The 113,821-nt window shown below is 61.5% G+C and carries 102 protein-coding genes, 4 tRNA genes, 1 CRISPR repeat array and 1 riboswitch (1 of these 108 cut by a window edge); of the genes, 73 read left to right on the top strand and 33 right to left on the bottom strand.

The annotated features are described in order from the left end of the window. The 5 genes from ACE3TY_RS05885 to ACE3TY_RS05865 all read left to right on the top strand — a co-directional run. Window positions 1-297: the end of a low specificity L-threonine aldolase gene (locus ACE3TY_RS05885; protein WP_374651780.1), read on the top strand. Its footprint begins 747 nt before the window's first position; only the last 297 of its 1,044 coding nucleotides appear in the window; its start codon lies off the left edge, out of view; its stop codon occupies window positions 295-297. Between the two features lie 74 nt (window positions 298-371). Then, a tRNA-Glu gene (locus ACE3TY_RS05880) sits at window positions 372-447 on the top strand. Between the two features lie 221 nt (window positions 448-668). Then, a complete protein-coding gene (locus ACE3TY_RS05875; protein WP_374651778.1) occupies window positions 669-827 on the top strand; it encodes a hypothetical protein in 159 nt (52 codons plus the stop codon). After that, window positions 817-1,236: a type II toxin-antitoxin system death-on-curing family toxin gene (locus ACE3TY_RS05870; RefSeq protein WP_374651776.1), complete on the top strand. Its 420-nt coding sequence runs from the start codon at window positions 817-819 to the stop codon at window positions 1,234-1,236. Before ACE3TY_RS05875 ends, ACE3TY_RS05870 begins: the two co-directional genes overlap by 11 nt. A gap of 401 nt (window positions 1,237-1,637) precedes the next feature. Next, window positions 1,638-2,906 (top strand): flavin-containing monooxygenase, encoded by a 1,269-nt coding sequence (locus ACE3TY_RS05865; protein ID WP_374651774.1) that lies wholly within the window; start codon window positions 1,638-1,640, stop codon window positions 2,904-2,906. Window positions 2,907-2,926: 20 nt separating this feature from the next. On the opposite strand, the gene ACE3TY_RS05860 is transcribed toward ACE3TY_RS05865, so the two are convergent. Genes ACE3TY_RS05860 through kdpA form a run of 5 tightly spaced genes read right to left on the bottom strand, consistent with a single transcriptional unit; the run spans window position 2,927 to window position 10,718 of the window. Then, the gene (locus tag ACE3TY_RS05860) at window positions 2,927-3,619 is read right to left on the bottom strand and encodes a response regulator (RefSeq protein ID WP_374651772.1); all 693 of its coding nucleotides are present in this window, start codon (window positions 3,617-3,619) and stop codon (window positions 2,927-2,929) included. Beyond that, window positions 3,616-6,315 carry a DUF4118 domain-containing protein gene (locus ACE3TY_RS05855; RefSeq protein ID WP_374651770.1) on the bottom strand — a complete coding sequence of 900 codons (2,700 nt, stop codon included), beginning with the start codon at window positions 6,313-6,315 and terminating at the stop codon, window positions 3,616-3,618. Before ACE3TY_RS05855 ends, ACE3TY_RS05860 begins: the two co-directional genes overlap by 4 nt. Window positions 6,316-6,331: 16 nt before the next feature. Next, entirely contained in the window at window positions 6,332-6,901 is a 570-nt protein-coding gene (kdpC, locus tag ACE3TY_RS05850) for a potassium-transporting ATPase subunit KdpC (RefSeq protein WP_374651768.1), read from the bottom strand. Window positions 6,902-6,912: 11 nt separating this feature from the next. Continuing rightward, complete coding sequence (gene kdpB / locus ACE3TY_RS05845; protein WP_374651766.1) at window positions 6,913-8,979, bottom strand: potassium-transporting ATPase subunit KdpB; 2,067 nt, start codon at window positions 8,977-8,979, stop codon at window positions 6,913-6,915. An 11-nt stretch (window positions 8,980-8,990) separates the two neighbouring features. Beyond that, window positions 8,991-10,718, bottom strand: a complete 1,728-nt coding sequence (gene kdpA / locus ACE3TY_RS05840) for a potassium-transporting ATPase subunit KdpA (RefSeq protein WP_374651764.1) — start codon at window positions 10,716-10,718, stop codon at window positions 8,991-8,993. A gap of 422 nt (window positions 10,719-11,140) precedes the next feature. On the opposite strand from kdpA, the gene ACE3TY_RS05835 reads away from it, so the two are divergent. After that, entirely contained in the window at window positions 11,141-12,865 is a 1,725-nt protein-coding gene (locus tag ACE3TY_RS05835; protein ID WP_374651762.1) for an ABC transporter ATP-binding protein/permease, read from the top strand. Here the strand turns inward: ACE3TY_RS05835 and ACE3TY_RS05830 are convergent. Further along, window positions 12,862-14,175 (bottom strand): GH1 family beta-glucosidase, encoded by a 1,314-nt coding sequence (locus tag ACE3TY_RS05830; protein ID WP_374651760.1) that lies wholly within the window; start codon window positions 14,173-14,175, stop codon window positions 12,862-12,864. The genes ACE3TY_RS05835 and ACE3TY_RS05830 overlap by 4 nt on opposite strands. Window positions 14,176-14,443: 268 nt before the next feature. On the opposite strand from ACE3TY_RS05830, the gene ACE3TY_RS05825 reads away from it, so the two are divergent. The 12 genes from ACE3TY_RS05825 (at window position 14,444) to ACE3TY_RS05770 (ending at window position 24,968) form a co-directional block, all read left to right on the top strand. After that, window positions 14,444-16,549, top strand: a complete 2,106-nt coding sequence (locus tag ACE3TY_RS05825; protein WP_374651758.1) for a TonB-dependent hemoglobin/transferrin/lactoferrin family receptor — start codon at window positions 14,444-14,446, stop codon at window positions 16,547-16,549. Window positions 16,550-16,584: 35 nt separating this feature from the next. Continuing rightward, complete coding sequence (locus ACE3TY_RS05820) at window positions 16,585-17,637, top strand: hemin-degrading factor (RefSeq protein WP_374651756.1); 1,053 nt, start codon at window positions 16,585-16,587, stop codon at window positions 17,635-17,637. Further along, on the top strand, window positions 17,634-18,536 hold the full coding sequence (locus ACE3TY_RS05815; protein WP_374651754.1) for a hemin ABC transporter substrate-binding protein: 903 nt from the start codon (window positions 17,634-17,636) through the stop codon (window positions 18,534-18,536). The genes ACE3TY_RS05820 and ACE3TY_RS05815 overlap by 4 nt, the downstream gene beginning before the upstream one ends. Then, a complete protein-coding gene (locus tag ACE3TY_RS05810; protein WP_374651753.1) occupies window positions 18,533-19,612 on the top strand; it encodes a FecCD family ABC transporter permease in 1,080 nt (359 codons plus the stop codon). Before ACE3TY_RS05815 ends, ACE3TY_RS05810 begins: the two co-directional genes overlap by 4 nt. Then, window positions 19,606-20,364 carry a heme ABC transporter ATP-binding protein gene (locus ACE3TY_RS05805; protein WP_374651752.1) on the top strand — a complete coding sequence of 253 codons (759 nt, stop codon included), beginning with the start codon at window positions 19,606-19,608 and terminating at the stop codon, window positions 20,362-20,364. The genes ACE3TY_RS05810 and ACE3TY_RS05805 overlap by 7 nt, the downstream gene beginning before the upstream one ends. A 101-nt stretch (window positions 20,365-20,465) precedes the next feature. Next, window positions 20,466-20,678: riboswitch (cobalamin riboswitch) on the top strand. A 130-nt stretch (window positions 20,679-20,808) separates the two neighbouring features. Then, the gene (locus ACE3TY_RS05800; RefSeq protein ID WP_374651751.1) at window positions 20,809-21,480 is read left to right on the top strand and encodes an energy-coupling factor ABC transporter permease; all 672 of its coding nucleotides are present in this window, start codon (window positions 20,809-20,811) and stop codon (window positions 21,478-21,480) included. After that, on the top strand, window positions 21,480-21,791 hold the full coding sequence (locus ACE3TY_RS05795) for an energy-coupling factor ABC transporter substrate-binding protein (protein ID WP_374651749.1): 312 nt from the start codon (window positions 21,480-21,482) through the stop codon (window positions 21,789-21,791). Before ACE3TY_RS05800 ends, ACE3TY_RS05795 begins: the two co-directional genes overlap by 1 nt. Then, window positions 21,772-22,515, top strand: coding sequence for a CbiQ family ECF transporter T component (locus ACE3TY_RS05790; protein ID WP_374651747.1), 744 nt, complete (start codon window positions 21,772-21,774; stop codon window positions 22,513-22,515). The genes ACE3TY_RS05795 and ACE3TY_RS05790 overlap by 20 nt, the downstream gene beginning before the upstream one ends. Beyond that, window positions 22,515-23,360: an energy-coupling factor ABC transporter ATP-binding protein gene (locus ACE3TY_RS05785; RefSeq protein ID WP_374651745.1), complete on the top strand. Its 846-nt coding sequence runs from the start codon at window positions 22,515-22,517 to the stop codon at window positions 23,358-23,360. Before ACE3TY_RS05790 ends, ACE3TY_RS05785 begins: the two co-directional genes overlap by 1 nt. A 77-nt stretch (window positions 23,361-23,437) precedes the next feature. Further along, window positions 23,438-23,767 carry a hypothetical protein gene (locus tag ACE3TY_RS05780; RefSeq protein ID WP_374651743.1) on the top strand — a complete coding sequence of 110 codons (330 nt, stop codon included), beginning with the start codon at window positions 23,438-23,440 and terminating at the stop codon, window positions 23,765-23,767. A gap of 153 nt (window positions 23,768-23,920) precedes the next feature. After that, a complete protein-coding gene (locus tag ACE3TY_RS05775) occupies window positions 23,921-24,577 on the top strand; it encodes a phosphoribosyltransferase (RefSeq protein ID WP_374651741.1) in 657 nt (218 codons plus the stop codon). A gap of 97 nt (window positions 24,578-24,674) precedes the next feature. Next, window positions 24,675-24,968 (top strand): hypothetical protein, encoded by a 294-nt coding sequence (locus ACE3TY_RS05770; RefSeq protein ID WP_374651739.1) that lies wholly within the window; start codon window positions 24,675-24,677, stop codon window positions 24,966-24,968. Here ACE3TY_RS05770 and ACE3TY_RS05765 read toward each other — a convergent pair. Together ACE3TY_RS05765 and ACE3TY_RS05760 are read right to left on the bottom strand one after the other, a co-directional pair. After that, a complete protein-coding gene (locus ACE3TY_RS05765; protein WP_374651737.1) occupies window positions 24,965-26,524 on the bottom strand; it encodes an AAA family ATPase in 1,560 nt (519 codons plus the stop codon). The genes ACE3TY_RS05770 and ACE3TY_RS05765 overlap by 4 nt on opposite strands. 56 nt (window positions 26,525-26,580) lie before the next feature. Continuing rightward, window positions 26,581-27,108 (bottom strand): Hsp20/alpha crystallin family protein, encoded by a 528-nt coding sequence (locus ACE3TY_RS05760; protein ID WP_374651735.1) that lies wholly within the window; start codon window positions 27,106-27,108, stop codon window positions 26,581-26,583. Between the two features lie 143 nt (window positions 27,109-27,251). Here ACE3TY_RS05760 and ACE3TY_RS05755 point away from each other — a divergent pair, with 143 nt between their 5' ends. Beyond that, the gene (locus ACE3TY_RS05755) at window positions 27,252-27,749 is read left to right on the top strand and encodes a host attachment protein (RefSeq protein ID WP_374651733.1); all 498 of its coding nucleotides are present in this window, start codon (window positions 27,252-27,254) and stop codon (window positions 27,747-27,749) included. A gap of 7 nt (window positions 27,750-27,756) precedes the next feature. Here ACE3TY_RS05755 and ACE3TY_RS05750 read toward each other — a convergent pair whose 3' ends face one another. Both ACE3TY_RS05750 and ACE3TY_RS05745 read right to left on the bottom strand, forming a co-directional pair. Beyond that, a complete protein-coding gene (locus tag ACE3TY_RS05750) occupies window positions 27,757-28,917 on the bottom strand; it encodes a murein L,D-transpeptidase (protein ID WP_374651731.1) in 1,161 nt (386 codons plus the stop codon). A gap of 91 nt (window positions 28,918-29,008) precedes the next feature. Beyond that, entirely contained in the window at window positions 29,009-29,707 is a 699-nt protein-coding gene (locus ACE3TY_RS05745) for a pirin family protein (protein WP_374651729.1), read from the bottom strand. A gap of 187 nt (window positions 29,708-29,894) precedes the next feature. Here ACE3TY_RS05745 and ACE3TY_RS05740 point away from each other — a divergent pair, with 187 nt between their 5' ends. From ACE3TY_RS05740 to ACE3TY_RS05695, 10 genes are all read left to right on the top strand, one after another. After that, window positions 29,895-32,024, top strand: a complete 2,130-nt coding sequence (locus ACE3TY_RS05740) for a mechanosensitive ion channel family protein (protein ID WP_374651727.1) — start codon at window positions 29,895-29,897, stop codon at window positions 32,022-32,024. A 158-nt stretch (window positions 32,025-32,182) separates the two neighbouring features. Continuing rightward, on the top strand, window positions 32,183-32,950 hold the full coding sequence (locus ACE3TY_RS05735) for a FadR/GntR family transcriptional regulator (RefSeq protein WP_374651725.1): 768 nt from the start codon (window positions 32,183-32,185) through the stop codon (window positions 32,948-32,950). A gap of 84 nt (window positions 32,951-33,034) precedes the next feature. After that, on the top strand, window positions 33,035-34,048 hold the full coding sequence (locus ACE3TY_RS05730) for an ABC transporter substrate-binding protein (RefSeq protein ID WP_374651724.1): 1,014 nt from the start codon (window positions 33,035-33,037) through the stop codon (window positions 34,046-34,048). Between the two features lie 2 nt (window positions 34,049-34,050). After that, window positions 34,051-35,523, top strand: coding sequence for a sugar ABC transporter ATP-binding protein (locus ACE3TY_RS05725; protein WP_374651722.1), 1,473 nt, complete (start codon window positions 34,051-34,053; stop codon window positions 35,521-35,523). A gap of 2 nt (window positions 35,524-35,525) precedes the next feature. Beyond that, on the top strand, window positions 35,526-36,464 hold the full coding sequence (locus tag ACE3TY_RS05720) for an ABC transporter permease (protein ID WP_374651720.1): 939 nt from the start codon (window positions 35,526-35,528) through the stop codon (window positions 36,462-36,464). Beyond that, window positions 36,461-37,420 (top strand): ABC transporter permease, encoded by a 960-nt coding sequence (locus ACE3TY_RS05715; protein WP_374651718.1) that lies wholly within the window; start codon window positions 36,461-36,463, stop codon window positions 37,418-37,420. Before ACE3TY_RS05720 ends, ACE3TY_RS05715 begins: the two co-directional genes overlap by 4 nt. A 27-nt stretch (window positions 37,421-37,447) precedes the next feature. After that, window positions 37,448-38,638 carry a fumarylacetoacetate hydrolase family protein gene (locus ACE3TY_RS05710; protein WP_374651716.1) on the top strand — a complete coding sequence of 397 codons (1,191 nt, stop codon included), beginning with the start codon at window positions 37,448-37,450 and terminating at the stop codon, window positions 38,636-38,638. A gap of 13 nt (window positions 38,639-38,651) precedes the next feature. Then, entirely contained in the window at window positions 38,652-39,560 is a 909-nt protein-coding gene (locus tag ACE3TY_RS05705; protein ID WP_374651714.1) for an NAD(P)-dependent oxidoreductase, read from the top strand. Window positions 39,561-39,568: 8 nt separating this feature from the next. Beyond that, window positions 39,569-41,185 (top strand): GMC family oxidoreductase, encoded by a 1,617-nt coding sequence (locus tag ACE3TY_RS05700; RefSeq protein WP_374652034.1) that lies wholly within the window; start codon window positions 39,569-39,571, stop codon window positions 41,183-41,185. A gap of 187 nt (window positions 41,186-41,372) precedes the next feature. Then, window positions 41,373-42,260, top strand: a complete 888-nt coding sequence (locus tag ACE3TY_RS05695; protein ID WP_374651712.1) for a ferritin-like domain-containing protein — start codon at window positions 41,373-41,375, stop codon at window positions 42,258-42,260. A gap of 180 nt (window positions 42,261-42,440) precedes the next feature. Here ACE3TY_RS05695 and ACE3TY_RS05690 read toward each other — a convergent pair whose 3' ends face one another. After that, a complete protein-coding gene (locus tag ACE3TY_RS05690) occupies window positions 42,441-42,716 on the bottom strand; it encodes a hypothetical protein (RefSeq protein WP_374651710.1) in 276 nt (91 codons plus the stop codon). A 313-nt stretch (window positions 42,717-43,029) separates the two neighbouring features. On the opposite strand from ACE3TY_RS05690, the gene ACE3TY_RS05685 reads away from it, so the two are divergent. Next, window positions 43,030-43,905 (top strand): phosphotransferase, encoded by an 876-nt coding sequence (locus ACE3TY_RS05685; RefSeq protein WP_374651708.1) that lies wholly within the window; start codon window positions 43,030-43,032, stop codon window positions 43,903-43,905. Window positions 43,906-43,915: 10 nt separating this feature from the next. Beyond that, window positions 43,916-46,390, top strand: coding sequence for an FAD-dependent oxidoreductase (locus ACE3TY_RS05680; RefSeq protein ID WP_374651707.1), 2,475 nt, complete (start codon window positions 43,916-43,918; stop codon window positions 46,388-46,390). On the opposite strand, the gene ACE3TY_RS05675 is transcribed toward ACE3TY_RS05680, so the two are convergent. Further along, window positions 46,391-48,409, bottom strand: coding sequence for a molybdopterin-dependent oxidoreductase (locus ACE3TY_RS05675; protein ID WP_374651705.1), 2,019 nt, complete (start codon window positions 48,407-48,409; stop codon window positions 46,391-46,393). Between the two features lie 115 nt (window positions 48,410-48,524). On the opposite strand from ACE3TY_RS05675, the gene ACE3TY_RS05670 reads away from it, so the two are divergent. Continuing rightward, window positions 48,525-51,926 (top strand): acyl-[ACP]--phospholipid O-acyltransferase, encoded by a 3,402-nt coding sequence (locus ACE3TY_RS05670; RefSeq protein ID WP_374651703.1) that lies wholly within the window; start codon window positions 48,525-48,527, stop codon window positions 51,924-51,926. Here ACE3TY_RS05670 and ACE3TY_RS05665 read toward each other — a convergent pair. Both ACE3TY_RS05665 and ACE3TY_RS05660 read right to left on the bottom strand, forming a co-directional pair. After that, entirely contained in the window at window positions 51,906-52,955 is a 1,050-nt protein-coding gene (locus tag ACE3TY_RS05665; protein ID WP_374651701.1) for an AbrB family transcriptional regulator, read from the bottom strand. The two genes, ACE3TY_RS05670 and ACE3TY_RS05665, sit on opposite strands and share 21 nt — an antisense overlap. A 6-nt stretch (window positions 52,956-52,961) precedes the next feature. Continuing rightward, complete coding sequence (locus tag ACE3TY_RS05660; protein WP_374651699.1) at window positions 52,962-54,923, bottom strand: FAD-dependent oxidoreductase; 1,962 nt, start codon at window positions 54,921-54,923, stop codon at window positions 52,962-52,964. Between the two features lie 171 nt (window positions 54,924-55,094). On the opposite strand from ACE3TY_RS05660, the gene purB reads away from it, so the two are divergent. Together purB and ACE3TY_RS05650 are read left to right on the top strand one after the other, a co-directional pair. Further along, window positions 55,095-56,393 (top strand): adenylosuccinate lyase, encoded by a 1,299-nt coding sequence (gene purB, locus ACE3TY_RS05655; protein WP_374651697.1) that lies wholly within the window; start codon window positions 55,095-55,097, stop codon window positions 56,391-56,393. Further along, window positions 56,353-57,213 carry a GNAT family N-acetyltransferase gene (locus tag ACE3TY_RS05650; RefSeq protein ID WP_374651696.1) on the top strand — a complete coding sequence of 287 codons (861 nt, stop codon included), beginning with the start codon at window positions 56,353-56,355 and terminating at the stop codon, window positions 57,211-57,213. Before purB ends, ACE3TY_RS05650 begins: the two co-directional genes overlap by 41 nt. A 5-nt stretch (window positions 57,214-57,218) precedes the next feature. Here the strand turns inward: ACE3TY_RS05650 and ACE3TY_RS05645 are convergent, their stop codons facing one another. Further along, a complete protein-coding gene (locus tag ACE3TY_RS05645; RefSeq protein WP_374651694.1) occupies window positions 57,219-57,548 on the bottom strand; it encodes a DUF1476 domain-containing protein in 330 nt (109 codons plus the stop codon). A 136-nt stretch (window positions 57,549-57,684) separates the two neighbouring features. On the opposite strand from ACE3TY_RS05645, the gene ACE3TY_RS05640 reads away from it, so the two are divergent. From ACE3TY_RS05640 to ACE3TY_RS05555, 18 genes are all read left to right on the top strand, one after another. After that, window positions 57,685-58,434 carry an NRDE family protein gene (locus ACE3TY_RS05640; RefSeq protein WP_374651692.1) on the top strand — a complete coding sequence of 250 codons (750 nt, stop codon included), beginning with the start codon at window positions 57,685-57,687 and terminating at the stop codon, window positions 58,432-58,434. A 76-nt stretch (window positions 58,435-58,510) separates the two neighbouring features. Continuing rightward, window positions 58,511-59,443 carry a metal ABC transporter solute-binding protein, Zn/Mn family gene (locus ACE3TY_RS05635; protein WP_374651690.1) on the top strand — a complete coding sequence of 311 codons (933 nt, stop codon included), beginning with the start codon at window positions 58,511-58,513 and terminating at the stop codon, window positions 59,441-59,443. Window positions 59,444-59,498: 55 nt separating this feature from the next. Beyond that, complete coding sequence (locus tag ACE3TY_RS05630; protein WP_374651689.1) at window positions 59,499-59,771, top strand: hypothetical protein; 273 nt, start codon at window positions 59,499-59,501, stop codon at window positions 59,769-59,771. A 4-nt stretch (window positions 59,772-59,775) separates the two neighbouring features. Beyond that, window positions 59,776-60,366, top strand: a complete 591-nt coding sequence (locus ACE3TY_RS05625) for a DUF1007 family protein (protein ID WP_374651688.1) — start codon at window positions 59,776-59,778, stop codon at window positions 60,364-60,366. Beyond that, the gene (locus tag ACE3TY_RS05620) at window positions 60,363-61,328 is read left to right on the top strand and encodes a nickel/cobalt transporter (protein WP_374651686.1); all 966 of its coding nucleotides are present in this window, start codon (window positions 60,363-60,365) and stop codon (window positions 61,326-61,328) included. The genes ACE3TY_RS05625 and ACE3TY_RS05620 overlap by 4 nt, the downstream gene beginning before the upstream one ends. Before the next feature lie 162 nt (window positions 61,329-61,490). Further along, complete coding sequence (purC, locus tag ACE3TY_RS05615) at window positions 61,491-62,255, top strand: phosphoribosylaminoimidazolesuccinocarboxamide synthase (protein ID WP_374651685.1); 765 nt, start codon at window positions 61,491-61,493, stop codon at window positions 62,253-62,255. 94 nt (window positions 62,256-62,349) lie between these two features. Beyond that, window positions 62,350-62,592: a phosphoribosylformylglycinamidine synthase subunit PurS gene (gene purS, locus ACE3TY_RS05610; protein WP_374651683.1), complete on the top strand. Its 243-nt coding sequence runs from the start codon at window positions 62,350-62,352 to the stop codon at window positions 62,590-62,592. A gap of 3 nt (window positions 62,593-62,595) precedes the next feature. Further along, window positions 62,596-63,285: a phosphoribosylformylglycinamidine synthase subunit PurQ gene (purQ, locus tag ACE3TY_RS05605; protein WP_374651681.1), complete on the top strand. Its 690-nt coding sequence runs from the start codon at window positions 62,596-62,598 to the stop codon at window positions 63,283-63,285. Between the two features lie 11 nt (window positions 63,286-63,296). Beyond that, window positions 63,297-65,489 carry a phosphoribosylformylglycinamidine synthase subunit PurL gene (purL, locus tag ACE3TY_RS05600; protein ID WP_374652032.1) on the top strand — a complete coding sequence of 731 codons (2,193 nt, stop codon included), beginning with the start codon at window positions 63,297-63,299 and terminating at the stop codon, window positions 65,487-65,489. 20 nt (window positions 65,490-65,509) lie between these two features. Then, window positions 65,510-65,746: a BolA family protein gene (locus ACE3TY_RS05595; protein WP_374651679.1), complete on the top strand. Its 237-nt coding sequence runs from the start codon at window positions 65,510-65,512 to the stop codon at window positions 65,744-65,746. A 128-nt stretch (window positions 65,747-65,874) separates the two neighbouring features. After that, window positions 65,875-66,216: a Grx4 family monothiol glutaredoxin gene (gene grxD, locus ACE3TY_RS05590; RefSeq protein WP_374651678.1), complete on the top strand. Its 342-nt coding sequence runs from the start codon at window positions 65,875-65,877 to the stop codon at window positions 66,214-66,216. Window positions 66,217-66,425: 209 nt separating this feature from the next. Continuing rightward, window positions 66,426-67,394, top strand: a complete 969-nt coding sequence (locus ACE3TY_RS05585; RefSeq protein ID WP_374651676.1) for an ABC transporter substrate-binding protein — start codon at window positions 66,426-66,428, stop codon at window positions 67,392-67,394. Between the two features lie 235 nt (window positions 67,395-67,629). After that, window positions 67,630-68,568, top strand: a complete 939-nt coding sequence (locus tag ACE3TY_RS05580; protein ID WP_374651674.1) for a glycine betaine/L-proline ABC transporter ATP-binding protein — start codon at window positions 67,630-67,632, stop codon at window positions 68,566-68,568. Continuing rightward, window positions 68,565-70,553: an ABC transporter permease gene (locus tag ACE3TY_RS05575; protein ID WP_374651672.1), complete on the top strand. Its 1,989-nt coding sequence runs from the start codon at window positions 68,565-68,567 to the stop codon at window positions 70,551-70,553. Before ACE3TY_RS05580 ends, ACE3TY_RS05575 begins: the two co-directional genes overlap by 4 nt. A gap of 16 nt (window positions 70,554-70,569) precedes the next feature. After that, on the top strand, window positions 70,570-71,367 hold the full coding sequence (locus ACE3TY_RS05570) for a DeoR/GlpR family DNA-binding transcription regulator (protein ID WP_374651670.1): 798 nt from the start codon (window positions 70,570-70,572) through the stop codon (window positions 71,365-71,367). A gap of 42 nt (window positions 71,368-71,409) precedes the next feature. Next, window positions 71,410-73,830, top strand: coding sequence for an FAD-dependent oxidoreductase (locus tag ACE3TY_RS05565; RefSeq protein ID WP_374651668.1), 2,421 nt, complete (start codon window positions 71,410-71,412; stop codon window positions 73,828-73,830). An 11-nt stretch (window positions 73,831-73,841) separates the two neighbouring features. Next, on the top strand, window positions 73,842-74,765 hold the full coding sequence (locus ACE3TY_RS05560; protein WP_374651666.1) for a phosphotransferase: 924 nt from the start codon (window positions 73,842-73,844) through the stop codon (window positions 74,763-74,765). 111 nt (window positions 74,766-74,876) lie between these two features. Then, a complete protein-coding gene (locus tag ACE3TY_RS05555; RefSeq protein ID WP_374651664.1) occupies window positions 74,877-76,142 on the top strand; it encodes a hypothetical protein in 1,266 nt (421 codons plus the stop codon). On the opposite strand, the gene ACE3TY_RS05550 is transcribed toward ACE3TY_RS05555, so the two are convergent. After that, window positions 76,139-76,495 (bottom strand): EamA family transporter, encoded by a 357-nt coding sequence (locus ACE3TY_RS05550; protein WP_374651662.1) that lies wholly within the window; start codon window positions 76,493-76,495, stop codon window positions 76,139-76,141. The two genes, ACE3TY_RS05555 and ACE3TY_RS05550, sit on opposite strands and share 4 nt — an antisense overlap. Window positions 76,496-76,565: 70 nt before the next feature. Continuing rightward, window positions 76,566-76,997, bottom strand: a complete 432-nt coding sequence (locus ACE3TY_RS05545; RefSeq protein WP_374651660.1) for a hypothetical protein — start codon at window positions 76,995-76,997, stop codon at window positions 76,566-76,568. Window positions 76,998-77,377: 380 nt separating this feature from the next. Between ACE3TY_RS05545 and ACE3TY_RS05540 the strand changes: the two genes are divergently transcribed. The 3 genes from ACE3TY_RS05540 to ACE3TY_RS05530 all read left to right on the top strand — a co-directional run bounded on the left by ACE3TY_RS05540 (window position 77,378) and on the right by ACE3TY_RS05530 (window position 80,570). After that, entirely contained in the window at window positions 77,378-77,875 is a 498-nt protein-coding gene (locus ACE3TY_RS05540) for a hypothetical protein (RefSeq protein ID WP_374651658.1), read from the top strand. A gap of 32 nt (window positions 77,876-77,907) precedes the next feature. Next, a complete protein-coding gene (locus ACE3TY_RS05535) occupies window positions 77,908-78,681 on the top strand; it encodes a class II glutamine amidotransferase (protein WP_374651657.1) in 774 nt (257 codons plus the stop codon). Window positions 78,682-78,785: 104 nt separating this feature from the next. Beyond that, window positions 78,786-80,570, top strand: a complete 1,785-nt coding sequence (locus ACE3TY_RS05530) for a caspase domain-containing protein (RefSeq protein WP_374651656.1) — start codon at window positions 78,786-78,788, stop codon at window positions 80,568-80,570. A 345-nt stretch (window positions 80,571-80,915) separates the two neighbouring features. On the opposite strand, the gene ACE3TY_RS05525 is transcribed toward ACE3TY_RS05530, so the two are convergent. Beyond that, window positions 80,916-81,950 (bottom strand): helix-turn-helix domain-containing protein, encoded by a 1,035-nt coding sequence (locus tag ACE3TY_RS05525; protein ID WP_374651654.1) that lies wholly within the window; start codon window positions 81,948-81,950, stop codon window positions 80,916-80,918. A 155-nt stretch (window positions 81,951-82,105) separates the two neighbouring features. On the opposite strand from ACE3TY_RS05525, the gene ACE3TY_RS05520 reads away from it, so the two are divergent. Next, a complete protein-coding gene (locus ACE3TY_RS05520) occupies window positions 82,106-83,173 on the top strand; it encodes an alpha/beta hydrolase family protein (protein WP_374651653.1) in 1,068 nt (355 codons plus the stop codon). Window positions 83,174-83,380: 207 nt separating this feature from the next. On the opposite strand, the gene ACE3TY_RS05515 is transcribed toward ACE3TY_RS05520, so the two are convergent. Next, window positions 83,381-83,456, bottom strand: a tRNA-Asn gene (locus tag ACE3TY_RS05515). A gap of 241 nt (window positions 83,457-83,697) precedes the next feature. On the opposite strand from ACE3TY_RS05515, the gene ACE3TY_RS05510 reads away from it, so the two are divergent. Then, complete coding sequence (locus ACE3TY_RS05510) at window positions 83,698-84,444, top strand: sugar phosphate nucleotidyltransferase (protein ID WP_374651651.1); 747 nt, start codon at window positions 83,698-83,700, stop codon at window positions 84,442-84,444. Between the two features lie 31 nt (window positions 84,445-84,475). Here the strand turns inward: ACE3TY_RS05510 and xth are convergent, their stop codons facing one another. Together xth and erpA are read right to left on the bottom strand one after the other, a co-directional pair. Beyond that, window positions 84,476-85,270 carry an exodeoxyribonuclease III gene (gene xth, locus ACE3TY_RS05505; protein ID WP_374651650.1) on the bottom strand — a complete coding sequence of 265 codons (795 nt, stop codon included), beginning with the start codon at window positions 85,268-85,270 and terminating at the stop codon, window positions 84,476-84,478. Between the two features lie 14 nt (window positions 85,271-85,284). Beyond that, window positions 85,285-85,635, bottom strand: coding sequence for an iron-sulfur cluster insertion protein ErpA (gene erpA / locus ACE3TY_RS05500; protein ID WP_374651649.1), 351 nt, complete (start codon window positions 85,633-85,635; stop codon window positions 85,285-85,287). A gap of 172 nt (window positions 85,636-85,807) precedes the next feature. On the opposite strand from erpA, the gene ACE3TY_RS05495 reads away from it, so the two are divergent. The 7 genes from ACE3TY_RS05495 (at window position 85,808) to ACE3TY_RS05465 (ending at window position 92,600) form a co-directional block, all read left to right on the top strand. Then, entirely contained in the window at window positions 85,808-87,001 is a 1,194-nt protein-coding gene (locus ACE3TY_RS05495; protein WP_374651647.1) for a deoxyguanosinetriphosphate triphosphohydrolase, read from the top strand. 131 nt (window positions 87,002-87,132) lie between these two features. After that, on the top strand, window positions 87,133-88,365 hold the full coding sequence (locus ACE3TY_RS05490; RefSeq protein WP_374651646.1) for an SPOR domain-containing protein: 1,233 nt from the start codon (window positions 87,133-87,135) through the stop codon (window positions 88,363-88,365). Between the two features lie 24 nt (window positions 88,366-88,389). Further along, window positions 88,390-89,394, top strand: a complete 1,005-nt coding sequence (gene nagZ, locus ACE3TY_RS05485; RefSeq protein ID WP_374651644.1) for a beta-N-acetylhexosaminidase — start codon at window positions 88,390-88,392, stop codon at window positions 89,392-89,394. Window positions 89,395-89,451: 57 nt separating this feature from the next. Next, window positions 89,452-90,150 carry a site-2 protease family protein gene (locus tag ACE3TY_RS05480; RefSeq protein WP_374651642.1) on the top strand — a complete coding sequence of 233 codons (699 nt, stop codon included), beginning with the start codon at window positions 89,452-89,454 and terminating at the stop codon, window positions 90,148-90,150. Continuing rightward, a complete protein-coding gene (locus ACE3TY_RS05475; RefSeq protein ID WP_374651640.1) occupies window positions 90,150-91,061 on the top strand; it encodes a ScpA family protein in 912 nt (303 codons plus the stop codon). Before ACE3TY_RS05480 ends, ACE3TY_RS05475 begins: the two co-directional genes overlap by 1 nt. Further along, a complete protein-coding gene (gene scpB, locus ACE3TY_RS05470; RefSeq protein ID WP_374651638.1) occupies window positions 91,058-92,026 on the top strand; it encodes an SMC-Scp complex subunit ScpB in 969 nt (322 codons plus the stop codon). The genes ACE3TY_RS05475 and scpB overlap by 4 nt, the downstream gene beginning before the upstream one ends. Before the next feature lie 142 nt (window positions 92,027-92,168). Further along, complete coding sequence (locus ACE3TY_RS05465) at window positions 92,169-92,600, top strand: CBS domain-containing protein (RefSeq protein ID WP_374651636.1); 432 nt, start codon at window positions 92,169-92,171, stop codon at window positions 92,598-92,600. A gap of 2 nt (window positions 92,601-92,602) precedes the next feature. Here ACE3TY_RS05465 and ACE3TY_RS05460 read toward each other — a convergent pair whose 3' ends face one another. Then, the gene (locus ACE3TY_RS05460) at window positions 92,603-93,082 is read right to left on the bottom strand and encodes a PAS domain-containing protein (protein WP_374651634.1); all 480 of its coding nucleotides are present in this window, start codon (window positions 93,080-93,082) and stop codon (window positions 92,603-92,605) included. A gap of 271 nt (window positions 93,083-93,353) precedes the next feature. Here ACE3TY_RS05460 and ACE3TY_RS05455 point away from each other — a divergent pair, with 271 nt between their 5' ends. Continuing rightward, complete coding sequence (locus tag ACE3TY_RS05455; protein ID WP_374651632.1) at window positions 93,354-93,521, top strand: hypothetical protein; 168 nt, start codon at window positions 93,354-93,356, stop codon at window positions 93,519-93,521. Window positions 93,522-93,573: 52 nt separating this feature from the next. Here ACE3TY_RS05455 and ACE3TY_RS05450 read toward each other — a convergent pair whose 3' ends face one another. Further along, the gene (locus ACE3TY_RS05450; protein ID WP_374651630.1) at window positions 93,574-95,166 is read right to left on the bottom strand and encodes a PAS domain-containing sensor histidine kinase; all 1,593 of its coding nucleotides are present in this window, start codon (window positions 95,164-95,166) and stop codon (window positions 93,574-93,576) included. A gap of 259 nt (window positions 95,167-95,425) precedes the next feature. Here ACE3TY_RS05450 and ACE3TY_RS05445 point away from each other — a divergent pair, with 259 nt between their 5' ends. Beyond that, window positions 95,426-96,472 carry a transglycosylase SLT domain-containing protein gene (locus tag ACE3TY_RS05445; protein WP_374651628.1) on the top strand — a complete coding sequence of 349 codons (1,047 nt, stop codon included), beginning with the start codon at window positions 95,426-95,428 and terminating at the stop codon, window positions 96,470-96,472. Window positions 96,473-96,496: 24 nt separating this feature from the next. Here the strand turns inward: ACE3TY_RS05445 and ACE3TY_RS05440 are convergent, their stop codons facing one another. The 3 genes from ACE3TY_RS05440 to ACE3TY_RS05430 all read right to left on the bottom strand — a co-directional run bounded on the left by ACE3TY_RS05440 (window position 96,497) and on the right by ACE3TY_RS05430 (window position 98,242). Further along, window positions 96,497-96,760: a hypothetical protein gene (locus ACE3TY_RS05440; protein WP_374651626.1), complete on the bottom strand. Its 264-nt coding sequence runs from the start codon at window positions 96,758-96,760 to the stop codon at window positions 96,497-96,499. Window positions 96,761-96,880: 120 nt separating this feature from the next. After that, complete coding sequence (locus tag ACE3TY_RS05435; protein WP_374651624.1) at window positions 96,881-97,324, bottom strand: CoA-binding protein; 444 nt, start codon at window positions 97,322-97,324, stop codon at window positions 96,881-96,883. 24 nt (window positions 97,325-97,348) lie between these two features. Then, on the bottom strand, window positions 97,349-98,242 hold the full coding sequence (locus tag ACE3TY_RS05430; protein ID WP_374651622.1) for a phytanoyl-CoA dioxygenase family protein: 894 nt from the start codon (window positions 98,240-98,242) through the stop codon (window positions 97,349-97,351). Window positions 98,243-98,444: 202 nt separating this feature from the next. Here ACE3TY_RS05430 and ACE3TY_RS05425 point away from each other — a divergent pair, with 202 nt between their 5' ends. After that, the gene (locus tag ACE3TY_RS05425; protein WP_374651620.1) at window positions 98,445-98,666 is read left to right on the top strand and encodes a hypothetical protein; all 222 of its coding nucleotides are present in this window, start codon (window positions 98,445-98,447) and stop codon (window positions 98,664-98,666) included. A 229-nt stretch (window positions 98,667-98,895) separates the two neighbouring features. Here the strand turns inward: ACE3TY_RS05425 and ACE3TY_RS05420 are convergent, their stop codons facing one another. Then, window positions 98,896-99,558 carry a TetR/AcrR family transcriptional regulator gene (locus tag ACE3TY_RS05420; protein WP_374651618.1) on the bottom strand — a complete coding sequence of 221 codons (663 nt, stop codon included), beginning with the start codon at window positions 99,556-99,558 and terminating at the stop codon, window positions 98,896-98,898. Between the two features lie 197 nt (window positions 99,559-99,755). On the opposite strand from ACE3TY_RS05420, the gene ACE3TY_RS05415 reads away from it, so the two are divergent. The 3 genes from ACE3TY_RS05415 to ACE3TY_RS05405 all read left to right on the top strand — a co-directional run bounded on the left by ACE3TY_RS05415 (window position 99,756) and on the right by ACE3TY_RS05405 (window position 103,499). Then, complete coding sequence (locus ACE3TY_RS05415) at window positions 99,756-100,847, top strand: extracellular solute-binding protein (protein ID WP_374651616.1); 1,092 nt, start codon at window positions 99,756-99,758, stop codon at window positions 100,845-100,847. A gap of 36 nt (window positions 100,848-100,883) precedes the next feature. Continuing rightward, the gene (locus tag ACE3TY_RS05410; protein ID WP_374651615.1) at window positions 100,884-102,554 is read left to right on the top strand and encodes a carboxylesterase/lipase family protein; all 1,671 of its coding nucleotides are present in this window, start codon (window positions 100,884-100,886) and stop codon (window positions 102,552-102,554) included. 246 nt (window positions 102,555-102,800) lie between these two features. Continuing rightward, window positions 102,801-103,499 (top strand): transposase, encoded by a 699-nt coding sequence (locus ACE3TY_RS05405; RefSeq protein WP_374651614.1) that lies wholly within the window; start codon window positions 102,801-102,803, stop codon window positions 103,497-103,499. A 55-nt stretch (window positions 103,500-103,554) separates the two neighbouring features. Beyond that, a CRISPR array of direct repeats spans window positions 103,555-105,965; the repeat unit is 36 nt; unit sequence GTTGCGGTTGGCCCTCAATCACCAGACCGCTAAGAT. A 75-nt stretch (window positions 105,966-106,040) separates the two neighbouring features. Here the strand turns inward: ACE3TY_RS05405 and cas2 are convergent. The 6 genes from cas2 to rlmB form a co-directional block, all read right to left on the bottom strand. Then, the gene (cas2, locus tag ACE3TY_RS05400) at window positions 106,041-106,427 is read right to left on the bottom strand and encodes a CRISPR-associated endonuclease Cas2 (RefSeq protein ID WP_374651612.1); all 387 of its coding nucleotides are present in this window, start codon (window positions 106,425-106,427) and stop codon (window positions 106,041-106,043) included. 10 nt (window positions 106,428-106,437) lie between these two features. Beyond that, window positions 106,438-107,337, bottom strand: a complete 900-nt coding sequence (cas1, locus tag ACE3TY_RS05395; protein WP_374651610.1) for a type II CRISPR-associated endonuclease Cas1 — start codon at window positions 107,335-107,337, stop codon at window positions 106,438-106,440. Window positions 107,338-107,371: 34 nt separating this feature from the next. Further along, window positions 107,372-110,560, bottom strand: a complete 3,189-nt coding sequence (gene cas9 / locus ACE3TY_RS05390; RefSeq protein WP_374651609.1) for a type II CRISPR RNA-guided endonuclease Cas9 — start codon at window positions 110,558-110,560, stop codon at window positions 107,372-107,374. A 242-nt stretch (window positions 110,561-110,802) separates the two neighbouring features. Next, the gene (locus tag ACE3TY_RS05385; RefSeq protein ID WP_374651607.1) at window positions 110,803-111,855 is read right to left on the bottom strand and encodes a Fe(3+) ABC transporter substrate-binding protein; all 1,053 of its coding nucleotides are present in this window, start codon (window positions 111,853-111,855) and stop codon (window positions 110,803-110,805) included. 132 nt (window positions 111,856-111,987) lie between these two features. Then, window positions 111,988-112,395 carry an EF-hand domain-containing protein gene (locus tag ACE3TY_RS05380; RefSeq protein ID WP_374651605.1) on the bottom strand — a complete coding sequence of 136 codons (408 nt, stop codon included), beginning with the start codon at window positions 112,393-112,395 and terminating at the stop codon, window positions 111,988-111,990. Window positions 112,396-112,412: 17 nt separating this feature from the next. Further along, a complete protein-coding gene (gene rlmB / locus ACE3TY_RS05375) occupies window positions 112,413-113,141 on the bottom strand; it encodes a 23S rRNA (guanosine(2251)-2'-O)-methyltransferase RlmB (protein ID WP_374651604.1) in 729 nt (242 codons plus the stop codon). Window positions 113,142-113,385: 244 nt separating this feature from the next. On the opposite strand from rlmB, the gene ACE3TY_RS05370 reads away from it, so the two are divergent. The 3 genes from ACE3TY_RS05370 to ACE3TY_RS05360 all read left to right on the top strand — a co-directional run. Further along, window positions 113,386-113,471 (top strand) — tRNA-Tyr (locus ACE3TY_RS05370). Window positions 113,472-113,548: 77 nt separating this feature from the next. Then, a tRNA-Gly gene (locus tag ACE3TY_RS05365) sits at window positions 113,549-113,622 on the top strand. 98 nt (window positions 113,623-113,720) lie between these two features. After that, window positions 113,721-113,821: GTP-binding protein (locus ACE3TY_RS05360; protein WP_146203664.1), on the top strand; the 101-nt coding region annotated here is incomplete at its 3' end.

Raw genomic sequence — 113,821 nt, 5'->3', positions numbered from 1 at the left:
GATAACGATCTGTGGCTGAAGCTGGCCACCCACGCCAATGCGATGGCGCAAGGACTGGTGGGCGGCCTCAAAGCCATCCCAGGCGTCCATCTCCTCCATCCGGTCGAAGCGAACGAGATCTTCATCCGCCTGCCGCTCGAAATCGTGGGGGGGCTGCGCCGCGCCGGGTTCGATTTCTACGACTGGCCGGGCGCTGCCCCCGGCACCATCCGCCTGGTCACCAGCTTCGCCACCAGGGCGGAAGACGTGGCGGCCTTCATCCGCACCGCGAATAGCCTAGCAAAAGCAGCCTCTTAGATCGGGCTTGATCGGAGCCCGCCGATCCTCTAAGAGTTCGCCCGCGCCGCGTTGCCTAGCATCGCGGCCCAAGGGTCCCCATCGTCTAGTGGCCTAGGACACCAGCCTCTCACGTTGGTAACACGGGTTCAAATCCCGTTGGGGACGCCATTGTTTTCAATGGCTTATCGGCGGCGCACCGATTGCATCTCCCAGTTCTCCTCTCATATGCACGGCACTGGTCACCCGCAAGTGGAGCGCCAGTTGCGCCGCGAATGCGGAACGGTCATGTGATCCAAGGCATTGTAGGAAGGCGATATCGCCATTATCGTCATTTTAACGAGAATGGCTGCAACGTCGCAGCTACGCATTGTCCGGGTCAGGAGGTGACAATGTTGCTGAAAAAGGTGCTGTCCACTGCCGACGGCGGCGCGAAAAGCGATCGGCAACCGATTGAGGCGAAGCCTGTCGCGACCGTCAAGCCGCGCAAGGAGCGCCTCAAGAACATCATGAAGCGTTTCCCGAAGACCATCGAATATCTTGGCCGGTGAAGCGCCAAATTGGGTCCAGATCGCGGACGTGATCGAACACAACCGCGATCTGGTCGCCATCACCAACGAACCTCACCAGATCCTAAATCAGAGTTTGCTCGAAAGCGCCTGTGAGCGGCCCTATAACCTGTGGCATTACGGCCAGCAGACAGACATGCCGACGCTCGCCGCCGAACTCATGTTCGGACTGGCCCGCAATCATCCTTTCCTGCAAGGGAACAAGCGAACCGCATTTGCTACCGGCCTCGATTTCCTGGAGATCAACGGCTATACGATCGACGAGACGGTAGACGAATTGTTCGGCTGGCTGTTCGAGGGCGTTCTGCTGCAGCAGGTGCCGCTGTCGCTCTTCATTGAAGAACTTGCGGAGTTGATCCAGCCGATAGGCGACTGGAACGGCCTCACTTGATCCCGCATCGACCGCAACTCCAAAGCCGCGATGCGCACGCTTTGGGCCGACGCGGCGCAATTGATGTCACATGTGTTTCGAATGCCGGGCCTGACCGGAGGTTCAAAACAGTGCCAAAGGCGAAGAACATCTTCGTGGCGTTGTAGGATGGGGCGAGCGCTAACCTTTGAAGTCGACGGAAAGAAAAATAGGTGCCTGACCCCGATTCCTGACTGACCCCGATTCCTGATTGACCCCGATTCCTGACCCAGATTCCTTGTTTAGTGTTCCGGTAGACTCTCGTCGTTTCCTCCGGCGTCCTGCATGCCACATGGCGGCGAGGCGCCCGGCAGGCTATATGGGGAGTGGCCGTCGGCTTTGGGAAGGCTGATGCCAGAGGAAACACCGTGGGGGACTTCGTTATGACGACTGACAATATCCTGCCTGCCAAGATCGACACGCTCATCGTCGGCGGGGGGCAGGCGGGGTTGGCGGTTAGTGGGCATTTGGGGCGGCGGGGAGTGCCGCATCTTATTCTTGAGCGGCATCGGATTGCCGAGCGGTGGCGCTCGGAGCGGTGGGATTCGCTGGTGGCCAATGGGCCGGCCTGGCATGATCGGTTTCCGGATCTCGCCTTCGACGGCATCGATCCCGACAGTTTCGCCGCCAAGGACAGGATCGTCGAATATTTCGAAACCTACGCCAAACAGATCGCGGCACCCATTCGCTGTGGGGTGGAGGTGAAGGCGGTGCGGCGCAAGGCGGATGGGTCGGGGTTTCTCGCCGAGACCTCGGCGGGAATCATTGAAGCGACCAATCTGGTGGCGGCGACGGGGCCGTTTCAGCGCCCGATCATTCCCGCCGTCGTGCCGGCGGAGACGGGCATCCTACAGATCCATTCCAACGCCTATCGCAATCCCGGCCAGCTGCCGGAGGGCGCCGTGCTGGTGGTGGGGGCGGGGTCTTCAGGCGGTCAGATCGCCGACGAGTTGCAGCGCGCGGGCAGGCGCGTTTATCTCTCCATCGGGCCGCATGACCGGCCGCCGCGCGCCTATCGTGGCAAGGATTTCTGCTGGTGGCTGGGGGCCCTCGGCCTGTGGGACGCCAAGGCGCGCGAGCCCGGCATGGAGCATGTCACGATCTCAGTGAGCGGCGCCTATGGCGGCCACACTGTTGACTTCCGGCGCCTCGCCGCGCGCGGGATGACATTGCTGGGGCGGGCGGGCACCTACAAGGATGGGGCGCTGCATTTCGCGCCGGATCTCGCGCGCAATATCGCGCAGGGCGATGCGAACTATCTCTCCGTGCTCGATGCAGCCGATGCCTATGTGGCAAAGAACGGCCTGGATTTCCCGGAAGAGCCGGATGCCCGCAGGACGGAACCGGACCCGCCTTGCGTGACCGACCCCATTTTACGGCTGCGGCTGCGCGAAGCGGGGATCGGGTCGATCATCTGGGCCACGGGCTTCGCGCTCGATTTCAGCTGGCTGAAGGCGGGCACCTTCGACGCCAAGGGCGTACCGCAGCATGAGCGTGGCGTCTCCGCGGTGCCGGGCCTCTATTTCCTCGGCCTCAGCTGGCTGTCGCGGCGCGCCTCGGCCTTTATCTGGGGCGTCTGGCACGACGCCGCCTATGTGGCGGACCATGTCGCGGCGCGCCAGGAGGGTGGCACGGAGCGGGCCTGTTCTTGAAGAGGAGAGAAGACGGCGCTTCAATCGTCGGCGCTTACCCGATATCCGACGCCGGGGACGGTCTGGAGCAGCCTTGGATGCTGCGGGTCGGTTTCGATCTTCTGGCGGAGCTGGCGTACATAGACCCTGAGATATTCGATATATTCGCCGTGGCCGGGTCCCCAGACATGGGTGAGGGCCTGCTGGTGGGTAACCACCTTGCCGGCATGTTCCGCAAGATAGACGAGGAGGTCGAACTCGCGGCGCGAGAGCTTGACGCCCTGGCCGCGAATCTTCACGTCACGGCTGAGCACGTCGATGAAGAGATCGCCGACCCGCAAGGTCGCGGTCTGCCCCTGCTGCTGCAACCGGTGGCGCAGGGCCGCGCGGACGCGGGCCATGAATTCGTCGATGCCGAAGGGCTTGGTCACGTAATCGTCGGCGCCGCCATCGAGGGCAGCCACCTTGCCGGTTTCGTCATCGCGCACCGACAGCACGATGATCGGCACGGGCGATTGCCGGCGGATGCCGCGGACCAGTTCGTGCCCGTCGATATCCGGCAGCCCCAGATCGACCACGACCAGGGCGAAGCTGCCGCGCGCCAGGGCGGCAAGGCCGGCCTGGCCGGTTTCCGCTTCGACGACGCCGAAACCGTGCGCGATCAGGCTGCTCCTGAGGAAGCGGCGGATGGCCGGCTCGTCGTCGACGATCAGGACGTCTTGGGCGGCGCTCACGCATTCACCTGCAGGGATCTGGGAAAAGTCAGGCTGAAGACCGCACCCTGGCCGTCGGTCCGGTTGGCGGCGCGAATGCTGGCACCCATGCTTTGCGCGAAGCCGCGACAAATGGCAAGGCCCAGGCCGGTGCCGGCGCGGCGCCGGTCGGTGCCGCCGACACGGAAGAAACGGTCGAAGATATTCTCCAGATCGGCCGCGGGAATGCCTGGCCCCTGATCCTTGACGCTGACGATCACGGCATCCGGCGTGGCTTCGGCCGCGATGTGGATTTCGCTGCCGGGTGGGGCATATTTGGCGGCATTGTCGAGCAGGTTGAGGACAATCTGGCCGGTCAGCGTCGGATCTATCCCGAGCAAGGGCAGCGCCGGGCGAATCTCGGTCGTCACGCGATGCTGCGACAGCATGGCTTTCGACTGGATCAGGACCCCGGCAACCACCTCGCCGATCTCGGTGGGCTGGGTCGAAGGCGCCAACGCGCCCGCCTCAAGCCGGGTCATGTCGAGAATGTTGCCGATGAACCGGTTGAGTCGCTCGGCCTCCTCCTGCGCGGTGCGGAGCAGTTCTTCGCGCGTTTCGTCGGGAAATTTCGGCCAGAGCGAGCGTAGACTGGAAATCGAGCCGATGATGGAGGCGAGCGGCGTCCGGAAATCGTGCGAGATCGACGTAAGGAGGGCAGTGCGCAATTGCTCCGTCTCGCTCATCACCCGTGCCTTGTCGATATCCTGCATCAGCCTGATGCGCTCGATGGCGACAGCCGCTTGATCGCACAGGGCGTCGAGCAGGCGCTTCTGCTCAGGGGTGAACATCGGGCCGCCTTCTTCGCGATCGAGGCCCATGACGCCGACCTTGCCGCGCTCAGTGGCCAGTGGCAGGAAGAGGCGCCGGGCACCTGGCAAGGTCTCGGCGCCACGGCCGGCAGGCTTGCCATGGTCCCAGGCCCAGCGCGCGGCGGCGAGGTCGGCGGCGTTGAGTTCGTCATCCGGCGGATAGCCGATGCGCACCGTGATGTCGCCGTTCTCTCCATCCTTGTCGTCCGGCAGCAGCAGGATGACATGGACACGCAGCATCAAGGCGATCTGGTGTGCCACGGCCCACAGCAGATCGTCCATCTCCCCGATCGCCGCCACCTTGCGGCTGAAATTGTAGAGTGCGGCGGTCGAGGTGGCGCGCTGGCGCGAGGCGCGCGCCTCGGCCCGCACCTTGGCGGTGAGGTTGCTGGTGAGGATCGCCACCATCAGGAAGAAAAAGAGGGCGATCACGTTCGAGGGATCCGCCACCGTGAAGGTGTGGATCGGCTCGAGGAAGAAGTAGTTGTAGGCAAGGGTGCTGAGGATCGAGGCGAAGAGAGAAGGCCAGAGGCCATATTGCACGGCCGAGAACAAGACGGCCGCCAGGAACATCATGGAGATGTTGGGGAGATCGATGAAGCGGTCGATGGCGAGGCTGGCAAGCAAGGCGAGGCCCACGGTGACAGTGCTGCCGACGAAGGGTGCCAGGCTGAAAGCCGGGTTGGCTTCGGCCAGACGGCCGTCGCCGGAATCCTCCCTGATCTGCGCGCCGGCGACGACATGGATCCCGATATTGCCGGAAGCACGCACCAGGTCGCGCACCACCGACCCGTGCAGAAATTCGAACCAGCGCGAGCGGTTGGACTTGCCGATGATGATCTGGGTGATGTTGTTGGCGCGCGCGTAATCGATGAGGTCGGCGGCGATACTGTTGCCGGGCAAGGTGACGGCATCGCCGCCCAGGCGTTCCGCGAGGCGCAGGGCCTCGTCCACCCGGTCGCGTTCCTTTTCGGAGAGATGATGATAGCGCGTCGTTTCGACATGGATGGCACTCCAGCGCGCCTGCATGCGGTCGGCGGCACGCTTGGCGTAACGGACGAGGCCGAAGGAGCCGGGATGCTCGTTGACGCAGACCAGCACCCGCTCGCCAGCCGCCCAGGGACCAGCGATGGCATGGGCCTGCATGTAGTTCAGCATCTGGTCATCGACGCGCTGCGCGGTGCGGCGCAGGGCAAGCTCGCGCAGCGCGGTGAGGTTGCCTTCGGCGAAATAATGCTGCAAGGCGCGGTCGGCCGCGTCGCGCATATAGACCTTGCCTTCTTTCAGGCGCTGGATGAGGTCCTTTGGCGTGAGGTCGATGAGCTCGACCTCGTCGGCGCGGTCGACGATGCGATCGGGCAGGGTTTCGCGCACGCGGACATGGGTGATCTGCGCCACCACGTCGTTGAGGCTTTCGAGATGCTGGATATTGAGGGTCGAATAGACATCGATGCCGTGGCTCAGCAGTTCCTCGACATCCTGATAGCGCTTGGTATGCCGGCTGCCTTCGGCGTTGGTATGGGCCAGTTCATCGACCAGCACCAATTGCGGGCGGCGCGCCAGGATGGCGTCGATATCCATCTCCGGCAGTTCGTGGTCGCGATAGTGAATCAGCTTGCGGGGGATGACCTCGAGGCCTTCCAACAGGGCCTCCGTCTCGGCGCGCCCATGCGTCTCGACGACCCCGATCACCACATCTATGCCTTCCTGGCGCCGCTTCTTCCCGGAGAGCAGCATCTCGTATGTCTTGCCAACGCCAGGGGCCGCCCCAAGAAAAATCTTGAGGCGGCCCTGTTGTTCGCGCTGCGCAGATTCGAGCAGGGCGTCGGCGGAAGGTCTGCCTATCGGATCCGGCGCTGCGGCCATCGCGTCCTGAGGTCCATCATTTTGCGGCGAGTTCGTCCAAGGCGAGATTGAGCGTTAGCACATTCACATGGGGCTCGCCAAGGATACCGAAGATACGGCCCTCGACATGAGCGGCGACGAGTGCCTCGACCATCGCCGAATCAAGGCCGCGCGCGGCGGCCACGCGGTTGACCTGGAAATATGCCGCGGCCGGCGTGATGTCGGGGTCGAGGCCGCTGCCGGACGCAGTGACCAGATCGACCGGAACCGGATCCCGCGTGGCCCCCTGTTCGATCGCGGCCGATTGCGCGACGCGCCCGATGAGCGCCTTCGAAGTCGGGCCGAGATTGGAGCCGGACGACGCCGAGGCGTCGTAGCCATCGGCGCCGGCCGCGGAGGGACGGCTGTGGAAATAAGTCTCGCCGCTGAATTTCTGGCCGATGAGGCTGGAGCCGATCACCTGGCCATTGCGGACGAGCAGGCTGCCGTCGGCCGCGTCGGGAAAGGCAAGCTTGGCAACACCAGTCACGGCCAGCGGATAGGCAAGGCCGGTGATCAGCGTCAGGACGACCAGCAGCATGAGGGCCGGGCGCAATTGAGCGAACATGATTGTCTCCGTCAGACGATATGGAGGGTGTTGATGACGAGGTCGATCAGCTTGATGCCGACGAACGGCACCACCAGGCCGCCGAGGCCGTAGACCATCAGGTTGCCGGCGAGCAGCGCGCCGGCACTCTTGGCCTGATAACGCACGCCTTTCAGCGAGAGCGGAATCAGCGCCACGATGATCAGCGCGTTGAAGATGGTGGCGGACAGAATGGCGCTCTCCGGTGTCGCCAATCCCATCACGTTGAGAAGCCCGAGCTGCGGATAGAAGGCCGCGAACATGGCCGGGATGATGGCGAAGTATTTCGCCACGTCGTTGGCGATCGAGAAGGTGGTGAGCGCCCCGCGCGTCATCAGGAGCTGCTTGCCGATCATGACAATCTCGATGAGCTTGGTCGGATTGCTGTCGAGGTCGACCATATTGCCGGCTTCGCGGGCCGCCTGGGTGCCGGTCTGCATGGCGACTCCGACATCGGCCTGGGCCAGTGCCGGCGCGTCATTGGTGCCGTCGCCGCACATGGCGACCAGCTTGCCCTTGGCCTGTTCCTCGCGAATGAGTTTCAGCTTCGTTTCCGGCGTCGCCTGGGCCAGGAAATCGTCGACGCCCGCCTCGGCGGCGATGGCGGCGGCGGTGAGCGGATTGTCGCCGGTGATCATGACCGTGCGGATGCCCATGCGCCGCAGTTCCTGGAAGCGCTCGCGGATACCGCCCTTCACCACGTCCTTAAGATGGATAACGCCAAGGATGCGCGCGCCATCGGCTACCGCCAGCGGGGTGCCGCCGCTCTTGGCGATACGGTCGGTGATCTCGGTCAACTCCGTCGAGGCGGTATCGATGCCTCCCTGGCGGGCGCGGATGAATTCCAGTACCGCGTCGACGGCGCCCTTGCGGATCGAGCGACCATCGACATCGACCCCGCTCATGCGCGTCTGGGCGGTGAAGGGCACGAAGGCCGCGTGCCCTGTCAACGTACCCTGGGGCGCCATGTCGCGTCCGCGCAGGCCGTATTTCTCCTTGGCCAGCACGACGATGGAACGGCCTTCCGGTGTCTCGTCGCTGAAGGAGGCGAGCTGCGCCGCATTGGCCAGTTCCTCGGGCGTCACGCCGCTGACCGGCACGAATTCTGCCGCCAGGCGGTTGCCCAAGGTGATCGTGCCGGTCTTGTCGAGCAGCAAGGTGTCGACATCGCCGGCGGCCTCGACGGCGCGGCCGGACATGGAGAGCACGTTGAACTTCACCAGCCGGTCCATGCCGGCGATGCCGATAGCCGAGAGCAGCGCGCCGATCGTCGTCGGAATGAGGGTGACGAAGAGGGCGATGAGGACGATGATGGAGACAGTGCCGCCGGCATAAGCGGCAAAGCTCGGGATGCTGGCGACGGCGAAGATGAAGATCAGCGTCATGCCAGCGAGCAGGATGTTGAGCGCGATCTCGTTCGGGGTCTTCTGCCGCCTTGCGCCCTCCACCAGGCCGATCATGCGGTCGAGAAAGGTCGAGCCCTGGGCCGCGGTGATCTTTACCTTGATTTCGTCGGAGAGAACACGCGTGCCGCCGGTCACGGCGGACCGGTCGCCACCGCTCTCGCGGATGACGGGAGCCGATTCGCCGGTGATGGCGGATTCATCGACCGAGGCGATTCCCTCGGTCACCTCGCCATCGCCGGGAATGAGGTCGCCGGTCTCCACCACCACGATATCGCCGGGCTTGAGCGAGAGAGCCGAGACGATCTCATAGGGACTGCCGGGTTGGCCGAGCTTCTTGGCCGTCGCGTTGATGCGCGACTTCCTGAGGGCGTCGGCCTGGGCCTTGCCGCGGCCTTCCGCCACCGCCTCGGCGAAATTGGCGAACAGGACCGTGATCCAGAGCCAAGCCACGATCTGGCCGGCAAAGGGCGTTCCGGCGCCGGTCGCCAGATCCCGGACAAAGAGGATCGTGGCGATCGCCGCCACCAGTTCCACCGCCAGCATCACCGGATTGGTGTAGAGCTGGCGCGGATCGAGTTTGCGGAAGGAAGCCCAGGCCGCCTGGGTCAGGATCTGGCGGTCGAGCAAGGTTGCCTTGCGGGAAGAAGTGCTCATCTCATGATTCCTTAGAACAGCTGGCCGGACTGCATCATCAGATGCTCGACCACCGGGCCCAGTGCCAGAGCCGGGAAGTAGGTGAGGCCGCCGACGATCAGCACGACGCCGACAAGCAGCCCAATGAACAGCAAGCCGTGGGTCGGGAAGGTGCCGACGCTGGCCGGCGCGATCTTCTTGGCCGCAAGCGACCCGGCGATAGCCAGCATCGGCAGGATGACGAAGAAGCGGCCGACAAACATGGCGATGGCGCCGGTCACATTGTAGAAGGGCGTGTTGCCGGTGAAGCCGGCGAAGGCGCTGCCGTTATTGGCGGCACTGGAGGTGTAGAGATAGAGTATCTCCGAGAAGCCATGGGGGCCGCCGTCCTGCACGCTCTTCAGCGCGTCGGGAAGGACTGCGGCGAGAGCACTGAAGCCCAATACCACGAGCGGAATGCAGAGGATGGCGAGCACGGTCATCTTGACTTCGCGCGCCTCGATCTTCTTGCCGACATATTCCGGCGTGCGGCCGACCATCAGGCCGGCGATGAACACCGCCATGATGCAGAAAAGCAGCATGCCATAGAGGCCGGCGCCGACACCGCCGATGATGACTTCGCCGAGGAGCATGTTGATCATCGGGATCATGCCGCCCAGGGCCGTGAAGCTGTCATGCATCGCGTTGACGGCGCCGCAGGAAGCCGCCGTCGTGATGGTCGCAAAGAGCGCCGAGTTGGCGATGCCGAAGCGCACTTCCTTGCCTTCCATGTTGCCGCCGCTTTGCAGCAGGCTGGCCGACTGGTCGACATTGAGCGCCGCCAGTGCCGGATTGCCCTGCGCCTCGGCCCAATAGGAGATGCCGACACCGAGCAGGAACAGGACACCCATGGCGGAGAAGATCGCCCAGCCCTGGCGCTGGTCGCCAACCATGCGGCCGAAGACATTGGTGAGACCGGCACCGAGCGCGAAGATCGCCACCATCTGCACGAAGTTGGAGAGGGCGTTTGGATTCTCGTAAGGATGCGCGGCATTGGCGTTGAAGAAGCCGCCACCATTGGTGCCCAGCATCTTGATGGCAACCTGGGAGGCCACGGGACCTTGGGCGATCGTCTGATGCGCTCCTTCCAGCGTGGTAGCATCGACATAGGCGCCAAGCGTCTGCGGTATCCCCTGCGCCACGAGGAACAGAGCGATGACGAAGGAGAGCGGCAGCAGGACGTAGAGCGTGCAGCGGGTGAGGTCGACCCAGAAATTGCCGATGCCACTCGCCGAGCGGCGGGTAAAGCCGCGAATCAGGGCTATCGCCAGCGCGATGCCCGTTGCCGACGACAGGAAATTCTGCACGGTCAGGCCGAGCATCTGGGTCAGATAGCTCATCGTCGTCTCACCGCCATAGTTCTGCCAGTTCGTGTTGGTGACGAAGGAGATGGCGGTATTGAGGCTGAGGTCGGATGGAACCGCGCCGAAGCCTTGCGGATTGAGCGGCAGGAGATCCTGGAGCCGCATCAGGGCATAGAGCAGGATGAAGCCGGCGCCGTTGAAGAACAGCATGGCGATGGCATAGACCGACCAATGTTGATCGTCGCGCGGGTTGACGCCGCAGACGCGATAGATCGCGCTCTCGACAGGGCGCAGGAATGGAGAAAGAAAAGTTGCTTCACCGGCAAAGAGGCGCGCCATGTAGGCGCCCAAAGGCTTGGTGAGAGCAACAATGACGACGCAGAACAAGGCGATCTGCAGGAGACCGTTGGCAGTCATATTGTCACCGGATCAGAGTTTTTCGGGCCAGATGACGGCGAATGTCATGTAGGCGAGGAGAGCCAGGACGGCCGCGCCGCCCAGGAAGAAGTCGAGTGTCATGCCCCGGTCCTTCAAATATGAGCGCAAGCGAGGGCGTAGAAGCAGGCTGAAACAAAAAGGCCGCCCGCCACCGCCGTGTAGAAGATATCGACCATGACGCATCCCATCGAGTCGTTGTCACGACACTTCAATAGGACCGTGCGGCGTAAAAATTCGAGATGAGTTCAGGTGGTTGAACATTAAGGGAGCATAAATATTTAGCGGGCCGAGGCATGTGAACTTATCCCCTCGCGCCGCCGGCAGCAGGTGCTAGACTGCGGCCCCACGGCGTCAAGTATTTGATCTTGGGGGATTAACTTGGGCAGGAAGATGGCGGCTTGATGGAATGGTGGCTGGTCATCCGGCGGTTCTGGCGTGTCGCCGGGCCATATTGGCGGTCGGAGCATTGCTGGCTGGTGCGGTTCCAGACGATGGCACTGGTGGCGCTGACGGGAGCGCAGATCGGCATTCCCGTGGCCATCAACCAGTGGATTCTCAATCTCTTCAACGCGCTGGAACGCCGGGCGATGGAGCAGCTTTCATACCTCCTAGGCTTCCTGCTGCTCATCATGCTGGCCAATGTCACGATCGTGAATCTGCATCTCCGGGTGAAACGGCGGCTGCAGATCGGTTGGCGCGAATGGCTTACGGAAAAGATATCGGACGAGTGGATGGCCGACGGCAAGCATTACCTGCTGACCTTCATTCCCGGTGCCCACGACAACCCGGACGGACGTATCGCCGAGGATGTGCACAACGCCACGGAATACGCGATCGACCTGGCACATACGCTGCTCTACGACGTCCTGCTGCTTGTGAGTTTCACGCAGATCCTGTGGTCGCTATCGGCACCGCCCTATCTCATCTTCGACAATGTCGGCATCGATCTGCCGGGTTATCTGGTGTGGATTGCGGCGCTCTATGCGGGTATCGGCACCGTCGTCGCGCTGACGCTGGGCCGCTTCCTGGTGCGCTCGGTCGACCGGCGGCAGACGGCAGAGGCGGACTACCGTTTCGGCCTGGTGCATGCGCGCGAGAATGCGCTGCGCATCGCGCTCGCCAAGGGCGAGGCCAATGAGCGGCAGAATTTCCGCCGGCTTTTCGGCAGCGTGCGGCAGGCCTGGGATGGCGTCACGGCGGCGCTGGCGCACATGTTCTATTTCAGCTCCAGCTGGTCGGTGCTGTCGCAGGTTTTTCCAACGCTCATCATGGCGCCGCGTTACATGCTTGGCCTGATCAGCCTAGGCGCCTTGATGCAGACGGCGCAGGCCTTCCAGCAGACGGTGGCGGCGCTTTCCTGGGCGATCGACAATCTGGGCAAGTTCGCCGATTGGCGTGCCTCGGTCGAACGGATGATGGGGCTGCATGAATCGGCCGGGCGTCTCGATGCCCAGAGGAGGGCGCGCGCGGACGGTGCCTTGCAGATCGTCGCCTCAGACAAACCGGTCCTCACCTTGCGCGATTTTTCCACGCAGACGGCGGACGGGACGGTCGAGATCGCCACGATCAATGCCGAGATCCGGCCGGGCGATCATCTGCTTGTCACCGGCGAGACGGGGCCCGCTGCCAACATCATGAAGGCTGTCGCCGGATTATGGCCTTGGGGCACGGGCCGCATCGAAATTCCGGCCGGCGCCGAACTCTATTTCATGCCGCCGCGTCCCTATATGCCGGCCGGCCGGTTGCGTGATGTACTGTGCTATCCCCTGCCGCGTTCGGCGCGGGGTGAAGCGGAGGTCGCCGCCGCGTTGCGCGAGGCGGGGCTGCCACATCTGGTCGACCGGTTGGAGGAAAGTGCCAAATGGGACCAGGTGCTGACCGCCGACGCACAGCAACGGTTGGGTTTTGCGCGGCTGCTGCTGCACCGGCCCAGCTGGATATTCCTGGAGGATGCCACCGAGGCGCTGGACGTCGAGGGGCAGCGTGACATGGTGCGACTGCTCAACCGCGAGTTTTCGCAAGCCGCCATTGTCGCCATCGGGCATCTCGACACATTGTCGGGCTTTGGCAACCGGCGCGTCGATGTGGTGCGGGAAGGCGGAGCGCTGGCCTTAAGGGAAATCTAGAGCGATATCTTGCCGGCGATGAGATCGGCGTACCAGCGAGCCGACGCTTTGGGTGTCCGCACGCCGGTGGCGAAGTCGACGAAAACCAGGCCGAAACGGTTGCCGAAGCCAGAACCCCATTCGAAATTGTCGAGCAGGGACCAGACGAAGTAGCCGCGCACATCGGCGCCGCGTTCGATCGCCCGATGCATCGCCGCGATATGGGCCTTGAGATATTCGATGCGGTGCCGGTCGTCCAATTCGTTGCCCTTGTCGGCGCGGCCGCCGCAGCCGTTTTCGGTCACGTAGACAGGCAGGCGGTAGCGTTGGGTGAGGTCGACCAGTTCGTCCTGGAACATGTCCGGATAGATCGGCCAGCCGATATCGGATTTGGGCGCATCCGTCGGGGCGCTGCCCCAGGCGAAGCCCCAAAGCGCACTGGGATCCGCTTTTGCAAAGATCGGGCCGTAATGATTGAGGCCGAAATAATCGCCGGGCCGGCAGATTCGCGCCATATCGCCGGGCCTGACATAGGGTGCGATATCCTCGGCGATGGCCGCGGGATAGACGCCGTTAAGCTGGGGTTCGGGAAAGGCATCGTTCCAGAAGGCGTGCAGCTTTGCGGCCGCCGCGCGATCTGCGGGGGTGTCGGATTCCGGCACGATGCGCTGGCGGTTGTGAATGCAGCCGATGAATGCGCCGGGAACCAGCGCGCGCAGGACGTCGCTGGCGGCACCATGGGCGAGATTGACATGATGGATGGCCTGAAGGTGAGCCGCCCGGTCGACGATCCCAGGCGCGCCCCAATCCATTGCATAGCCGAACAGGGTAAAGACGGATGGTTCGTTAACGGTGGCGAAATGTTTCACGCGGTCGCCATAGCGCCGCGCGACCAAAGCCGCGTAGTCGGCAAACCAGCCGGCACTGTCGCGGCTGATCCAGCCGCCGCGATCTTCCAGGGCCTGGGGCAGATCCCAGTGATAGAGGCAGGCCCAGGGCTCTATGCCGGCTTCGAGCAGGGCGTCGATCAGCCGGTCGTAGAAAACGAGGCCAGCTTCGTTGGCAGCGCCCTTACCGTCCGGCAGGAGCCGCGGCCAGGCGAAGGAAAAGCGGTAGGCGCCGATCCGAAGATCCCGCATCAGCGCGATATCTTCCCGATAGCGGTGGTAATGGTCGCAGGCGACATCGCCGGTATCGCCGTTGGCGACCTTGCCGGGGATGCGGCAGCGTGTGTCCCAGATGCTGGGCTTGCGGCCGTCGGTGCCGGCCGCTCCCTCTATCTGGTAGCTCGACGTGGAGACGCCCCAAAGAAAACCCAGTGGCCGGTTCATGCAGCGCCTGCGATGCCGTTCAGACAATATCTCAGCCGGTTTTCTAGCATATTCAAGGGCCAAGCATATCCAATGTTAGGTAAATGATCCCTTGCCGCGACATCCGAAAGCCATTACAACATACGCGAATGAGAATCATTCTCGTTATTATGAAGACCGGCAAGTGAAGCCGGTGCACTGAAAATGACTCAGCGAGTGCTGCGCGGCTGAAGCCGGGCGCAGGGCCAGCCAAGCAAACTGAAAACCACTTGCTGGAGCCTGCGGACACATGTCGACCCGAAACGTCACCCTTGTAGCAACCTTGTTTTGCGCTCTGGCAGGGGGCGCCTCTGCCGACGATCCGGCGGCCCTGCCGGGAACCGAGGAAAGCGTCGTTGCCCAAGCGCAGACGGAAGAAGGCGATACGGAGGGCGAGGAGCAGATCCTGCTCGATCCGTTGACGGTCACGGGCACCAAGGTGCCGACGCCGCGTGACGAGGTGCCTGCGACGATCGAAGTCATCGATGCGGAAGAGATCGAGCGCAAGCAGGACTCGACCGTGGGCGACATCCTCAATGATATTCCGGGCGTCGAAATGGAGGGTGGGCCGAAGGGGTCGCAGATGCAGCCCAATATCCGCGGCTTCGGTGGCACCGGCTGGGGATCGAACCGCGTCGTGACCACCATTGATGGGGCGCGGCAGAATGTGGGTGCGGCCCATGGCGGCAGCATGTTCATCGACCCCGATGTTCTCTCCCAGGTCGAAGTACTGAAGGGGACCGGCTCGACTCTCTATGGCAGCGGCGCGATCGGCGGTGTCGTGGCACTCACCACCAAGGATGCGGCGGACTTTCTGGGAGAGGGCGACACGATCGGGTTCAAGGTGAAGGGCGGCTTTCATTCGGTGAATGACGAGTTCCTCGCTTCCACGACACTTGCCGCGCAACCGATCGATGAGGTCGATTTCCTGGGCAATTTCACCTACCGAAACAGCGAGGATTACGAAACCGGATCGGGCTCGACCCTTGATGATACCGCCGTCGATATCCTGAGCGGCCTGGTGAAGCTTGGGCTCGATCCTGCCGAAGGGCACCGTATCGAACTCTCCGGGCTGCTGTTCTCCGACGAGGAGAACATCCTGGCCACCGACGTCGACAATGCGAACTTCGAGTACGATGCCGATCACGATATCCGCAAGAGCACGGCGACGGCGCACTACACGTTCGACAGTCCGGATACGGACCTGCTCAATCTGCAGGCGACCCTTTACCGGGACGATACCGATATCGAGGATGATGGCGATACCTATGACAGAGTCACCAAGACGAGCCTCACCACGACCGGGCTCGATATCTTCAATACCGCTGAATTCGATACCGGATGGGCGAAGCATTCGGTCACGTTCGGGACCGAATACTATCACGATACCGGCTCCGGCCGCGTCAATGGCGAGGAGCAGTCGCAGAACCCGGATGCAAGCCAGGATGTCGTCGGCGTCTACACCCAATATGCCTTGAAGCTTTTCGACCAGTTGACCCTGACGCCGGGTCTGCGCTGGGACTATTACCAGACCAATCCCGAAGGCAACACGTTCGACGACCGCAACGATGACCGCCTGTCGCCGAAGGTCGGTCTCAACTGGCAACCGCTGGAATGGGCCTCGATCTACGGTAGCTACAGCCAGGGCTACCGGGCGCCATCGATCCGCGAACTCTATATCTCCGGCACGCACTTCGCGATCGGCGGTCCGTTCAACAATGTGTTCGTGCCCAATCCGGATCTGAAGCCGGAAACGTCCGAGACCTGGGAAGGCGGCTTGCGCCTCAGCTTCGAGGATGTGCTGATGCCGGGCGACGGTCTGCGCTTCAATGCCAGCTACTACAATACCGAAGCCAAGAACTTCATCGACGGCGATGTGGTGATGGATTTTGCGACCTTCACCTTCACGACGACACCCGTCAACGTGCCGCGCGCCGAGATCGAGGGTGTGGAAGTGGGCCTCACCTATGATTCGAAATACGCGTTCTTTTCGGGCGGCTATTCACGCATCCGTGGCGACAACAAGACGGATGATGAACCGCTGACCTCCATCCCCGCCGACAAGCTGATGGTGACGGTCGGCGGCAAGATCCCGGCCCTCGACCTCAGCGCTGGAATCTCCAACGAGATAGCCTGGGCGCAACACCGCATCGAGGACGAAACGCTGGCCGTCGACGGCTATCACATCGTCGGCCTGTTCGCGAGCTGGGTGCCGGAAGAGGGGCCGCTCGCCGGCTTCCGGGTCGATGCCGGCATCGAGAACCTGTTCGACAATTCATACGAACGCTACCTGGCGCTGGAGGAAGCCCCGGGGCGCGACTATCGCATCGCTCTCAGCTATTCGGCGTCGTTCTGACGCCGGCAGGCTTCTTTCGTGACAAGGAAACGACCATGCAACCAAGCACCAGCTTCCAAATTGATCTCGCCAGCAAATGGGCGGCCTTGCGCCAAGCCAATCCGCATTTGCGCAACCGCGATGCGGCCGAAAAGCTCAAGGTGAGCGAGGCGGAGCTTGTTGCCAGCGCGTTGGGGCAGGGCACGGTCCGGTTGACAGACGATTGGAAGGCGCTCTTTTCGCAGTTCCCCAAGCTTGGCCGAGTCATGGCCCTGACGCGGAACGAGGAAGCGGTCCATGAGCGTCGGGGCGCTTATGAACAGGCGAGTTTCGACGGACATGTCGGGCTCGTGCTGGGGCCGGATATCGATCTGCGCATCTTCCTCAATCACTGGCGCTATGCCTTCGCGGTGGAAGAAGCCGGTCGCAAGGGGCTGCAACGCAGCCTGCAGATATTCGACAGCAGCGGCACGGCGGTTCACAAGATCTACGCCGAAGCGTCGACCGATCTTGCCGCATGGGCGCAGCTCGTCGGCGATCATGCCATGCCGGGCGTTGCGCCGCTTCCCGATATCAAGCCGGCAGACCGGAATGGCAGCCCCAAGCAACACGAAGTCGATAGGGCGGCCTTCCTTGATGAATGGGCGGCGATGCAGGACACGCACGAATTCTTCGGCTTCCTGCGGCGGCACAGGATCGAGCCGACCGACGCATTCCGCCTGGCTGAGGGCCGCTTCACAACCCGGCTGGAAGGCAGCGGCACACATGAGCTGCTGACCCGCGCGGCAGCGCGCGAAGTGCCGATCATGGTGTTCGTCGGCAATCCAGGCATCATCCAGATCCATACCGGACCGGTGCAGCGGATCGAGCGGGTCGGCGATTGGCTCAATGTGCTGGATGCGGAGTTCAACCTGCATCTGCGCGAGGACCGGATCGCGGAAACCTGGCTGGTCCGGAAGCCGACCGCGGACGGGACCGTGACGTCGGTCGAGCTGTTCAATCCCGCCGGCGGGCGTATCGGCAGTTTCTTTGGCAAACGCAAGCCGGGCGAACCGGAGCTCGGTGCCTGGCGAGAGCTGGCCGAAGGCCTCGCCACCGGAGCGGCATGATGCAGATCGCCCGCCGCAATCTGCTGCTGGGCGGCATGGCCGTGCTGGCGCTGCCCCCGACGCTGGCCCGCGCAGAAGCGAAGCGACGCATCGTCACGATCGGCGGGGCGATGACCGAGATCGTCTTCGCCTTGGGCCATGGGGACGAAGTCGTGGCGGTCGACACGACCAGCCTTTATCCGTTCGAGCGGACCGATCGCCTGCCCAAGGTCGGATATCTCCGTGCGCTTGCCACGGAAGGCATCCTGTCGATGCAACCCGATCTGATCCTGGCCGATCGCGACGCTGGGCCGCCGAACGTCGTCAATCAATTGAAGGGCATGGGCGTCGATTTCGAGCAGTTCCCCGATAAGCCAGGTGCGGAGACGGTTGCGGCGAAGACCGCCTTCGTCGGCCGGGCGGTGGGCGCCGTCGAGCGGGCCGGCGAAATCGCCACGGCCTATGTGGACGATCTCAAGGCGCTGCGAGGTACGGTGGAAAAGCTCAGCGACCGGCCAAGCGTTCTTTTCCTGCTCAACGCCGGGACTAACGGCCTGCGCGGCGCCGGGGTCGGCACGGGAGCCGACGACATGATCCGGCTGGCTGGCGGCATCAACGCCTTCGGCGCAGCTTCGGGTTATCAGACCGTCTCGCCGGAATCCGCCATGACCGCAAATCCGGATTTCATCCTGATGATGCAGCAGTCGGTGGATGAGCTGGGCGGCATGGCCGAGGTCGGTGCGCTGCCGGCCCTGGCCAGTCTGGATGCGACCGCGAAGGGGCGGATTGTCGGGATGAATGGCGATTATCTGCTGGGCTTTGGCCCGCGTACCGCGCATGCGGGCCGCGATCTTGCCGCAGCGCTGCACCCGCAGGCGCTGATCCCGTCCCTTCCGGCCCGGCCCTGGGTCGGGACATGAGCGATGTTACGCTAGCCAGCCGGCGCGACGCCGTGTCCGTACGGGCGGCGATCCTGCCGGCACTGTCCGTTGCGTTGGTTGGTGGAGTTGTCCTGGCGCTGCTGATCGGTCCGTCGCTTTTTGGCCCCTTGGAAGTTGCGCGGGCGCTGGCGGCGGGGCTTGGCCTGGTCGATCCGGCCGTCGTGGACACGATGACCCTGCGCGTCGTGCTCGATCTGCGGCTGCCGCGGGCGATCATGGCGGCCGGTGTCGGTGCCATGCTGGCGGCGGGCGGTGCGTTGATGCAAGGCCTGTTCCGCAATCCGCTGGCCGATCCGGGGCTGATCGGCGTCTCCAGCGGAGCCGCCTTGGCCGCTGCTGCCTTCATCGTCTTTGGGGGAGCGCTGGTCGGCCATGCCGGCAGTCTCCATTATCTTGCCATGCCGCTGGTCTCGTTCTGCGGCGGCCTGTTGGCCGTCACCATCGTTCGCCGGCTTTCGATCCGCGATGGGCGGACGGATGTCGCGACAATGCTCCTGGCGGGGACGGCCGTGAACTCGGTCGTCTTTGCGGGCATCGGTCTGCTCACCGTTATCAGCGACGACGCGCAATTGCGCTCCATCACCTTCTGGTCGCTCGGCAGCCTTGGGGGGGCGGGGTGGGGAAGTGTCGCCATCGTCGTGCCGGTAAGCCTGATCGCGGTCGCGGCCGGGCTCCTCGGCGCGCGCGTCCTTGACGGAATGATGCTGGGCGAGGTTGAAGCTTATTGCCTGGGGTTCCGTGTCGAGACGACCAAGCGGGCCCTGGTGCTACTGGTCGCGGCCGGTGTGGGTGCCGCCGTCTCCTTTACCGGTCTCATTGGCTTTGTGGGCATCATCGCGCCGCATATAGCGCGGGTCGTGCTGGGGCCGATGCACCGGCAATTACTGATCGGGTCCTCTCTGACAGGCGCCCTGCTGCTGGTTCTCGCCGACACGCTCTGTCGCGTGGTGATCGCGCCGGCGGAGTTGCCGATCGGCGTGGTGACCAGCCTGATCGGTGCGCCGGTCTTCATCGCCTTGCTGCTCGGGCGGCATCGGCGGGCCTTCCGATGCTGACCGCGGAGAACATCGTCCGGCGTGCCGGTGGCTTGAATGGGATATCGCTGGACGTCAAAGCGGCCTGTGTTACCACCGTGATCGGCGCGAACGGCGCTGGCAAATCGACCTTGCTGGATGTGCTGTCGGGCAGGAAGAGTGCCGATTCCGGCAGCGTCGTTTTCGCCGGAAGGCCGATCGACGCGTGGCGGCCGCAGGAACTTGCGCGCAAGCGAGGCTATCTGCCGCAGGCCAGCGACGTTGCTTTCGATATCAAGGTGGACGATCTCGTAGCGCTCGGCCGCGCCCCTTATGGAGAATATGTGGCAGACGGTGCCATCGAAGCCGCGTTGCGCCTGACTCAGGCCAACCATCTGCGCGGCCGCTTTTATCATCGCCTGTCGGGCGGGGAGCGGCAGCGGGTTCAGTTGGCGCGGGTGATTGCCCAGGTTTGGCGCCCTGGCCCAAGCCTGGACGAGCGGCTGCTGTTCCTGGATGAACCGACGGCAAGCCTGGATCCTGGGCACCGCCTCAGCGTCATGCGGGTGCTGCGGGAGCTGGCAGGTTCGGGAATCGGTGTGCTGCTGGCACTTCATGACCTCAATGACGCCGTGCGGTTTGCCGATCACGTATTGCTCCTGCATCGGGGAAGGTTGCTGGCCGACGGGCCTCCGGCGGATGTGCTCAAGCCGCGCCTCCTGGAAGAGGCCTATGCCGCCGAGGTCGATATGACGACGGCCAGTGACGGCGCGCCGGTCATCCTGTTTCGATAAGCTCTTTGGAGTGGCTGAGTGTCCCCTGGGCGATGTGCACGGATGTCCTGTTTCCGTCATAAGATGCCGCTGGGCGACGTTGACGGGATGCGAGGGCCGGGCGTAGATTGCCCGGCGATGGTTCCCCGACGGATGAATTCCAGGGGATTAATAGGGAACACGGTGCGGACGACCCAATCGGGGCCAAAACCGTGGCTGCCCCCGCAACTGTAAGCGGATAGCGCGATGCCGACATGCCACTGGGCAACCGGGAAGGCAGGCATGGCGCGTCAGACCCGCGAGTCAGGAGACCTGCCATCGGCGTGCCAGGATTTGGCGACCCAGCGGGGTGCTGTGGGGCCGGGCGCAATCGTTGACCGCGATGCCCCCACCCTCAATGCAGTTGGCCTCAATGCAGCTGGTGCCGAACCCGGCATGGCAACGACCAGATGCATCGGAGGGTACATGCATATTATGGAAGGTTATTTGCCGGCGAGCCATGCTGTCGGCTGGGGTCTTGCATCGGCACCGTTTGTGGCCTACGGCGCCTACCGCATCAAGCGGGTCGTTCGGGCACATCCGGAAGTGAAGATGCTGCTGGCCGCGTCGGGCGCTTATGTCTTCATCCTGTCGGCCTTGAAGCTGCCTTCCGTTACCGGCAGTTGCTCGCACCCGACCGGCACCGGGCTGGCCGCGGCTTTGTTCGGTCCATTCGTGACGACGGTGCTCAGCGCCATCGTCTTGTTGTTTCAGGCGTTGCTGCTGGCCCATGGCGGCCTCACGACCCTGGGCGCCAATATCTTTTCGATGGGCATCGTCGGGCCGTTCCTGGCTTATGGAATCTTCAAGGGCATGCGCGGCATCGGATTGGTGTCGGCCTTTGCCATCTTCATGGCGGCAACGCTGGGCGATCTCGCCACCTATGCCATGACATCGCTCCAGCTTGCCATCGCCTTTCCGGATGCCGTTGGCGGCATCGGCGGAGCGACGGCAAAATTCCTCGGCGTCTTTGCCATCACCCAGGTGCCGCTGGCCATCAGCGAGGGCTTGCTGACGGTCGTCGTTTGGAATCTGCTTTCCAAGTACAGCAGCGGCGAACTCGCCGTGCTGCAGAATGTCGAGCGGAGGATCGCCTGATGTGGAAGCGCAATCTGCTGTTGCTGGCCGCCGTCGCAGGCCTGGCCGTCGCACCTCTCGCCTATCATGGCACGGACGCCGCGTTCACCGGCTCGGACGGGCAGGCCGAGACGCTGATCAACCAGGCGCACCCGGATTACCAGCCCTGGGTCACGCCGCTGTGGGAACCGCCGAGCAGCGAAATCGAGAGCCTGCTCTTTGCCCTGCAGGCAGCGCTCGGCGCCGGATTGCTGGGATATTACTTTGGGCGCCGGCGCGGAATCGCCGAGGCCCGTGGCGACGCGGCGGATCGTGCGACTCGTCGATCGTAACGCCCAGACCAATCGCTGGCGGCAAACGGCTGCGCTGGAGAAGGTCGTCTTCTCGTTCGGCGCCATCGTGCTGGCTCTTTGCTCTGCATCCTGGATCGTGCAGATGTCCATCATCGTCATCTTGCTGACGACGATGCGCTTGGGTGCCGGCATCCCGCTGCGCGATATTGGGCTGGCTGCCAGCGTGCCGGTCGGATTCATCCTGGCCGGCACCATCGCACAGGTGATGACGGTGGAGTTCGCTTCCTTCGTGCCGCGGGTAGGGATTTCCGCCGCCGCTTTTGCGGGGGCGGGGTTTATTGCGCTGCGGAGCCTGGCGGGTGTCATGGGATTGCTGTTCCTGGCACTCACGACACCGCTCACCGACCTGCTGCGCCTGCTGCGCCGGACGGGGCTGAGTGCTGAACTCGGCGATATCGCCCTGATGATGTTCCGCTTCGTGTGGCTGACCCTCGACTGCCTGGAAGGCACACGTCGGTCACAAGCAAACAGGCTTGGGTTCGTCGACTACCGGCGCAGCCTGCGCTCCAGTGGATTGCTGCTTGCCAATCTATTGCCGCGAGTATTGTCGCGCGCGCGGCGCCTTGAAGCCGGCATGGCTGCGCGCGGCTATACGGGTGAACTGAGATTCGTCGTGCGCGAGCGGCCCGCGCATGTCGGGCGGCTGGCAGCATCGGCGGCCTTGTTTTTCGGTCTCGGCGCGGCCGGCATGGTGCTCGTCTGATGCTCGAACTCATCGATGCCGACTATGCCTATCCCGGCGGCATCACCGCCTTGTCCGCTGTCAACATCGCTATCCGGCCTGGCGAGAAAGTGGCGCTGCTCGGCGCCAACGGTGCCGGCAAGACGACCCTGCTGAACGTCCTCAACGGCACCCTGCGGCCAGCCGGCGGAGCGCTTCAGCTCGATGGCCAGCCGGTTCGCTATGACCGTGGCGGTTTGCGGCACTTGCGGCAGAGGGTGGGCATGGTCCTACAGGACCCCGACGACCAGCTTTTCGCCGCCAGCGTGTTCGAAGATGTCTCCTTCGGCCCATCCAACCTGGATCTTGGCGAAGCCATGGTCGCCCAGCGTGTCACTGCGGCGCTGGAAGCGATGCAGGTCGTGGATCTTGCCGACCGGCCGACGCATATGCTGAGCTTCGGTCAGCGCAAGCGGGTGGCGATTGCCGGAATTTTGGCGATGGAGCCGCGCTATTTGCTGCTGGATGAGCCGAGTGCCGGCCTCGATCCGGACGGTGTCGGACAGTTGATGTCGGCGCTGGGGAATGTGTCGCAGGCCGGGACGGCAATCGTCATGGCGACGCACGATATGGATGCGGCCTATGCCTGGGCCGACCGTATCCTGATCTTCGGCGAGGGTCGAATTGCCGCGGCCGGCGATCCGGAAGCGGTCTTTGTGGATCGTGACCTTCTCTCGCGGCTGCGGCTAACGCCGCCCTTGCTGTGGGAGATCGGAGAATTGCTGCGCCGGTCGAAAGTCGGTGCCGCGAGGCCGCTGCCGATATCGCGCCAACGCCACGGAATTCTAAGTGAGATAGAAGCGCTCGTCTCTCGGATCGGCGATTAGCTGCTGCTCAATTCGGAGGAACATCGACCGCTGCCTTCGATTGGTTGGTTACCGTCACTTGCCGATGGAGGTAACCGATGATGAAGAAGCTTATCCTCAGCACGGCCGCCGTGCTGGCGCTGTCGATCGGGGCGGCCTATGCACAGGAAGCGGAGTCACAAGACAAGTCGGATAGCGATACGACCACGACGACTCAACCGAATGCCGCATGCATTCAGGGATCGTCGAATTGCGTGAACCAGAACAAGACCAACAATCTGGAGGATTTGCCGACGGGATCGGGCGATGACACGACAGAAACGCCCGGGGATACAGAGACGCCCGAGGATGAGGAATCCGGCAATGCTCCAAGCGATGAGAATTTCCCTGACGGCGGAGGTGCTTCGACGAACGGCAGCACCAATTAAGATAATTGTTGCAGACCGATTGAAGGAAAGAGCGGTCGCCGCACCAGCGGCGGCCGTCTTCTTGATTTTGATCCAGATCAGTTTCGCTCCTCAATCCGACGTGCATCATTGCCCCGCCTGGGTCTGACGGCATGAGCTCGGTGGAGCGGCAGTATGATATTCGCGGATCGCAACGAAGCCGGGCAGAAGCTCGCAGAATGTCTGGCGAAATTCGCAGCCGAGCAGCCGGTCGTGTACGCCTTGCCGCGTGGCGGCCTCCCGGTCGGGTTTGCTGTGGCCAAGCGCCTCGGTTGCCCATTGGATGTCATCCTCGTGCGCAAGATCCGGGCGCCATTCCAGCCCGAACTAGCCTTGGGCGCCGTCGTCGATGGTGCGTATCCGGAGATCGTGTTGAACGATCTGGGCGGGCTTGAGCCAACTGAAGAAGCGTTGAAAGCCGCTGCCGCCGTCGAGTTGCAGGAAATCGAACGCCGCCGCCGGACATATCTGGCGGGGCGGAAGCAGATTCCGGCAACGGGTAGGACAGCGATCATCGTCGACGATGGCCTGGCGACAGGGGCTACAGCGCGCGCAGCCATCCGTGCCTTGCGTCGGCAGGATCCGAAGCGGCTGGTGCTGGCGGTCCCGGTTGCGCCGGCGGATACAAAGACGGATCTCAGCCGCGAGGTCGATGAACTCATTTGCCTGGAGACGCCGGCCGGCTTCGATGCGGTCGGTAGCTTTTATCGGGACTTCTCGCAGGTCAGCGACCAGGAGGCGGTTGCCATTCTCGCCGCCGCACGCGAGATGCAGGAAGATAAAAAGCTGTAAGCCATTCCATAAACGGGGAAATTTTCAGGAAGTAAGGCGGAACCATCGACCGGCGGGATGATTGGGCTTGGCCGCAGAAGCTTATGGAGGCCAAGGCATGGATACCGTCACGACCGGTCCGACGAAGGACGAAGTTGAACTCGCCCGCAAGCATGTAACAGCCTTGCGCGGACTGCTGCTCAACCCTGGCCATGTGCCGATGGACGGCATGTGCCTTGATGAGTTGCGTATTATGGGACTGATTGAACCCGGTCGCGGCGGATACAAGCTGACAGCCAAGGGTCATCGGAACCTGTCGGCGGAAGAAGCGGCGGTGCGGCAGCGGGACAGCCTGTGGAACGGGGACAAGGCAGCGCTGGCCGGAAATGCCGATTCCCAGTCTCCCCGTTAGGCAGCCGGCAGGCCGAGAAGGCGCCGTGCATCGGCGATCACCTCGCCTATAGAACGCCCAGCGTCGAGCCGGTGCCAGTCGATTTTTCCCAGATCGTAGCCGAGCTGGCGTTCAACCACTGCCACAGTCGCATCCGAAGCGTCGTGCCGGCGCGCGGCAATGCGCGTTCGCAGCCGATCGGCGTCCGTCGTGAGCCATATCCCTTCGAAAACGGCCCCTTGCCGGTCTGCCAGATGCTTCATGGCCGCGCGCTCCGCGGGCCGGGCCGAAACGGCATCGATGATCGCGCTTTGTCCACCCGCCAGCGTGGCTTCGGTGCGCGACAGTAAACCGCGATATACTTCTTCATTCACGTCGGGCCGATATGCTTCGGCCGGAAGGCGTTGTTCGGGTGCCACGGCGAAGAGCTGTTTGCGGACGATGTCGCTTCGCACCACCCTTGCGCCGGGTGCCTGGCCGACATCGCCGGCGATAGCTGCGGCAACGCTCGATTTGCCGCTCCCGCTCAGTCCGCCGATGGCGATGAGACGCGGTACCTGTGGCGCCAGTGCGTCGAGCGCGTGGCGCATATAGTCGCCGGCCTTAGCCAGGAGCCGAATGCGATCGGCCTCGCTTGCCGCATCGGCCGCTGCCGCGGTCACATGGGCGCGGACGGAGGCCCGGAGGGAGATGAAGAACGGCAACAACGCCACGCCATCGTCATCCTGGGTGAGGTCCAGATACCGGTTGAAGACAAGGCCGCATGCTTCGTTCATGTTCCTGAAGCGCAGATCCATCAACAGGAATGCGAGATCGTAGAGCACATCCGTGCAGGCGATCAGATCGCTGAACTCGATACAATCGAACAAGGTCGGCTCGCCATCGATAAGGCAGATGTTGCCAAGGTGCAGATCGCCATGGCACTGGCGTACGCGACCGCCCCTGCGCCGCCGCTCCAGCAGGTCGTCAAGCCGCATGGTGGTGGTCCGGGTCCGGTCCCGCAATTCATCGATCCGCGCGACGGGGACCGTGTCGGCGAGCGTTCGGCGCAGGTTCTCGTCGTTGATCGCAATGACGGCGGCAATGCCTGCCGCACCGCCTTGATCCTGCCGGATCTCAGCGCCCTCGTGAAAGGCGGCGACGCGGTCGGTCAGGGCGAGAAGAATCGGGATCGAGAGCATCCTATGATCGGCCAGATAGCTGAAGAGATGCTCCTGGGGGAAGCGGCGCATAACCACGACCCAGTCCAGCACAGTACCTTTTCCGTCAAGCGCAAACGCGCCCGAGGGTTCGCGGGTGACGGGGACAACATCGAGATAGAGGGAGGGCGCCGTTCGCCGGTTGAGGGTCAGTTCGGCGCGGCAGGCGCCTTCCCGTGTCGACACGCTGCCATAGTCAAGGTAACTGTATTTGACGGCACGCTTCAGCTTATAGGCGCGCGCGCCGGCCAGAAAGATGACCGAGGCATGGGTTGTGATCGTCTCGACCGACCCGACGGGATCGGTGGAAGAGCTCGGATAGCTGGATGGCAGCGATAGGAAGTCAATGACGACGGATTGGGCGTCCGTGCTGCTCATGCGGCAACTTTCTCCTTGGCAATGGCGCCGCGGTGGCCACGCGGCGCCACTCCGTTTCAGCCGCCTTTGATCTCGATCTTCTTCGGTTTGGGTGTCGTCGCTGCGCTCTTAGGCAGGATCACGGTCAGGACGCCATTGGCGAACTTGGCATCTATCTTGGCGTCGTCGACGGTTCCAGGCAAGCGCAGCGAGCGCTCGAAGGAACCGAAATGCCGTTCAGCCATATAGTAGCCTTTGCCTTTCTTTTCCCACTCGTCCTTCTTTTGGCCCTTGATGGTAAGGAGATCGCCGTGCTTGGTCACTTCAATCTCTTTCTCGGATATACCGGGCAATTCGGCCGTCACTCTGTAGGCGGTGTCTTCGTCGGCAATGTCGATGGCAGGGAGGATCGTGCCGGAACTCGTTGTCGTGCGTGCAAAAGGCGTCGAACTCAACCAGCGGCCGGGAAAGGTTCCACGGTCGAAATCCTCGAAAACCCGGTCGATCTGCTGGCGCAGGGACTGGAACGGGTGCAGCGGGCCCGAACTGGGCTTGGGTGCCGGCGCGGATTTTTTGACGTCGATTTGCCTGGGTGAATTTGCCATGCTCATTCTCCTGAATATTGTGGAGCTTATTCAACCAATTGCGTGTTGAGTCTGCTGAAATGGAAGCGAGGTGTCTTTGACCTGTATCAATGGGTCTATTGCGGACAGGGTTTAGCAATTCCGTGTCATTGCAGGAGGCAAGCATGAAATCGGTTGTGGCGGCTAAGTCGGCGCGTGGCAAAGATAAGAGGGTCTGGGTTATTGTTGCGGATGGCGGACAGGCTCGTATTCTTGAAAGCGATACGGCACATGCCGGTGTTTCTGTTCGCCTGGACATTAATTCGGATGCGCGCCAGACCGGCGGCAAACTGGCAGCCGGGAGACTGCCCCGGACCCAGGAGAGTTCCGGTTCGGCCCGTCACGGCATTGAGCCGCGCGTGTCCCTGAAGCAGCATGAGAAGGATCTGTTCGTGGCAAGGCTGGCCGACTACCTGAAGGGTAGCCGCAGCCGTTTCGATCAGCTCGTGATCGTGGCGCCGGTGAAAATCAACAGCGCCTTGAAGGCCGCGCTCCCGGTCGCCCTTGCCGAACGGGTCGTCATGAGCCGCAATTCGGACATGACCTGGATGTCAGTACCCGAAGTGCTGAAGCGCCTTGGGCCGCTGGGCGCACAGATCCAGAAGGCACGCGGCGGAAGCTGATCGCCTTTTACCTGCCCAAGTCGCGTCGATAGGTGTCGTCGCGGAAGTTGACCGTGCCGTCCTCGTCGACCCAGGCCGTGTCGTAGACGATATGGACTGGAATCGAATGGGTGAGGAGCACGCTTTCCGTCGCCATCATCTCGAGCTTTTCTGAGATGAGCGCATCGTTCCAGCCCGGCTCCTGTCGGAGGAGGTGCCGCACCAGCTCTTCGGCGTTGGAAAGGCGAATGCAGCCATGACTGAGAAATCTGTCCGCTTTCGCGAAGAGGGACGGCGCGTTCGTGTCATGAAGATAAATGCTCTCATCGTTGGGAAAGACGAATTTGACCTTGCCCAGGGGATTGTCCGGCCCAGCCGCTTGCCGGATCAGCCCCTCGACGACGTGCATATTGTGGGCCGCGAGATAGCCGGGCTCGCGGCGAATGCGGGGCAGCAATTCCAGCCTGGCAATGCGCGGCGGTACCGTCCAGGTGGGATGAAAGACGATCTCGTCGATAAGGCCTTCGAGGCGGGGTGTCGGCCAGTTCGGCCGCCCGACGATCACACGGCGTTCAAAGACGGTTTCGCCAGCCTCGACCAGCCGGTACATGGCCGCAGCCGTGTTGACCACGATGTAGCGCTGGCCCCATTGCCTGCGTTCGGCCTGCAGCCGTGCGAGGTTGGTCTGGAGCGTCCTGATCCTGTCCTCGATCGGAACATTGAGGGCCGCCAAGGTCTTGGGGCCAAGTATGGCGTCGTCGAGCAGACCGTGGCGCTGCTGGAACCGGCGCAAGGCGTCGGCGAGCTGCGTATCGAACCGGTCGCCGTCGCTGGGGCCGGTCAGGTCGCCGCTCGCCGCAAGGCGCACCCGAAGACTGTGCACGACCGTGCCGGTAGCACCGACTTCCAGTTTGCTGGGCGCGGTCATGTGCGGCCAGCCCCCGGCTGCCGCCGCTTGCCGGTATGCGGCAAGCGCTTCGTTCAGGGGCGATAGAGTGGCGTCGGTGAAAGATGAGGATGACGCCCCTGTGGTTGCGACCGGCGGCTGGGCCGTCTCGGCCGATATTGCAGCGGGTGTCTCTTCCTTCGGCAGATCAGGTGCCGGAGACGGGACGGAGCAAGCGGTGCTGGAGGCCAGCGCCGCCAGGGCGATGATGAAGGTGCGAAGTCTCCGCAGGCTGGCTTTCATTCCGTCATGCTCTGCCCGAACGGTAGATAGAATGGCACGCTGATATCTGTTGGCGGATTGATCTGCCTCAATCCGGCCGGCACCAGCCGCTTCAAACGGAATCGACCATCACCAGCTCCGTATCTTCCAGGGCGCTAATGCGCAGATGCGCTTCGTCCTTGATGGCGATTCCGTCGCGGGCATTGGCGCGGACGCCATTGATTTCAATGCTGCCTTTGGCCGGCACCAGGTAAGCATGGCGGCCATTGCCCAACAGGTATTCCGTCGACTGTCCGGCTTTCAGCGTGGCACCCAGAACGCGTGCGTCGGTGCGGATGGGGAGCGCCTCGATATCCGCTTCGTAACCGCTGGCCAAGGTAACGAAACGCCCGGCACGGTCGCCCTTGGGAAAGGGCTTGGCGCCCCAGCTCGGTGCGATGCCGCGGCTGGAGGGAAGTATCCAGATCTGGAAGATCTGTGTCTGCTCGTCTTCCAGATTGTATTCTGCATGGCGGATACCCGTGCCAGCGCTCATGACCTGAACGTCCCCGGCTTCGGTCCGCCCCTGATTGCCTTCGCTGTCCTGATGGCTGATGGCGCCTTCGCGGACATAGGTAATAATTTCCATGTCGGCATGGCCGTGGGGTGGAAAGCCGCTCTTTGGAGCGATCGTGTCGTCGTTCCAAACACGGAGCGCGCCCCAAGCCATACGGTCGGGATCGTAGTAGTCGGCAAAAGAAAAGTGATGCTTGGCGTCCAGCCACCCATGGTGGCCGACCCCCAGCGAGTTGAAAGGCCGCAAGTCGATCATGGTTTCAGTTCTTTTTAGGCCGCCTTCATGGTGGCTGGCTTCTTCAGTGAAAATGGCGATGCGGGATCGTTTCCGAAATAGGCAAGATCGAAACGGACTGTTTCCGAATCAGGCCCAACCATGACGCTGGGCTTTGCCCGGAAAAACGGGCAGCATGGGCTAAGAGATTGAAGCTCAGGGGGAATTCATGTTGCGTCGGCTCGGAATCCTGTTTGGGTTGCTGGGGATCATCTGTTTCGCAGCGCCTGTTTTCGCCCAATCGCGCGACCTGCCGCAGGTGAACATGCCGGCGCAGGTCCAGGAATTGCTCCGCCTGCTCGACGACCCCGCAATCCGAGATTGGGTCGCCGCCCAAAGAGACACTGCGGTACCCGACGCGGCGAAACCGGTGACGGAGGAGATGTCGCCAAGCTCCTATGTAGACACCAGATTGGCGCAAATCCGGAGACACATTGCCGGCCTGATCGCCACCGTGCCCAACCTTCCGGCCGAATTCGCCCGGGCATGCGACATTCTGATGGTGGAATTTGAAAGCCGGGGGCTCCTGCAGATTGGGTCGCTTATCCTCGGTTTCCTTGCGTTGGGGTTCCTGCTCGAATGGCTATTCCGGCGCGCGACCCTGAACTTGCAGCGCTGGATTGTCGGCGTTCCGCTCGAGACCGTCGGCGAGCGTTTGCGGGCCGCCGGAATCCGGATCTGCTTCGGTCTCGGCCTCGTCTCTGCCTTTGCTATCGGCAGTGTCGGCGCCTTTCTGGTGTTTACCTGGCCGCCGCTGCTGCGCGAGATCGTGCTGGGTTATCTCAGTGCCTTCCTGGCCCTGCGTATTGCGCTCGTGGTAGGCCGCTTCACATTGGCCCCCGGTGGCGACAGGTTCCGCCTGGTGCCGATGAATACGCGTGCCGCCTGGTTCTGGTACCGGCGTATCGCCCTTGCCATCGGCTGGTTGGCAATCGCCTGGGTGACGGTCGGCCTTCTCGGCACATTGGGCCTGTCTTTCAGTTCCCGCGTGCTGATCGCCTATGTCTTGGGATTGATGCTGCTGGCTATCGGTATCGAGGCGGTCTGGCGCCGTCCACCTGTGTCGCTGACGGCGTTGAGTTCCAGCCATCATGAGCATCGTCGCCTCGTCAACTGGCTTGTGAGCGTCTATTTTGTCTTCCTATGGCTGCTTTGGGTCGCTTCGGCAATGCCGACATTCTGGCTGGCGGTGGCATTGGTGGGATTGCCGGCGGCGATCCGCGGAACCCGCCACGCGGTTAATCATGTACTCCGTCCGGCCGGCGCCACTTCCGCGCACGGAAGTGCCCCCGGGGTTGCCGAGGTTTCGCTGGAACGTGGTCTGCGTGCGTTGCTGATTATCGCGGCAGCATTGTTGCTGGCCAAGGCGTGGCATATCGACCTGGTCGCCATGACAATGCAGGATACGCTGAGCACGAGGCTGACCCGAGGTATTCTCAGTGCCATTGTCATCGCCCTGGTGGCGGAGTTCCTTTGGCATTTCCTGCGTGCCGTTATCGACGTCAAGTTGAGCGATGCCCGGCAGGCTGCTCATGCCGACAGTGAGGATTTGCGCCGGCAGGCGCGCTTGCGCACCCTGTTGCCGATCCTGCGCAACGTGCTCTTTATCGTCATCATGGTGATCGCCCTGCTGATGATCCTCTCTTCGATGGGGGTCGAGATCGCCCCGCTGATAGCCGGTGCCGGTGTCGTCGGCGTCGCGGTCGGTTTCGGTGCGCAAACCCTGGTCAAGGACATCATCAGCGGCATGTTCTTCCTGCTCGACGATGCTTTCCGGGTGGGGGAATACATCCAGAGCGGCAGCTATAAGGGTACCGTGGAATCCTTCAGCTTGCGCTCAGTCAAATTGCGCCACCATCGCGGGCCGCTCTACACGGTGCCCTTCGGCGAACTGGGTGCGGTGCAAAATATGAGCCGCGACTGGGTGATCGACAAGCTGACCATCGGCGTTACCTATGACACCGACCTGGAGAAGGCGCGCAAACTGATCAAGGAAGTGGGTAAGGAACTGCTTGCCAATCCGGAATTCGCCCCGAATATTCTCGAGACCCTGAAGATGCAGGGAGTTGAACAGTTCGGCGACTACGCGATCCAGATTCGCATGAAGATGATGACGAAGCCCGGTGAGCAGTTCGTCATCCGCCGCAAGGCGCTGTCGATGATCCGCAAGATTTTCAATGAGAATGGCATCAACTTCGCCCAGCCCACCGTTCAGGTGGCGGGCGGCGGCGAACATGTGGCGTCGGCGGCTGCAAAGCAGGTTCTGGATTTGGCAGCGCCGCCGCAAGGCGACAACTGATCCCGGTATCCTATCGCGGCCTTGACTCAGCCGTGCCGAGAGCAATAAACATATTGTATGACAAAAAAGCGCGAGGTTTGGCGAAACCTCGGCGCCGACTAAAAAACGTCTTCGCCCATGGCCGCAAAAGACCGGGTTACTGTCGGGAGGACAAGGATTTGCTCAGCAAGCGCGAGGGCGGCCGCCCGTTTGTGCGCCGCAGCATCCATTCTCAGATTCTGAATGAGGTCGGCGAACGAATCCTGAGCGGTGTGTTCATGCCGGGCGACATTCTGCCCAGCGAAAACGCACTGTCGGACGAATTCAAGGTAAGTCGCCCGGTCATGCGCGAGGCCATCAAGGTTCTGGCGGCGAAAGGGCTGGTCGATCCGCGACCTAAGATCGGAACCCGCGTGCGCGGGCGCGAGCAATGGAACATGCTCGACCCGGACATCCTGAATTGGAGCTTTGCCTCGCGCGAAGCGGAGCAGTATGCGATTCACCTTTCCGAAATGCGCCGGGTTCTGGAGCCTGAGGCGGCGGCCCTGGCGGCCGAGCGCGCGACACCCGAGCAGATTGAGCGCATATCGCAGTCCTTCGCCGGCATGGAAAGCTGCCCGGAGGATACGCCGGAACATATCGTTCACGATCTACGCTTTCACCAGGGAATTCTGGAGGCCACCAATAACCCGTTCATAGCATCGACCGGGCACGTCATTGAATCGGCACTGCTGTTCAGTTTCAAGCTGACTAGCCAGATCGAAGGAGCACGGACGGAATCGCTGCCCCGGCACCGCGATGTTCTGCTGGCGATCAAGGCACAGGATGCGGTGTCGGCGCGGAACGGCATGGCGCTGCTGATCGACGAAGCATGGAGCGACATTAATGAATATATGGCCAAACGCGATGCCAGACGCCGAGCGCGCCAGGAAAGTGACGCCGGTTGAAGACTCTAGGGACTGGCGGCGTCATCTCGCCGGTCGAGCTTTTGCCGTGAAAAGATGACCAACGATATCTCGGGAGGAACGACAATGAGTTTGCGCTTGAAACTGCTGTCAGTGGCCGCCATCGGTCTCTGCCTCACTGCCGGTGCGGCCTTGGCCGACACGTCGACCGCCAAGATCGCTCTATCGAACAATTATGCCGGCAATTCCTGGCGCCAGGCCATGTTGAAGAGCTGGGAAAAGGTGACCGGCCAGGCGGTGAAAGAAGGCGTCGTCGCGGAAGCGTCGGCTTTCACCACGTCGGAAAACCAGGTGACCGAACAGGCGGCGCAGATCCAGAATCTGATCCTGCAGGGCTATAACGCGATCGTCATCAACGCCGCGTCGCCCGACGCGCTCAACGGTGCGGTCAAGCAGGCATGTGATGCCGGCATCATCGTCGTTTCCTTCGACGGGATCGTGACAGAACCCTGTGCCTGGCGTATCGCGGTCGATTTCAAGCAGATGGGTGCCATTCAGCTCGATTATCTCTCCGAGCGCATGCCGGATGGTGGCAATTTGTTGGAAATCCGTGGCCTGGCTGGTGTCTTTGTCGACGACGCGATCCATTCCGGTATCGAAGCCGGCGTTGCCAAGCACAGCCAGTTCAAGGTCGTGGGCTCGGTTCACGGCGATTGGGCGCAGGAAGTCGCGCAAAAGGCGGTGGCCGGCATTCTACCATCTCTGCCGGAAGTGAAGGCCGTGGTCACCCAGGGCGGTGACGGCTATGGTGCGGCGCAGGCCTTCAAGGCAGCCGGCCGTCCGACCCCGCTCATCATCATGGGCAACCGCCAGGATGAACTTGCCTGGTGGAAGGAGCAAAAGGATGCGAACGGCTATGAAACCATGTCGGTTTCTATCGCGCCGGGCGTCTCCACGCTCGCTTTCTGGGTAGCGCAGCAGATTCTCGACGGCAAGGAAGTGCCGAAGGATCTGACGGTTCCCTTCCTGCAGATCAACCAGGCCGATCTTGAGAAGAGCCTCGAGACGACGGAGAAGGGTGGCGTCGCCAATGTCGAGTACTCGCTCGATGATGCTCAGAAAGTGATTGTGGGCGAATAAGCGTGGCCGGCACTGCAAGTGCGATCGTCCAGCTGGCCGGTGTGGCCAAGAGCTATGGCGCCGTGCGTGCCTTGGCGGATGTCGATCTTGTCGTGACGGCCGGCGAGTGCCTGGGCCTCGTTGGTCACAATGGTGCCGGCAAGTCGACCCTGATGGGGGCGCTTGCCGGTACGCTTGTTCCAGATAGCGGAACCATTGCCGTCGGCGGTGTCGATCTGTCGGCGCAGTACAGCGTTGCCGTGGCGCACCGGCACGGCATTCGCTGCGTGTTTCAGGAATTGTCGCTCTGTCCCAACCTAACGGTGGCGGAGAATGCGCGGATCCTTCACCGCAAACTCAAGGGCTTTGGCTGGCGCAGGCGAGCGGCATATCTGATCGGCGCCAAACTGGACGAGATTTTTCCCGGGCATGACATTGCGCCCGGCGACATCGTCGGCGACCTGCCGATCGGCCGGCGGCAGATGGTGGAAATCGCCAGGGCCTTTACGGTGATGGACGAGCCGCTGCATCTGGTCATCCTCGACGAACCCACATCGTCGCTGGATGCGATGACGGCCGAGCAACTGCTGACCTTCGTACGCAAGCAGGTGAAGGAAGGACTCAGCGTCATTCTCATTTCGCACATGCTGGGTGAAATCCTCGGCAGCGCCAGCCGTATCGTTGTCATGAAAGATGGTGCCGTGGTGGCGGCACGCGATGCCGGCGGCTTCACGCGCGAGTCGCTGGTGGCAGCGATGGGTACGGTAGCCGAGAAGAAAGAAGCCAGGCGAGACGCGGCAGTCAGCTTTCGCCGGTCGGCGCCAGCGATGGTCGATGCCAGGCCCGCGGCGCAGATGGACGACCGCAAGCTCACGGCACATAGGGGTGAGATCGTCGGCCTTGCCGGCCTTGCCGGTCACGGCCAGACGCGCATGCTGCTGCAAATCTTTGCCAATGCAGGGAAGCGCTATACGGAGACTAAAGTGGCGGCGCCGGTCGCCCTGATCGCCGGCGATCGCCAAAGCGACGGCATTTTTCCGCTCTGGTCGATTGCCGAGAATGTAACGGTCGGCTCGCTGCGGCGATTGGTCAAGCGCATATTGATCGACAGCCAAGTAGCCACGGAGATGGCTGACGCCTGGCAGAAGCGCATGCGCATCAAGACACCAGATATGGGGCACAATATCCTCTCCCTGTCCGGCGGTAATCAGCAGAAGGCGCTTTTCGCCAGGGCGCTCGGGTCGGATGCGGAAATCGTCCTGATGGACGATCCGATGCGCGGCGTCGATGTCGGCACCAAGCTGGAAGTATACGGTCTCATTCGCGAAGAGGCGGCAGCAGGGCGGACCTTCCTCTGGTACACGACCGAAATAGATGAGCTTGGCCATTGCGATCACGTCTATGTCTTCCGCAACGGCCAAATCGTCGACGACGTTCTCCGCGCCGACCTGACCGAGGAACGAATCTTGCGTGCGTCTTTCCACGTGGCGGCATAACGATGCTGCCCCATCTGCTGAATGCGCGCCTTCTGCGCGGCGCCTTGCCGGCCCTGTCGCTGGCCACCTTGCTGGCCGCCATCTTCACGATCCAGCCCAATGCGATGAGCTATTTCGGGCTCAATCTGATGCTGCAATATGCTGTGCCGATCGCGCTGGCGACCCTCGCGCAGATGTTCGTGATCACGGTGAACGATCTCGACCTGTCGATCGGTGCATTCGTCGGGCTGGTGGCCTGTATCGGCGCCACCTATCTTCACGATATGCCCGCGCTGGGTTTGGCAATGCTGGCGGCCTGTATCGCGATCTATGCCGCCATCGGGGCGCTTATCCAGTTGCGCGACCTGCCGTCGATTGTCGTAACGCTCGGCATGTCCTTTGTCTGGCTTGGCATTGCGGTCCTGATCCTGCCGACACCCGGTGGCAAGTCGCCGGACCTGATCAAAGCCGTGATGGGTTTGAAAGTGCCAGGCATTCCGTTTCCCGTCGTCGCGACCAGCCTGATCGCACTCGTCGTGCAGCTGGGCCTGATGCATTCATCCTATGGCACGGTGCTGCGTGGCGCGGGGGGCAATCCGAAGGCGCTGGCCCGCGCCGGCTGGTCGATGTTGCGCATCAAGATGACGATGTTCGCCATGGCCGGATTCTTCGGCGTGCTGTCCGGCCTGTCGTTGGTCGGCCTGACGACATCGGGCGATGCTCATATCGCCGACCGTTACACGCTCTACTCCATCGCCGGAGCAATTCTGGGCGGCGCGGAGTTCGTCGGCGGGCGGGTCTCGCCAGTCGGTGCCGTGCTTGGCGCGCTGACGCTGACCCTTACGGGATCATTTCTTATCTTTCTGCGCATCTCGCCGGATTGGCAGATCGGAGCGCAGGGAGCGATCCTTATCCTCGTCTTGGCCCTGCGTGCCGTCATCAGCCGGGGAGAACGGCGATGAGCTCGCTTGGCAGCCTTCTCTATTTCCTGCGCAGCCGCGACTGGATCTGGTCCTTCGTCGCAACGGCGGCCGTGTGGATCGCGACGATCCTCTTCACCGGAGGGCATGGCGGGGGCCAGATGCTGACGGCGGCACTTTCCTTCGCTACTTTCACCATCATCGTCGGCACCGGGCAGATGTTCGTCATTACCACCGGCCCCGGCAATGTCGATCTTTCGATCCCGGCGACGATGGCGCTGTCCGGGGCAATCACGACGAAAATCATGGATACCCAGGACGGCATGATCCTGGCCGGGTTCCTCGTGGCGCTCGGTGTCGGCCTGGCGGTTGGGATATTCAATTACGGCCTCATCCGACTGCTGCGCATTCCGCCGATCATTGCAACCCTTTCAGCCAGTTTTCTCGTGCAATCAACAGCCATCGCCTATGGCCGTGGCCTGCGCATAAAGCCCCCACCGGCTTTAGCGGATTTCACCACGGCGGAGGTCGCCGGCGTGCCGATCCTGGCCATTTGCGGCATCGTCTTCACGGCGGGCATGGGCGTCGTTCTGGCGCGAACCTATTACGGCCGCTCGGTGCTCGCCGTCGGGCAGAATATGCGGGCTGCCTGGCTGGCCGGTATTCCGGTCGAGCGGACGCGGTTCATCACCTATCTCCTCAGCGCGGTTCTGGCTGCATTGAGCGGCCTGCTGCTTTCCGGGTTTTCCGGTGGTTCCTCGCTCAACATGGGCGAAGAATACCTGCTGGCGTCGATTGCCGTCGTCGTCATCGGAGGCACCTCTGTAGCCGGTGGCAAGGCGAACGTGCCGGGCATATGGGGTGCCGCCCTTTTCATGTATCTCTTGGTCACGATGCTGAATACATTCGGTGCCAGCGCCGGCTTGCGTCTTATCATGACCGGCCTGATCATCATCGGCGTCATCACTCTGGCCGGCGGTGGCGCGCAGAAGCGTTAGCTAATAGAACAGCCTCAGGAACAATCGATGGATATTTCGCTCTTGCCAAATAATGTCCTGCCCAGTGACGGTGCCGCCGGCACGTTGATCGGGCGCGCCTGGGTGCCGGGCCATCCATCCGGGCCTGGCGTCGTACTGGTCAGCGGTGGGGATATCAAGGACCTGTCCGGCAGCTTCCCGACCATGGCGGCGCTGCTGGCACAGCCCGATGCCCTGCAGGCGGTGCGGAATGCGGCGGCAAAGGCCCCAATCGTCTGCAGCCTCGATGTGTGCCTGGCCAATACACCGCCGGGGCGGCGTGATGCGGCCAAGCCATACCTGCTGGCGCCCACGGACCTGCAGGCGATCAAGGCGTGCGGCGTCACCTTTGCGGCCAGCATGCTGGAGCGTGTGATCGAAGAGCGCGCCAAGGGCGATCCGACCGCTGCCGAAGCAATCCGCCAGGTGATTGCCAGGGAGATCGGCGGCGACCTGCGGCGTATCAAGCCAGGGTCGGTGGAAGCCGATACACTGAAACAGGCGCTGATCGACCGGGGCATGTGGTCGCAATATCTGGAAGTCGGCATCGGTCCCTATGCCGAAGTCTTCACCAAATCGCAACCGATGTCGGCGGTGGGAACCGGTGCCGATATTGGCATTCACCCGGAATCCAGCTGGAACAATCCGGAGCCAGAGGTGGTGCTGGTCATCGATCCGACCGGGCGCATCGTCGGGGCAACGCTCGGCAACGATGTGAACCTGCGCGATTTCGAAGGCCGTTCGGCCTTGCTGCTGGGGCGTGCCAAGGACAATAACGCTTCGGCGGCCCTTGGGCCGTTCATCCGTCTGTTCGACGAGACCTTTACGGTCGACGAGTTGCGGCAGGCGGATTTGTCCGTGAAGGTCACGGGTCTCGATCAATTCGTGCTCGACGACAGATCGTCGATGCGTGAGATCAGCCGCGATGTCACCGATCTTGCCAAGCAAACTTTGAGCCGAAACCATCAATATCCGGATGGATTGGTTCTCTATGTCGGGACGATGTTCGCGCCAATCAAGGATCGCGGTGCGCCAGGCATGGGTTTCACGCACAAGATTGGCGATATCGTGACCATCACTACACCGAAACTTGGCGCCCTGGTCAACCGCGTGCGGCTGACGACGGAGGTCGAGCCCTGGACATTCGGCACGCGGGCATTGATGGAAAATCTGGCGCAACGCGGATTGCTCGGCCGATAGCGAGGAGGAAGGCATGACGAAGATCCAACATGTGGGCCTGATCGGTGCTGGCCTCATGGGCCACGGCATTGGCAGGAATATCCTGGCCAAGGGCTTTCAGCTTTCCGTGCTGGCGCATCGCAACCGCAGGCCGGTGGAGGATCTCCTGGCCAATGGCGCCAAGGAGGCCAGGACGCCGGCGGAGCTTGCTGCGCAGTGCGACATGGTCATCACCGTGGTCGGCAACTCGGCGCAGATGGAAGATATCGTCCGCCGCGCGGACGGCTTGCTTGCCGGGTTGAAGCCGGGTGGCATTGTCGCCGACTGTACGACGGCACAACCTGACTCCACCATTGCCCTTGCCGCCGAGGTCGCCGCAAAGGGTGGCCGCTTCGTCGATATCCCGATGACGCGGACGCCGAAGGAGGCGGAGGCCGGCAAGCTCGGCCTCATGACCGGCGGCGACAGGGCGACCTTGGCGGAGGTCCGGCCGGTGCTCGAATGCTTTGCCGACACTATCGTCTATTGCGGCGGAGTTGGCGCGGCCCACAAGGCAAAGCTCATAAACAACATGCTCTCGCTGGGTTATGCCGCTGTGACGGCGGAGGCCCTGGTCGCCGCCAGAAAGTCCGGCGTCGATCTGAATGCCTTGCGTCAGATCGTCACCGCGGGCGGAGCCAACAGCGTTATGTTCCAGCGCCTTGCCGCCTACCAGATCGATGGCGACAACACACAGCTGCAGTTCGCCATCGCCAACGCGCAGAAGGATCTGCGCTATTTCCTGCAGATGGCCGAATCGCTGCCGGTCTCGACCTTCGTGGCCTCAGCCATCCACCAGCTCTATGCGCTGTCGAATGCCGCCGGCCTGGGGCAGCATTACGTGCCGGAGGTTATTGACGTCCTCACCACGCTCAGCGACAAGGCGTTGACGAAAGGGAACTGATCGAGGGGCTGCCGGTGTCACGCCGCGAGCTGGGGGAGTGGGATTACATCGTCGTTGGAGCGGGGTCGGCCGGTTGCGTGCTGGCCAATCGCCTATCGGCCGATCCAGCTAGCCGCGTTCTCCTGGTGGAAGCCGGCGGCAAGGACGACTATATCTGGATCCATATTCCCGTCGGCTATCTCTACTGCATGAATAACCCGCGCACGGACTGGGGTCTCAAGACGGTGCCGCAACCCGGTCTCAACGGCCGGTCCTTGCCATATCCGCGTGGCCGCGTGCTGGGTGGATGCTCTTCGATCAATGGGATGATTTACATGCGCGGGCAGGCGCAGGACTATGATGGCTGGCGCCAGCTCGGCAACAGGGGCTGGGGATGGGATGATGTTCTGCCTTACTTCGTGAGGTCGCAGCGCCATTTCGCTCCCGAAGCGGGCATGCATGGCGCCGAAGGCGAATGGCGCGTCGAGGAGCCGCGCATTCATTGGCCGATCCTCGATGCCGTGCGCGATGCGGCGGCGGAACTCGGCATTCCCAAGGTTGCCGATTTCAATCGCGGCGACAATGAGGGCTCTTCCTATTTCCACGTCAATCAACGCAGAGGTGTGCGGTGGAACACCGCCAAGGCGTTCCTGCGGCCGGTTCTCCATCGGGCCAATCTCGACGTCATGACCGGTGTCACGGTCGAGCGAGTACGGCTTCAAGGCGCGCTGGCGACGGGTATCGAATGCCGGCTGAATGGCGAGGCCGTCGGTATGACTGCACGTAAGGAAGTCATTCTCTCCGCTGGAGCCATTGGATCGCCACAGATCCTGCAGCTCTCCGGCATCGGACCTGGCTATGTGCTGACCAAGGCCGGGATTCGTGTTCAGCGAGAATGTGCCGGTGTCGGCGAAAACCTGCAGGATCACCTGCAGATTCGCACGATCTTCAAGGTAACGGGCGCACGCACGCTCAATCAGATGGCAGGTACGCTCCTTGGCAAGGCATGCATCGCCGCCGACTATGTGTTGCGTCGCCGTGGACCGATGACGATGGCGCCGAGCCAGTTGGGGATATTCGCTAAATCCGACCCCAGTTTCGCGACCGCCAATATCGAGTACCATGTTCAGCCATTGTCGCTCGATGCGTTCGGCCAGCCGCTGCATAGGTTTCCCGCTATAACCATGTCCGTCTGCAATCTGCGACCTTCGAGCCGGGGGACGGTCAGTATCGTCTCGCCGGATCCCACCGCCGCGCCGGCAATCGATCCGAATTACCTCTCAGATGAGACGGATAGGCGCATCGCTGCGGAGTCGATCCGCCATGCGCGGCGGATGATGGCGACGCGAGCCATGGCGCCCTTCGCGCCTATCGAATTCAAGCCGGGAAGCCAACATCAAAGCGATGCGGAACTGGCGCGCTTGGCCGGCGATATCGGCACGACGATCTTCCACCCGGTGGGCACCGCGCGCATGGGATCGGATTCCGGCGCCGTGGTCGACGAAAGATTGCGTGTATATGGTGTCGACAGATTGAGGATCGCCGATGCATCGATCATGCCGACGATTACCTCGGGCAATACCAATTCTCCCGTCGTCATGATCGCTGAAAAGGCCGCCGAGATGATCCTGGCCGACGGTTGTTAACTATCGTTTTGCCCAGTCCGCTTTGCCCAGTCCGCTTTCCTGGCCAGCCCGCTCACGGCAGCTCGTCATGAGCGGGCATGGTGAGGATCGTCACAGATTTGCAGTGTAATTCTTGTCGCTATGTTTCTGTCGTGGCATAAGGGCGCCGATCACAGATCGACCGCCGCTTGTGAGTGGAAACCGTGTGATGCTCGACATCGCCCAATATGACCCGACGCCATATTATAACTGGTCCTATCCTGACCGAGGTCGCTTGACACCTGGAAGCGAGGCGCATCGCAATGCGTTCTGCCGCCTGCTGACCGAGACTTACAACCCTTATAAACCCGCCGTCATTCCCTGGCCGACGCTCTCGGACGACGAGTTGCGGCGCCTGTCCGCCTTGCCGTTCTGGGACACCGCGGTCGCCATCGAAGGGCGTGCCTCCCTGCGGATGCAATGGCAGGCCGACCGCCTGGATGATCCGCAAATTGCCGAGGCCCTCAGCCTGAACGCCGCGGAAGAACAGCGCCACAAGGAAGTGCTGCATAACATGCTGACCTTCTACCGGATTGAATTGGGTCCGGAGCCGGTCTATCTGCCGCCGCACAATCCCGAATTCGGTTTTTTGCGCACTGGATTCGGAGAGTGCATCAATTCATTCTTTGCTTTCGGCTTGTTCGACCTGGCGCGCAGTTCAGGTTTCTTCCCGCCGGCCCTGGTCGAGACATTCGAGCCGGTTATCCAGGAAGAAGCTCGGCACATCATGTTCTTCGTCAACTATGTCGCCTATCGCCGCGCGAGGCTCGGCTTGTTTGGTCGAATCTGGTTCGACGCCAAGTGTCTTGCGGCCATCGGCGAACAATTCGCCTCGCGCGTCGGCATGGCACTGGAAGCGCGCCGCCGCCGCAAGGGCGTACGTTCGAATTTCCTGACCGATGGTGTGGCGACTGTTGCGCGCGGCTTCGACAAAAGCACCTTCTTCGAGCTCTGCCTCAAGGAGAACGATCGGCGGATGCGGGGTTACGACCGGCGTCTTTTGCGGCCGACGATGACACCACGGCTGGTTCGATTTGCATTGAAATTCATGCGCTAACTTCGCGCATCGCCGCTTGTAGCCTTGGCTTCGGCCTGAATCCGATTGCGGAAAGCTGCGCATTTGGGCCGTTGCCGGCGTTCGGCCAGATAGACGAGGTAATGGGTGAATTCGCTGCGGCCTGCGGTCCGTCCGAATAAAGACGGGTTAGCGGTAAGGGAGGAAACCGCAGTTTTTCAGTTAGACCCCGGTTGCCCGGGCAAGGTTGCGGGCGGCTTCCTCCAATTGAGCGAGCCGGCGGAATCGGCTGCCGTCCAGAACCTGGAAGCGTGGATCGGCCGCGAAAAAGCTGAAGCCGCCGCGCTCGCGCAGCGCCAAGCCAGCAGAGATGCCGGCGACTTCGATAGCAAAGGCGGGGATATTTTCATTGGCCGCAGAGCGGCTGATGGAAACGTTGGACACGTGATCCTCCTGACCGGCTGGTGACTGACTTCTAAGCCGGATCGATGACAGCAAGATGAAGCGTCGTGCTTCGTGTGCGTTGAAACGGTTGCGTCAGCAACTGGTTCCGGCACAACACCTCCCGAGGCAAAGGGTCGCTGTCGCGGTGCAAGCTGCTCCATCAAATGCGGCGGGCTTCCAGCAGATATCCGAGACGGCGCGGCATGGGCACGAGAGTCAGAAGAGAGAAATATAAATAATAGTTGATATTTCGGCGATACTTCGCCTAATAACAACATCAAATCAACATTCATCGTGCCTTCTTTGTTGACTTTTGCTTGGATCGATGGCGAATGGTGGGCAAAAGGGCTGGCGAAAGGGGCTGGATATGCGGGAGGCGATGGCGCGGGTCGAGGCGCTGACCTGTTGGTCGGCGCGTGTCGAACCCGAGATCATCAAAGGGGGCATTACCAACGCCAATTTCCGGGTTGAACATGCCGGCCGACGCTACTTTGTGCGCATCGGCGACGATATTCCGGTCCATGGTGTTATGCGCTTCAACGAGCTGTCGGCCAGTCGTGCCGCTGCCGACTGTGGCCTGTCGCCCAAGGTTGTGCATGCTGAGCCCGGCGCGCTGGTCTTCGAGTTCATCGATGGCAAGACTCTGGCGGCGGAGGATGTCCGTCAGCCGGCGATGCTGGCACGCATCCTGTCGCTCATTCGCAAATGCCACCGCGAGATGCCGCTGCACGTGACCGGCCCAGCGCTGATCTTCTGGGTCTTTCATGTTCTGCGCGACTATGGCCATTCATTGAAAACCGGGGGCAGCCGGCATCTCTCCATATTGCCGCGCCTGCTGAACATCGCAGCAGAGTTGGAGAAAGCTGTTGGCGCGGTGGAAATTGTTTACGGCCATAACGACCTTCTGCCGACCAACTTTATCGATAGCGGCGATCGGCTCTGGCTTATCGACTGGGATTATGCCGGTTTCAACTCGCCGCTTTTCGATCTCGCCAATCTTTGCTCGAACAATGAAGTTGCTGCCACCGACGAGACAGATCTGCTTGAAACCTATTTCGATCGCCCGGCGGATGCCGATCTGTTGCGCCGCTATCATGCAATGAAATGCGCGTCGCTGCTTCGCGAAACAATGTGGAGCATGATTTCTGAGATCCATTCGACTTTGGACTTCGACTATGTCGCCTACACCGCAGAGAATCTAGCGCGCTTTGAGCGCGTCCTCGGCGACTTCCGGAACATGTGAGGAGTATTTGATGAGCGATTTCCCGGCTTCCGCGCGCGCCGTTATCGTCGGCGGCGGCATTATCGGCTGTTCGACGGCATATCATTTGGCCAAGCTAGGTTGGAAGGATGTCGTGCTGATCGAGCGACACAAGCTTACCAGCGGTTCAACCTGGCATGCCGCCGGCCTCGTGGGCCAGCTGCGCACGTCAGCCAACATCACGCAGCTTCTCAAATATTCGGTCGAGCTCTACAACAAGCTTGAAACCGAGACCGGTCTTGCTACCGGCTGGAAGATGAATGGTGGCCTACGCCTGGCCTGCAATCAGGCGCGCATGACGGAAATCAAACGCCAGGCGACGACGGCGCATTCCTTCGGTCTTGAGATGCGCCTGCTGACTCCGAATGAGGCGCGAGACCTGTGGCCGATCATGGATATCGGCGATTTGGTCGGAGCCGCGTTCCTGCCGACCGACGGCCAGGCCAACCCGGCCGATATCGCGCAATCGCTGGCCAAGGGCGCGCGGCTGGGTGGGGTGAAGATCGTCGAGGACACGGCCGTCACCGGCATCGAGGTTGTGAAAGGCCGCGCGGTCGCCGTCATAACCGATAAGGGCCGCATCGCCGCAGATGTCATCGTCAATTGTGGTGGTCAATGGGCGCGCGAGATCGGCGCGCTGGCCGGCGTCAATGTGCCTCTTCAGTCGGTGCAGCACCAGTATATCGTAACCGAGGCGATGCCTGGTGTGCCGAAGAACCTGCCGACCCTGCGCGATCCAGACCGGCTGATATATTTCAAAGAAGAAGTCGGCGGTCTGGTCATGGGCGGCTACGAGCACAATCCCATTCCCTGGCTGCCGGGCAAGGATCGATATGGACTGCCGGGCAACTTCGCCTTCCAACTGCTGGAGAATGATTGGGACCATTTCGGCCAGTTGATGGAACAGGCGCTTGCACGCGTGCCGGCGCTGGAAAAGGCCGGCGTCAAACAGATGATCAATGGGCCGGAGAGCTTTACGCCGGACGGAAACTTCATCCTGGGTGAAGCGCCGGAAGTGAAGAACTTCTTCGTCGGCGCTGGGTTCAATGCCTTCGGCATCGCCTCTGGCGGCGGGGCCGGCCGGGCGCTCGCCGAGTGGATAGCGGGTGGCGAGCCGCCGATGGATCTGTGGCCGGTCGATATACGCCGCTTCGGCTCGGTTCACCGCGACAAGAACTGGGTGCTGACGCGGACGCTTGAAGCCTACGCGCATCACTATTCGATGGCTTGGCCGCATGAGGAACTTGAGAGTGTGCGTCCCGTCCGTGTCTCACCGCTCTATGCCAAGCTCAAGGAGCAGGGCGCCGTCTTCGGCTGGAAGCTGGGCTGGGAGCGCCCGAACTGGTTCGCGCCGAAGGGAGTCGAGCCGAAGGATGTATATTCATATGAACGCCAGAACTGGTTCGAGCATGTAGGCAACGAGCACAAAGCGGCGCGTGAGCGCGTCGTACTGATCGATCAGACGTCGTTTGCGAAATTCATGCTGGTCGGCCGCGACGCCGAGGCCGCCCTTTCCTGGATCGCCAGCAATGACGTGGCCAAGAGGCCCGGTACCATCGTCTATACCCAGATGCTGAACCAGCGCGGCGGAATCGAATGCGATCTCACGGTGACTCGTGTTGCCGAGGACGCCTACTACATTGTCACCGGGACCGGTTATGCGACGCATGATTTCCACTGGATCTCCGCGCATATTCCGGCCGATCTCGATGCCCGCCTGATGGATGTCACGTCGAGCTACGGCGTCCTCTCGCTGATGGGGCCGAAGGCGCGCGATGTACTCGCGGCAGCAAGTGCAAGCGACGTCTCAAATGCGGCCTTTCCGTTCGGAACCGCGCAGGAGATCGCGATCGCCGGTACTATCGTGCGGGCGCTGCGTGTGACCTATGTCGGTGAGCTTGGCTGGGAACTGCATATTCCGGTCGAGGCCATGGTTGCCGTCTATGACGCATTGTGGGCGGCAGGTGAAAAGTACGGCATCGCCAATGCAGGTTACCGCGCTATCGAAAGCCTGCGTCTCGAAAAGTTCTACCGTGCCTGGTCGTCGGACATAACGCCCGACCATTCGCCGTTGGAGGCCGGAATGGGCTGGGCGGTGAAGCTGAAGAAGAACATTCCGTTTCTGGGCCGCGAGGCGCTGATCACGCAATTAGAGAAGGGTGGGACACAGAAGAAGTTGCCGAAACTGCTTGCCTGCTTCACGATCGACGATCCGAGCATTGTCCTGCTCGGCCGTGAGACAATCTTCCGCAATGGCAAACAAGTTGGCTGGCTTGCTTCCGGTGGCTATGGCTACACGCTGGATACCAATATCGGCATCGGCTATGTGCGCGATCCCCATAACGGTGTCAGTGCCGAAGACGTGCTGGCCGGCACCTATGAATTGGAAATCGCCTGTCAGCGCTATCCAGCCAAAGTCAGCTTGCAGCCGCTCTACGACCCCAAGATGGAGCGCGTGAAGGCTTGATCAGGCTCGCATAACATCGATCTCAACCCCGTGCACGCTTGAGCTTTCCGCCATGTCGCTCTTCGTGCCGGGATTGAGAGCGTTGACATTGAGGCCGCCTGGAATGAGCTTGGGCCAACGGCTCTTGGCGGCGAGGGCAACGCCGCGGGGCAGGCTGGGGGCAATGTCGACGATCATATCGATCTGCGCGGTCGCGTTGCTGACCTTCACCTTGTCCCCATCCTTCAAGCCGCGCATCGCGGCATCATCCGGGTGCAGCGTGATATGTTCCGGTCCCAGCTTCGCTGCGATCTTTGGATCGTTGTGATAGGAGCTGTTCATCAGCCAGCGCGACGCCGGTGAAAGCAGCCGCAGCCGCTGCCCTTGCGGTTTCGCGTCGACGCTTGGGAGTGGAATGCGCGGATAACCGGCCGCCTCGGCACTGGCGCTGGCAAGTTCGATCCTGCCGGAGGGGGTTGCGAAGGCGAGATTGGGAAACTGCAGGACCGGTTCCGCCCAGCGTTGGATAGTGCCGGCGGATTTCAGGGAAGCGAAATCGCGCTGGCCAAGCTGCCGCGCCAGAGTATCGAGAATTGCCGTATCGGCCTCGGACAATTCGGCATCGGTGTAGCCCATCGCCTTGGCGAGGCGACGGAAGATTTCTTGATTGGTGAGAACTTCGCCCAATGGCGCCATCGCCGCTGCCTGGGCGGAAACGGTCAAGTCAAAATAGGACATGACCAGATCGTCGAACTCCAGGAACGATGCGGCCGGCAGGATTATGTCGGCGTGATCGACCGTGTCGGTCGGGAAAAGATCGATCGCGACGTGGAACAGATTTTCGCTGCTTAGCGCCCGCCGCAATTCCGCCTGACGCGGGTTCGACGCGGCAATGTTAATGTTCCAGGTTACAAGCGCCCGCGCCTTCTTCGGATCGCGCAGCAGTTCGACCAAGTCCATATGACTGACCGTCCGACGCTCGTTCTTGCGCAGATGCGGTGCCTCCAGATAGTCGCCATCAATCCCGCGCCGAGCACCACCGTTGAGGTAGAGCAGGCCGGCGCCCGGCTTGGCAAAGTTGCCCGTGGCTGCCGGCAGCATGCCGACCGCGCGGAAGACGTTGCCGCCCATTGGCTGGCGTTGCAGGCCCTGGCCAAGCCACAGCAAGGCGGGGCCGCTGCCATAGATTTTCGCTGCCGCAACGATATCCGCAGCCGGCACGCCCGTCATTGTTTCGGTCCAGGCCGGGTTCGCCGTGGCAATCGTGGTGGCGAGTTCTTCCCATCCAATCGTATGCGCGTCGATGAACTTCCGATCGATCAGATTCTCGCGCACCAGCACGTGCAACAGGCCATAGGCCAGGGCAGAATCGCTGCCCGGGAAGGGCTGCAGATGAAGATCTGCCTGGGCGGCCGTTTCATGCCGCACCGGATCGACGACAATAACCTTCGCCGGCGTTTCCTTGAGCCAGTATTTGTGCCGATGTGGCGCCGATGCGGATGGGTTGGCGCCCCAGACGAGAATACAGGCCGCGTCCCTGGCCATGCGCGGATCGAACCCGTCGGTCGACGTGCCGTACACGAAGTTGAGCGCCGCGTGCCCCGCGGCGTTGCAGATGCTGTCGGGGTCGACTTCGCTGGCGCCGAGCCTGTGAAAGAAGCGCTGCGGAAAGCCACCGGCGATGGCCGAGCAGGTGCCGGTATAGTGGGTATGCCAAATGGTCTCCGGGCCGCTCTCGGCCGCGATAGCCATGAGTTTCCGGGCAATGTGCGAGATGGCTTCGTCCCATCCGATCGGCTGGTACTGGGCGCTGCCTTTTGGGCCGGTGCGTCGCAATGGGGTCGTCAAGCGCGCCTTGGAATCGAGATAGGCACCGTTATAGGCGATCGCGCACTTTCCGCACAAAGCCCCCCGGCTGACCGCATGGTCCGGGTCGCCAAGAACTTTCATACGGCCATCGGCGGACTTCACGACGGCAATGCCGCAGGCATCGTAGCAGTCGCGTGGGCACGTGGTTTTGAAGATGGTCTTTTCTGTCATGATCCTGCCACTCTAATGCGCCGCGCGCAGAATGTGAACAAGTCTCCGTTCCACTCGCTTGACTTCAAACCGGCCCGCCCTGATTTTGTCAGAGAAATAGAGGAAAGAGCCAAAGATGAGCGACCGATCCTATTTGCGGCTGATAGTCGACCCTGGCTTTGCCTGGATGCTGGTCACCCAGTTTCTTGGGGCGCTCAACGACAACATCTATCGCTTTGTCGTCAGTTTCTTCGCAATTTCGCTGGCTGCCCGACATGAGGATGGCTGGGATGCCGCCGTCTATATCTCGGTCATCGGTGGCCTGTTCGTGCTGCCATATCTCCTGTTTTCCGGCTATGCGGGACAGCTGGCAGATCGCTTTTCAAAACGGTCGGTGCTGATCGCCACGAAGAGCATGGAGATTCTAGCCATGGGCTTGGGCTTCGCTGCCTTTGTGATGGGCAGCCTCGGCCTTATGCTGGTGGTCATATTCCTAATGGCGTTGCAATCGGCCTTTTTCAGCCCCGCCAAATACAGTTGCCTGCCAGAACTGTTGCCGGAGCAGGACCTCTCGCGCGGCAACGCACTGATTGAGATGAGTACGTTCCTGGCGATCATCATCGGTACCTGGGCCGGCGGGCAGATGTTCGAATCTCTTGGCAACGAGCCGATGCTGCTTGGCGCTATCGTCCTCACGATAGCTGTCGGCGGGACGCTGGCCAGCTTAGGCATTGGCCGAACGCCGGCGCCCGCGGTAAAGTTGCCTTTCCAGGTCAATCCTATCGCCGGAATCGACAAAGGCCTGGCGGAGCTTTTTGCCAATCGCCGATTGTGGCTCACTGTGCTTGGCATTTCATGGTTCTGGTTCCTGGGAGCTCTGCTGCAATCCTCGATCCCGCTCTACGGCACTCAGGTGCTGGGGCTTGGCGAGGGCGCCACGGGCATGCTGTGGGTCGCTGTTGCCGTCGGCATCGGTATCGGCAGCATGGTCGCGGGACGCCTTTCAGGCAACAAGGTGGAACTGGGGCTCGTACCGATCGGGTCCGTGGGCATGGGCGCTATGTCGATGCTTGTCGTGGCGGCCGATACGGCTGCCGGTGCCACCATCTGCCTTGGGTTGCTGGGCTTCTTCGCCGGCTTCTATGCCGTTCCGCTCAACGCAATGCTGCAGCAGAAGTCGGCCGCGGAGTCGCGTGGCCGCGTCATTGCGGCGAACAATGTCATCAACTTCATAGGCATACTTCTGGCATCCGGCGCCGTGTTTCTTTTTGGCGGTGTGTTGAAGCTGCCGGCCGACGCGATCATCTTTGCGGGCGGCATCCTCAGTTTTCTGGTCACCGGCTACATATTCCTGTTGCTGCCGGATTTTTTCATACGTTTCATGCTGTGGCTGCTGACCCATTCCATCTACCGCATCCGTATCGTCGGTGCCGAGAATGTGCCGCTCAACGGTCCGGCGCTGTTGATATGTAACCATCTGTCCTTTGTTGACGGTCTGTTGGTGGGATCTTGTGTTCAGCGTTTCGTGCGTTTCATGGTCTATGCGCCGTTCTTCAATATTCCCGGCCTAGGGCGCTTCCTTAAGATGATGCGCGCCATTCCGACCGGTGGCGGCAAGGTGCTGGAGCCGATCAAGCGGGCGCGGTCGGAGCTTGAAGGCGGCCATGTGGTCTGCATCTTCGCCGAAGGCGCCATCAGCCGCACCGGAAACATGCTGCCCTTCAAGCGGGGCTTCGAGCGGATCATCGACGGTATCGAAACCCCGATTATCCCTGTGCATCTCGATCAGGTCTGGGGCTCCATCTTCAGTTTCAAAGACGGCAAGTTCTTCTGGAAATGGCCCAGCCGGCTATTTTACCCGGTCACCATCACATTCGGGAAACCACTCCCTGCGAGCGCGCGCGCCTGGGATGTGCGGCAGAAGCTGCTGGAAATGGGTGGCGACGCCTTCCGTGTGCGGCGCAAGGCAGACGATCTGGTGGCCATCCGCTTCATTCAATCTGCCAAGAAGCGCTGGTTCCGCATGGCACTGGCCGACTCCCTGGGGCGCGAAATGAATTTCGGCGAAGCCCTGACGGGATCGCGCCTGCTCGCCCGCTGGTTCGCGCGCGAGCGGCCGGCCGACAAAATGGTAGGCATCCTGCTGCCCAGTTCCGTCGGCGGCGCACTGGTGAATATGGGATTGATGCTGGCCGGCAAGATTCCGGTCAATCTCAATTTCACCATTGGGGCCGAGGCTTTGGAATCGGCCATTCAACAATGTGGTATCAAGTCGATCGTGACGGCACGCGCCTTTCTGACCAAGGCCAAGCTGGCCGAACGACCGGACATGATCTTCGTCGAGGAAGTGCTGGCCAAGCAGAGCAAGGCACAGCGCCTGCTGATGTATATGGCGACATTTCTCACCCCGACCTCGCTGCTCGCGCGTCTCGTCGGTCCGCGCGGCCAATCGGTCGACGATCTGTGCACCATCATGTTCAGCTCAGGATCGACCGGCGAGCCCAAGGGCATCATGCTTTCGCAGCATAATGTCGTTTCGAATCTCGAGGCGATTGCGCAGATTCTGTGGGTGCAGCGGGACGACAAGATCGTCGGTGTGCTGCCGTTCTTCCATTCCTTCGGCTTCACGGGCACGCTGTGCCTGCCGCTGGTGATTGGCATCGGCGCGGTCTATCACGCCAATCCGCTGGATGCGAAGACGATAGGCGGGCTCATACGCAAGTACAAAGCAACCATCCTCATATCGACGCCAACTTTCTGCCAAGCCTATCTCCGCATGTGTCCGGCTGAGGATTTCGCCAGCCTGCGACATGTCGTTGTCGGAGCTGAGCGGTTGCGCCCGGATCTCGCCGCGTCCTTCAAGGAGAAGTTCGGCCTCGACATGCTGGAAGGCTATGGCGCCACCGAAATGGGTCCGGTCGTGTCGGTCAATGTGCCCAATGTCATTGAATCCGGCGAAAGCCAAACGGGTCACAAGCCGGGGACGGTCGGACATCCGGTGCCGGGTGTCGCGGCGCGCATCGTCGATCCGGATACCTATGCCGACCTCAGGGAGGGCGAGGAGGGATTGCTTCTCCTCAAAGGCCCGGGGCGCATGCTGGGCTATCTCAACAATCCGGCCAAGACGGAAGAAGTGATTCGCGATGGCTGGTACGTCACCGGCGATATCGCGGTGCTTGATGAGGATGGCTTCATCCGTATCACCGACCGTCTGTCGCGTTTCTCCAAGATCGGCGGCGAAATGGTGCCTCATCTTAAAGTGGAGGAGGCAATGATGCAGATTCCCGGCATCAACGGTGCCAATGTGACGGCGGTGCCGGATGCTGCCAAGGGCGAGCGTCTGGTCGGCTTCTATATTGCAGATGAAAGCATGGCGCCGGAACTGGTTTGGCAGGGTCTCAACAACTCAGGATTGCCGAAGATCTGGGTGCCCAAGGTAGCCGATCTGCATCGTATCGAGGAACTGCCGGTGCTGGGAACGGGCAAGACCGACCTTAAGCGCTTGAAAACGATGGCGCTAACCCTTGCGGCGCAATAGGCGGAAGGCGAGCGGGGCGGCAACCACGATCATGAATATGCGGACCACATGGTGGCTTGAAACATAGGCTGCGTCGACCCCGAGTGCGAGTGCGATCAGACTCATTTCCGCCAGGCCACCGGGGGAAAAAGCAAGGAGGGCCGAAGAAAACGGCATCTTGGCGGTTGCATCGACGGCAAGTCCGAAGCCGACGGCCACCAGCAGCAAGATGCCGGTAGCGCCTGTGGCAAGAACGATACCGCGGAGCACCAGCCGAAGGGGGAGCCCCGCAAATCGCGCGCCGATCATTGAACCGACGACGATCTGTGCAATTGCCACGAGTTCGGCCGGCGGTCTGGATGCCGTGATGCCGGCCACATGCAGACCGGCACTCGCGATCATGGGGCCAACCAGGGCATAGGCTGGCATGCGCAGGAGACGAGCGCCGAAAAAACCTGCGACGCCGGCTCCGGCAAGCCAGAGGAAATCGGAATAGCTGATGGGGTCGAGATTGGCAGCCGCGTTCGCACTGGTCGGCGTATAGCCGCCCAGCCAGCGATAGCCGAATGAAAGCACGAAGACGGCGACGAGAATTCTCGCTCCATGAGCCAGCGAAATTCGGGCTTCGTCTCCGCCGAATGCGCTGCCAGCCAGGATCATTTCGGAAAGGCCGCCAGGTGCTGCCGCAAAATAGGCGGTCACTTCGTCATATCCGGCAAAGCGAATGTAATATTGCCGCACCAGGTAAGTCGTGACGACGACGTAGAGGCCGAGCCAGAGGAAGCTGATTGCCCAATATTGCAGATGATCGAGCATTTGCGGGGTAAACGCACTGCCCAGCATGATGCCGAGGATGGTCACGAACACCATTCTCACGCGCGGCATCATGGAGATGGGAATGCGGGATACGGCCGCGATGGTGGTGAATGTCATCGCTCCCATCATCCAGGGCAAGGGCAGATGGACCAGATAAAATACACCGCCACCTATGGCGCCGAGGAGCAGGCAGAGAATTCTTGCTCGGATCAATGGAGAGAACGGCAGGTCCACGGTCGGCTAAATCTCCGCTGTCGCTTTCAATCCTTCCAGTACGGCCTCTTCCGCCGTCCGCGGCGTCAAGCAGTCGCCGATGATGCGAATATCGCCATCCCAGCTGGCTAACTCATCTTCCAACTCGCTTTGGCGTTCATGTCCAAGTGAGGCAACGACGGTATCGACCGCGTCGAAAATGATTGGCTCGTTGCTGGTGGCATGCTGGAAATATGCGGTATCGCCATCGACACCGTAGAGGCGTGCATAGGGGACGATCTCAACATTGAGCTTATGCAGTTCACCGACCCAATGGTCGCGCACATATTGATGGATTCGCTGGCCGGCCATATAGCCGTCGACGCAGAGTCGCACGCGGCAACCGGCACGCGCCAGCTTTTCAGCCAATCCCATGCCGATCCAGTCGCAGCGCCAATCGGCGATGACGACCGAAGAGCCGATATTGACCTGGTCGCGGATGACATCCCAGGCGCTTACCACGTGGCCGCTTTCGACCCCTTCGACACCGGCGCTGAGCGCGCTGCGCGGTCGGGCACCGGTGGCAATGATCACGGCATCCGGCCTTTCCGCCTCAACGAAAGCGCGCGTGACTTTCGTCCGCGTGCGAATTTCCGCACCGCCCAATTGTACTTCGCGCGTTAGGTTGGTGATGATCCCCCCGAATTCAGCCCGGCTCGGCAGCATCTGGGCGATAAGGGCCTGACCGCCAAGGCGCTCGCCCGCCTCGCACAGGATCACCTCATGCCCGCGTTCCGATGCCACGGCGGCCGCTTTCATTCCGCCCGGACCGCCGCCGGCGATGAGAATCTTCTTCGGCCGCGCGATCGGTTTGCGCGTTCCGTAAGTGAGTTCGCGGCCGGTTTCCGGATGCTGGATGCACGAAATCGGGTAGCCGGCATGGAAATGGCCAATACAGGCCTGATTGCAGCCGATACAAGCGCGGATATCGTCGAGTTTCCCGGCTTCCGCCTTCTTCGGCATGTCGGGATCGCAGATCATCGCGCGCGTCATGCCGATAAGGTCGGCGGAACCGCTGGCAAGGATTTTCTCGGCATCCTGCGGTTGGTTTATGCGGCCGGCAACCAGAACTGCCGCTTTCACCTTGGCTTTCACGGTGGCGGCAAAGGGCGCCACGTAACCATTGGCAAAGGCCATCGGTGGGGCGATGTGGACCGCGCCGCCAAAGCTTGCCGACGATCCGGCGATGACGTTGAAATAATCCATGACGTCATCGAGCGTCTCTATGGCGGCAAGGCTCTCGCGCTCCTGCAAGCCATTGTAATCCTTGTCATCGCCGCTGATGCGCAGGCCGATTACCATGTCGGGGCCGACCTTGGCGCGGATTGCCAGCGCCACCTCGCGCGTAAAGCGCAGGCGGTTCTCGAAACTGCCACCATATTCGTCGGTGCGCTGGTTGGTGCGCTCGTTGAGGAACTGCGCCGGCAGGTAGCCGTGGCTGGCCACGATCTCGACGCCGTCGAGGCCGCCGCGCTGCAGCCGTTCGGCGGCGCTGGCATAACCGTCGACGATTTCCTTGATCATGCGTTTGGACAGCGGCCGTGGCATGACATGGAAGCGCTCATTCGGCACGGCGGAGGGGGCATAGGCAACTGGCGCCGTGCCGTCCTGGCTTTCCATGATCTCACGGCCGGGGTGGAAAAGCTGGCCGAAAATCCTGGTGCCGTATGGCTTGCAGGCGTCGACCACAGCGCGGTAGCCGGGAACGCAATCGTCGCTCGTCGCCATGATAAGATGCGAAGTATAGCGTGCCGTCTCATGGACGCCCGCAACCTGCATGATGATGAGGCCGGCACCGCCTTCGGCCCTGGCCTTGTGATAGGCGATCAGGGGTTCGTTGGGCACGCCTTTGGTCGGCATGGTCGTGTCGTGGCCGGTCGAGAAGATGCGGTTCTTGATGCGGCAGTTGCGGATGGTAAAGGGCTGAAACAGCTGGGCAAGGGCGGTCATGTTCGGCTCGTTCTGATCGACTGGCGGGAACTGGTGGCGAACCTATCGCGCCTGAGCGTGGCTTAGAAGGGCGATCTTGCGTCGCTTTAGCGCGAAACCGGCAAAACAGGTTGACTTTGGACATCTTTGCCGCTGATTTGGCGCCAATCACGCCATTCCGACGAGGTTTTCATGATCCCGCGCTATTCCCGTCCCGAAATGACCAAGATCTGGGACCCGGAGAACCGCTTCCGCATCTGGTTCGAGATTGAGGCCCATGCCTGCGACGCCCTAGCCGAGTTGGGCGTCATTCCGAAAGAGGCCGCTGCGGAAATCTGGGCCAGGGGCAAGTGGGAGGTCGAACGGATCGACGAAATCGAGCGTGAAACCAAGCATGATGTGATCGCCTTTCTGACGAATCTTGCCGAACATGTCGGTCCGTCGGCGCGCTTCGTGCATCAGGGTATGACGTCTTCCGACGTACTCGATACCTGCCTTGCCGTGCAGTTGCGCCAAGCAGCCGATCTGCTGCTGGACGATCTCGATCGCTTGCTGAAGGCGCTGGAAAGGCGCGCCTTCGAGCATAAGCTCACGCCGACCATCGGCCGCAGCCACGGCATCCACGCCGAACCGACGACATTCGGGCTGAAACTGGCCTCGCACTACGCCGCTTTCGCCCGTGCCAAGCAGCGTTTAGTCGCCGCACGCGATGATGTGGCGACCTGCGCCATTTCAGGGGCGGTCGGCACCTTTGCCAACATCGATCCGCGGGTCGAGGCGCATGTTGCCCGAAAGATGGAGCTGAAGGTCGAACCGGTCTCGACCCAGGTGATCCCGCGCGACCGGCATGCCATGTTCTTTGCCGTCCTCGGCGTGGTGGCCAGCTCGATCGAAAATCTGTCGATCGAAGTCCGCCATCTGCAGCGTTCGGAAGTGCGGGAGGCGGAGGAGTATTTCGCGCCGGGCCAGAAGGGCTCAAGCGCGATGCCGCACAAACGCAACCCGGTGCTTTCCGAAAATCTCACGGGTCTTGCCCGCGTGGTGCGCGCTTCGGTCAATCCTGCGCTGGAAAACGTCGCCTTGTGGCACGAGCGCGACATCAGCCATTCATCGGTCGAGCGCGTGTTCGGCCCGGACGCGACCATCACCCTCGATTTCGCGCTCAACCGCCTGGTTGGGCTGGTTGAGAAGCTGATCGTCTATCCGGAAGCGATGCAGGCCAATCTCGACCGCTACAGCGGACTGGTTCATTCGCAGCGCGTTCTTCTTGCGCTGACCCAGGCAGGGATGAGCCGCGAGGATTCCTACCAGGCCGTGCAGCGCAACGCGATGAAAGTCTGGCTCGAAGGCAAGGATTTCATGACCGAGCTCAAGGCCGATACCGACGTGACGAAGCGTCTCTTGCCTCAGCAGATTGAGGAATGCTTCAACCTCGACTACCATTTCAAGCATGTCGACGACATCTTCCAGCGAGTCTTCGGTCGCTCTTGAAACGCTGATCGGTTTCTGCGCGGCGCATCCTGTCCCGGACACGGATGCGCCGCGTTTCCTCGGCCGGCTCAATTCCGGCTCAAGAGCCATCATCGATTGGCGCGATCGCGGGATCGTCGCCGTGCTGCTCGATGCCGTGACCGCCGCCAACGGTGCTGTTCCCCTTGAAGTGGTCGGGCTTGCCGACGGGAAGATGACATCCGCGCTGGCTGCAGATCTGCTTGCTGAAGTGGCGATCCGCGCCGCGGCGCTCAGCGCCAAGGCGAATGAACTGGCAATCACTCCAGTATGGGCGGCGCATAGGGCATTGGCTGAGGAATTCGGTTATCGGTTTTCCTATGGCGATTGCGAGATGATCTGCCGCAACGCCAATTGGGGAGACGATCTGCCGTTGCCGGACGGTGTTGCGTGGCGGGACGCTTGGCCAGGCTGGGTCGAGGAATATGTCCGCGTACTGCACTCAGGTTTCGCGGACCTGCCGGGCGCTTTCGTGCCCAGGCCGGAGGAAATCCGCCGCTATCTGCAGCAATCCGGCATCCGCGCCCGAATCCTCGTCGAGAGCGGGCGGGGGATTGGCCTGCTGCGCTACACGGAACCTGACAATTACATCAATGCGGTCGTGCGTGCGGGGGACCAGAAGGGACGGGGTATCGGCCGACTGGTGATGGATGAGGCGCGCCGCTGCCTGATTGCGAACGGCAACAATGACGCACCGATGACATTGAGCGTGGTGAATACGAATACAGCGGCGATAGAGCTCTATCGCCGCTGCAATTTCGAGATCGATCGCGAAGTTGCGGTCTTGATCCGCCGCTTCTGAGGGCGTCAGAGGTTTACTTCGGTCATGACCTGCTTCTTGGCGGCGATCAGGAAATCGTCCATCTGCTTGCGCAGGCGATGCTCGCTCATATCGACATTCTTTGCCTTGAGGTCGGCCAGGATCTTGTGCAGTACATCGTGATCGCCGGGCTTTTCGAAATCGGACGTGATCACGCTCTTGGCATAGGCTTCCGCTTCGGCTCCGTCGATGCCCAGGAGTTTGGCCGCCCAAAGGCCCAGCATCTTATTGCGGCGGCTGTTCACTTTGAACTCCAACTCCTTGTCATGCTTGAACTTGTTCTCGAATGCGGATTCGCGCTCGCTGAAAGTGGTCATACCCGTGCAATCCCTTGAATGGTTCGGAAGCGATGTAAACTCGGTTGAAAAATGGTTGGCCGGCGCCTTCCAGTCAAGTCTAATAGGCGCCGCGCGTCAGTCTCACAAGTTTCAACATTTTCAGTCGGTTGGGCCCATGTGCAGTGTAATCATTCTATCCCGGCCGGAGCATGATTGGCCGATTCTGGTCGCTGCCAACCGCGATGAGATGCATGAGCGGCCATGGGATCCGCCGGCCCGGCACTGGCCCGACCGGCCCGAAGTCGTTGCCGGTCGGGATGTTCTGGCTGGCGGGTCGTGGCTCGGCATCAACGATTTCGGGGTCGTTGCGGGTATCCTCAACCGGCGCAACACGCTGGGGCCGCAACCGGGCAAGCGGTCACGGGGCGAACTGGTGCTCGATGCACTCGACTTTGCCGATGCCGAGGCGGCGGTCGCCATGCTGCAGGACCTGGATGCCACTGCTTTCCGGCCGTTCAACATGGTGGTGGCCGACAACACCCACGCCTACTGGCTGCGCAATCTGGGGCAAGAGATTGAAGCTGTCCTGCTTCCGCCAGGCCTATCGATGATCACGGCGATGGATCTCAACGACATGAGCAGCCCGCGGACGCGTCATTTCCTGCCGCGCTGGCGCCAGGCACCTGCACCCGAACCGGAGGAAGAGGACTGGCAGTCCTGGACCGAATTGTTGCAGTCGCGGGAACATGAACCCGGGGGCGACGTCTTCGATGCGATGTACATCATCTCGAATACCGGGTTCGGTACGGTTTCTTCCTCCCTCATTGCTTTGCCATCGGTCAACCACTCGGATCGGCTCCCTCGCTGGCGTTTTTTAGGCGGAAGGCCCGAATCCCAGTCCTGGAGCGATCTCGACCTCGGTTAGCTGAAAGCCGGGCTTGCAACCTCATCGCTCGCGAGCTATATATGTAATAATATAACATTACATAATGGAAACCAAGATGCGTTTCAGACCTTTCGGACTGGTCCTGGTGCTATTGAGCGGCCTTTTCGTCGCGCTCCATGACGTGCGCGCCGATGACAAGCTCGAAGTCGTCGCCACTTTCAGTGTCGTGGCCGACCTTACGCAGCGGATTGGCGGCGAGGCCATCGACCTCACAACCCTGGTTGGCGCGAACGAGGACGCTCACGCCTACGAGCCGACGGCGGAGGCTCAACGCGCCGTGGCTGCGGCCCAGATCGTTGTCGCCAACGGACTGGGCTTCGAACCCTGGCTCGACCGTCTGGTCGATGCGGCGCAATTCAAGGGCGATCTGGTGGTTGCGACAAAGGGCATTGAGCCGCTGGCATTGCCTGACGAGCATGCCGAAGAAGAAATTGCAGGCGGGGCGGACGATCACGAGCATGGCGCCAATGATCCCCACGCTTTTCAGGATCCCAAACTGGTCCTCGCCTACATCGACAACATTGAAGCTGCATTGGCGAAAGCGGCGCCCGCACACGCGACGGCTTTCGCAGCCAATGCCGAGCGGCTGAAAGCGGACTTCCGTGCCCTGGATGCCGAGCTGAGTGCATCGATCGGCGGTCTGCCCGCAGACAGGAAGCACATTCTGACATCGCATGACGCGTTTGGGTATTTCGGCCGCGCCTATGGAATCGACTTTATCGGCGTCCAGGGCATCAGTACGGATTCCGAACCGTCGGCCCAGGATCTGAAAAATGTTATCGAGCAAATCAAAGTGGGTAAGATCAAGGCCATGTTCATCGAGAATATGAGCGACCCCCGCTTTATCGAAAGCATTGCCGCAGATACCGGGATCGCCGTGGGCGGTGATCTGTTCGCGGATGCCCTGTCAGGCCCGGAAGGACCGGCCGGCGATCTATTGTCGCTGTTTCGTCACAACGAACGGGAATTGCTTAAAGCTCTGCGATAGCGTAGTTTTTCTCCACTTCTCGGAATTAGGAGATATTATGCTATCGAGACGAGACATGCTCCTGGGAGCTGTGGCGGGTTCCTCTATCCTCGCCATTGGTGCGACGCGTGCGATCGCCTTGTCTTCCGAGCCGATGGCGCCTGCCGATATCCAGGCTCTGGCGCTTGCCTGCGGTAAGCCGGCATCGCATGCGCAACTGATCGCGGATGCCCGCTTGATCTTGAATGCCGAGATCGAGAGCGGTGCGAAGCCCGCCGATACAACGGAGCTTGTCGCCTGCCCCCTCTGTCGCTGCACCTTCGAAGTCGCATCTGATATTCGTTTTTGAGACAGTGCGTGCTTGGCTCCTCCTGGTCGGCTTGACGCTGGCTGTCATCGGCCCGAAAGCTGCTTGGGCGCATCCGCACGTGTTTATCGATAACCGCCTGACCTTTCTCTATGCCGGCGGCGAACTCACTGGGTTTCGCACGGACTGGCGGTTTGACGAAATCTTCACGGCGGATCTTTTGGCTCAATACGATGCGAACTCGGATGGGCAGTTCGACGAGGCCGAAAGCAAGCAAGTGGAGGAGGGAACTCTCCCGAACCTCGCTGGATTTCACTATTTCACTTATGCCTATCTCGATGGTCAGGATCTTGGCGAACTGGTGCCAGATTCATTCAAGGCCGACATCGTGAGTGGTGCTGTCCGATTCGTCTTTACCTACAGGCTGCCGCATACGGTCGATCCCCGTCGGCAGAAGATGGCTGTTTCCATCTATGACCGGGAATATTACGTCGAAGTGCTGCTGGCGGAGCAAGATCCGGTAAGTCGGGAAGGGGAGGGTGCAGATGGTTGCGGTGCTGACGTCGCCGATGACCCTGACCATGCCTATTACGGGGGCTTCGTGGTTCCGCAGATCGTCGGGGTAAGGTGCCCATGAGGTGGCTCTTCTTATTCCTGCTCTTGGCGCTGGCTGCGCCGGTGACTGCGGCCTGGGCAGAGGAAAGCGCATCGCCCTTCACCGCCCCGGCACCATCCGGCAGTGCTGCGGCAGCACAGAGCGTCGACGATGGTGTCATGACCAGGATTGGCCGTACCTTCGTCATGCTGCAGCGTGACATCAATCGTGGCATCAATCAGCGTCTGGTGGCGATCAAGCGGGGCGACGACGCGGGTGCGCTCTGGGCTGGAATCGTCGCCGCTTTTCTCTATGGCGTCTTTCATGCGCTTGGCCCAGGGCATGGCAAGAGCGTCGTCATCGGCTACTTCCTGGGCCGCAACGCCCGCCCTTGGCGTGGTGTGGTGATGGCGGCGTGGATCGCCGTCAGTCATGTCGTGGGGGCCGTCATCATCGTCGGCATAGCGCATCTCATCCTCTCCAAGAGCCTTGTTTCGCCGACCAATGAGTTCTTCTGGTTGCGGATCGCCAGCTATGCAGCGATTGTCCTCGTCGGTGTCCTGATGCTGCGCGAATGGGCACGCGGCGGGCATGCCCATCGCGACCACACCGATCACGCCCACGGTCTGGGCGATGCCCATGGACATGCCTGCAACGCCGGGGATGTCGGTTGGCTGAAGCGTCACGCACCCTTGGAGCAGCGGATACTGGCCCTGGCGGCCGGACTGGTTCCCTGCAGCGGCGCGATCCTGATCCTGCTGTTCACCATGGCCAACGGATTGATTCTGGCCGGTGTTTTGCTTTCGGGCGCCATAGCGCTGGGCATGGGCATCACGCTGGCTGGACTTGGTGTGGCAAGTATTCTGCTGCGGCATCAGGTTGTCCTGCGGCTCCCGGATGGAGGGCGGACAGGGCATTGGCTGGCCCTGAGCGCCCCCACCTTTGTGATCGCCATCGGCACCACGCTGCTTCTTCTGACGGTTCTGGCACCGCTCCAGAGATAACTTATTGATATTACAAAGTAAAATTAGAAAGAACTAAGGCCGCGAGCCTGTCCTGCAATCATTGTATTGCCGGCCCCATGCTGCTAGAAGATGGCCGAATCTTTGCACCGCGGCAGGAATGAGTCGATGGCGCCGCGGCCAGCACAATTGGAGACCCCCAATATGTCCCGCCGGCGCCGTATCTACGAAGGCAAGGCCAAGGTCCTTTTCGAGGGGCCGGAGCCCGGCACGCTGGTGCAGTATTTCAAGGACGATGCGACGGCCTTCAACAATCAGAAAAAGGGCACCATCACCGGCAAGGGGGTGCTCAACAACCGTATTTCCGAATATCTGATGCTGCGTCTGGGCGAGATCGGCATCCCGACCCATTTCGTGCGCCGCCTCAACATGCGCGAACAATTGGTGCGCGAAGTAGAGATCATTCCGTTGGAAGTGGTCATACGCAATGTGGCCGCAGGCTCGCTCGCCAAGCGCCTGGGGATTCCCGAAGGCACCCAATTGCCGCGCTCGATCATCGAATACTATTACAAATCGGACGAGCTTGGCGATCCGATGGTGTCGGAAGAGCATATCACGGCGTTCAACTGGGCGATGCCGCAGGATCTCGACGAAATGCTGGCGCTGTCGCTGCGCGTGAACGACTTTCTCACCGGGCTGATGTTGGGTGTCGGCTTGCGTCTTGTCGATTTCAAATTGGAATTCGGCCGGCTGTACGAAAACGAAGAAATGCGCATCGTGCTAGCCGACGAAATCAGCCCCGACAATTGCCGACTGTGGGACGTCAAGACCGGCGAGAAGCTGGACAAGGACCGTTTTCGCCGTGATCTCGGCAATGTCGAGGAGGCCTATCAGGAAGTTGCGCGCCGACTCGGCATTCTGCCGGAGGGCGGCCCGCGCGACATGAAGGGCCCGAGTACGATGCAATAGGGCAGTTGCCCGGTTTGACGGGGCGCCTTTCTGGCGCCCCATTCATTCCGGGCCCAGAGATTGGTTATTGGTTTCTTGCGACAAAGGGAGCGTCATGAAGGCCCGCATCCACATTACCCTCAAATCCGGCGTCCTCGATCCTCAGGGCCGTGCCATCGCCAACGCGCTGCATGCGCTGGGCTTCGACAATGTCGATGACGTGCGCCAGGGCAAGTATATCGAGGTTGACCTGAAGGAGAGCGACAAGGCGAGAGCCAAGTCCGCTGTCGACCAGATGTGCGGCAAGCTGCTGGCCAATACCGTCATCGAGAACTACGCCATCGATCTGGTGGACTGAGCCATGAAGGCGGCGATCGTCGTATTCCCCGGTTCCAATCGCGAGAACGATGCCAAGGCGGCGCTGACCCAGGCCATGGGGCGCGAACCGATCATGGTCTGGCACCGCGATACCTCGCTTCCCAAGGTCGATCTGGTCCTGGTCCCCGGCGGTTTTTCCTACGGTGACTATCTGCGCTGCGGCGCCATCGCCGCGAACTCGCCGGTCCTGCGCGAAGTGAAAGGACGGGCAGAGCAGGGTATGGCTGTTATCGGCGTGTGCAACGGCTTCCAGATCATTACCGAGGCCGGCCTGCTGCCGGGCGTGCTCCTGCGCAATGCCAATCTGAAATTCGTCTGCCGCAATGTGGGCCTGCGTGTCGAGACGTCGAATTCACGCTTTACGTCGGGTTACAAGAAGGGGCAGGTGCTTTCCATCCCCGTCGCACATCACGACGGCAATTATTTCGCCGATCCGAAGACGCTCGATGAACTCGAGGCCGAGGACCGAATTGCCTTCCGCTATTGCGGCCCGGAGGGACGCCTCGACACCAACTACAATCCCAACGGATCGACCCGGCACATCGCCGGCATCCTCAATAAGAAACGCAATGTGCTGGGGCTGATGCCGCATCCCGAAAATGCCATCGAACCGTTGCAGGGTTCGACCGACGGCAAGGCTTTGTTCCACAGCTTGGTGGAGGCCGTGTCGTGAGTGCCGCGATAATGAAGATCACACCTGAAATCGTCGCCGAGCACGGTCTCAGCCCTGATGAATACAAGCTCGTGCTGGAAATCATGGGCCGCGAGCCCAGTATGACCGAGCTTGGCATCTTCTCCGTCATGTGGTCGGAGCATTGCTCCTACAAGTCATCCCGCGTGCATCTGAAGAAGCTGCCGACCAAGGCGCCTTGGGTCATCCAAGGCCCCGGCGAAAATGCCGGCGTCATCGATATCGGCGACGGGCAGGCGGCCATCTTCAAGATGGAAAGCCACAATCATCCTAGCTTCATCGAACCCTATCAGGGCGCGGCGACCGGCGTCGGCGGCATCATGCGTGACGTTTTCACCATGGGTGCCCGTCCTATCGCCAATCTCAATGCCCTGCGCTTCGGCGAGCCGAACGATCCCAAGACGCGCCATCTGATCAACGGCGTCGTCGCCGGCATCGGTGGTTACGGCAATTGCATGGGCGTGCCGACGGTGGGTGGGGAGGTGAACTTCCACGCCAGCTATAACGGCAACATCCTGGTCAATGCGATGACCGTCGGGTTGGCCGAAACCGACAAAATTTTCTATTCGGCGGCTGCTGGAATCGGCAATCCGGTAATCTATGTTGGCGCAAAGACGGGCCGCGACGGCATCCACGGTGCCACCATGGCGTCGGCCGAATTCACCGAGGATTCGGAAGAGAAGCGGCCGACAGTTCAGGTCGGCGATCCCTTTACCGAGAAGCTGCTGCTCGAAGCCTGTCTCGAACTGATGGCGACCGATGCAATTGTCGCTATTCAGGATATGGGCGCTGCCGGCCTGACCTCTTCCTCGGTTGAAATGTCGTCGAAGGGCGGCCTCGGTATCGAGCTCGATCTCGACAAGGTGCCGGTGCGCGAGACCCGCATGACCGCCTATGAGATCATGCTGTCGGAAAGCCAGGAGCGCATGCTCATGGTGCTGAAACCCGCGGCCATGGAGAAGGCGCGAGCGATCTTCACCAAATGGGAACTAGATTTTGCCGAGATCGGCGTGCTCACCGATACCGGCCACCTCGTTCTTAAGAAAGACGGCAAGGTGCAGGCTGATATGCCTGTGGCCCCGCTGGTCGATAAGGCGCCCGTCTATGAGCGGCCCTGGGTTCCCACTCCGGCGCAACCGGTCATCGACGCCAAGGATGTGCCCGCGCCAAACGATCTGCTTGGTGCGTTGAAGACGTTGATCGGCTCCCCCGATCTTGCCAGCCGCCGCTGGGTGTGGGAGCAATACGACCATCTCGTCATGGGGCACACGGCGCAGCGTCCGGGTGGCGACGCCGCCGTCGTGCGCGTGCCGGGCGTTCCCGGCAAGGCGCTGGCCATGAGTTCCGACTGCACGCCGCGCTACGTCTTTGCCGATCCGAAACAGGGCGGTGCACAGGCGGTGGCGGAAAGCTGGCGCAACATCACGGCCGTTGGCGCAACGCCGCTGGCCATCACCGACAATATGAACTTCGGCAACCCGCAGCGGCCCGAGATCATGGGCCAGTTCGCCCTGTCCATCGAAGGCATGGCTGATGCGTGCCGCGCGCTCGACTATCCGGTCATTTCGGGTAACGTCTCGCTCTACAACGAAACCAACGGCAAAGGCATTTTGCCCACTCCAACCATCGGGGGCGTGGGCGTGATGAAGAATGTAGACCGTATGGCGACTGTCGCGTTCAAGGCGGCGGCTCAGGCAGTGTTCGTTGTCGGCGAGAGCAAGGGTTGGTTGGGTCAGTCGATCTATCTGCGTGAAATGCAGGGCCGCGAAGAAGGTGCTCCTCCGCCGGTCGACCTTACGGCCGAGCGCCGCAACGGTAATTTCGTGCGCGGCTTGATCGCGGGCGGCGATCTCGTCACCTGCCACGATGTGTCCGATGGCGGCCTGCTCGTCGCCGTTGCCGACATGGCTTTGGCGGGTGGTATAGGTGTCAGCCTTGCTACGCCGCAATCGACCGTGCCCTCGCATGGCTATTGGTTTGGCGAGGACCAGGCGCGCTATGTCATTGCCGTGCCGGTCGCCGCCGCTGCCGGGGTTGAGGCCAAGGCCAAGGCAGCCGGCGTGCCGATCGAAAAGATTGGAGAAACCGGCGGCAACGAGGTGGTGCTGGACGGCCGCAAAATGCCGGTCCAGGATCTGCGTCAGTCGCACGAAGCATTCTTGCCGACCCTGATGGGTGCGGCGTAAGTCGACGGGAGTATATGGCGATGGCCATGGAAGCAGGCGAAATTGCACGGCTTATCAAGGAAGCCTTGCCAGATGCCGAGGTGAATATCGAGGATCTGCGTGGCGATGGTGATCACTACGCCGCCCAAGTGATCTCGTCGGCCTTCATCGGCAAGTCGCGTGTTCAGCAGCATCAGATCGTCTATGCAGCCCTGCGTGGCAAGATGGGCGACGAACTGCACGCGCTGGCTTTGCAGACCTCGGCGCCGGCTGCGTGAAACGGCCGCATCGCTGGGCCGATAACCACAATGATAATGGTGTTTTCTCAATAGGCGGGAGCGGCGATAATTGACTTTCATCTGGATTGCCGCCATATCGCCAGCAAGGACAGCAGAGGATCCCAGCTATGAGTGACAACCCCGTTTTCGACCGCATCCGCGACGATATCGGCAGCAATGACGTGGTGCTTTATATGAAAGGCACGCCCGTCTTTCCGCAATGCGGCTTCTCCGCCGCCGTCGTACAGGTGCTGAGTCACCTCGGTGTGAAGTTCAAGGGTATCGACATCCTGCAGGATCCGAGCCTACGCCAAGGCGTCAAGGAATTTGCCAGCTGGCCGACCATTCCACAGCTCTACGTGAAGGGTGAGTTTGTTGGCGGCTGCGATATCGTCCGTGAAATGTATGAATCGGGCGAATTGCAGCAGCTGCTGAAGGATAAGGGCGTCGCCGGAAGCCAGGCAGCCTAAACCGTTCCATCTTCAGCATCAGGGAGCCGGTCCGCGCCTTGCGGGCCGGCTTTTATTTTGAGTTTTTTGAATCTTCGGTCAAATCAACATCGTTTCCACGAAAATAGCACAATTGGCTTGCGAACCTGCCGGGGCTGTGGCTAAATTTTTGTACTAATACACAGCGCCCCGCGTAACGGGGCCGATCGAGGCAAACCGGGAGACGTGGAATGACGATGACCTTCCGCCGCAAGGCGATGGGCGCCGCTTTGGCTTTGGCCTTAGGCGCCGGTTTTTCAGCAGTGCCCGCCGCGGCTGACGCGCCGGAAAGCGGCGACCCGATCAAGATCGCACTGTTCGACTGGACCAGCGTCAATCTGAATGCAACGATTCTTGCCAAAATTCTGAAATCCTACGGCTACAATACCGAGCTGGTGACTTCGGACTACCTTGCCAGCATTCAGACGGGCCTGCGCACGGGCGATCTCACCATTGGCATGGAATATTGGGATACGACGGGCCGTGAGGCGATGGCGGATGCCGATGCCAGCGGCGAGACCGAAAATCTGGGACCGATCGGGCCCAAGGCCAAGGAAGAATGGTGGTTTCCCGAATATATGAAGGAGAAGTGCCCGGGCCTTCCCAATTGGGAAGCGCTGAAGAATTGTGCCGAGGCCTTTTCGACACCGGAAACGGCCCCTAAGGGCCGATATCTCGGTGGTCCGGTGACCTGGGGCGGCTTTGATGACGAGCGTGTCGAGGCGCTCGATCTGCCGTTCGAAGTTGTCCATGCCGGCACCGATGCCGCCATGTTTGCCGAGCTCGAATCGGCATATCAACGGCAAGCGCCGATTATCCTGTGGATCTATACGCCGCACTGGGCGCCAGCCAAATATAAAGGCGAGTGGGTTCAGTTCCCCGAATGGTCGGCCGAGTGCTACAGCGATCCTGCAGTCGGCATCAATCCGGACAAGGCATATGATTGCGGTAAACCCCATGGCGAAATCTACAAATACGCCTGGAAGGGTTTTGCCGATAAATGGCCGGTGGCACACAAGATCGCCAAGAATATGAAGTTCTCGGACGATGAGATGAACGCCCTCATCGGTCAGGTCGATCTCGACAAAAAGTCGCTCGACGAGGTGGCGGATGCCTGGATCGCGGCCAATCAGGACAAAGTCAAGCAGTGGGCCCAGTAGGCTCGATTCCCTAAACTGGCCGGGCCGTCTCATTTGCGGTCCGGCCATTTATTTGCCGGGATGAATGATGGTGCCAGGTGAAGCGCCCCCAGATGATGCGCCCATGGATGCGCTCAACATATCACAAGCGGAGGAAAGGGCTGGGCTTGGCCCCGTAAAGCTCTCCTGTAGCAATGTCTGGAAGTTGTTCGGCGTTAGCGCGGATCGACGGTTCGCAGCAGATGAACTCGACAACATGTCGGTGGCCCAGCTCGCCGAGCAAGGTTTGATGGCGGCGGTGCGCCACGTCACCTTCGACGTGCGCGAAGGTGAAATTTTCGTGCTGATGGGACTCTCTGGTTCAGGCAAGTCGACCTTGCTGCGGTGCCTCTCGCGCCTCATCGAACCCAGCTGCGGCGTGGTGATGTTCGAGGACAGAAATCTGCTCGACGCCAGCCCGCAGGAGCTGATCGAGCTTCGTCGCCACAAAATGGGCATGGTGTTTCAGCATTTCGCGCTGTTGCCGCATCTCACCGTCCTCGACAACGTCGCCTTTCCCTTGTCGCTGCAGAAGGTTGGCAAGGCCGAACGCCAGAAACGTGCGCGTGAGGTTCTGGAACTGGTCGGCCTCAAGGGCAAGGAGCTCAGCTTTCCGCGCCAGCTTTCCGGTGGCCAGCAGCAGCGCGTCGGGATCGCACGCTCGCTCGCAGCCAACCCGGAGCTCTGGTTCCTCGATGAGCCGTTTTCAGCCTTGGATCCGCTGATCCGACGCGAAATGCAGACCGAATTGCAGCGCCTGCAAAGTGTACTGAAAAAGACCATCATCTTCGTCACGCATGATTTCGACGAGGCCATTCGCCTTGCCGACCGCATCGCCATCATGAAGGACGGTGCAGTGGTGCAGCTGGGGACGCCGGAAGATCTGGTACTCAACCCGGCAACTGATTATGTCGCCGAATTCACTGGCGATGTCGATCGCGCCAAGGTCGTAAGTGTCGGACGGATCATGCGGCGGCGGAGCGGGGTGGCTGTCGCCGGTGAGGTACAGCTGCGCGATAAGATCGTCACCGTGGCGCCCCGTATCATTGGTGCCGGCCAGCCTTTCGCCGTGCGTGACGCACATGGCGAGGCAGTAGGCGAGATCACGCCGCAATCGGTGCTCGACATCCTGCTGGAACGCGGATCGCGGCAATGAACGCGGAGACGTCAGCCATCCTGGTTCCTGAGCGACATTCCCCATGGCCACTGATCTGGCTTGGGTTCTTCGTCGCTGTCCTGCTTTTATGGCTGCTACGCGATACACTGGTCCCATTTGTGAAATACCCGGACAAGCTGGAATTGGGTTTCGCCAAATGGATCGGCATAGGATCCAAGTGGCTGGTGAGCCAGATCAGTTTCCTCACGCGCGCCCTGGCGGCGATCCTGGAGATCCCGTTGAAAGCGGCGATCGCGATTCTCGCCAAGGGTATCCTCGCCCAGAACGATGCAGTGCTGTTTCCGCGCTTGTCCTGGGTCGGAGTCATCGGTGCGATAACCTTGATCGGATATGCAGCCGGTGGGCGGCGTACGGCGCTGACTGCCTTCGGTTGCTTCCTATACATCGCATTGTTTGGACAATGGGACGGCGCTATGCTGACATTGGCTTCCGTCATCATCTGCGTACCCATAGCGGTCGTGTTGGGCCTGGGGTTTGGTATTCTGGCGTTCCGGCACAAAAGGCTTGCAACCTGGATCGTGCAACCGGCGCTTGATCTCATGCAGACGATGCCGTCATTCGCATACCTGGTTCCGGTCTTGCTGCTGTTCGGTTCAGGGCCGGTGCCGGCGTTGGTCGCTACCGTCATATTTGCTTCCCCGCCAATGGTGCGCGCGACCGTTCTGGCCCTGGCTTCCGTGCCGGCCGAGATAGTCGATTTTGGCAACATGGCCGGCTGCTCGCCACGGCAGAAGATCTGGCGCATCATGATTCCCAGTTCGCGCGCGCTGTTGATGATTGGCGTCAATCAGGTCATTATGATGACTCTCAATATGGTCATCATCGCCTCCATGATCGGCGCTGGCGGCCTCGGCTACGATGTACTTCTCTCCTTGCGGCAGCTGGATATCGGCCGCGGCACCGAAGCTGGATTGGCCATCGTGATGCTGGCGGTCGCTCTAGATCGAATCAGCCAGGCGGCAGCGGTCGAACGAGCGTGGCCGACAGGGCAAGGCGGTCCATTTCATCGGCGCAATCCCCTTGCTGCATTTGGTGTGCTCTGGCTGGCAGGAACCACACTGCTCAGCGTATTCATCCCGGCCTTCGCGGAAGTGCCCCAGATGATCGAACTGTCGATCGGGAGTTCGCTCGACTCATTCGTTAGATGGCTCAACATCACATTCTTCGACATGATCGAAGCGGTTCGTACCTACCTGCTTCTCACGGTCATGAATCCAGTTAAACAAGGCCTGTTGTCCGCACCTTGGTTCGCGATTTGGGGCGGCCTTGTCCTGTTGGGATGGCATTTGGGCGGGCGAAAACTGGCGCTCCTGGTTGCTGTGCTGATTGCCTTCATTCTAATCGCCGGTCAATGGGACAAGGCGATGATTTCGATCTATCTCTGCGGCATCTCGGCGGTGATCGCGACCCTGGTTGGAATCCCCATCGGCGCCATCGCCCTGCGCAGCGACTGGGCTAATCGCGTCATCACCGTGATTGTCGATACACTTCAGACTTTGCCGACGTTCGTGTACCTCATTCCCGTCGTGATGCTGTTCCGCGTCGGCGATGTGACGGCCATGATCGCCATCGTACTCTTTGCCGTGACGCCGGCAATCCGCTACACGGCCCACGGTCTGCGGAATGTTTCGCCGCAGGTTGTAGAGGCGGCGCGGGCCATGGGATCGACGCCACGCCAGATTCTTTGGCGAGTGCAGATACCCTTGGCTCTGCCGGAGATCATGTTGGGTATCAATCAGGTCATCCTGCTGGCGCTCAGCATGCTGGTCATCACCGCCCTGGTCGGTACTCGGGATCTTGGCCAGGAAGTCTATATCGCACTTACCAAGGCAGATCCGGGGCGCGGCATTGTCGCCGGTCTTTGCGTCGCTTTTCTCGGCATCGTCCTTGACCGTCTTGCCGCAGCGGGCGCCAGACTGACGCATGAGCGGCTGGGACTGGCCAGCGTTGCGGCCAATAATTAGGGACAAGAGAGAACTTATGGCAAATGAACTCGAAGTCCTTTCCGACCTGCGCCTCAACAGCCGGCAGGCGCGCATTATGGAAGTGCTGCGGCGCGAGCAGCTCCTGGCGGTGACGCAGCTTGCCGAGGCGCTCGATGTCTCCGGCGAGACGATCCGCCGGGATCTGCGGCTTTTATCGGCCAAGGGACTGGTGGAAAAAAGCCACGGCAATGTGCGCTGGCGTGACCGCAGCGACGACCAGCCGCTGCAGCGGCGCATGCTGGACAACATGACGGCAAAGCAGGCAATCGCACTCGCCATCGCCGATGAAATCAGCGACGGCGAGTCCGTCTTTCTCGATACAGGCTCTACCAACATCTATGTGGCACAGGCCCTCAAAGGGCGCCACAATCTCACGGTTGTGACCAATTCAGCGCCAATCGCGCAGCATCTCAGCACCGGCGAAGGCAACCGGGTCTATCTGGCCGGTGGCGAATTGCGCGCCGATGACAGCGCCGCCTTCGGTCCGGCGGCGATCGCCTTCCTGCAGCAATTCATGGTCAAGACCGCGATCATCAGCGCTTCCGGCCTGGATGCGAATTTGGGCGTCATGGACAATCACCTATGCGAAGCGGAAGTGTCGCGCTCCGTCCTCGGCCATGCCGAGCGCGTGATCGTCGGTGCCGACCATAGCAAATTCGGGCGGCGCTGCCTGGTGGCCGCCGTTGGCTTTGCCGATGTCGACCTGCTGGTCGCGGACCAGAAACCAGCCGGCCCCTTGGGCGACGAGCTCGATCGTCATGACGTCGAAATTCTCGTCGTCGATCCGGCTTGATCAACATCAATCATTCCAATCAAAGCGGAGCATTGAGAGACGATGACCGGTCGGCAACATGCGGAAATCTTGATCATCGGTGCCGGCATCATCGGCTGTTCCATCGCTTACCATCTCGCGCGGATGGGTAAGAAGGATGTCGTGATCCTGGAAAAAAGCGGGATTACCCATGGCGCTACATGGCATGCGGCGGGGTTGGTCGGACAGTTGCGGTCGTCACGAAATGTGACCCGCATGTTGCGGCACTCGGTCGAATTATACGATCAGCTCGAAGCCGAGACGGGCATGGCGATCGACTGGAAGAAGTATGGCAGCTTGCGGCTCGCCTGCTCTTCCGAGCGCGAAATGGAGAACAAGCGCTCGCTGACCATGGCCAAGAGCTTCGGCCTCGAGATGCAGGAACTGTCGCCTGGGGAAGCACAGGATCTTTTCCCGATCATGAGCATCGAGGATGTGCGTTCGGCGGTCTATATTCCCTCGGATGGCTACATCGATCCGTCCGGCGTTTGCCAGGCGCTGGCGAAGGGTGCCAAGGATAGAGGTGCTCGCATCGTCATCGGCGAACGTGTTACGGGGATGACGGTCGAGAATCGCCGTGTCGGCGTCGTGAAAACCGACAGGGGCGAGTGGAGTTGCGATCTGGTCGTGAATTGTGCCGGCATGTGGGGGCATGAGATCGGCGAGATGGCCGGCATCCGGGTGCCGAGTTTCGCGGTGGAACATCAATATCTCATAACCGATCCGCTGCCGGATGTGCCGAAACGCATGCCGACCATGCGCGATCCGGACCATCTTGTTTATTATAAGCCCGAGGTCCGCGGCTTGGTGATCGGAGGCTACGAGCCGAACACCTTGCCCTTCGCTCCCGGGGGGATTCCGAAGCATTTCGCCCAGGAACTGTTGCCGGGTAATTTCGAACGCTTCGAGATGCTGGCCAAGCTCGGTGGCAAGCGCACGCCCATCATCAACACGGTGGGTGTGCGTGAACTGATCAACGGGCCGATCCCATATTCCGCCGACTCGGACTTCGTCATGGGCAAGTCGCCGGAGCTTGATAACTATTTTGTCTCGGCTGGTTTCCTCTATGGCATCGCTGCCGGAGGAGGAGCGGGCCGCATGATGGCGGAATGGATCGTCGACGGGTCGCCCAGCCTCAATCTGTGGCCGCTCGACGTGCGCCGCTTCAGCTTCCACCACAATACGCGCCACTTCATGTACCCGCGCGCGGTCGAGCTATATGGCCATCACTATAAGCTGCACCGGCCGGGCGACGAGCATGAGACGATGCGCGGTATCCGCCGCTCGCCGCTCTACGAGGTGCTGAAGGCGAGAGGCGCCGTCTTCGGCTCGCGCGGCGGTTGGGAGCGACCCAATTGGTTCGCGCCGACTGGCCTGAAGGCGGCCGACGAGCCAGCGTTCGACCGCGCCAGAACGAACTGGTTCGACCATGTCGGCGCCGAACACGAGGCCGTGCGAAATGGCGTGGCGCTGATCGACCAGACCTCGTTCGCCAAGTACGAGATCCTCGGCGGCGGTGCCCTGACAGCTTTGCAGAAGCTGGCGGTTTCCGACATGGATAAGCCGGTCGGCAGTACGGTTTATACCCAGCTCTGCAACTCGAAGGGTGGGATCGAGTGCGATCTCACCTTCTCGCGCCTGACCCCTGATCGGTTCTATTTCGTGACCGGCAGCGCCTTCGGCCTTCATGACAGGCAGTGGATCGAAAGCCACCTCCCGCGCGATGGTTCAGTGCAGATTGTCGACATGACATCTGCCCGGGCCGTTATCAACATCTGCGGGCCGAAATCGCGCGATGTGCTGGCTGCGGTAGTGGAGGAAGATGTCTCCAACGCGGCCTTTCCTTTCTCGACCTGCCGGCAGATTACCGTCGGCGCGGCACCGGTCCTGGCCATCCGCATCGGCTATGTCGGCGAACTCGGTTGGGAGCTGCATGTGCCCACCGAATATGCCGCCCATGTCTATGAAGTCCTGCGCGAAGCGGGCGAGACCCACGGTGTCCGCGATGTCGGCTACCGGGCGATCGACAGTCTGCGCATGGAAAAGGGTTACCTTTACTGGTCGTCCGACATTACCCCGGACTATTCTCCCTATGAGGCCGGACTTGGCTTTCGCGTTAATCTGAAAAAGGGGGACTTCATCGGCCGCGACGCGCTCGCCAAGCAGAAGGCCGATGGCATCAAACAGAAACTCTGTTCCTTCACGCTGGATAAGCCACTGCCTCTTTATGGCGGCGAAGCGGTGATCCACGAGGGGAAAGTCGTTGGTGTCACTACCAGCGGCAATTTCAGCTACACTAGCGGAAAGTCGGTTGCCTATGCGTATCTGCCATCGGAACTCAGTGTCGTGCAGGGTTTCACGGTCGAGTCCTTCACGGAGCAATCGCCGGCAACACGCCATGATGGGCCACTTTACGACCCAAAGAACGAACGTTTGAAGGCCTGAGGGAGGTCAGGATGGAGGACGGCAAGATCATCGATGAGGCGATGCGGCGAATCCCGTTGCTGGCGGGTCTCGGCGTCGGCGATGTCACGGCCGAGCGGCTGGGTGGTCTCACCAATCGCAACTATCTCCTCGGCACGCCGCGTGGGAAATTCGTTCTGCGCATCCCGGGTGAGGGAACCGGCGAATACATCTCGCGCCGGAACGAAGCGCATGCCGCCCGCATTACCTCCGATATCGGGGTCAACGCACCGCTCATCTTCTTCGATGAAACGGATGGCGTTCAATTGGCGGGTTTTGTCGAAGGTGCATTGACGATGAATTCCGAGCGCTTCAAGGATCTGGGTTCCGTCCGACGCTCGGCGGCAGCGCTCCGCAAGGTGCATGAAAGCGGTCGTCTGTTCCTTAACCGCTTCGATCTATTCCTGATGATCGACGAATATCTCGGTATCCTGGAGAAGAAATCGGCCCCTTTGCCTGACGGGTATCGCGATGTGAAACGCGAAGCGGAAAGCGTGCGTCGTGCCCTGGCCATGCGGGCGTTGCCGCTGGTGCCGTGCCATTGCGATCCGCTGGCCGAGAACTTCCTGGATACAGGCCAGGCCGTGCATGTGATCGACTGGGAATATGCCGGCAACAACGATCCAATGTGGGATCTGGGAGATGTGTCGGTTGAGGCCGCGTTTGGTCCAGATCAGGATGATGTCCTGCTCGAAGCCTATTTCGGTGGCCGGGTCCACGCGGCCGATCGGGGGCGCATGGTCCTCTACAAGGCGATGTGCGACCTGCTGTGGACGCTGTGGGGCATCATCCAGCATGTCAATCAGAATCCGGCCGACGATTTCTGGGCCTATGCGGTAAACCGGTTCGAACGTTGCAAGAAACTGATGGGTTCAGCTGATTTCGGTGGGCACATACAGGCGGTCATCGATGGTTGAAATCGGCCATGCCGAGGCTGCAAGGCAGTAGTTACGTCAACAGGGTTGCCTTTCTTCCGTTTTGCCGCCTCTATGGCGCCTTGAAACTTGCGTCTCGAGGGATGACCGGGGATGGACGATACCGTATCGCCGCGTAAAGCCGCTATTGCCGCGCGCGCCTATCAGGATGGCATGCTGGTTGAGGATGCGCCGCTCATCGGCATCATCGACACGGATGCGCTCCATGCCACGATCCACGATCTGCGCTCGTCCTTCCCGAATTTCTTCACCCATGCCTTCGCGGCCAAGGCCAACACCATGCCTTCGGTGCTTAATCTCGTGCGCAAATGGGGCATGGCCTGCGAGGTGGCGAGTCCCGGCGAATATCAGGCGGCCGTAAAGGCCGGTTTCGTCGGCGGCGAGATCGTCTTCGACAGTCCGGCCAAGACGAACTGGGAAATCGATGCGGCACTCTCGCACGGGGCCACGCTCAATATCGACAATTTCCAGGAGCTGGCCCGTGTCGATGTCTGGCTGGGGAAGAACGCGTCCAGTTCGATCGTGGGGCTGCGCATCAATCCGCAGGTTGGCGGCGGCACCATTGCCGCGATGAGCACGGCGACGCAGAAGTCGAAATTCGGCATCGGCCTGGAGGATGGCGACAATCGCCAGCGTATTTTCGATGCCTATAATTCGCGGCCCTGGTTGACTGCGCTGCATACCCATGTCGGCTCGCAAGGCTGCCCGCTCGACCTCATCGCCGCCGGCATCGCCAAGACTTTCAGCCTGGCGCAGGAGATCAACGCGGGGCTGGGCCGCAAGCAGATCACCGCTCTCGATATCGGCGGTGGCCTGCCGGTCAATTTCGACAGCGACGAAATAACGCCGAGCTTCGCCGATTATGTCGCGGCATTGCGCAGGGCTGTGCCGGATCTTTTCTCCGGCGAGTTCCGCGTCATTACGGAATTCGGCCGCTCTGTCCTCGCCAAGGCCGGCTTCATCCTGGCGCGCGTGGAGTATACCAAGGAGCAGGGCGGACACCCGATCGCCATCACCCATGCCGGTGCCCAGGTGGCGACGCGCACCGTCTTCATGCCGGAAATGTGGAAGATCCGCGTCAGCGCGCTCGATGCCAAGGCACGGCCGAAATCCGGCCCGAAAGTAGTGCAGGATGTGGCTGGCCCCTGCTGTTTCGCTGGCGATGTCGTCGCGCATGCCAGGGCGCTGCCGTTGCTGGAGCCCGGCGATTTCGTGATGCTGCACGACACCGCTGCTTACTATTTCTCGACGCCCTTCGTCTATAACAGCCTGCCGGCGATCCCGGTCTATGGCTTTTCTGGTCCCGACGAAGCGCTCAATGTCACCGCCTTGCAGGAAGGCGGCGTCCTTGCCGTCTAGCGCGCGACGACGACAAGACCGGAAACGATGAGGGCGATGCCGACGGCGTGGCGCCAGCCGACGCTTTCGCCGAACATCAAGGCGGCGCTCAAGGGCACCAGGACGAAGCAAAGCGCGTTGAACAGGACCGCGATCGAGAGCGGCACCCGCTGCAGGATCGCGACCCACAGGATCGTCGCCACGCCATAGAGAATGAGCGCCAGCCACAGCCAGTGGTTGGTGACGAGCTGGCGGATGTCGCCGATACCGCTGATGGTGCCGGCACTCTGCGCGGCTTTCTTGAACAGCAATTGGCCGGACGACAGAATGGCGACATAAAGGCCCAAGGCAGCCAGCATCTCTTTGCCGATCACGGCGCTTCCCCCGATTGGTGCATCGCTCCAGGGAGTCTGACCGATCGTCCCCAAGGCCGCAAGCCGTGGCTCAGGAAGTGGGGGCCGCCGGAAGTCCCGGCGATTCAGCCGTGGTGGGCACGCAGGCCCTGATGGCGGCGTCGGCCCGGTGCCAGTTGTCGCGCGCCATATCCGGGAACACCCCGCTCACTTGATGCGTCGGCCAATAGAGGTCGCCATTGTAGAACTTCACGATCGACTTTCTGTTGGGGTGCGGCTCCACTGTCACAAAGGCGATGAGGCCGCCGCGTGGGGCATAGACGCTGATCTCGGCCTTGGGCCCGAAGAAGAGCAGGTCCGGCGCCGCGCCGCGAAACTCGTTGGCCAGCGCCTGGGCCAGGCAATTGGCCATCGGCTCCGGGGTCTGGTCGACCCGCGCCGTGATGTCCGGTTTGGCCATCATTTCGCTCGACGCGCAGCCGGAAAGGCCCAGTAGCAGGAGAGGAAGCAGGAAAGGGCGCATGGGTCGAATCCTGAAAAGAGAATGTCCTATCAACCATAAGCATATGCCGTGCCACCAGCGGACGGGATTCGCCGCTCATCCTATCCCTTTGATATTCCGTTAACTATTTCACAGGTAGCCTTGCGGGAATCGGGACTTTTCTTCACATTTGCCGCGCATAGGTGCGAGGCTGGGGTGCGAGGCTGGGGTGCGAGGCTGGGGCGCGAGGCTGGGCATAAGATGGGCGTGATGACGGCAGCGATTGGGAAGACCGAGGCTGATTTTGCCCAGCCGCCGCGGCAATCCGCATCGAATTGGGGCAAATCATGCATGCGTCCTTGACCGGGTTCATTTCACGGTGCAATTCCGTGGTCGCTTCATTGGCGCAGCCGCAGGAGAGGGTGACCGCCATCGCACCGCTGATGCACGAACTGATCGCCGATGCCGATGCGTTTCTGTCGGACGAGCATTTTCGGTCCGACCCCGATCACTATGCACGCAACGCCATTTACATCTGTCCGAAGGGCGATCTGTCGCTGTTCTCGCTCGTTTGGCTGCCCGGCCAGTGGACGCCGGTGCATGATCACGGCAGCTGGGGCGTCGTCGGTGTCGTCCGCGGCATGCTGGAGGAACGCTCCTATATGTCCGTTGCCGGTGAGATACACGGTGACAGCGGTATCGGTCTCAAGCGCGGCGGAGTAACCCTGCTCAGTCCATCGGCGATTTCGAGTTTCGTGCCAAATCCAGACCACATCCACATGACTGGTGTGCCGGCCGAGCGGCAGATCTGCGTCAGTCTTCACCTCTACGGGCGCAATATGGATTCGTTTCATATTTACGATGTCGCTGCCGGAACGCGCCGCCTGATCGAGGTTCCGCATTACGAGAGCACCGGATGAACTGGCGATCCTCGCAGGGAGAAGAGTAGCCCATGTGCCGTTGGCTGACCTATTGCGGCGAGCCGATCTATCTCGACCGTGTGATCTTCGAGACCGAGAACTCGCTCATCCATCAGAGCCTCAATGCGCGGCGCAGCCATGTGACCACCAATGGCGACGGTTTCGGTATCGGCTGGTATGCGGAACGTCCGGTGCCGGGCACCTATCGCGACATTCTTCCGGCCTGGAACGACGCCAATCTTCGCTCTATCGCGCATCAGATCCGCTCCGGCCTGTTCCTCGCGCATGTACGCGCCTCGACCGGCACGGCCACGTCCCGCGCCAATTGCCATCCCTTCAGTCACGGCAAATGGCTGTTCATGCATAACGGCCAGGTCGGCGGCTATGACCGCATCCGCCGCAGGATCGAAGCCCTGGTCGACGATGCCTATTATGTGCACCGTCTCGGAACCACCGACAGCGAGCTCATCTTCTATCTGATGCTGTCGATGGGGTTGGAGCGTGCGCCGATGGAAGCGGCGCAAGGGACGCTGGGCGCCATCGTCGGGATTATGAAGCAGGCGGAGATCAAGGAACCACTGCGCTTCACCTCCGTCTTTACGAATGGGGCGGAAATCTACGCCATTCGCTTCGCCACCGACGAAAATCCCCCATCGCTCTATTGGCGCTACGAGGACGATCAGTTGCTGGTCGTCTCCGAGCCGCTCGACGACGACCAGCGCTGCTGGCATGAAGTGCCGCCCGGCCAGATGCTGGTGACCGAGCGCAACACGCGCATCGACATGGTGCCGTTCCTGCCGGCATAACGGCGGCCTGGCGGGCGACGGGGAGCGATCGTTAATCCCTTTCTTCATGCAAGCGGATGCAACCTGGAATATACTCTCCTGTCTGAAAAGCCAGGGAGGGTAGAATGCCGAAGACATTGAAAATCTTAGGTGTGCACGGTTTGGGCGATCACCGCACTTCTGACTGGAAAGAAAGATGGACCAGGACGCTCGAGGAAAGATTTCCAAAGACGGAGGGTGTTTCACTCGATTGCCGATACGTCACTTACGATGACATCTTCGAGCGAACGAGACTTTCGGCCTGGGAATGCGCCAGGGCGTTCTGGAAGCTGACCGCCAGCGGCATCTCGTCGCTCGGCCGCCGCGAGCGCGGTGTACTCTCCGACATTTCGGACAGAATCCAATGGACGGCAGGCTATGTCGTGGCATGGGTCGAGGACGAAGATTTCAAGCGCATGAGCCGCGAGAGAGTATTGAACGCCGTGCGGGATATCGCACCGGATATCATCCTGGCCCACAGCCTGGGTTCGCTGATCACCTATGACGCCTTCAGCCACGAGGATGCGAGGAATGGCCCGGTTCGCGACATCCTGGCGAAGGTCCGATATGTGACTCTCGGCTCGCAGATCGGAAATCCCTTTGTGGTCCGAAATCTTGCCGGTGGCCGCATCCAGCCGCTCGATGTCAGTTTCTGGCATCATCTCTACAATGAGGAAGATGATGTCTTTACCGCGGAAATCCGCTTGTGGGAGGGGGCGAACTTCCGCCAGACGGATACGCCCTTCGACAATGAAGGTTTTGCCGATCATTCGGCGGAAAGTTATCTCGGCCATCCGGCGACGGTCGAAAATGTCTGGCGTCCGATCTCTGCCGGCGCGTCTGGAGTCAGGGCATTCAGTGCAATGCCCACGGTGCTGGCGCGCGGTACGCCGGCGCGGCGGCGCAAAGCACAGAAGGCGCTGCTTGTCGGCATCAACAATTATCCAGAAGATGCCAACCGCCTTGAAGGCTGCATCAACGACGTCTTTACAATGAGCGCAGTCCTGCAGGAATGCGGTGTGCCGCCTGAGTCGATCCGCACCTGCCTCGACGACCGGGCGACGGCGAAGGGTATCCTCGACCGTATGAACTGGCTGCTTGACGACCCGAAACCCGGGGACGAACTGATCTTCTATTACAGCGGCCACGGTGCCAGGATTCCGCAATATGGCGACGATTTCGAGCCTGATCATCATGTCGAGGCGCTGGTGCCGTGGGATTTCGACTGGACGCCCGAAAAAGCGATCTCCGACGACCAGATTTATGCCCTCTACAGCCAGCTGCCCTATGATTGCCGCCTGATCATGATCTTCGATTGCTGCCACTCGGGCGGCATCCATCGCGACGGTGGCCTCAGGCCGCGCGGCCTGACACCACCCGACGATATCCGCCATCGCGAACTGAAGTGGGACATCAAGACCCAGATGTGGGTCGGCCGCGATTTCAAGCGGATCAACGACAAGTTTACACGGCAGAAGGAGACGGCGATCGGTTATTTCGGCCGCGACGGTGCCACCAAGCGCCTGGGCCGGGCGGCGATGCTACGCGGCCTGTCCACGAGCGAATATAATCGTCTGAAGGCCGGCGGGAAGAAGAGCAAGCCCGTCGGCCCCTATCTGCCGTTGATCATCGAGGCCTGTGCCGAGGAGGAATTCTCCTACGAGTACCGGCACGGCGCCACCAGTCATGGCGCCTTCACCTTCTCGCTGGCCAATATCCTGCGGCGGGAAAGGTCGATCACCTTCGAGCAGCTTGTCACCAAGGTCAGGGAGCAGCTTGCCGATCTCAAATACGACCAGACACCCCAGATCCTGGGGCCGACAAACATCAGGCGCCACAAGGTGCCGCTGGTGACCCGGATACGACGTTAGCCGCCGAATGGCGAACGGGTCGGAAACCATCGACTTCCGACCCGTTTGAATTGACTGACCGGGATGGGCGAAGACCAGAACCGCAGTTTCTTTATAGCGCTACCCCAAGGCGGCAAGCGAGAAGCGAAGGGAGCCGAACCAGCGAAGGCGCCCGCCAAGTCGCTACGAACCGAACCACTCTTATAGGACAAAACTATTGAAATCGCGCGCAAATTGGGAACCGCCTGGACACGAGATTTCGCTGAACTCGGAATCTCAAGGCACTGCCTCTGCAAGCTATGTTCGAAGGGGCTGCTCACGCGGGCGGGGCATGAGCGATACGCGGCGGCGAAGGAGGAGTCGGACCTAAACGTCAGATGATCGCGCCGGTCGGCTTCTGTCACGCCACGAAGCCGGGCTTAAGGAAGTAACCCGTCGGAACTCGCGATTGAAGTTCGATTTCGTCTGAAAGCCGGATTCCAACATAGCGGCAGTCACAGACAGGTCAGTATCTCGGAGCAGTCGGCAGGCTTCGGCAATTCGGAAGTCGTTGATGTATTGAGAGACGTTCTTGCGCGCGAGCCGGTTGACTGCACCGGATATCTGTCGGGCCGGCACCCCCGCGCGCCGTGCCAATCGTGATAATGTCAAGTTTTCATCGCGAGATAATTTCTCATTGGCCAGCAAATGATCGATCCGATCCAGGACTTCTCGATCTTGCGCCGCCGGGGATGAAACTTGACCCATGTTTGAGGCAGATGCGGGAAGCGCCCGGGCGTGGGCTGCGATGGTCGCGGTGAAGCCCAGGAAAAGCAGTACCAGAAGGTTCGCGATGCTCACGAAGAGAGCGGCATTCGCCCCCTTGCTCCACTCGAAGTCCATGAGAATCGCAAGATCGAATAGGGCCGATAGACAGAGCGATGCGGCAGCAATAACGAGGACGCGGTGCGCCGCGAGGACGCGGTCTAAACGTGCCTCATCCAAGGCGTCGGGACCGGCGCTGCCAAGGTTCAGTACCGCTAATGCGTATCCGATGAACAGCACGATCAGGGCAGCGTCGATCAACCCTGGTGCAAGCAGCAGAAGCGCCACGATCACAATTGGCGGCGTGGCGTGGAGCCAACGTGCGTTGCTGATTTCTGCCTCATCGCGATGGGCCAAACCGCGGAAGCTAGCCAGCACCAGAGGCGGCAGGCAGCTCGCCAGAACTGGCAGCACATATCGCAGCTCGACGATGTCGTAACCCCATCGCAAGCCGAGGGCGAGCGACTGCAAGGTGCACAGACCGGTCAGGGCTAGAAACGGGCGATTGCCTTTTAACTGCTCCTGGCTGTGCAGCATCGCGACGAGGCGGATCAGGAGCAGCAATGCGACGACGAACGGCAGCGGAACGAAGATCAAGGTGCGCCCTCAAAGATGGCAATTGACCGGGAAATGATGACCTATATCGCGATTCGGGACGACCTGAATCGTGATCGAGGGCGCGCCGAAGCACGGCTTCTGCAATCAGTTGCCAGTCCTTTGTAACATCCTTTGTAACAAGCGAGATTTCTCCCATGAGCCCTTTGCGCATTCTTGCATCAGTCATGTTCACCGTCGCATTTACCGCATCCTCTCAGGCATTCGAGGTTGGCGTACGCGAGATGAGCGTTTCCGCACCCGAACGCGGACGGGAACTCGCGGTAACTGTTTGGTATCCCGCCGGAGCCGGCGGCGAGCCCGTCCTCGTAGGCAATAACAGGGTCTTCAAGGGAACACCGGCGTTGATCAGTGCATCAATCGCCTCGGGGCGCTTTCCGCTGGTCTTGATGTCACATGGATCGGGTAGCCGCATCCAAGGCATGAGCTGGCTCGCTACGGAATTGGCCAAGGCGGGCTTCGTCGTCGCCGGTCCCGATCATCCAGGCACCACCAGCGGCGACTCGACGCCAGCCGACACTCCGAAACTGTGGGAGCGCACGCAAGACTTGTCCGCCCTGATCGATAGGTTCACCGCCGATCCAGAGTGGAGCGGAGTCATCGATACCGGCAGGATCGGAGTCCTCGGTTTCTCGCTCGGAGGCGCCGCAGCAATGGAAATCGCCGGCGCCCGCGCCAATCTCGACGCGTATGCCCGCTACTGCGATACATACACGAAATGGGACTGCGCCTGGTATGCCGGCGGAAGAGCCTATGTCAATGATGAAGCGGTGCAGGTCGATAAGGTTGATCTGCGGGCGATCGACAAGGCCCGCTTCGAGCAGTCGAACCAGGATCGTCGCGTCAAATCGGCTGTTCTGATCGATCCGGGTCTTGCGCAGGCCTACGAAAGGCAGAGCTTGAAAGAGATCACGATCCCTATGAACTTCATCAATCTCGGCAGCACCGGGACGATCCCCAAGGCTGTGATCGCCGATCGGCTTGCAGCGTTAGCGCCTTACGGTACGTATGCGTCCGTCGCTGATGCCGTTCATTTCAGCTTTCTGCCGGAATGCAAGGAAGGGGGGCCCGATTTGCTGAAGTCGTTGGGAGAAGTCGATCCGATCTGTCAGGACGCCGGCGGCCGGTCACGCGCGGATATCCATTCCGAGTTAACTAGTTTGGTCTTAGACGCTCTGCAGCGAACCCTGAAAGATCGCTTCTGAGTCAAAACACCCGGCTTCTGGCGTCCGCTTCCGGCCCGATCCGGAAGTTTGCAGCACGACCGCTGAATGGTCGCATCGGGTCACTTGCCGTCGAATCTATCACGTCCGCTGTACGTCGGCTCACCACTCGAACCCGGCCGTACGGCCCGCAATTTGGGAGGGTTGAAACAGCTACGGCGCGCCTCTGGCGCGCCGTAGCGAAAAAACTGGCTCCTCGAGCTGGACTCGAACCAGCGACCTGCGGATTAACAGTCCGACGCTCTACCAACTGAGCTATCGAGGAATACACTGCCATGGCCCTCAAGCCCGGCGCGATGGGGCAGCATATAGCAGAACCCCCGGCCGGATGCCAACAGCTTTCTTCATCTTCTTTACGCCGCCCAACAGGCTGATTTGACATCGAATTTTGCGGCAGGCAATTATCGCGCCGCATCGCTGCGGGGGTTGACAGCAGCCCGGTCTTCCAAGATTCTCCGGCGCCGATCCATTACCCCAATGTCCTTGCCGGAGCGGACGGCCCGGACATGCCAGCCATCGGAGTTTCCATGAAGGCCGTCATCCTGAGCGCGGGCCAGGGCTCGCGTCTATTGCCGTTGACCGAAGGGCGACCGAAATGCCTCTTGCCGCTTGGCGACAAGACGTTGATCGAATGGCAGATCTGGGCGCTGACTCAAGGTGGCGTCGACGAGATCGCCGTCGTCGTCGGCTATCATGCCCAGGATGTCGTGGCCCTGCTGAAGAAGCTGGAAAGCCCTAAGCTGAAGATCCGCACCATCTACAACCCGTTCTACAAGCTGGCCGACAATCTGGCCTCCTGCTGGATGGCGCGCCACGAAATGGCGACCGACTTCGTCATTCTCAACGGCGACACGGTCATCGAACCGAAAATCTTCCAGAAGCTGGTGGCAAGCCCCAAGGCGCCGATCACCGTCACCATCGACAAGAAGGAATCCTATGATTCCGACGATATGAAGGTGCACCTCAAGGGGACGCGCCTCTTGGAGATCGGCAAGACTCTTCCGCCGGAACGCACGAACGGCGAATCGATCGGCATGCTGCTCTTCCGCGGCGACGGCCCGAAACTCTTTACCGACACGCTGGAATCGCTGATGTACACGCCGGAAGGCGTCAAATGGTGGTATCTGCGCGCCATCGGCCAGATTGCCGAGCACCATCAGGTCGAGACCTGCAATATCGAAGGCAGCTTGTGGGGCGAAGTCGACTTCCCCGCCGACCATGAGCGCGTCTCGCAACTGGTGACGGAGTTCTAATAGAAGGGATCCGAAGGATCGGCCCCTTCTTTTACAGCCTCAGCTCGCACCAGATCGGGGTATGGTCGCTGGGCTTCTCGCGGCCGCGCGGGACGCGGTCGATCTCGCACGCCTCCAGGCAGTCGGCGGCCTGCGGCGACAGCAGCAGGTGATCGATGCGCAGGCCTTCGTCGCGCTGCCAGCGGCCGGCCTTATAATCCCAGAACGTATAGCGATGCCCGTCCGGATGCAGATACCGAAAGGCGTCCGTGTAGCCGAGATTGAGGATCTCGCGGAATTTCGCGCGCGTCTCCGGGCGGGCGAGGGCGTCTTCCGCCCATGCCACGGGATCGTAAACATCATTGTCGGTCGGGATGACGTTGTAGTCGCCGGCAAGGACGGTCGGCTGTTCCAGTTTCAGCAACGCCGCCGCATGGCGCTTGAGATGTTCCATCCAGGCCAGCTTATAGGGATATTTCTCGCTGTCGACTGGATTGCCGTTGGGCAGATAGATCGTGGCGACGCGGACATGCTTCCATCTGGCACCATCCGCCACCTCAATCACGGCTTCCAGATAGCGCGCTTGTTCATCGCCGCCATTCCCGGGCAAGGCGTGATGCTGAACCTTGAATTTCGTCTTCGAAAGAATGGCGACGCCGTTATAGCTCTTCTGCCCCAGCGCCTCTGTGTGATAGCCGAGCGCTTCGATCTCCAGCCGTGGGAATTCGGCGGTGGTGCATTTAATTTCCTGTAGCAGGGCCACGTCCGGCGACGCGTCGCGCAGCCAGTCGAGTACGTTCGGCAAACGCGCACGCAGCGAGTTGACGTTGAAGGTTGCGATCTTCACCGGACTGGGTCGGGTCAGACGGAGAAGGAATTGCCGCAGCCGCAGCTCGACGAGGCATTCGGATTGCGCACCTGGAACGAGGCGCCGACCAGATCCTCGACAAAATCGATTTCCGAGCCGGAGAGCAGGTCGAGCGAGGTGTCGTCGATCACGACCCTGACACCGTTCCGCTCAAAGACGCGGTCGTCCTGCTGGGGCGATTTGTCGAAGGAAAAGCCATACTGGAACCCCGAGCAGCCGCCACCGGAAACGGAGAGCCGCAGCATCAAGTCCGCATCGCCTTCCATGGCGATCAGCGCCGCGATACGCTTGGCGGCACTTTCGCTGACGGTAACCTGGCGCGGTGCGTCGGTGGTGTCGGGCATGGCTGTCACTTCAGTTGGTTCGACCTTGGCTCAAATATTTAGGTGCCGGGGAGCGAATGTCAAACGCCGCCATTGCATAGCTGGCATCTATGCCCTTACGGCGGCTATGTTTTTTCGTTTTCAGCCGATTTCTGTAATAGTCATGCGCGGGGACGCCTGATACGGTCCGATCATGTCGTTAGCCATTTTTGCCTGTAACCCCAGCGAGACCCGCGGCCGGCGCATCGCCGAGGCCGAGAGCCCGATGCGGTCGGTCTATCAGCGCGACCGCGACCGCGTGGTCCACTCGGCCGCCTTCCGGCGCCTGAAGCATAAGACCCAGGTCTTCGTCTATCACGAAGGGGATCACTACCGAACACGCCTGACGCACAGCCTGGAGGTGGCGCAGATCGCCCGCACCATCGCCCGCGTGCTCGGCCTCAACGAGGATCTGGCTGAAGCCCTGGCGCTGGCGCACGATCTCGGCCATCCACCCTTCGGCCATGCCGGGGAAGAGGCGCTCAATGTCTGCATGGCTGAGTTCGGCGGGTTCGATCACAACGAGCAAACCTTCCGCGTGCTGACTTCGCTTGAGCGCCGCTATGCCGGTTTCGACGGCCTCAACCTCACCTGGGAAATGCTGGAGGGCATCGTCAAGCATAACGGCCCCTTGCGCGGCCCCCATGCCGGTGCCCGCAACCTGGCGCACGGCGTGCCCGAGACTATCGCTGTGTTCGACCGCGACTGGCCGCTGGAACTTGGCGGCTTTGCCGGCGCCGAAGCCCAGGTAGCGGCTCTTTCCGATGACATCGCCTACAATAATCATGACATTGACGATGGGCTGCGCGCCGGGCTCTTTGCCATCGAGGATCTGCACGACGTACCCCTGGCCGGGCCCGTTTTTGCCGAGGTGGCGGCGCTCTATCCCGGCTTGGAACCGACCCGCGTGATCCACGAATCCGTGCGGCGCATGATCAATGTGATGGTCAGCGACGTGCTGGCGGAGAGCCGGGGTCGGCTGGCTGAAGCGGCTCCGAAAAGCGTCGCGGACATACGCAGCCGGCACGAACCGGTTATCGCCTTTTCGGCAGCGATGCGCGGCCACGATATTGGCCTGAAACAGTTCCTCTTCCAGCGCATGTATCGACACGAACGGATCAACCGGACCATGGCTCAGGCCAAGCAGGTGGTGGGCGACCTGTTCTCGCGCCACCTCGACGAACCCGGCCTGCTGCCCGCCGAATGGTCGCGCGAGGCCAGTGACCCGGACCGGCGCCAGCGTGCCCGGGTCGTGGCCGACTATATCGCCGGCATGACCGACAAATTCGCCCTCGAATGTCATGCCAGGCTGTTCGTTGAGAGTGCGCTTGTTTCAGAAAAATCCTAAGCAAATCTATGCTTTAACGCCGATGATCATCGTCCAGTGGCTTGACCGACTCGGGTTCTTGCTGATTTGATTCCACAATTGGGCTGGTGTTTGCACCGGCTCCCGATTTTTGGTGTCGAGGACAGCGTTAGATGACGACGGAACCACCCCGCCCGGACCAGATTCAGGCCAATGTGGCGGCAGCTCTCAGCCGGTTGCGCGGTGAGCTTGCGCCGACGGCGCCGGTACCCAACGCCGCTTCGGCCGAACCGCCGGCTGGCACGCAATCCGGCGCTGAAGCGCCGCCCGTTGCTGCGCCGTCCGTTGCTGCGCCGTCCGTTGCTGCGCCGTCCGTTGCTGCGTCTGTCGGGCAGCATGGCCCAGCCTCATCGGAACCGCATTTCGGTGTCGGCCCGTCCCTGAACGCGCCGGACCCGAGCATGGCGCTTAATCCCTCCAAACCGGTCGGGGAAGGTGCGGATACGCCTTTCGCCCGCATTGCCGGTCTGGCGGCGACCGAGCAGCCGGACCTGTTGGCCGGGATCGGCGCGCCGCCCCTGGCCGATATCTCCGAAGCCGAGATGGAAGCCGCCCGCCAGCGCCGCCGTCTGCGCAACCGTTTGCTCGCTGGCGGTGTGCTCGTCCTCGCATTGGCCGGTTTCTGGGTTTGGAGCGGCGGCGGCGAAACCGGAAACGAGCCTGTGCCGGTCATCGCCGCCGACAGCACGCCTGAGAAGGTGAAGCCCGCCGACGAAGGCGGGCTTGAGGTGCCCAATCAGGATGTCGCCATCCTCAACGGCGAAAATTCGACCGCGCCCGCGGAGGGCGAGACGGTGCTGCCGGCGCCAGAACAGCCGGCGACCCCACCCGCACCGCCGGAACCTGCGCCCGCTGCCGAGGCGGCGCCAGCGACCGATGCCGGCAACGCCATCCCCAGCGTTCCCGCTCCATCGGTCGATGCGATTCCCAGTGTTCCGGCACCGGCCGAGCCTTCTGCCGCAACCGGCGAAGCGGCGCCCGCGGAGGCGGCGCCCGTGCCGGCCGAAAGCCAGACCGCTGCCGCGGACGCCACGCCCGCCGCCTCCGAAGCCGCCCCGGCGGAAACGGCTGCTGCGCCGACGGCCCAACCTGCCGCTGCCGGCGCGGCCCGCATCCAGCTTGCCGCCGTGAAGAGTAAAGCTGCCGCGCAGAAGGAATGGGTGCGGATCCAGAAGGCGCATCCGGATCTTCTGGGCGCTCTCAGCCTGCACGTTGAGAGATTCAACAAGTCGGCCACGGAAACCTACTATCGTATCCAGGCGGGACCGCTCGCCGACAAAGCCGCCGCCAAGCAGCTTTGCGCAAAATTAAAAGAACAAAATCAAGCCTGTCTGGTCGCTAATTAAAGCGATACATCTGGGAGATATGGAATGCCGTTGGCAGCGATCCTAGGCTGCGCCGGGCCTGAATTGACCGCGGCGGAGAGGGATTTTTTTCGTGCCGTCGATCCGCTGGGCTTCATTGTCTTTGCCCGCAATCTGATCGAGCCAGAACAGTCTCGCCGTCTTGCCGCCGACCTGCGCGCAGCGATCGGCCGGCCCGACGCCCCCATCCTGGTCGATCAGGAAGGGGGGCGTGTCGCCCGGCTGAAGGCGCCGCACTGGCGCCATCCCCCGGCGGCGGATCGCTTCGGTGCCATCGCCGCCACCGACCGCGCCCGTGCTGCCGAGGCGGTGCGCCTCAACCACGAACTCATGGCGGTCGAAATGCGAACCGTCGGCATCAATGTGGATTGTGCGCCGCTGGTCGACGTTCGCATGACCGGCGCCCACGACATCATCGGCGACCGGGCCTTCGGTACCGATCCCTATCTGGTGGCCGATCTGGGCCGGGCCGCGGCGGAAGGGTTGCTGGCCGGCGGGGTCATGCCGATCGTCAAGCACATCCCCGGCCACGGCCGCGCGATGGTGGACAGCCATTTCGACCTGCCGCGCGTCGATACTGACATCGATACGCTGGCGGAGACCGATTTCGTCCCCTTCCGGGCATTGAACGACATTCCCTGGGCCATGACCGCCCATATCGTCTACACCGCCATAGATCCCAACCAGCCGGCGACTTTGAGCCGGACTGTGATCGCCGAGATCATCCGCGGCGAGATCGGCTTTTCCGGCCTGCTGCTGTCGGACGATCTTTCCATGAAGGCCTTGAAGGGCGGCCTGGACGAGCTTGCCCAGGGCAGCCTCGATGCCGGCTGTGACGTCGTTCTCCATTGCAACGGCGATATGGCCGAGATGGAGAAAGTGGTGCGCGGGACCAAGCCCTTGTCTGCGGCCGGGATTGCCCGATATGAACAGGGCCAGCGACGCCTCAACGCCGATCCGGATGTCGATGTCGCTGAGCTTCAAGCTGAACTCGCCGATCTAATGGCTTGAATTTTTGTAATAAATGCGAGAAATCGCGACCTCGGCGAAGCAGCTCGGGAGCCTCATTTGAACGGACTCGATTTCGGCACCATTGTGCAGATCGCCACCACTTGGGCGCTGCCAGTGTTGCTGGCCATTACCCTGCATGAAGCGTCTCACGCCTTCGTTGCCTGGCGTCTGGGCGACGATACCGCCTATCTGCAGGGGCGGGTCACCTTCAACCCGCTGAAGCATGTCGATCCGATCGGCACCATTCTTCTGCCCGGATTCCTCCTGCTGAGCGGCAGCGGCTTCCTTTTCGGCTATGCCAAGCCGGTGCCGGTCAATTTCCGCCGCTTCAAGAATTTCCGCCGGGATTCGGCGCTGGTGGCACTGGCCGGGCCGGGGAGCAACCTCATCCTCGCCTTTATCTCGGCCGGCCTCATTCATGTGGCTGTGCTGGCGCCGGACTGGTTTGCCGAATGGGCCGTGCAGACTCTGGTAAACTCCTTGCGCCTCAATGTGATGCTGGCGCTCTTTAACATGCTGCCTTTGCTGCCGCTCGATGGCGGCCGGGTGCTGGGTGGGCTGCTGCCGCCGGCGCTGGCCCGGCCCTTCTACCGCACCGAACGCTACGGCATGCTGATCCTGCTTGGCCTCATTTTCGCGCTGCCCATCATCGGCCGCCAATTGGGCCGCGATGTCGATATTTTGGGCTGGATTTTGGGCCCGGCTTCCGACTATCTCCTGCATCTTGTTGCAAACCTGACGGGGCTCGCGGGCTGATGGCGTCTTGGATCGCCGATGACGAAACGGATGTGCCGGCTGCGGAAACTGTCGCCGCAGATGCGCCCGCACCCGAAAACGGACCGGGGAACGAGCAAGCGCCGGCGGACGACACGCCGCTCGCGGCGGCTCCTGTCCCGGCCAATGACGATGGCGAACTACGCCTCGACCTTGACGGTTATGAAGGGCCGATCGACATCCTGCTGACGCTTGCGCGTGAGCAGAAGGTCGATCTCAAGAAAATCTCGATCCTGGAACTGGCCGACCAGTATCTCGCCTTCATCAATCACGCCCGCAAGCTCAGGCTGGAACTTGCGGCCGACTATCTGGTGATGGCCGCCTGGCTCGCCTATCTCAAATCGCGCCTGCTGCTGCCCGAGCCGCCGGCCGATGGCGAGCCGACCGGTGTCGAACTGGCCGCGGCCCTGGCCTTCCAGCTGCAGCGCCTGGAGGCGATGCAGAAGGCAGGGCAGGCGATGATGAGCCTGCCGCAGCTGGGGCGCGACGTGTTCACGCGCGGCATGTCGGAGCCGTTGAAGATCGTCGACATCCCGATCTTCGAGTTGTCGCTGCACGAATTGCTGAAAGCCTACGGCACGCATCCCGGCCGCCGCCGCGAAGGTATGCTGCAGATCCAGCCGCTTAATCTCTTTTCCATGGATGATGCCTTAAGGCGCATCGGCGACATCATTGGCCACACGCTCGACTGGACCGTCCTGCAGAACTTCCTGCCCGATGGATTGAAACAGCCCCTGCAGCGCCGTGCTGCAGTCGCTGCGACCTTCGCCGCCTCGCTGGAACTTGCCCGGTCCGGCATCATCAATTTGCGCCAGGACGGGCTCTTCGGCCCCATCTATATGAAGCGGGCCGACCCGCCGATCAGCACACCCAGCGAAGTGACGCCATCATGAGTGAAGATAGATTCGAGACCCTGCGCCTCCTGGAAGCCGTCCTGTTCGCTGCCTCGGAGCCGCTGACCGAAAAGGTGATGGCCCAGCGTCTGCCCGATGATGCCGATGTCAAAGGCCTGCTGGAAGAGCTGAAAGCGCATTACGCGAACCGTGGCGTCAACCTGATGCAGTTCGACGGCCGCTGGGCGTTCCGCACCGCGCCCGATCTTTCGCACCGCATGTCGATCGAACGCAAGGTCGTGCGCAAGCTCACGCGTGCTGCCATCGAAACCTTGGCCATCATCGCCTATCACCAGCCGGTGACGCGTGCCGAGATCGAGGAAATCCGAGGCGTTGCCATTTCGAAAGGCACGCTCGATTCCCTCCTGGAGGCGGATTGGATCAAGCCGGCGGGACGGCGCGAGACGCCGGGCCGGCCTGTCACCTGGGCGACCACGACCGGTTTCCTGGAGCATTTCGGCCTGGAGAGCTGCGAGGCACTGCCGGGCGTGGAGGAGTTGCGCGCCGCGGGTCTCCTCGATGCGCGCTCGGCCATCTCGACGCTGGGCACCCAGGGCAATACCGTGCTGCCGCCCGACGGCAGCCAGGAACAGGATGAAGAGGCCGCAGCGATCGAACTGCGCGGCGAGGCCGAGCCCGCGGTCGATGAAGAGGGCGCCGAAGGCGAACTTCCGGCGGAACAATTGGCCGAGGAACGCCTGGCCGACGATGCCTACGAGGCCGAACTCCTTGCCCGCGCCGAAGAGGCGGAGGAAACCACCGCCCCCTTCGCGCCTGCGGAAGAACATGAAGGCGCGATCGATCCCGAAGGCGATGAGGAAGACATCGCCGAGGATGATGAGGAAGAAGACGGCGAGGAATCCGATGACGACGATGACGGCGACGATGACGACGGCGACGATGATTCCGACGACGAAGATGATGAAGGGGAAACCGACGGCGATTCCCGCGTGAGCAAGCCTTAGACCCGCATTGGGCATTTCCCGGTCTCGGTCGGCTAGGACTGCACACCGTTTCGTCACAGCGCAAAATTATTGCGTTATCGCGAATTCGCGCTACGCTCTTTATGTATGGCTGAGCCTTCAGCCGGAGAGAGAGGTGGCTGCGATGACTGTTGCGAGCATCCTCAAGCAGAAGCCGGATCGGCTGATTTCCGTTAGTGAAAGCGCGAGCCTCGCCGATGTTGCGGCGGTGCTGACGCGTGAGAATATCGGTGCCGTGCCGGTTCTGGCCGCCAATGGCGAGATGATCGGCATCATTTCCGAACGAGATATCGTGCGCCAGATCGCGCGCGAAGGCAGCGGCGTTCTCAGCCGCACTGTTTCATCGATGATGACGAAATCCGTCGTCTGCTGTGCGCCGGAGGATTCGGTGGCCAGCACGATGGCGCTGATGACCGAGCGCCGCTTCCGGCATCTGCCGGTGCGCAGCAACGGTCGCATCGTCGGCATGATCTCGATCGGCGATGTCGTGAAACGTCGGGTCGAGGATGCCGAGCGTGAGGCGGAATCCTTGCGGGACTACATCGTTCGCGGCTAGGCCTAATAGGCCTCGATCTGGTCGGTCGGTCGGAAATAGATTCCGACCAGCACCATGTCGACGCGCTCCTTGTCGGCCGACAGCGGCAGGATCAGTTTCGCCTGCCGCGAATAGACGCCGTCGCTGTTGGTGAAATCGGCTTCGTAATAAGCCGGCTGCTTGGCGTCGAGCACCGCGCTGTATTGCTCGATCAGCAGTCGCCGCTCATCTTCGTTGGTCAGCTTCTCGACGCCGTAGCCCGTGCGGCGGGTGCCGTAATAATGCTCAAGATTGGTGCCGTCCAAACGGATCTCGTAATCCGAAACGTCGCCATGGAATTCGATCAGCATGAGATTGCCGAGCCACTGCTTCATTTCGAGCGGATCGATATCCGCGCGCGCCGGCAGATCCTCGCCATGCATCTTGCTGTACCAATATTCGTACAGCGACCGCAGGCGCGGTTCCGGTATGTCGAACGGTGGCTCGTTATTGATCCTGTTCATTCGGTCATCAACGCACTGCATGGGGAACCCCCAGGTTCCCTTGTCTACTTCGGTCGCATAGTAGGCAAGAAACTTAGTTAATTTATCATGCTATACGATCTATTTCATCTGTAACGCAACTATCGCAATTCCACAGTGTTGGGCCCCGTGCCATTGGCAAATTTTATTGCCAATTCTAGTGCGAATTCTATCCGCGCGGCATTTCCAGCCGCTTCTGCGGGGCGGGCACGCGTCGCAGGGACTCATCCAAGCCGAACCGTTGGAGGGCCAGATGAAGATGCGTACTCAACTTATCCTTGCTGCCGGCCTGCTGCTGCTCGCGGCCTGCGCCGACAGTCGTATTTTCGATACGAATTGCAGCGGCAACGGCATGATTACCAACGCCGGATACTGCACCAGCACCCTGCATCCCTATGCCGGACCCTGGAGTAGCCGATAATCATCTATTAATTGAAGTGGCCGTCGGATGGGCCGCTCGGTCGGCCGGGCGGTCAGCCGGTTCTCGGGCGTGCGTTCGGCGGGCGAGGGACCGCCGGATGCATGTCAGGGCGGTCTGCGGGATAATGATCCAGCAGACGCGATTTCGGCAAAAAGACGCTGACGGTCGTCCCATTGCCGGGCTGGCTGGCGATTTCGATTCGGCCCTGATGAAGCTCGACGAGGCTGCGGCAGATGGCAAGCCCCAGCCCCGTGCCTTCCTGCTGGTGGAATGCCGACCGGTTGGCCTGAACGAAGGGCTCGAAGACCCGTGCCAGATCCTTCTGCGGAATGCCGATGCCGGTATCGGCCACGGTCAGGCATATGCCGCCGGCGCCGTCCGGCCCCGTCGCGACACGGACATCGCCCCCGGGCGGTGTGAACTTCACGGCATTGGTCAGCAGGTTGAGCACGATCTGCAACAGGCGGCGATAGTCGCCGCGCACGCGCGGCAGGTCGGGGGGCAGGTCAAGGACCAGTGCGACCGCGCCCTTGGCGGCGCGCGTTGCCAGCATGGTGGCGCATTGCCGGACAATCTCGGCCAGATTCACCTCGCTCTCGTCGATCGTCGACTTGCCGGATTCCAGTTTCGAATAATCCAATATCTCCTCGATCAGACGGAACAGCAGCCCGGCGCTGGTATGAATGTCTTCGGCATATTCGTGTATCCGTGTTTCGTCCTGGCGGTCTCTGGTCATCAGCGCGATGAGTTCGGAGAAGCCCATGATGGCATTGAGGGGCGTGCGCAGTTCATGGCTCATGCTGGCGAGGAACTCGGTCTTGGCGCGGTTGGAACTCTCCGCCTCGCGCCGCGCCAGCATCAACTGCCGCTCGAAGTTCTTGCGTGCGGTAATGTCTTCGACCGTGCCTTCATAGTGTTGCGGCGCGCCGTTGCCATCGCGCACCAGGCGCGCATTCTCCGCGATCCAGATACGTTCGCGCGTCTTGTGGCGGTAGATCTCGGATTCGAAATTGCGCACGATACCGTCGCGCCCGACGATATGGACGAATTCGGCGCGGCGCTTGGGCTCTACATACCATTCCGTGGCGATATTGTTGACGGCATCGATCAGCTCTTCGGGCGTATCGTAGCCGTTGATCCGCGCCAGCGCCTGGTTGGCGCCGATCATCTTGCCGTCGAGACTGCTGATGTAGGAACCGTCGAGCGCGTTCTCGAACAGGCTGCGATAGCGTTCTTCCGCCGCGCGCAAGGCCTGCTGCGATTCGACCAGGGCCGTGATGTCGATAACGGTGCCGATGAGGACGGCCCGGTCGCTGTTGACGGCATGCACCGACGCCGATTCTGAAATCCACAGCCGCTTGCCATCTGGCCGGATCATCTGGCTGACATCGTTGTGGAGATGGCCGGTTGCCGCCACTTTGGCGAGCAGCTTCGGCCGTTGCGCCGGGTCGGCATAAAGAGGGGAGGGGTCGTGTCCGACGGCCTGCAGCATCGCCGCGTCCGACGGAAATCCCAGCATGTTGGCAAGCGCCGTATTGACGGCCAGCAAACGGCCGCCTTGGGCAGTCATGTAGATGCCGATATCCGCGCTTTCGAAGACGATGCGATGGAAGTCTTCCGGGTTCACGGCGCCTCTGCTGGTCAAGGCCTTGGCCTGCTCGAATGTTAGCCCTGTCCAATCGGGCGGGACAAGTCATCCCATGACATGCGGGCGGAATTCGGGCGAAGCTGGGGCGAAACTGGCACGGGGTTTGCTGATACTTATCCACAAAATCCCTTGGAGCGTGGGAAAGCGGCAATCTGATGGGCGCAATTCGACACATCGCATGGCTGAACCCGGCAATAAATGCCGTGTTGCCGGCCCGTGTGGCGGCCTTCCGTCCGGACCGGGCACGGGTGCGCGCATGACTCCGCTCGTCACCGTCACCAACGGCGCCGGCCAGGATCTCTCCATCCGCTCCGACGTGTTGGCGGGCATTCAGCAGGCCAGCCTCTCCACCGGTGTCGAATTCTCCTATCTGATGGCCCAGGCCAACCGGGAGAGCAGTTTCAACCCCGCCGCCCAGGCAAGAACTTCTTCGGCCGCCGGCCTCTATCAATTCGTCGAGCAGACCTGGCTGGGCGTGGTCAAGAACCATGGCGCCGAATACGGGCAGGGCGATCTGGCGGACAAGATCGCGCGCCGTTCCGATGGTCATTACACGGTGACGGATGCGGCGACCCGCCGGGAAATTCTGGACCTGCGCCGCGACCCCGGCTTCGCCGCGGCGATGGCCGCGGAACACGCCGCCGACAACAAGGCAAAGCTCGAGGAAAAGCTCGATCGCGACATTACCGGCACCGATCTCTACATGGCGCATTTCCTGGGGATAAGTGGCGCGCTCAAATTCCTGCGCACCATGGAAGAGAGCCCCGACCGCACGGGTGCCAGCCTCTTCCCCAAGGCCGCGGCGGCCAACAAGAACGTCTTCTATACCGAAAACGGCCGCGCCAAGACCGTATCCGAGATTTACGACACGTTCGCCAAGTCGATGAATGCCGACATGGCGGCCTATGCCTCGCTGGAAGGCGATACCACGCCGGCATCGCTCACCGATACGGCCCTGGTCGCCGACAGCGGCGTCAACAGCGATGCCGCGATCGCCCTCGTCACATCCTTGCCGGCCAGCCCCAATGCGGCCTTCTTCGGCAATTTCCGCACGGTGAGCAGTGCCGATACACGCACCGCCGATGCCGCGAACAGTGGCGGCTTCGGCAAAGTGGGCAGCCTGCTTTCACCCTTGATGCTGGTGACTCTCGCAGCACTCCCGGTCGGCAACGAGGAAGAGGGCGAGATCGACGACCGGAAATCCGCCGCCCGCGTCGGCAATGCCACGCAGAACGGCAGTCTCTTCAACCGGCTCGACGATCCCCTGCATCTCGACCTCCTGCGTTCTTCGGCGGCGATCTGAGCTGGGCTTCTTCAGCGGAAACGATCAGTGGTTCCTGGTCTCTACGGCGCGGCGGCCGGCATCGGTCAGTTTGCAGACCAGCCAGTCGGGCTTCAGGGGATTGGTGAACCAGGGTTCCGCCCAGCCATGATCGATGCAGGCGCGGATCGTGCGCTCGTTGACCTTCTGCCCCCATTCGTCGAACAGCGGCAGCTTCCCGCCCGGCTGCTTCAGCCCCTTGGTCAGCCACGACAGTTCAGTCTCCGTCGGCCGCTCGGTGGCACTGGCGGTACTCGCTACCCGCGTCATTATTTCCCTCGAATTACTCATCCCCGAATGGGATTACCATAACGCAATCGAGGGCCAGCGCCAAGGATGGCGGCGGTGCCGGCGTGGTGCGCGTGCATCCCGCGACCGAAGAATGCCACCTCAGCGTGACTTGGCCGCGATACCCAGCCGCGGTATCTCGATCGCCGGACAATGATCCATCACCACATCGAGCCCTGCGGCGCGCGCTTCGGCGGCTGCTGTTTCATTGATGACGCCAAGCTGCATCCACACGGTCTTGGCGCCGATGGCGACCGCTTCGCGCGCCGGTGCCAGGGCGGCCTCGGAATTGCGGAAGATATCGACCATATCGATATTCCCATCCTTGGCTTCCGGAATATCGGCGATGCGGGCATAGACGCGTTCGCCGTTGAGCGTTTGCCCCTCGAGGCCCGGATTGACCGGAATCACCCGGTAGCCCTGGCGCTGCAGGAAGCGCATGACGCCGTTGCTGGGCCGATCGGATTTCGGGCTGGCGCCGACCAGTGCGATGATCTTCGTCCCCTCCAGAATTCGGCGCAGGGTGGAATCGTCGGTTCTGCTCATCGGACCTGGTGTTCCTGGGTGAACTCAGCCGTCATAGCTTGCGGCCTGCTGGGCGAAGAAGGAGGCCTGCTTGGGCAATTGCGGCAACCGCAATTCGTTGGCGACACAGCGCACGCGTCCGGTGCGCTCGCCCTGGACGATCCTGCCTTCATGGGTCGAGGGCAGGGGATTGGGCGACAGCGGCACCGCATCTTCGGCCGAGTAGACGCAGATGAACAGCGTGCGCGGCCGTGGCGACCGGTTGGGTGCCGAGCCGTGCAGCAGGCGCGTATGCATGAAGCAGACGCTGCCGGCAGGCCCCACGCATTGTCTGGCCGCCGCGCGCATATCCGCTTCCAGTTTCGTATCGACGGCGCCGGTGAAGCGCCCCTCATGCCACAACTCGTGAAGCGGCCCCTTGTGCGAGCCGGCCACCACTTCGAGCGGCCCGTTTTCCGCCGTCACCTCGTCGACGAAGATGAGCGCCGTGACCAGGTCGTCATTACTGTGCGGCGTGAACGGAAAATCCTGGTGCCATTTCACCAGCGTCGCGGCACCCGGCAGCTTCGAATTGATCTTGGCATGATGGAATTTGACGTTGGGACCGACAAGATCCGCCACCAGCGCCGGCACGCGGCTTTCGGCCATGACGCGGTCGTAGGGCGCGGAAATCTCGGTGGGCGAATTGACGCGGCGCAGGGCAGGGTGCAGGGCGCTGTGCCCGGGCTCCAGGTCGAAGCGCGGGCGGCCGTCGGCGATGACGCCCCAGGGCTTGTCATGCTGCCGGCTGTCGACGACCCAGCCATCGAACTCCCGCTGCAGCGAGGCCAGCTCGTCCGCCGTCAACACGTTCTTCACCAGCAGATAGCCATCGCGCCAGAAATCCTCCCGCTCACACGGGGATAGGTGAATCGGAGGAATCGATTGCGTGGCTTCCATCGACTTCGTTCCCAAGCTGCACGGCGCTGGCGCCAGATTATCCCGCAATTTCGCCACGGTCGAGCGGGCTCGGTCCGGATCTGGCTCTCGTGCGTAAGAAAATTACTTAAAACTCTATTAAATTCGTAACTGATTGTGCTTGCGCTTGAGGCCGAGAGGGCCAATCTTGATAGCAACCTAAAACTGACCAGGAGGCTGGGCGATGGCCATCAGCCAGATTGGCGCCGTTGCCGCGGGTGTCGAAGCGGCCCGCTTCGCCGGCGTACAGCAGAGTTCTCAAGCGGCGAGCGCCAACGCGGTGCAGCGACAGACCAACCGCGCCGCCGAGGAAGCCGACCTCAAGAAGACCGAAGTGGTCGAGGAAAGCAACGAAGCGAACGACGTGAGCGGCACCAGCGCGAAGCGGCTCGACATCACGGTCTGAGCCCACCGCATTCCCGAAATTCAAAGAAGGCCGCCGGCAGAACCGGCGGCCTTCCCGCATTTGCACGCCAACGCTGCCCGCTGCCATGGGTATGGCAGGCGGATGCCGCGGTCGGCATTGGCGACATAGACGACACCTTGGACGCCGTCAGGCGGCTTTGATTGCTGGCACCGAGGAAGACGGTGCGCGCGCCGGCGTCCAAGGCGTCGCCTCCTCGAGGTGGAAGACCTTATCGGGCAAGCCACGGGCCCAAGACGGTCTCAAGTAGTTTCCTCACCTTGCCGCGATAGGCGCGATGGCTCTTGTGCTGATGGCACACATGGTCCTGAAACTGCGACGTGGCGATCGCGTAGAGAATGTCCGCCAGATCCTCCACCGGCGCCGCCTTGTCCATCGCCCCCAATGCGCCAAGCCGCCGCAGCGCCGAGAGGACATGCGTCCGATAGACCGCGCGGCTTTCATTGATCTCGATCGCGGAGGCGGGTTCGACCGATGTGAGAATGAGGGCGGATAGCACTTCCCGCCAAAGCGCCCGGGTGGAAGCGTCATCATCGATCCGCAGGTCGGCGAACATCACCCCCAGAACATAGTCGATCGGGTCGCCAATCGGCGCGGCGACACGCGCGGCGACGACCGCCTCGCCCTGCTCCCGTTCCTCTTTCAGAAAAGCGATCAGCACGGCCTGCTTCGAATCGAAATAATTATAGAATGTGCGGAGGGAAACGTCCGCTACCTGGCAGATATCTCCGACCGTTGCCGCGCTGTATCCCGCCTTCTGAAACAGCCGGATCGCCGACGCCAGAATTCCCGCACGCATCTGCGCCGCCTTGCGTGCCCGCAGCCCGGCCGGTTCCGCCTGGGACTTGTCTTTGGAACGCCGCGTGTTCTGCATGGTCGCCGCCCGGCATGTTTCAGTGGGAATCGCTTGTATCGCATAGAGTTAGACACAGACCGGCGCTGCGGTCGAGTGGTGGTGACCGCAGCGATATTATTTGCACTTCATTATATTGATATAATGAATTATACTTTTGGCAATCGGCGTCCTTCGTGCTGGCGTTTGGACGTTTTCTAGCTTGAGGCATTCGAGACATGAAGCCCGTTCCATGCTTGCTGAGTCTTGCCATCCTTGCCACCGCCGGTGCCGTGCGTGCCGACGATAAGCCCCTCAATATCTACGATTGGGCGGAGATCTTTGATGAAGCGGTCTTGAGTGAATTCACCAGGCAGACCGGCACCGCGACGGTCTACGATACCTATGACAGCGATGAAACGCTGGAAACCAAGCTGCTGACGGGCGGCACCGGCTACGACATCGTCGGGCCGGCGGCGCAGCCTTTCCTGGCACGCGAGATTCAGGCGGGGGTGCTGCGGGAACTCGACCGGAACAACATTCCAAATTGGCAATATCTCGATCCTGCATTGATGAAGTTGGCCGAACAGGCGGACCCCGGCAACAAGTTCGCGATTGTCTATGGTTGGGGGACGACGGGCCTTGGCTACAATGTCGAGCAGATACGGAAGCGGCTGCCGGATGTGCCGCTGGATTCCTATGACCTGCTCTTCAACCCCCAAAATGCCGCCAAATTGGCCGATTGCGGCATCGCGATGGTGGACAGCCCTACCGACGTGATGCCGATTGCCCTCAAATATCTCGGCCTGGATCCCGCCAGCGAGCGCCCGGTCGACCTCGAGAGGGCCGAGCGCCTGCTCATGGGCATCCGGCCGCATCTCCGATATATCAGTTCGTCGCCGATCATCACCGAAATGGCCGCCGGAGAGATTTGCCTGGCGCTCGGCTGGTCGGGAGACATAGTTACCGCACGCAACCGCGCCGCCGAAGCCGGCAGCGATGTCCATGTCGCCTATCTCATCCCCAAAGAAGGAACCCTGGCCTGGATGGCGACGCTGGCGATTCCGGCGGACGCCCCCAATCCGGCGGCAGCGAATGCCTTCATCAACTACATGCTGGATCCCAAGGTCGCCGCCCACATGACCGTGACGACCACTTATGCCAATGCCATCCCGGCCAGCCGAAGGCTCCTGCCGGCCGAAGTCGCGAACGATCCCGCAATCTTTCCCCCCGAAGCGACCGTCGAGACGCTGTTTCTTCCCGGCGCATCGACGCCCGAATATGACCGGCTGCGGACCAGATCCTGGACCCGCTTCAAGACAGGCCAGTAGCCGCACATCGGACCACATTCATATCCTGGAGACATCATGATCGCTCGACAGACGCCGGCACCGGGGCAGTCGACACGCATCGTCGTCGATGCTCGCTGTGGCACGATTGCCGGAAGCTGGGACGCGCAGGCCAAGCTCGGCCGTTTCCTCGGTATTCCCTATGCCGAACCTCCGGTCGGCCAGCTTCGTTTCCGGCCCACGGTCGCAAAGACGCCTTGGGCGGGTACCTTGGACGCGTCGCGATTTGGTCCGGCCTCCGCCCAGGTCTTCGACACGCATGAGGGCGGTATCGAGGACTTTGCGGATGGGCCGGCTGGCGGACCGGATTGGTGCGTCGGCTCCGAAGACAGCCTTACGCTCAACATCTGGACTCCCGCTGCCGACGCCGCCAAGCGGCCGGTGCTGGTCTGGGTCCATGGCGGCGCCAACTATCTTGAAAGCGGCAGGCTGCCGATCTATCACGGCCATCGGCTGGCGCAGCGCGGCGATGCCGTGTTCGTCTCGTTCAATTACCGGCTCGGCATATTCGGCTTCTTCGACATCAGCGTGCTTGGCGGCGATGCGTATCGCGGCAGCCATTCGAACGGTCTACGGGATCAACTGACCGCCCTGCGCTGGGTCAAGGAGAACATAGCGGCCTTCGGCGGCGACCCTGACAACATCACGCTGATGGGCGAATCCGCCGGCAGCATGGACATAAGCTGGCTGCTGGGAAGCGGTGAAATCGACGCTCTGGTTCGGCGCGTCGTGATGATGAGCAACGTCGCGGGCCCCGCGGGATTTGGCGATGACGGCAAGCGCGCGCGCCATGGCGAGGCCGAAGGCCAGCGCATCGCTCGCGCATTCCTCAAGCGGCTCGGTATCGATTCCATGTCGGCCATGATGTCGCTCACGACGGAGGAAATCCTCGGCCGCATCGCCGAAGCCGCCGATTGGTCCAACATCCTGTTCGATCTGGATTCGATCTTCTATCCGTGCGTGAGCGCAGACTTCGCGCCGCTTGACCCGTTCCGGGCGGCGCGCGCCGGCAAGGGCGCAAATGTTGATATGATGATCGGCTATACGAATTATGAAATGGGCCTATGGCTGCAATGGGACGACCAGCTCGATCGGCGTCCGTGCCATTGGACGGCCGCGCGAATGGACTATTTTCCAGACGGCCACCGGGAGGAACTGATCGCGCGCTACGCCGACTGGTTCGCCCAGGACAGACCCGGCACCCACGGCATGCATCTGCTGGGCGACGGCATGTTCATGATGCCGGTCACCTGGTTTGCCGAAGAACGGTTGCAGCACAACCCCAATGTCTGGATGTATCGCTTCGACTGGCAGGTGGACGATCGCTACCGCGCGATGCACGCTGCCGATCTGTGCTTTCTCTTCGGCCATCAGCAAACGCCAGCGGCGACCGCGCTCATCGGCCAGGCAAGGGATGAAGCCGATCATGCTTCCCGAACAAGGCTGGCCGCGTCGATGATGGATGCCGTCCTTGCCTTCGCACGGCATGGCGACCCCAACGCGCACAGCAACCCGACACTGCCACTCTGGCCGCGCTATACGACGGACCGGCGCGCGGTCATGAGCTTCGATGCGGCCTGTCGCATTCTGAACGACCCGGCATCGTCGCGCCGGCAATGGTGGACGGAAAAGATCTATCAGCCCGTCATGGGCGCAACAAGCGGCCAGCAAAAGCGGTCGGACACCTGACGACGGCTAGCATTACGATTGTCTTCTTGATCTGAAGTGCGCGCGCCGAGCGGCAGCCTGGCGAGCTCGACGCCGGAGTGACCATGCGATGATATGCGCGGGTTGGATCCGCTTTACGGATTTCCTGGGTTGACCATCGAGCGAAGACCCGGCAAAGGCTCGGGGTCAGAGTGAGATTTATCTGCTAGTATGCTGCGGACGGATGAGTCATGGCTGCCGGCGTTGGGTGGAAAATGGAGGGGGTAGATGGCGCGATTGGGGCGTTTTTTCTTGCGGGGCCAGCCGCTGCATGTGATTCAGCGCGGCAACAACCGCCAGCCGATCTTTTTTGATGCGGAGGATTACCGGCTCTATCTCGAATGGCTGCGCGAAGCGGCGGTGGCGCATGGGGTCAAGGTCCACGCCTATGTGCTGATGAGCAATCATATGCATCTGCTGGCCAGCCCGGATTCGGCGGAAAGCCTGCCGCGCCTCATGCAGGCGATCGGCCGCCGGTATGTCACGCATATCAATCGCTCGCAGGGCCGCACCGGCACCTTGTGGGAGGGGCGCTACCGCGCGGCGCCGATCGAGAGCGACGCCTATCTGCTGGCCTGCCAGCGTTATATCGAACTCAATCCGGTGCGGGCGCGCGTGACGCGCCGCCCGGGCGACTATCCCTGGTCGAGCTATGCCGCGCATGCCGAAGGTGCGGCCGATGCGCTGCTGAGCGACCATCCGCTCTATCTGGCGTTGGGCAAGGATTCGGCGCAGCGGCGCAAGGCCTACCGGGCCCTGTTTCGGGCCGCCCTGCCGGCGGCGACCATCGAAGATCTGCGCCGAGCCACCAATGGCGGCTGGGCTCTCGGCAGCGAGCGCTTCAAGGCAAGAATTGCGCGCGCCGCCGGCCGCCGCGTGGCACCTCTGCCGTCAGGCCGCCCGCCGCGCGCCGACCCGAACGCTTGACCGATGGAACCTACCCGACGAGAGAGCCAATCGCGCCAAGCGGAAGCCGCTGCACGTTGCGGTTGGCCCTCAATCACCAGACCGCTAAGATCTTGAACACGTAATCCAGCCACAGCCCATAGTTGCGGTTGGCCCTCAATCACCAGACCGCTAAGATCAAGCTATGCCGCTCACGAAACTCAGGGTTGTTGCGGTTGGCCCTCAATCACCAGACCGCTAAGATGCTTGGCGCGAGGCGAAGACGATCGCCTGGGTTGCGGTTGGCCCTCAATCACCAGACCGCTAAGATACAGATCCTGCGCTGTTCGACGTGCTGCTGGTTGCGGTTGGCCCTCAATCACCAGACCGCTAAGATAGTGGCCATGTCAGGCGCAAAGTCGCCATCGTTGCGGTTGGCCCTCAATCACCAGACCGCTAAGATAAGATGCCCGCACCTACCCTCAGGTCATCGGTTGCGGTTGGCCCTCAATCACCAGACCGCTAAGATGCCCAGCCAGGCCAAGCGCCGCAAGTTTATGTTGCGGTTGGCCCTCAATCACCAGACCGCTAAGATTTTTTGCATCATCGATGAATCGCTGGATATGTTGCGGTTGGCCCTCAATCACCAGACCGCTAAGATGAAGCAATCGGATTGGCGCTGGCGACAGAAGTTGCGGTTGGCCCTCAATCACCAGACCGCTAAGATGGCGCCGATCTTGCCGGCATCGAAGGCAAGGTTGCGGTTGGCCCTCAATCACCAGACCGCTAAGATCTTCTCAGCAGTCGGCCGCGCGAAGGTGGGGTTGCGGTTGGCCCTCAATCACCAGACCGCTAAGATTGTCAGCGGCAACGATGCGCCGCTATTCGCGTTGCGGTTGGCCCTCAATCACCAGACCGCTAAGATGCGGTCGCCCTTGTCGGCTTTGGCCGAATAGTTGCGGTTGGCCCTCAATCACCAGACCGCTAAGATCTGTCCTGCTGGTAATGAACAAGTCCCTCTGTTGCGGTTGGCCCTCAATCACCAGACCGCTAAGATATCTCTCCTCTGAAGGGGCCGGCCAGGCGGGTTGCGGTTGGCCCTCAATCACCAGACCGCTAAGATGGTCATCGCTGCCGTGAGCCTCAGCAACATGTTGCGGTTGGCTCTCAATCACCAGACCGCTAAGATAACCCAATGGAGGCCGAGATGTCGGAACAAGTTGCGGTTGGCCCTCAATCACCAGACCGCTAAGATAAGCGCGAAGAAGCCGAGCGCGTCCGGCAGGTTGCGGTTGGCCCTCAATCACCAGACCGCTAAGATCGATACACCTACTATGAATTGGCCTGTGGTGTTGCGGTTGGCCCTCAATCACCAGACCGCTAAGATAGCTGCATCACACTCACGCTTGCCAGTTCTGTTGCGGTTGGCCCTCAATCACCAGACCGCTAAGATGATCCGTGGCATCGATAACGCCCGCGAAGTGTTGCGGTTGGCCCTCAATCACCAGACCGCTAAGATGGCCTTGCGGAGTGCCATTTTATGTCGGCTGTTGCGGTTGGCCCTCAATCACCAGACCGCTAAGATAAAGCCAAAGAGGAGGAGGAAGCCAGGATCGTTGCGGTTGGCCCTCAATCACCAGACCGCTAAGATTTTTCCATCTCCCTCAAGTTATGCCGCTCAGTTGCGGTTGGCCCTCAATCACCAGACCGCTAAGATCAGGTATTCAATGCCCTCGGCGCCCATGTCGTTGCGGTTGGCCCTCAATCACCAGACCGCTAAGATCGTGACTTTCATCTGGTGGCACCTCCAGAAGTTGCGGTTGGCCCTCAATCACCAGACCGCTAAGATTAGCCAGAAAGCTGAACCCTTCATTATCGCGTTGCGGTTGGCCCTCAATCACCAGACCGCTAAGATCGCCGGCGGCAACCACCACTGGGCGCTTATGTTGCGGTTGGCCCTCAATCACCAGACCGCTAAGATCCTGGCCTGAAACTCGCCCAGCGTCACATAGTTGCGGTTGGCCCTCAATCACCAGACCGCTAAGATGATGGCGAGGGGGTCGATGGTGCCGGGATTGTTGCGGTTGGCCCTCAATCACCAGACCGCTAAGATGTCGGTTTTGAGGATGGCAATCCCGCGAATGTTGCGGTTGGCCCTCAATCACCAGACCGCTAAGATCCCGACACCCTGCGGTGCATTCACGCCGCGTTGCGGTTGGCCCTCAATCACCAGACCGCTAAGATCTTAACGAAAAGCCTGTAGGGATTGTGTATGTTGCGGTTGGCCCTCAATCACCAGACCGCTAAGATTTCCAGCCACAAAACAAAACCGTGATAGCGGTTGCGGTTGGCCCTCAATCACCAGACCGCTAAGATTCCCTCCTCCAGGCCCTCGACGGCTACTTTGTTGCGGTTGGCCCTCAATCACCAGACCGCTAAGATCGTGGCCGGTATGATCGCTGCGCTCTACGTGTTGCGGTTGGCCCTCAATCACCAGACCGCTAAGATCCGATCTTATTCAAGCCCCTGGAAACAGGGGCTTTTTTCTTGTCCATACGGCGCATATTTTTAGCCGGCGGTGCATCAGAACAGCGCCAGCTGATTCGGATTGCGGAGGCCTGGTTCACGTTTTCGTCCCCGATAGGTGCGGATGTTTTCGTACTGCTTGTCGGTAATCTGCACGATATGGACCTTGCCGGCGGCCGGCATCTCGGTCTCGATGCGCCGTTCCAGCGATTCCGCCTGTTCCTTCCCGGCGCAGAACTTCAGGTACACGGAAAACTGGCTCATTTCAAAGCCGAGGTCGAGCAGGGCGAGGCGGAATTTCGTGGCCGCCTTGCGCTCCTTCTTGGTCGTTACCGGCAAGTCGAACAGAACGATGACCCACATGATCCGATACCCGCTGAGGGCGGTTGCCACTTCCGGCGTCGCCAGTTGAGCCTTCCTCGACCGCCGGCCACCGCTTGCCACTGATCGTCCTTCAGGCTTCGAGCGGCCGGGCCGGCAAGGGCAGGTCGAGTTCCTTGCCCTCGCCGGCAAAGGCGTGGGCCAGCGACCGAGCCAGCCTTTCGGCGCACAGCATCATCGGTGTCCGGCCGGAAGCGGTCGGCAGGTCCAGCACCATGATGCGCGCCAGGGTGGCTTTCGTCTCGCCGTTGACCTCCGTCATGCCCTGCTGAAGCAGGTGGTGTACTTCCCGATCGACCACCGGCCGAAAGGGCTCCATCAGATCGTCGACCAGCACCATCGGATTGCCGCGATTGGAATGCATCAGGCCGAAACCGGGATGGAGGCCGGCCGCCATCACCGCCCGCGCCACACCGGCACGCAGCACCGCATAGCCATAGTTGAGCATGGCATTGGTGCCCGCGCCGTCCTTGTCTCGCTTGAAACCTGTCCCCATCAACAGTGGCCAATAGCGGCGCGCGGCTTCCGCTTCCACATTGTCCGGGTCGCCCGACCGAACCTTGCGCGAAAGCAGGTAAAAGCCGCCATGCGCGGCACCGACGGCCTCCAATGTCGCTGCCTGCGACAGGATCTTGGCCCGCACCAGCTGTGACCACAGCTGTTTCTTCAGCGGCTGGCTGGCCTCGACCTGGTCATTCATGCGTCCAGTCTGCACATGATGCGCATCGACCGGCCACACGATCGCCGCCGGCATATGATTGGCACCGCATAGCACCACCGGAATGCCCCGGCCGGAAAGTTCGACCAGTACATTGTTGGTGTAGGTCAGCCCATGCGCGTTGGCGACGACGGCGGCGATATCGTCGAGGGGCACGCGCCCCAATTCGCTGCCTTTGTCCATCACCATCAGGAAGCCGCGCTGCAGGGCGATGTGGCGACCGTCCGTCTCGATTTCGACCACGCGACCGACCATGCTCCCTCGCTTTCCCGCCCTTAATTTCCCGGCCTCAAAGCGACCGCAGCGCCTCATCCGGCGGGATGCGCCAGACGCGCCCCAACTCGTCCACCCGAACGCGTTCGGCATTCGACTCTTTTAGGGCGCTATAGGATGCCATCAGCCAACGGAATGGGTCTGACTTATCATCGTGGCGGCTTTGCAACTGGCCAGCCTCGTTGTGCGGAGCTAAAAAAACGACATTGTTGGCCGCGCTTAGTTTTCGCACCAGCATGACAGTCCGAGCGCCGCTGCGCTCTAAAGCAACGAGATCTCCTTTGTGGAGGCGCATGACGAAGCGTGGCCCCGGCACCTCTTGCCGCCACGCCGGCAGGCGGGTCGGCTGGCTGGCGCTGTAGACCGAAACCGCTTCGCCCACCCATTTTCCGTCGGCCGTTTCGACAATGTCGACAAAGGCGTTTTCGCCGGCGCTATAGAATTTGATCGGCGCGTCCCCTTCGGTTGGCACACCGACCAGATATTCCGGCTTCTCGGTTTTCAGCAGGCGTACATGGCGAATGCCGCCGGGCAATCCTGGAATATCGCGCCGCGCGGCAAAGGATTGCAGCGCGGTCTTGAAATCGCGCCCGGCCGCGGCTTCCTCGGCGATGTGCGCCGCGACGAGATCGCGCAGGCGCCGGTCGCGGATGCGGCCGATTTCCTTGTCGTTGAGGTCGCGAAAATTCTTCCGGTAGACCAGATTACCGTCCTCATTCTCTGGATGTTTCACCCGGCCATAAGCGGTGTCCTCATGCAGCTTTCCCAGCGTGGCGCTGTGGCTGCCCCGGGCCAACTGGCCGTGATCGGGCCGGTGCGAGACCGTCATCGCTCTCAATGCCGCGTCCAGATCATCGCGCAATGCGGCCCATGGCAGGGGGACGTCAATCTTCTGGCGTTCATCGTCATAGGCGCTGGCCACGCGCTGCAGCAGCTTGCGATCGGTCAGTGCCGCCACCATCGCGTCGATTGCATGGTGCCGATGATCCTTGCGGTTCTTGGCATCGCTGAAATTGTGGTCTGGCAGCAGATTGTTGAGGCCCCATTTGGCACGGATCATGGCCGTCATCTTGCCCGGCAGCACATGGATCCTGTAGGGGTCGGCAACGGCGCAAAGATATTGCTTGGCCATGCGCGCCAGCCAGCCCGTTTCATTGAGTTGCCGCGCCAGAAAGCCGCCTTGCGCATCGAAACGTTGCCGGGCATCCGGCCCGAAGCGCCATTGCTTCGGTTTGGGCAGGTTGGCCGCCAGCATCGTGATCAATTCCCAATCGTAACCGCTGCCGCTTGAGGGGCCGAACGCTTCGAATGGCGTGCGCTTGCCCTTGTCCCTGTTTGCGCGGCGGAGGCACACGATCTTGTTTGCCGCGCTGTCATCCAGGCAGTCGGAAAAGGGGATGAGATGGTCGATATCCGTCTCTTCCGACAGTAGCTTCTTGATATTGATGACCTCACCGGTATAGGGGCAGCGCCGGTCCAGCGGATCCCTTTCATTGAGTTCTTCCCACAAGCGCAGCTTCATGCGGTTGCGGGCATTGTCGGGCTGGCCGTTCTTGGCCAGCTCTCCTACACGCGCCTCGTTCTTGCGCTGATTCTTCGTCTGCTCGGCCTCCAGCACGGCGAGCTGCTTGGGCGACAGCTTGAAGTCGCGCGCCATCTCGATCGCAATCTCGGCCGGGGCGCCCAGGTCGGCAATCAGCGCATTGACGATGCGGCGCAACTGGCCAAGGCCGATATGAACGGTCGGATTGGGAAAGCGGCCCCAACGCTTTTCCCTGTTGTCGCGCGGATCGCCCGTGCCGACCAATTCGTTCTGCAGCCATTCGCCGTAATAGGGCAGGCGGCCGTTCAGCGATAATTCGCCATCGGGCAGAAGTGCATGATCGTATCCCGCAGCCTTCGCGGCAGCGGCGTAATCGAGCCCGGCCTCGAAATGCGGCAGGATGTTGCGAATGGCCCGCAGACCCAGGCGGCAATACCCATCTGGCAACAGGGCGTCGGCGACGCGTTCTGCCAGATCGGCATCGATCCCGGTTTCCGAACTGAGCCAGGCGACCAGCGCCGCTTCATCGGCTTCATCTTCCAGCCGCGACACGATTTCGATCTGTCGCGCCAGCGGGATTGAGCGCCACTCCAGCGATTTGTGGGCCAGTCGTGCCGCTGTTTCGTCGCCGGGCAGATGGTCGCGCCGCGCGCTTTCCAGGTTGAACCGCGCTTCCTCACCCAGTTTCAACAATGCCCGCATCTTGTCGAAGCTGACCTTGCCGTTCTGGAACAAGGCGAGGGCGATCTTGTCGCCTTCTTCCTTGCTCAGCTTGCGGGCAGCCTTGCCGGTCTCGGTAATGGCGAGGTTACGCACCTCCTGCCAGATGCGGAATCGCTGCGCCAGCGGATGTGCCCACGAACAGCGGAAGCCGTCCGCGTCGTTTGCCGACTGTGCCGGGTCCAGTGAGCATTTGCCGACTGGTGGCTGCTTCAGCTCCCGCTGAAAGAAAATCTGGTGGGCGATGGCGGCGCGGGCGGTCTCCGTCATCACGGGATGATGCTTTGCCTGCGCATGCCAGATGGCGCCGAATTCATCCAGCAGCATCTGGCGGGTGGGATAGAACTCGTATTCGACCTTCGTGCCGACGGGACGGCTGCGTGCCCTGACTCCCAGCCGCTCGCGGTGCCGGCCATAGAGGAATTCACCCAGGCTGCGTGCACCGGATGTCGCCATGGCGGCGTTCAAATTGTCGGCGCCCAGCTTGATGGCGCCTTTCTCGTTGTCCTTCTTCTTCTTCTCGGTCTTGCGATTGGAGAGAAAGCCGCGGCGCTGGTTAAGGTGAAAAAGTGCACGGCCGACGTGATGCGCGGGGAGTGCCTGGTCCAGCGCCCTGGCGCGCAATTCGTAAGGATCGAGAAGCTCCAGTGCCTTGCGTTCCTCTTTCGACAACGGCATCAAGCCATGCTCGACCAGCAATGCCATCAGCCTCGTGCGGCGTTTCAAATAGCGATCGCGCCGCCGCCGCATGCCGCGCGCCAGCCGGCGGTCAGCGGCATTCGACTCCTTGGATTTGGGGTCACGCCCGTCGGGATAGATGCGCACGCCGCCCGGCCCGAGGCCGATCGCCTCGCCCTTCGCGTTGAGCCAGACAACGAACCAGCCCAGCGAATTCGATCCGACATCGATCCCTAGGCGATAAGAATGATTGGCATTGCTCATGGAAGGCTCCCCAGCTTTCCTTCCATCATTCACAAACTATTGGTTGACACAACCCCCAGCTGTAGGCAATATTGCGGTTGCTTGAAGGCTGGTTTCCATGAGGTTTTGCCAACGACTTAGCGGTCTGGTGATTGAGGGCCTCCCGTTAACAAGCTGAAAAGCACCAAATGGGGGTGAGCTGCGGCTCACCCCCTTCTGCTTTCTGTTTTCAGATGCGATTGGAAGAGTGTTGACTGCTGGCGCTACCGCCAGCCGGCGCGGTCCATGATCATCACGGCTTCGGCATTGTTGCGCCCCAGTGCCGAGACGTTGACTTCGTCGCGCTTGAACTCGCCCCAGGCGGCCACGGTGTCGGAGACTTTCGAGCCGGCGACCACGGGATATTCGTAATTGGCGCCGGAGAAGATTTCCTGCGCTTCGGGCTTGGCCATGAATTCGAGATAGGCAATCGCATTGTCGCGGTTGGGAGCGAAGGCTGCGACGCCTGCGCCCGAGACGTTCACATGCGTGCCGCGATCCTTCTGGTTGGGGAAGAAGACGGCGAGGTTCGCGAGGCTCTTGCGCACGGCCTCGTCCTTGTCGTTTAGCATGCGCGCGAAATAGTAGGTGTTGCTGATGGCGATATCGCCTTCGCCGGCGATGAGCGCCTTGATCTGGTCGGTGTCGCCGCCCTCGGGCTTGCGCGCGAAATTGGCGACCAGGCCCTTGGCCCATTCCTCTGCCTTCTGCGCACCGTCATGCTCGATGATCGAGGCGAGCAGCGACTGGTTGTAGATGTTATTCGACGAGCGCACCAGGATGCGGCCCTTCCATTTCGGGTCGGCAAGATCCTCGTAGGTGCTGAGATCCGCCGGCTTCACCCTGGTCTTGTCATGGACGATGACGCGGGCGCGGGTGGAGAAGCCGAACCAATGACCGGCGGGCTCGTGATAGTGGGCCGGAATCTTCTCGTCCAGCAGCGCCGATTTCGTCGGCTGGAACACACCTGCCTCCTGGGCGCGCCAGAGGTTTCCGGCATCGACCGTCACGAACACGTCGGCCGGCGAGCTTTCGCCCTCCAGCTTCACGCGCTCCATCAACTCCTCGGCCGTGCCCTGGATGATGTTGATCTTGATCCCGGTCTCCTTGGTGAAGAGGCCGTAGAGCGTCTCGTCCGCCGGATAGTGCCGGGCGCTGTAGATGTTCACCTCGCCACCGGCGGCGTCGGCGCGCTTCACGAAAGGGGTGGCGATGGCGGCCAGGGAGAGGGCGCCGAAGGCGCGGCGAGACAGAAGGGGGCGGATGGGCTGACGCATTGGTGACCCTTTTCGGAGGAGTGGATGCAAGTAAGAATAACTCGCAATTCTTCTTATAAGGGGCGATTTGGGATCGGTTCAAGGGGGGTTACGACCCTTTTTCGGCTCCAAAAATTATCTTGATAGCGACTATTATTTGCTCATTGCCGACATGAACTCGTCGCGGCTGACGATGCCGTCCTTGTTCGAATCCGCCTCCGTGACGAGGTCGAGGCAATAGGCCTGGTCCTCGTTGAAATCCACCTTGCCGTCCCCGTTATAGTCGGATCGCTGGAAGCGCGCGGTGAAGAAGTCGATCGCATCCTGCCGGGCGGGCGGGATGCCGAAGATGTACTCGTCGAGCGACAGGCCGCCATCCTTATTGTCATCTATCCTCTTGAATTCCTTGGCGGAAATACGCTGCAGATCGGCCAGGGCGAAGCCGCCGGTCTTGCGCTGGTCGAGGCGGTTGAAATAGGCCGCGCGGAAATCGGGGGCACTCTGCGCCGCCACGGCGCCGGCAGAGAGAAGAACCGCGAGCAAGGCGAGGGGAAGGCGCATTGGAAATCCTTGGAAAATCAGCGGGCTAATTCATACAGCGAAATCGCCGCCGCATTCGACACATTGAGGTGATCGATCGGCCCGGACGTCGGCAGGCGTACCAGCAGATCGCAATGCTCCCGCGTCAAGCGTCTGAGGCCGGCGCCTTCGGCACCCAGGCAAAGCGCTACCTTACCGCCTGATTTTACAGCAGAAAGCGGCTGGCTGGCTTCCGCGGCGAGGCCGATGCACCAGAAGCCGGCCTCCTTCAATTCATCCATGGCGCGGGCAAGGTTGGTCACGCGCACCAGCGGCACATGTTCCAGGGCACCCGAGGCCGATTTGGCGAGAATCCCGCTTTCCGGCGCTGCATGCCGTTCGGTAAGGACGATCGCGATCGCGCCGAAAGCCGCCGCGGAGCGCAGAATTGCCCCCACATTATGGGGATCCGTGACCTGGTCGAGCACCACGACAACCGCATTCTCGCGCTCCCGCGCGGTGTCGCAGATCTCGTAGATATCGGCCTCCGGCAGCGGCGAGACACGGGCGGCGAGGCACTGATGGACGACGTCGCGCCCCACCAGCTTGTCGATGAAGTCCCGGTCGACCGCCTCGACCTCGGTCCCGCGACCCAATGCCGCAGCGGCATCGCCGGCCGCCACGATTCGATGAATCTGGCGGCGCGGATTCCTGATTGCCGCCTCGACGGCATGATGCCCGAAGAGCCAGTAGCCGCCCGGACCCCCGCCGCCAGCGACGGCGGGCAATTTTGTTTCAGGCCGGGGGCGGCGATCGTCCGATCGTTCCCGGAGTTTATGTGGGGATTTTGGCGGCTTGCGCGGGGACATGCTGGTCTCTATGATCCTGGGTACAGACGAGCTTTACCCTAACTCCCTTCGGGCCGGAATCGAAATCGGCGCGGACGGGAGTTTTTGCTGTGATTTCAAGTTGACACGGTCGGTTAAATGCTCATAAGTCCGCGTCTCCGCTGAAGGCGGAGTCGAGCGCGATGGAAGGGTGCCCGAGTGGCTAAAGGGGACGGGCTGTAAACCCGTTGGCTTCGGCCTACGTAGGTTCGAATCCTACCCCTTCCACCAAGCTCCCCTCTGGGCATTTGGCCTGAAAACGGCCGGTGTCGTCAGAGGTGCGATGGGAATGAGTGCGAGGTGACCGGGCGGGTGTAGCTCAATGGTAGAGCTCCAGCCTTCCAAGCTGGCTACGCGGGTTCGATTCCCGTCACCCGCTCCAAAGTTTCGCGGCGGATCGGTGGCTTCTACCGGTGCGCGGCAGAGTTAGAGAGTTTAGAAGAAACGATTTCAATCTGGTTCTCGTAGGATTGTACGGACATGGCGAAGGCTAAATTTGAGCGTAACAAGCCGCACTGCAACGTTGGCACGATCGGCCACGTTGACCACGGCAAGACGTCGCTGACGGCGGCGATCACGAA

The organism is Dongia sp. (genome assembly GCF_041918875.1).
Classification (GTDB): Bacteria; Pseudomonadota; Alphaproteobacteria; order Dongiales; family Dongiaceae; genus Dongia.
The sequence above is the reverse complement of the archived record's forward strand: the minus strand, read 5'-3'. Positions and strand labels throughout refer to the sequence as shown.

What these genes read in the sequence shown, in the direction of transcription:
- ACE3TY_RS05875 (WP_374651778.1), top strand. Translation starts at nt 669, where the DNA reads ATGTTGCTGAAAAAGGTGCTGTCCACTGCCGACGGCGGCGCGAAAAGC.
- ACE3TY_RS05865 (WP_374651774.1), top strand. Translation starts at nt 1,638, where the DNA reads ATGACGACTGACAATATCCTGCCTGCCAAGATCGACACGCTCATCGTC.
- ACE3TY_RS05855 (WP_374651770.1), bottom strand. Translation starts at nt 6,315, where the DNA reads ATGGCCGCAGCGCCGGATCCGATAGGCAGACCTTCCGCCGACGCCCTG.
- kdpC (WP_374651768.1), bottom strand. Translation starts at nt 6,901, where the DNA reads ATGTTCGCTCAATTGCGCCCGGCCCTCATGCTGCTGGTCGTCCTGACG.
- kdpB (WP_374651766.1), bottom strand. Translation starts at nt 8,979, where the DNA reads ATGAGCACTTCTTCCCGCAAGGCAACCTTGCTCGACCGCCAGATCCTG.
- kdpA (WP_374651764.1), bottom strand. Translation starts at nt 10,718, where the DNA reads ATGACTGCCAACGGTCTCCTGCAGATCGCCTTGTTCTGCGTCGTCATT.
- ACE3TY_RS05835 (WP_374651762.1), top strand. Translation starts at nt 11,141, where the DNA reads ATGGAATGGTGGCTGGTCATCCGGCGGTTCTGGCGTGTCGCCGGGCCA.
- ACE3TY_RS05830 (WP_374651760.1), bottom strand. Translation starts at nt 14,175, where the DNA reads ATGAACCGGCCACTGGGTTTTCTTTGGGGCGTCTCCACGTCGAGCTAC.
- ACE3TY_RS05825 (WP_374651758.1), top strand. Translation starts at nt 14,444, where the DNA reads ATGTCGACCCGAAACGTCACCCTTGTAGCAACCTTGTTTTGCGCTCTG.
- ACE3TY_RS05820 (WP_374651756.1), top strand. Translation starts at nt 16,585, where the DNA reads ATGCAACCAAGCACCAGCTTCCAAATTGATCTCGCCAGCAAATGGGCG.
- ACE3TY_RS05815 (WP_374651754.1), top strand. Translation starts at nt 17,634, where the DNA reads ATGATGCAGATCGCCCGCCGCAATCTGCTGCTGGGCGGCATGGCCGTG.
- ACE3TY_RS05810 (WP_374651753.1), top strand. Translation starts at nt 18,533, where the DNA reads ATGAGCGATGTTACGCTAGCCAGCCGGCGCGACGCCGTGTCCGTACGG.
- ACE3TY_RS05805 (WP_374651752.1), top strand. Translation starts at nt 19,606, where the DNA reads ATGCTGACCGCGGAGAACATCGTCCGGCGTGCCGGTGGCTTGAATGGG.
- ACE3TY_RS05800 (WP_374651751.1), top strand. Translation starts at nt 20,809, where the DNA reads ATGCATATTATGGAAGGTTATTTGCCGGCGAGCCATGCTGTCGGCTGG.
- ACE3TY_RS05795 (WP_374651749.1), top strand. Translation starts at nt 21,480, where the DNA reads ATGTGGAAGCGCAATCTGCTGTTGCTGGCCGCCGTCGCAGGCCTGGCC.
- ACE3TY_RS05785 (WP_374651745.1), top strand. Translation starts at nt 22,515, where the DNA reads ATGCTCGAACTCATCGATGCCGACTATGCCTATCCCGGCGGCATCACC.
- ACE3TY_RS05780 (WP_374651743.1), top strand. Translation starts at nt 23,438, where the DNA reads ATGATGAAGAAGCTTATCCTCAGCACGGCCGCCGTGCTGGCGCTGTCG.
- ACE3TY_RS05775 (WP_374651741.1), top strand. Translation starts at nt 23,921, where the DNA reads ATGATATTCGCGGATCGCAACGAAGCCGGGCAGAAGCTCGCAGAATGT.
- ACE3TY_RS05770 (WP_374651739.1), top strand. Translation starts at nt 24,675, where the DNA reads ATGGATACCGTCACGACCGGTCCGACGAAGGACGAAGTTGAACTCGCC.
- ACE3TY_RS05765 (WP_374651737.1), bottom strand. Translation starts at nt 26,524, where the DNA reads ATGAGCAGCACGGACGCCCAATCCGTCGTCATTGACTTCCTATCGCTG.
- ACE3TY_RS05760 (WP_374651735.1), bottom strand. Translation starts at nt 27,108, where the DNA reads ATGGCAAATTCACCCAGGCAAATCGACGTCAAAAAATCCGCGCCGGCA.
- ACE3TY_RS05755 (WP_374651733.1), top strand. Translation starts at nt 27,252, where the DNA reads ATGAAATCGGTTGTGGCGGCTAAGTCGGCGCGTGGCAAAGATAAGAGG.
- ACE3TY_RS05750 (WP_374651731.1), bottom strand. Translation starts at nt 28,917, where the DNA reads ATGAAAGCCAGCCTGCGGAGACTTCGCACCTTCATCATCGCCCTGGCG.
- ACE3TY_RS05745 (WP_374651729.1), bottom strand. Translation starts at nt 29,707, where the DNA reads ATGATCGACTTGCGGCCTTTCAACTCGCTGGGGGTCGGCCACCATGGG.
- ACE3TY_RS05740 (WP_374651727.1), top strand. Translation starts at nt 29,895, where the DNA reads ATGTTGCGTCGGCTCGGAATCCTGTTTGGGTTGCTGGGGATCATCTGT.
- ACE3TY_RS05730 (WP_374651724.1), top strand. Translation starts at nt 33,035, where the DNA reads ATGAGTTTGCGCTTGAAACTGCTGTCAGTGGCCGCCATCGGTCTCTGC.
- ACE3TY_RS05720 (WP_374651720.1), top strand. Translation starts at nt 35,526, where the DNA reads ATGCTGCCCCATCTGCTGAATGCGCGCCTTCTGCGCGGCGCCTTGCCG.
- ACE3TY_RS05715 (WP_374651718.1), top strand. Translation starts at nt 36,461, where the DNA reads ATGAGCTCGCTTGGCAGCCTTCTCTATTTCCTGCGCAGCCGCGACTGG.
- ACE3TY_RS05710 (WP_374651716.1), top strand. Translation starts at nt 37,448, where the DNA reads ATGGATATTTCGCTCTTGCCAAATAATGTCCTGCCCAGTGACGGTGCC.
- ACE3TY_RS05705 (WP_374651714.1), top strand. Translation starts at nt 38,652, where the DNA reads ATGACGAAGATCCAACATGTGGGCCTGATCGGTGCTGGCCTCATGGGC.
- ACE3TY_RS05695 (WP_374651712.1), top strand. Translation starts at nt 41,373, where the DNA reads ATGCTCGACATCGCCCAATATGACCCGACGCCATATTATAACTGGTCC.
- ACE3TY_RS05685 (WP_374651708.1), top strand. Translation starts at nt 43,030, where the DNA reads ATGCGGGAGGCGATGGCGCGGGTCGAGGCGCTGACCTGTTGGTCGGCG.
- ACE3TY_RS05680 (WP_374651707.1), top strand. Translation starts at nt 43,916, where the DNA reads ATGAGCGATTTCCCGGCTTCCGCGCGCGCCGTTATCGTCGGCGGCGGC.
- ACE3TY_RS05675 (WP_374651705.1), bottom strand. Translation starts at nt 48,409, where the DNA reads ATGACAGAAAAGACCATCTTCAAAACCACGTGCCCACGCGACTGCTAC.
- ACE3TY_RS05670 (WP_374651703.1), top strand. Translation starts at nt 48,525, where the DNA reads ATGAGCGACCGATCCTATTTGCGGCTGATAGTCGACCCTGGCTTTGCC.
- ACE3TY_RS05660 (WP_374651699.1), bottom strand. Translation starts at nt 54,923, where the DNA reads ATGACCGCCCTTGCCCAGCTGTTTCAGCCCTTTACCATCCGCAACTGC.
- purB (WP_374651697.1), top strand. Translation starts at nt 55,095, where the DNA reads ATGATCCCGCGCTATTCCCGTCCCGAAATGACCAAGATCTGGGACCCG.
- ACE3TY_RS05650 (WP_374651696.1), top strand. Translation starts at nt 56,353, where the DNA reads ATGTCGACGACATCTTCCAGCGAGTCTTCGGTCGCTCTTGAAACGCTG.
- ACE3TY_RS05645 (WP_374651694.1), bottom strand. Translation starts at nt 57,548, where the DNA reads ATGACCACTTTCAGCGAGCGCGAATCCGCATTCGAGAACAAGTTCAAG.
- ACE3TY_RS05640 (WP_374651692.1), top strand. Translation starts at nt 57,685, where the DNA reads ATGTGCAGTGTAATCATTCTATCCCGGCCGGAGCATGATTGGCCGATT.
- ACE3TY_RS05635 (WP_374651690.1), top strand. Translation starts at nt 58,511, where the DNA reads ATGCGTTTCAGACCTTTCGGACTGGTCCTGGTGCTATTGAGCGGCCTT.
- ACE3TY_RS05630 (WP_374651689.1), top strand. Translation starts at nt 59,499, where the DNA reads ATGCTCCTGGGAGCTGTGGCGGGTTCCTCTATCCTCGCCATTGGTGCG.
- ACE3TY_RS05620 (WP_374651686.1), top strand. Translation starts at nt 60,363, where the DNA reads ATGAGGTGGCTCTTCTTATTCCTGCTCTTGGCGCTGGCTGCGCCGGTG.
- purC (WP_374651685.1), top strand. Translation starts at nt 61,491, where the DNA reads ATGTCCCGCCGGCGCCGTATCTACGAAGGCAAGGCCAAGGTCCTTTTC.
- purS (WP_374651683.1), top strand. Translation starts at nt 62,350, where the DNA reads ATGAAGGCCCGCATCCACATTACCCTCAAATCCGGCGTCCTCGATCCT.
- purQ (WP_374651681.1), top strand. Translation starts at nt 62,596, where the DNA reads ATGAAGGCGGCGATCGTCGTATTCCCCGGTTCCAATCGCGAGAACGAT.
- purL (WP_374652032.1), top strand. Translation starts at nt 63,297, where the DNA reads ATGAAGATCACACCTGAAATCGTCGCCGAGCACGGTCTCAGCCCTGAT.
- ACE3TY_RS05595 (WP_374651679.1), top strand. Translation starts at nt 65,510, where the DNA reads ATGGCCATGGAAGCAGGCGAAATTGCACGGCTTATCAAGGAAGCCTTG.
- grxD (WP_374651678.1), top strand. Translation starts at nt 65,875, where the DNA reads ATGAGTGACAACCCCGTTTTCGACCGCATCCGCGACGATATCGGCAGC.
- ACE3TY_RS05585 (WP_374651676.1), top strand. Translation starts at nt 66,426, where the DNA reads ATGACGATGACCTTCCGCCGCAAGGCGATGGGCGCCGCTTTGGCTTTG.
- ACE3TY_RS05580 (WP_374651674.1), top strand. Translation starts at nt 67,630, where the DNA reads ATGTCGGTGGCCCAGCTCGCCGAGCAAGGTTTGATGGCGGCGGTGCGC.
- ACE3TY_RS05575 (WP_374651672.1), top strand. Translation starts at nt 68,565, where the DNA reads ATGAACGCGGAGACGTCAGCCATCCTGGTTCCTGAGCGACATTCCCCA.
- ACE3TY_RS05570 (WP_374651670.1), top strand. Translation starts at nt 70,570, where the DNA reads ATGGCAAATGAACTCGAAGTCCTTTCCGACCTGCGCCTCAACAGCCGG.
- ACE3TY_RS05565 (WP_374651668.1), top strand. Translation starts at nt 71,410, where the DNA reads ATGACCGGTCGGCAACATGCGGAAATCTTGATCATCGGTGCCGGCATC.
- ACE3TY_RS05560 (WP_374651666.1), top strand. Translation starts at nt 73,842, where the DNA reads ATGGAGGACGGCAAGATCATCGATGAGGCGATGCGGCGAATCCCGTTG.
- ACE3TY_RS05555 (WP_374651664.1), top strand. Translation starts at nt 74,877, where the DNA reads ATGGACGATACCGTATCGCCGCGTAAAGCCGCTATTGCCGCGCGCGCC.
- ACE3TY_RS05545 (WP_374651660.1), bottom strand. Translation starts at nt 76,997, where the DNA reads ATGCGCCCTTTCCTGCTTCCTCTCCTGCTACTGGGCCTTTCCGGCTGC.
- ACE3TY_RS05535 (WP_374651657.1), top strand. Translation starts at nt 77,908, where the DNA reads ATGTGCCGTTGGCTGACCTATTGCGGCGAGCCGATCTATCTCGACCGT.
- ACE3TY_RS05530 (WP_374651656.1), top strand. Translation starts at nt 78,786, where the DNA reads ATGCCGAAGACATTGAAAATCTTAGGTGTGCACGGTTTGGGCGATCAC.
- ACE3TY_RS05520 (WP_374651653.1), top strand. Translation starts at nt 82,106, where the DNA reads ATGAGCCCTTTGCGCATTCTTGCATCAGTCATGTTCACCGTCGCATTT.
- ACE3TY_RS05510 (WP_374651651.1), top strand. Translation starts at nt 83,698, where the DNA reads ATGCCAGCCATCGGAGTTTCCATGAAGGCCGTCATCCTGAGCGCGGGC.
- erpA (WP_374651649.1), bottom strand. Translation starts at nt 85,635, where the DNA reads ATGCCCGACACCACCGACGCACCGCGCCAGGTTACCGTCAGCGAAAGT.
- ACE3TY_RS05495 (WP_374651647.1), top strand. Translation starts at nt 85,808, where the DNA reads ATGTCGTTAGCCATTTTTGCCTGTAACCCCAGCGAGACCCGCGGCCGG.
- ACE3TY_RS05490 (WP_374651646.1), top strand. Translation starts at nt 87,133, where the DNA reads ATGACGACGGAACCACCCCGCCCGGACCAGATTCAGGCCAATGTGGCG.
- nagZ (WP_374651644.1), top strand. Translation starts at nt 88,390, where the DNA reads ATGCCGTTGGCAGCGATCCTAGGCTGCGCCGGGCCTGAATTGACCGCG.
- ACE3TY_RS05475 (WP_374651640.1), top strand. Translation starts at nt 90,150, where the DNA reads ATGGCGTCTTGGATCGCCGATGACGAAACGGATGTGCCGGCTGCGGAA.
- scpB (WP_374651638.1), top strand. Translation starts at nt 91,058, where the DNA reads ATGAGTGAAGATAGATTCGAGACCCTGCGCCTCCTGGAAGCCGTCCTG.
- ACE3TY_RS05465 (WP_374651636.1), top strand. Translation starts at nt 92,169, where the DNA reads ATGACTGTTGCGAGCATCCTCAAGCAGAAGCCGGATCGGCTGATTTCC.
- ACE3TY_RS05460 (WP_374651634.1), bottom strand. Translation starts at nt 93,082, where the DNA reads ATGAACAGGATCAATAACGAGCCACCGTTCGACATACCGGAACCGCGC.
- ACE3TY_RS05455 (WP_374651632.1), top strand. Translation starts at nt 93,354, where the DNA reads ATGAAGATGCGTACTCAACTTATCCTTGCTGCCGGCCTGCTGCTGCTC.
- ACE3TY_RS05445 (WP_374651628.1), top strand. Translation starts at nt 95,426, where the DNA reads ATGACTCCGCTCGTCACCGTCACCAACGGCGCCGGCCAGGATCTCTCC.
- ACE3TY_RS05440 (WP_374651626.1), bottom strand. Translation starts at nt 96,760, where the DNA reads ATGACGCGGGTAGCGAGTACCGCCAGTGCCACCGAGCGGCCGACGGAG.
- ACE3TY_RS05435 (WP_374651624.1), bottom strand. Translation starts at nt 97,324, where the DNA reads ATGAGCAGAACCGACGATTCCACCCTGCGCCGAATTCTGGAGGGGACG.
- ACE3TY_RS05430 (WP_374651622.1), bottom strand. Translation starts at nt 98,242, where the DNA reads ATGGAAGCCACGCAATCGATTCCTCCGATTCACCTATCCCCGTGTGAG.
- ACE3TY_RS05425 (WP_374651620.1), top strand. Translation starts at nt 98,445, where the DNA reads ATGGCCATCAGCCAGATTGGCGCCGTTGCCGCGGGTGTCGAAGCGGCC.
- ACE3TY_RS05420 (WP_374651618.1), bottom strand. Translation starts at nt 99,558, where the DNA reads ATGCAGAACACGCGGCGTTCCAAAGACAAGTCCCAGGCGGAACCGGCC.
- ACE3TY_RS05415 (WP_374651616.1), top strand. Translation starts at nt 99,756, where the DNA reads ATGAAGCCCGTTCCATGCTTGCTGAGTCTTGCCATCCTTGCCACCGCC.
- ACE3TY_RS05410 (WP_374651615.1), top strand. Translation starts at nt 100,884, where the DNA reads ATGATCGCTCGACAGACGCCGGCACCGGGGCAGTCGACACGCATCGTC.
- ACE3TY_RS05405 (WP_374651614.1), top strand. Translation starts at nt 102,801, where the DNA reads ATGGCGCGATTGGGGCGTTTTTTCTTGCGGGGCCAGCCGCTGCATGTG.
- cas1 (WP_374651610.1), bottom strand. Translation starts at nt 107,337, where the DNA reads ATGGTCGGTCGCGTGGTCGAAATCGAGACGGACGGTCGCCACATCGCC.
- cas9 (WP_374651609.1), bottom strand. Translation starts at nt 110,560, where the DNA reads ATGAGCAATGCCAATCATTCTTATCGCCTAGGGATCGATGTCGGATCG.
- ACE3TY_RS05385 (WP_374651607.1), bottom strand. Translation starts at nt 111,855, where the DNA reads ATGCGTCAGCCCATCCGCCCCCTTCTGTCTCGCCGCGCCTTCGGCGCC.
- ACE3TY_RS05380 (WP_374651605.1), bottom strand. Translation starts at nt 112,395, where the DNA reads ATGCGCCTTCCCCTCGCCTTGCTCGCGGTTCTTCTCTCTGCCGGCGCC.